At 65.4% G+C, this 115,343-nt stretch carries 97 protein-coding genes and 1 pseudogene (1 of these 98 running past the window's edge); 23 read left to right on the forward strand and 75 right to left on the reverse strand.

Going from position 1 to position 115,343, the window contains the following annotated elements:
• The 3 genes from ABEA06_RS10320 to wecB form a co-directional block, all read right to left on the reverse strand.
• Positions 1-1,833, reverse strand: a 1,833-nt coding sequence (locus tag ABEA06_RS10320) for a glycosyltransferase family protein (protein ID WP_459076757.1), incomplete at its 3' end; no start/stop codon positions are given.
• Positions 1,834-2,044: 211 nt separating this feature from the next.
• A complete protein-coding gene (locus ABEA06_RS10325) occupies positions 2,045-3,394 on the reverse strand; it encodes a UDP-glucose dehydrogenase family protein (protein ID WP_345311439.1) in 1,350 nt (449 codons plus the stop codon).
• A gap of 37 nt (positions 3,395-3,431) precedes the next feature.
• Positions 3,432-4,580 (reverse strand): non-hydrolyzing UDP-N-acetylglucosamine 2-epimerase, encoded by a 1,149-nt coding sequence (gene wecB, locus ABEA06_RS10330; protein ID WP_303382166.1) that lies wholly within the window; start codon positions 4,578-4,580, stop codon positions 3,432-3,434.
• A 368-nt stretch (positions 4,581-4,948) separates the two neighbouring features.
• Here wecB and ABEA06_RS10335 point away from each other — a divergent pair, with 368 nt between their 5' ends.
• On the forward strand, positions 4,949-5,677 hold the full coding sequence (locus ABEA06_RS10335) for a hypothetical protein (RefSeq protein WP_303382167.1): 729 nt from the start codon (positions 4,949-4,951) through the stop codon (positions 5,675-5,677).
• A gap of 9 nt (positions 5,678-5,686) precedes the next feature.
• Here ABEA06_RS10335 and ABEA06_RS10340 read toward each other — a convergent pair whose 3' ends face one another.
• The 4 genes from ABEA06_RS10340 to glgC form a co-directional block, all read right to left on the reverse strand.
• Positions 5,687-7,381, reverse strand: a complete 1,695-nt coding sequence (locus ABEA06_RS10340) for an ABC1 kinase family protein (protein WP_345311440.1) — start codon at positions 7,379-7,381, stop codon at positions 5,687-5,689.
• Positions 7,382-7,398: 17 nt separating this feature from the next.
• On the reverse strand, positions 7,399-8,568 hold the full coding sequence (locus ABEA06_RS10345) for a hypothetical protein (RefSeq protein ID WP_345311441.1): 1,170 nt from the start codon (positions 8,566-8,568) through the stop codon (positions 7,399-7,401).
• A gap of 92 nt (positions 8,569-8,660) precedes the next feature.
• Positions 8,661-11,306, reverse strand: coding sequence for an aminopeptidase N (gene pepN, locus ABEA06_RS10350; protein ID WP_345311442.1), 2,646 nt, complete (start codon positions 11,304-11,306; stop codon positions 8,661-8,663).
• 427 nt (positions 11,307-11,733) lie between these two features.
• Positions 11,734-12,978 (reverse strand): glucose-1-phosphate adenylyltransferase, encoded by a 1,245-nt coding sequence (gene glgC / locus ABEA06_RS10355; RefSeq protein WP_345311443.1) that lies wholly within the window; start codon positions 12,976-12,978, stop codon positions 11,734-11,736.
• Positions 12,979-13,200: 222 nt separating this feature from the next.
• On the opposite strand from glgC, the gene glgA reads away from it, so the two are divergent.
• Complete coding sequence (glgA, locus tag ABEA06_RS10360; RefSeq protein ID WP_303382172.1) at positions 13,201-14,394, forward strand: glycogen synthase; 1,194 nt, start codon at positions 13,201-13,203, stop codon at positions 14,392-14,394.
• Here the strand turns inward: glgA and ABEA06_RS10365 are convergent.
• Positions 14,376-14,861: a MarR family winged helix-turn-helix transcriptional regulator gene (locus tag ABEA06_RS10365; RefSeq protein WP_345311444.1), complete on the reverse strand. Its 486-nt coding sequence runs from the start codon at positions 14,859-14,861 to the stop codon at positions 14,376-14,378. The two genes, glgA and ABEA06_RS10365, sit on opposite strands and share 19 nt — an antisense overlap.
• A gap of 86 nt (positions 14,862-14,947) precedes the next feature.
• Here ABEA06_RS10365 and ABEA06_RS10370 point away from each other — a divergent pair, with 86 nt between their 5' ends.
• The gene (locus ABEA06_RS10370) at positions 14,948-15,418 is read left to right on the forward strand and encodes a YflT domain-containing protein (protein ID WP_345311445.1); all 471 of its coding nucleotides are present in this window, start codon (positions 14,948-14,950) and stop codon (positions 15,416-15,418) included.
• 99 nt (positions 15,419-15,517) lie between these two features.
• On the opposite strand, the gene ABEA06_RS10375 is transcribed toward ABEA06_RS10370, so the two are convergent.
• Positions 15,518-16,069: a DUF2231 domain-containing protein gene (locus tag ABEA06_RS10375; RefSeq protein ID WP_303382175.1), complete on the reverse strand. Its 552-nt coding sequence runs from the start codon at positions 16,067-16,069 to the stop codon at positions 15,518-15,520.
• Between the two features lie 324 nt (positions 16,070-16,393).
• Between ABEA06_RS10375 and ABEA06_RS10380 the strand changes: the two genes are divergently transcribed.
• Positions 16,394-16,756, forward strand: a complete 363-nt coding sequence (locus ABEA06_RS10380; RefSeq protein ID WP_345311446.1) for a YciI family protein — start codon at positions 16,394-16,396, stop codon at positions 16,754-16,756.
• A 7-nt stretch (positions 16,757-16,763) separates the two neighbouring features.
• On the opposite strand, the gene ABEA06_RS10385 is transcribed toward ABEA06_RS10380, so the two are convergent.
• Positions 16,764-19,136 (reverse strand): excinuclease ABC subunit UvrA, encoded by a 2,373-nt coding sequence (locus ABEA06_RS10385; RefSeq protein ID WP_345311447.1) that lies wholly within the window; start codon positions 19,134-19,136, stop codon positions 16,764-16,766.
• Between the two features lie 283 nt (positions 19,137-19,419).
• Between ABEA06_RS10385 and ABEA06_RS10390 the strand changes: the two genes are divergently transcribed.
• Entirely contained in the window at positions 19,420-19,791 is a 372-nt protein-coding gene (locus ABEA06_RS10390; RefSeq protein ID WP_345311448.1) for a DUF3054 domain-containing protein, read from the forward strand.
• A gap of 30 nt (positions 19,792-19,821) precedes the next feature.
• Positions 19,822-20,100 carry an Lrp/AsnC family transcriptional regulator gene (locus tag ABEA06_RS10395; RefSeq protein WP_303382179.1) on the forward strand — a complete coding sequence of 93 codons (279 nt, stop codon included), beginning with the start codon at positions 19,822-19,824 and terminating at the stop codon, positions 20,098-20,100.
• Positions 20,101-20,193: 93 nt separating this feature from the next.
• Here the strand turns inward: ABEA06_RS10395 and trpD are convergent, their stop codons facing one another.
• Positions 20,194-21,222, reverse strand: coding sequence for an anthranilate phosphoribosyltransferase (trpD, locus tag ABEA06_RS10400; protein ID WP_345311525.1), 1,029 nt, complete (start codon positions 21,220-21,222; stop codon positions 20,194-20,196).
• Positions 21,223-21,431: 209 nt separating this feature from the next.
• Between trpD and ctaE the strand changes: the two genes are divergently transcribed.
• From ctaE to qcrB, 4 genes are all read left to right on the forward strand, one after another.
• On the forward strand, positions 21,432-22,070 hold the full coding sequence (gene ctaE, locus ABEA06_RS10405; RefSeq protein ID WP_345311449.1) for an aa3-type cytochrome oxidase subunit III: 639 nt from the start codon (positions 21,432-21,434) through the stop codon (positions 22,068-22,070).
• Between the two features lie 60 nt (positions 22,071-22,130).
• Positions 22,131-22,922, forward strand: coding sequence for a cytochrome bc1 complex diheme cytochrome c subunit (gene qcrC / locus ABEA06_RS10410; protein ID WP_345311450.1), 792 nt, complete (start codon positions 22,131-22,133; stop codon positions 22,920-22,922).
• Between the two features lie 72 nt (positions 22,923-22,994).
• Positions 22,995-24,089 carry a cytochrome bc1 complex Rieske iron-sulfur subunit gene (qcrA, locus tag ABEA06_RS10415; RefSeq protein WP_425559522.1) on the forward strand — a complete coding sequence of 365 codons (1,095 nt, stop codon included), beginning with the start codon at positions 22,995-22,997 and terminating at the stop codon, positions 24,087-24,089.
• Complete coding sequence (gene qcrB, locus ABEA06_RS10420) at positions 24,089-25,759, forward strand: cytochrome bc1 complex cytochrome b subunit (RefSeq protein ID WP_345311452.1); 1,671 nt, start codon at positions 24,089-24,091, stop codon at positions 25,757-25,759. The genes qcrA and qcrB overlap by 1 nt, the downstream gene beginning before the upstream one ends.
• Before the next feature lie 881 nt (positions 25,760-26,640).
• On the opposite strand, the pseudogene ABEA06_RS10425 reads toward qcrB, so the two are convergent.
• The 6 genes and pseudogenes from ABEA06_RS10425 to ABEA06_RS10450 all read right to left on the reverse strand — a co-directional run.
• A pseudogene (locus ABEA06_RS10425) lies at positions 26,641-27,175 on the reverse strand (DDE-type integrase/transposase/recombinase); the annotation flags it as partial.
• 362 nt (positions 27,176-27,537) lie between these two features.
• Positions 27,538-27,942: a cytochrome c oxidase subunit 4 gene (locus ABEA06_RS10430; RefSeq protein ID WP_303383468.1), complete on the reverse strand. Its 405-nt coding sequence runs from the start codon at positions 27,940-27,942 to the stop codon at positions 27,538-27,540.
• Positions 27,939-29,660, reverse strand: a complete 1,722-nt coding sequence (gene ctaD, locus ABEA06_RS10435; protein WP_345311454.1) for an aa3-type cytochrome oxidase subunit I — start codon at positions 29,658-29,660, stop codon at positions 27,939-27,941. Before ctaD ends, ABEA06_RS10430 begins: the two co-directional genes overlap by 4 nt.
• Before the next feature lie 10 nt (positions 29,661-29,670).
• Positions 29,671-30,534, reverse strand: coding sequence for an aa3-type cytochrome oxidase subunit II (ctaC, locus tag ABEA06_RS10440; RefSeq protein WP_459076758.1), 864 nt, complete (start codon positions 30,532-30,534; stop codon positions 29,671-29,673).
• 258 nt (positions 30,535-30,792) lie between these two features.
• Complete coding sequence (locus ABEA06_RS10445) at positions 30,793-31,161, reverse strand: HesB/IscA family protein (RefSeq protein WP_303383088.1); 369 nt, start codon at positions 31,159-31,161, stop codon at positions 30,793-30,795.
• Between the two features lie 79 nt (positions 31,162-31,240).
• Positions 31,241-32,653 carry a dipeptidase gene (locus ABEA06_RS10450; protein ID WP_345311455.1) on the reverse strand — a complete coding sequence of 471 codons (1,413 nt, stop codon included), beginning with the start codon at positions 32,651-32,653 and terminating at the stop codon, positions 31,241-31,243.
• A gap of 86 nt (positions 32,654-32,739) precedes the next feature.
• Between ABEA06_RS10450 and ABEA06_RS10455 the strand changes: the two genes are divergently transcribed.
• Positions 32,740-33,336 (forward strand): DUF3043 domain-containing protein, encoded by a 597-nt coding sequence (locus tag ABEA06_RS10455; RefSeq protein ID WP_345311456.1) that lies wholly within the window; start codon positions 32,740-32,742, stop codon positions 33,334-33,336.
• Between the two features lie 105 nt (positions 33,337-33,441).
• Here the strand turns inward: ABEA06_RS10455 and ABEA06_RS10460 are convergent, their stop codons facing one another.
• The 8 genes from ABEA06_RS10460 to ABEA06_RS10495 all read right to left on the reverse strand — a co-directional run bounded on the left by ABEA06_RS10460 (position 33,442) and on the right by ABEA06_RS10495 (position 42,678).
• On the reverse strand, positions 33,442-34,536 hold the full coding sequence (locus ABEA06_RS10460; protein WP_345311457.1) for a quinone-dependent dihydroorotate dehydrogenase: 1,095 nt from the start codon (positions 34,534-34,536) through the stop codon (positions 33,442-33,444).
• 93 nt (positions 34,537-34,629) lie between these two features.
• Entirely contained in the window at positions 34,630-35,415 is a 786-nt protein-coding gene (locus ABEA06_RS10465; RefSeq protein ID WP_425559523.1) for an isoprenyl transferase, read from the reverse strand.
• 20 nt (positions 35,416-35,435) lie between these two features.
• On the reverse strand, positions 35,436-36,191 hold the full coding sequence (gene recO / locus ABEA06_RS10470) for a DNA repair protein RecO (protein ID WP_345311459.1): 756 nt from the start codon (positions 36,189-36,191) through the stop codon (positions 35,436-35,438).
• 124 nt (positions 36,192-36,315) lie between these two features.
• Positions 36,316-38,070, reverse strand: a complete 1,755-nt coding sequence (leuA, locus tag ABEA06_RS10475; protein WP_345311460.1) for a 2-isopropylmalate synthase — start codon at positions 38,068-38,070, stop codon at positions 36,316-36,318.
• Positions 38,071-38,309: 239 nt separating this feature from the next.
• Positions 38,310-39,731 carry an LCP family protein gene (locus ABEA06_RS10480; protein WP_345311461.1) on the reverse strand — a complete coding sequence of 474 codons (1,422 nt, stop codon included), beginning with the start codon at positions 39,729-39,731 and terminating at the stop codon, positions 38,310-38,312.
• 273 nt (positions 39,732-40,004) lie between these two features.
• Positions 40,005-41,051 (reverse strand): GTPase Era, encoded by a 1,047-nt coding sequence (locus ABEA06_RS10485; protein WP_345311462.1) that lies wholly within the window; start codon positions 41,049-41,051, stop codon positions 40,005-40,007.
• A 32-nt stretch (positions 41,052-41,083) separates the two neighbouring features.
• Entirely contained in the window at positions 41,084-41,590 is a 507-nt protein-coding gene (gene ybeY / locus ABEA06_RS10490) for an rRNA maturation RNase YbeY (RefSeq protein ID WP_303382906.1), read from the reverse strand.
• Positions 41,587-42,678, reverse strand: a complete 1,092-nt coding sequence (locus ABEA06_RS10495; protein WP_425559524.1) for a PhoH family protein — start codon at positions 42,676-42,678, stop codon at positions 41,587-41,589. Before ABEA06_RS10495 ends, ybeY begins: the two co-directional genes overlap by 4 nt.
• Before the next feature lie 183 nt (positions 42,679-42,861).
• On the opposite strand from ABEA06_RS10495, the gene ABEA06_RS10500 reads away from it, so the two are divergent.
• Positions 42,862-43,785 (forward strand): GerMN domain-containing protein, encoded by a 924-nt coding sequence (locus ABEA06_RS10500; RefSeq protein ID WP_312396833.1) that lies wholly within the window; start codon positions 42,862-42,864, stop codon positions 43,783-43,785.
• 8 nt (positions 43,786-43,793) lie between these two features.
• Here ABEA06_RS10500 and ABEA06_RS10505 read toward each other — a convergent pair whose 3' ends face one another.
• The 3 genes from ABEA06_RS10505 to hrcA form a co-directional block, all read right to left on the reverse strand.
• Entirely contained in the window at positions 43,794-44,555 is a 762-nt protein-coding gene (locus ABEA06_RS10505; RefSeq protein ID WP_303382908.1) for a 16S rRNA (uracil(1498)-N(3))-methyltransferase, read from the reverse strand.
• The gene (dnaJ, locus tag ABEA06_RS10510; protein WP_303382909.1) at positions 44,552-45,694 is read right to left on the reverse strand and encodes a molecular chaperone DnaJ; all 1,143 of its coding nucleotides are present in this window, start codon (positions 45,692-45,694) and stop codon (positions 44,552-44,554) included. The genes ABEA06_RS10505 and dnaJ overlap by 4 nt, the downstream gene beginning before the upstream one ends.
• A gap of 73 nt (positions 45,695-45,767) precedes the next feature.
• Positions 45,768-46,781: a heat-inducible transcriptional repressor HrcA gene (gene hrcA / locus ABEA06_RS10515; RefSeq protein ID WP_303382910.1), complete on the reverse strand. Its 1,014-nt coding sequence runs from the start codon at positions 46,779-46,781 to the stop codon at positions 45,768-45,770.
• 172 nt (positions 46,782-46,953) lie between these two features.
• Here hrcA and ABEA06_RS10520 point away from each other — a divergent pair, with 172 nt between their 5' ends.
• Positions 46,954-47,820 carry a DUF3097 domain-containing protein gene (locus ABEA06_RS10520; RefSeq protein WP_303382911.1) on the forward strand — a complete coding sequence of 289 codons (867 nt, stop codon included), beginning with the start codon at positions 46,954-46,956 and terminating at the stop codon, positions 47,818-47,820.
• 169 nt (positions 47,821-47,989) lie between these two features.
• Complete coding sequence (locus ABEA06_RS10525; protein ID WP_303382912.1) at positions 47,990-48,442, forward strand: DUF4870 domain-containing protein; 453 nt, start codon at positions 47,990-47,992, stop codon at positions 48,440-48,442.
• Positions 48,443-48,527: 85 nt separating this feature from the next.
• Here the strand turns inward: ABEA06_RS10525 and hemW are convergent, their stop codons facing one another.
• The gene (gene hemW, locus ABEA06_RS10530) at positions 48,528-49,772 is read right to left on the reverse strand and encodes a radical SAM family heme chaperone HemW (protein ID WP_303382645.1); all 1,245 of its coding nucleotides are present in this window, start codon (positions 49,770-49,772) and stop codon (positions 48,528-48,530) included.
• Positions 49,772-51,628 (reverse strand): translation elongation factor 4, encoded by a 1,857-nt coding sequence (gene lepA, locus ABEA06_RS10535; protein WP_312396829.1) that lies wholly within the window; start codon positions 51,626-51,628, stop codon positions 49,772-49,774. Before lepA ends, hemW begins: the two co-directional genes overlap by 1 nt.
• A gap of 118 nt (positions 51,629-51,746) precedes the next feature.
• Between lepA and ABEA06_RS10540 the strand changes: the two genes are divergently transcribed.
• On the forward strand, positions 51,747-52,361 hold the full coding sequence (locus ABEA06_RS10540) for a type II toxin-antitoxin system PemK/MazF family toxin (protein WP_345311463.1): 615 nt from the start codon (positions 51,747-51,749) through the stop codon (positions 52,359-52,361).
• 156 nt (positions 52,362-52,517) lie between these two features.
• On the forward strand, positions 52,518-52,778 hold the full coding sequence (rpsT, locus tag ABEA06_RS10545) for a 30S ribosomal protein S20 (RefSeq protein WP_303382642.1): 261 nt from the start codon (positions 52,518-52,520) through the stop codon (positions 52,776-52,778).
• A 142-nt stretch (positions 52,779-52,920) separates the two neighbouring features.
• Here rpsT and holA read toward each other — a convergent pair whose 3' ends face one another.
• The 5 genes from holA to leuS all read right to left on the reverse strand — a co-directional run bounded on the left by holA (position 52,921) and on the right by leuS (position 61,172).
• Positions 52,921-53,922, reverse strand: coding sequence for a DNA polymerase III subunit delta (gene holA / locus ABEA06_RS10550; RefSeq protein ID WP_303382641.1), 1,002 nt, complete (start codon positions 53,920-53,922; stop codon positions 52,921-52,923).
• A 169-nt stretch (positions 53,923-54,091) separates the two neighbouring features.
• The gene (locus tag ABEA06_RS10555; RefSeq protein ID WP_303382640.1) at positions 54,092-56,644 is read right to left on the reverse strand and encodes a ComEC/Rec2 family competence protein; all 2,553 of its coding nucleotides are present in this window, start codon (positions 56,642-56,644) and stop codon (positions 54,092-54,094) included.
• Positions 56,641-57,603 carry a ComEA family DNA-binding protein gene (locus tag ABEA06_RS10560; RefSeq protein WP_345311464.1) on the reverse strand — a complete coding sequence of 321 codons (963 nt, stop codon included), beginning with the start codon at positions 57,601-57,603 and terminating at the stop codon, positions 56,641-56,643. Before ABEA06_RS10560 ends, ABEA06_RS10555 begins: the two co-directional genes overlap by 4 nt.
• Before the next feature lie 78 nt (positions 57,604-57,681).
• A complete protein-coding gene (locus ABEA06_RS10565) occupies positions 57,682-58,662 on the reverse strand; it encodes a DegV family protein (RefSeq protein ID WP_303382638.1) in 981 nt (326 codons plus the stop codon).
• The gene (gene leuS / locus ABEA06_RS10570) at positions 58,662-61,172 is read right to left on the reverse strand and encodes a leucine--tRNA ligase (protein ID WP_303382637.1); all 2,511 of its coding nucleotides are present in this window, start codon (positions 61,170-61,172) and stop codon (positions 58,662-58,664) included. The genes ABEA06_RS10565 and leuS overlap by 1 nt, the downstream gene beginning before the upstream one ends.
• A gap of 157 nt (positions 61,173-61,329) precedes the next feature.
• Here leuS and ABEA06_RS10575 point away from each other — a divergent pair, with 157 nt between their 5' ends.
• From ABEA06_RS10575 to ABEA06_RS10590, 4 genes are read left to right on the forward strand one after another with little or no spacing between them, the layout of a single operon-like run.
• Positions 61,330-62,442, forward strand: a complete 1,113-nt coding sequence (locus tag ABEA06_RS10575; RefSeq protein WP_345311465.1) for an alpha/beta fold hydrolase — start codon at positions 61,330-61,332, stop codon at positions 62,440-62,442.
• Positions 62,439-63,539, forward strand: a complete 1,101-nt coding sequence (locus tag ABEA06_RS10580) for a glycosyltransferase family 4 protein (RefSeq protein ID WP_345311466.1) — start codon at positions 62,439-62,441, stop codon at positions 63,537-63,539. The genes ABEA06_RS10575 and ABEA06_RS10580 overlap by 4 nt, the downstream gene beginning before the upstream one ends.
• Positions 63,540-63,570: 31 nt before the next feature.
• Positions 63,571-64,878 (forward strand): M1 family metallopeptidase, encoded by a 1,308-nt coding sequence (locus tag ABEA06_RS10585; protein ID WP_345311467.1) that lies wholly within the window; start codon positions 63,571-63,573, stop codon positions 64,876-64,878.
• A 52-nt stretch (positions 64,879-64,930) separates the two neighbouring features.
• Entirely contained in the window at positions 64,931-65,395 is a 465-nt protein-coding gene (locus tag ABEA06_RS10590; protein WP_345311468.1) for an OsmC family protein, read from the forward strand.
• Here the strand turns inward: ABEA06_RS10590 and ABEA06_RS10595 are convergent.
• The 28 genes from ABEA06_RS10595 to ABEA06_RS10730 all read right to left on the reverse strand — a co-directional run bounded on the left by ABEA06_RS10595 (position 65,379) and on the right by ABEA06_RS10730 (position 96,568).
• Positions 65,379-67,580, reverse strand: coding sequence for a primosomal protein N' (locus ABEA06_RS10595; protein ID WP_345311469.1), 2,202 nt, complete (start codon positions 67,578-67,580; stop codon positions 65,379-65,381). The two genes, ABEA06_RS10590 and ABEA06_RS10595, sit on opposite strands and share 17 nt — an antisense overlap.
• Entirely contained in the window at positions 67,577-68,782 is a 1,206-nt protein-coding gene (metK, locus tag ABEA06_RS10600) for a methionine adenosyltransferase (protein ID WP_345311470.1), read from the reverse strand. The genes ABEA06_RS10595 and metK overlap by 4 nt, the downstream gene beginning before the upstream one ends.
• Positions 68,783-68,791: 9 nt before the next feature.
• Positions 68,792-70,024, reverse strand: a complete 1,233-nt coding sequence (gene coaBC / locus ABEA06_RS10605) for a bifunctional phosphopantothenoylcysteine decarboxylase/phosphopantothenate--cysteine ligase CoaBC (RefSeq protein WP_345311528.1) — start codon at positions 70,022-70,024, stop codon at positions 68,792-68,794.
• Positions 70,025-70,074: 50 nt separating this feature from the next.
• A complete protein-coding gene (gene rpoZ / locus ABEA06_RS10610) occupies positions 70,075-70,518 on the reverse strand; it encodes a DNA-directed RNA polymerase subunit omega (protein WP_303381560.1) in 444 nt (147 codons plus the stop codon).
• A gap of 80 nt (positions 70,519-70,598) precedes the next feature.
• Positions 70,599-71,174 (reverse strand): guanylate kinase, encoded by a 576-nt coding sequence (gmk, locus tag ABEA06_RS10615; RefSeq protein WP_303381559.1) that lies wholly within the window; start codon positions 71,172-71,174, stop codon positions 70,599-70,601.
• Positions 71,175-71,325: 151 nt separating this feature from the next.
• Entirely contained in the window at positions 71,326-71,640 is a 315-nt protein-coding gene (mihF, locus tag ABEA06_RS10620) for an integration host factor, actinobacterial type (RefSeq protein WP_303381558.1), read from the reverse strand.
• Positions 71,641-71,811: 171 nt separating this feature from the next.
• Complete coding sequence (pyrF, locus tag ABEA06_RS10625; protein ID WP_425559525.1) at positions 71,812-72,840, reverse strand: orotidine-5'-phosphate decarboxylase; 1,029 nt, start codon at positions 72,838-72,840, stop codon at positions 71,812-71,814.
• Positions 72,833-76,153 (reverse strand): carbamoyl-phosphate synthase large subunit, encoded by a 3,321-nt coding sequence (gene carB, locus ABEA06_RS10630; protein WP_345311471.1) that lies wholly within the window; start codon positions 76,151-76,153, stop codon positions 72,833-72,835. The genes pyrF and carB overlap by 8 nt, the downstream gene beginning before the upstream one ends.
• Positions 76,153-77,340: a glutamine-hydrolyzing carbamoyl-phosphate synthase small subunit gene (gene carA / locus ABEA06_RS10635; RefSeq protein WP_345311472.1), complete on the reverse strand. Its 1,188-nt coding sequence runs from the start codon at positions 77,338-77,340 to the stop codon at positions 76,153-76,155. Before carA ends, carB begins: the two co-directional genes overlap by 1 nt.
• 59 nt (positions 77,341-77,399) lie before the next feature.
• Positions 77,400-77,897, reverse strand: coding sequence for a PH-like domain-containing protein (locus tag ABEA06_RS10640; RefSeq protein ID WP_345311473.1), 498 nt, complete (start codon positions 77,895-77,897; stop codon positions 77,400-77,402).
• Between the two features lie 32 nt (positions 77,898-77,929).
• On the reverse strand, positions 77,930-79,240 hold the full coding sequence (locus ABEA06_RS10645) for a dihydroorotase (protein WP_345311474.1): 1,311 nt from the start codon (positions 79,238-79,240) through the stop codon (positions 77,930-77,932).
• 10 nt (positions 79,241-79,250) lie between these two features.
• Positions 79,251-80,234 carry an aspartate carbamoyltransferase catalytic subunit gene (locus tag ABEA06_RS10650; protein WP_303381553.1) on the reverse strand — a complete coding sequence of 328 codons (984 nt, stop codon included), beginning with the start codon at positions 80,232-80,234 and terminating at the stop codon, positions 79,251-79,253.
• Positions 80,231-80,878, reverse strand: a complete 648-nt coding sequence (gene pyrR / locus ABEA06_RS10655; protein ID WP_345311475.1) for a bifunctional pyr operon transcriptional regulator/uracil phosphoribosyltransferase PyrR — start codon at positions 80,876-80,878, stop codon at positions 80,231-80,233. Before pyrR ends, ABEA06_RS10650 begins: the two co-directional genes overlap by 4 nt.
• Positions 80,879-80,994: 116 nt before the next feature.
• Positions 80,995-81,408 carry a transcription antitermination factor NusB gene (gene nusB / locus ABEA06_RS10660; RefSeq protein ID WP_345311476.1) on the reverse strand — a complete coding sequence of 138 codons (414 nt, stop codon included), beginning with the start codon at positions 81,406-81,408 and terminating at the stop codon, positions 80,995-80,997.
• Positions 81,405-81,968: an elongation factor P gene (gene efp / locus ABEA06_RS10665; protein WP_303381550.1), complete on the reverse strand. Its 564-nt coding sequence runs from the start codon at positions 81,966-81,968 to the stop codon at positions 81,405-81,407. Before efp ends, nusB begins: the two co-directional genes overlap by 4 nt.
• A 98-nt stretch (positions 81,969-82,066) precedes the next feature.
• Positions 82,067-83,158 carry a 3-dehydroquinate synthase gene (gene aroB, locus ABEA06_RS10670; protein WP_345311477.1) on the reverse strand — a complete coding sequence of 364 codons (1,092 nt, stop codon included), beginning with the start codon at positions 83,156-83,158 and terminating at the stop codon, positions 82,067-82,069.
• Positions 83,155-83,697, reverse strand: a complete 543-nt coding sequence (locus tag ABEA06_RS10675; protein ID WP_303381548.1) for a shikimate kinase — start codon at positions 83,695-83,697, stop codon at positions 83,155-83,157. The genes aroB and ABEA06_RS10675 overlap by 4 nt, the downstream gene beginning before the upstream one ends.
• Positions 83,694-84,947: a chorismate synthase gene (gene aroC, locus ABEA06_RS10680; protein WP_345311478.1), complete on the reverse strand. Its 1,254-nt coding sequence runs from the start codon at positions 84,945-84,947 to the stop codon at positions 83,694-83,696. The genes ABEA06_RS10675 and aroC overlap by 4 nt, the downstream gene beginning before the upstream one ends.
• 65 nt (positions 84,948-85,012) lie before the next feature.
• On the reverse strand, positions 85,013-85,915 hold the full coding sequence (locus tag ABEA06_RS10685) for a shikimate dehydrogenase family protein (RefSeq protein ID WP_345311479.1): 903 nt from the start codon (positions 85,913-85,915) through the stop codon (positions 85,013-85,015).
• Between the two features lie 17 nt (positions 85,916-85,932).
• Positions 85,933-87,159, reverse strand: coding sequence for an endolytic transglycosylase MltG (gene mltG, locus ABEA06_RS10690; RefSeq protein ID WP_345311480.1), 1,227 nt, complete (start codon positions 87,157-87,159; stop codon positions 85,933-85,935).
• A gap of 80 nt (positions 87,160-87,239) precedes the next feature.
• Complete coding sequence (gene ruvX, locus ABEA06_RS10695; RefSeq protein ID WP_345311481.1) at positions 87,240-87,731, reverse strand: Holliday junction resolvase RuvX; 492 nt, start codon at positions 87,729-87,731, stop codon at positions 87,240-87,242.
• The gene (gene alaS / locus ABEA06_RS10700; protein ID WP_345311482.1) at positions 87,728-90,415 is read right to left on the reverse strand and encodes an alanine--tRNA ligase; all 2,688 of its coding nucleotides are present in this window, start codon (positions 90,413-90,415) and stop codon (positions 87,728-87,730) included. Before alaS ends, ruvX begins: the two co-directional genes overlap by 4 nt.
• The gene (locus ABEA06_RS10705) at positions 90,415-90,807 is read right to left on the reverse strand and encodes a hypothetical protein (RefSeq protein ID WP_345311483.1); all 393 of its coding nucleotides are present in this window, start codon (positions 90,805-90,807) and stop codon (positions 90,415-90,417) included. Before ABEA06_RS10705 ends, alaS begins: the two co-directional genes overlap by 1 nt.
• A gap of 66 nt (positions 90,808-90,873) precedes the next feature.
• Entirely contained in the window at positions 90,874-91,281 is a 408-nt protein-coding gene (locus ABEA06_RS10710) for a DUF948 domain-containing protein (protein ID WP_345311484.1), read from the reverse strand.
• 195 nt (positions 91,282-91,476) lie between these two features.
• Entirely contained in the window at positions 91,477-92,112 is a 636-nt protein-coding gene (gene rpsD / locus ABEA06_RS10715) for a 30S ribosomal protein S4 (RefSeq protein WP_190780452.1), read from the reverse strand.
• Between the two features lie 223 nt (positions 92,113-92,335).
• Entirely contained in the window at positions 92,336-93,907 is a 1,572-nt protein-coding gene (glpK, locus tag ABEA06_RS10720; protein ID WP_345311485.1) for a glycerol kinase GlpK, read from the reverse strand.
• Positions 93,908-93,947: 40 nt separating this feature from the next.
• Positions 93,948-94,682: an MIP/aquaporin family protein gene (locus ABEA06_RS10725; protein WP_303381568.1), complete on the reverse strand. Its 735-nt coding sequence runs from the start codon at positions 94,680-94,682 to the stop codon at positions 93,948-93,950.
• 161 nt (positions 94,683-94,843) lie between these two features.
• Positions 94,844-96,568, reverse strand: a complete 1,725-nt coding sequence (locus ABEA06_RS10730; RefSeq protein WP_345311486.1) for a glycerol-3-phosphate dehydrogenase/oxidase — start codon at positions 96,566-96,568, stop codon at positions 94,844-94,846.
• Positions 96,569-96,744: 176 nt separating this feature from the next.
• On the opposite strand from ABEA06_RS10730, the gene ABEA06_RS10735 reads away from it, so the two are divergent.
• Complete coding sequence (locus ABEA06_RS10735) at positions 96,745-97,719, forward strand: sugar-binding transcriptional regulator (RefSeq protein ID WP_345311487.1); 975 nt, start codon at positions 96,745-96,747, stop codon at positions 97,717-97,719.
• A gap of 33 nt (positions 97,720-97,752) precedes the next feature.
• Here ABEA06_RS10735 and ABEA06_RS10740 read toward each other — a convergent pair whose 3' ends face one another.
• From ABEA06_RS10740 to hisS, 6 genes are all read right to left on the reverse strand, one after another.
• Positions 97,753-99,171: a replication-associated recombination protein A gene (locus ABEA06_RS10740; protein WP_425559526.1), complete on the reverse strand. Its 1,419-nt coding sequence runs from the start codon at positions 99,169-99,171 to the stop codon at positions 97,753-97,755.
• Between the two features lie 40 nt (positions 99,172-99,211).
• On the reverse strand, positions 99,212-99,679 hold the full coding sequence (dtd, locus tag ABEA06_RS10745) for a D-aminoacyl-tRNA deacylase (RefSeq protein WP_345311488.1): 468 nt from the start codon (positions 99,677-99,679) through the stop codon (positions 99,212-99,214).
• Positions 99,680-99,719: 40 nt separating this feature from the next.
• The gene (locus tag ABEA06_RS10750; protein WP_345311489.1) at positions 99,720-100,601 is read right to left on the reverse strand and encodes a class II glutamine amidotransferase; all 882 of its coding nucleotides are present in this window, start codon (positions 100,599-100,601) and stop codon (positions 99,720-99,722) included.
• A 46-nt stretch (positions 100,602-100,647) separates the two neighbouring features.
• A complete protein-coding gene (locus ABEA06_RS10755) occupies positions 100,648-101,841 on the reverse strand; it encodes an MFS transporter (RefSeq protein ID WP_345311490.1) in 1,194 nt (397 codons plus the stop codon).
• 56 nt (positions 101,842-101,897) lie between these two features.
• Positions 101,898-103,724, reverse strand: coding sequence for an aspartate--tRNA ligase (gene aspS / locus ABEA06_RS10760; protein ID WP_345311491.1), 1,827 nt, complete (start codon positions 103,722-103,724; stop codon positions 101,898-101,900).
• Between the two features lie 111 nt (positions 103,725-103,835).
• A complete protein-coding gene (gene hisS / locus ABEA06_RS10765) occupies positions 103,836-105,191 on the reverse strand; it encodes a histidine--tRNA ligase (RefSeq protein WP_345311492.1) in 1,356 nt (451 codons plus the stop codon).
• Positions 105,192-105,410: 219 nt separating this feature from the next.
• Here hisS and ABEA06_RS10770 point away from each other — a divergent pair, with 219 nt between their 5' ends.
• On the forward strand, positions 105,411-106,937 hold the full coding sequence (locus tag ABEA06_RS10770) for a DUF349 domain-containing protein (RefSeq protein ID WP_345311493.1): 1,527 nt from the start codon (positions 105,411-105,413) through the stop codon (positions 106,935-106,937).
• Between the two features lie 126 nt (positions 106,938-107,063).
• The gene (locus ABEA06_RS10775) at positions 107,064-107,708 is read left to right on the forward strand and encodes a hypothetical protein (protein ID WP_345311494.1); all 645 of its coding nucleotides are present in this window, start codon (positions 107,064-107,066) and stop codon (positions 107,706-107,708) included.
• On the opposite strand, the gene ABEA06_RS10780 is transcribed toward ABEA06_RS10775, so the two are convergent.
• The 6 genes from ABEA06_RS10780 to ruvA form a co-directional block, all read right to left on the reverse strand.
• A complete protein-coding gene (locus tag ABEA06_RS10780) occupies positions 107,687-110,098 on the reverse strand; it encodes a RelA/SpoT family protein (protein WP_345311495.1) in 2,412 nt (803 codons plus the stop codon). The genes ABEA06_RS10775 and ABEA06_RS10780 overlap by 22 nt on opposite strands.
• A gap of 133 nt (positions 110,099-110,231) precedes the next feature.
• On the reverse strand, positions 110,232-111,278 hold the full coding sequence (secF, locus tag ABEA06_RS10785) for a protein translocase subunit SecF (protein ID WP_303381530.1): 1,047 nt from the start codon (positions 111,276-111,278) through the stop codon (positions 110,232-110,234).
• On the reverse strand, positions 111,275-113,122 hold the full coding sequence (secD, locus tag ABEA06_RS10790) for a protein translocase subunit SecD (RefSeq protein ID WP_345311496.1): 1,848 nt from the start codon (positions 113,120-113,122) through the stop codon (positions 111,275-111,277). The genes secF and secD overlap by 4 nt, the downstream gene beginning before the upstream one ends.
• Positions 113,123-113,229: 107 nt before the next feature.
• Complete coding sequence (locus ABEA06_RS10795) at positions 113,230-113,757, reverse strand: preprotein translocase subunit YajC (RefSeq protein WP_345311497.1); 528 nt, start codon at positions 113,755-113,757, stop codon at positions 113,230-113,232.
• A 195-nt stretch (positions 113,758-113,952) separates the two neighbouring features.
• Positions 113,953-115,059 (reverse strand): Holliday junction branch migration DNA helicase RuvB, encoded by a 1,107-nt coding sequence (gene ruvB / locus ABEA06_RS10800; protein WP_312396083.1) that lies wholly within the window; start codon positions 115,057-115,059, stop codon positions 113,953-113,955.
• A protein-coding gene (gene ruvA, locus ABEA06_RS10805) for a Holliday junction branch migration protein RuvA (RefSeq protein ID WP_303381526.1) crosses the window boundary here: on the reverse strand, positions 115,059-115,343 show its 3' end. The gene runs 360 nt beyond the window's last position; only the last 285 of its 645 coding nucleotides appear in the window; the start codon falls outside the window, past its right edge — the gene reads right to left on this strand; its stop codon occupies positions 115,059-115,061. The genes ruvB and ruvA overlap by 1 nt, the downstream gene beginning before the upstream one ends.

The raw sequence follows: 115,343 nt of genomic DNA on the forward strand, positions 1-115,343 counted from the left end.
CTTCCTCACGCCCAAAATCAATTCACCCGGTGCTTCTGGAATCACACTCCGGCCTGAACCCGCGTCGGTGGATCGAGGCTTAGCGAGAACTGATGCAAACTCTTCGGGGCCGTTGTAAATGTATGTTGAGGGGCATGACGCGACCGCACCCATCGGCGCGGTGACGGTCCGCAAACCCACGGCAAGATACTCGTAAACCTTATTGGGATCCACCGCGTAGGTTAGCGGTGTTTCTTGGAACGGGATCAGTCCCACCCACCACCTGCGGCTGATTTCCACAAATTCATCATGGGTTCTTGGCCCCAGGTACACGGCATTCTTTGGAAGCTCAATAGATTCGGGCATTCCATGTCCGATAATCTCGAACTGAAAGTCCGGATGCGCCACCGCTGTGCTAATGACCAGATCCCAGTCGAACCATGAATCCGTCAGGTGGCCGATGTATCCCACAATGCGATGACGACGACGCTCACGCACCACTGTTTCAGCGCGCAGTTCTTCGCCGCGCTCGATCAGCGCCGGAGGTGCCGCATTCTGCACCACCCGGGGTTCGACCGTCTCGCGGGAGATGAGGCGCATCTTTTCCGCGAGTCTAGGACTAACGGTAACGATGCTGTCGACCCTTTTGATCACTTGTCGCTCGAGTTCGGAGTCGAACCACTTGGAATAACCAACTCGATTGAAGTCTTCCATTTCGTCGCGCACCTCGTACATGGTGGACCATTGGGACGCTCGGAGTAGGTCTATGGTGGTCAAAGCTCCGATGTCCGGGAATGAACTGCAGATAAAGACGTTTGACGTTCCACGGCGTGTGCTCAGAACCGCGTTCACCTGGTCCAACTCGGTTCGGTTAAATTGCACTACGCCTTCGCATGAAAGCCGTTGATGATCAGTGATGCTGCTGAATGGGAAGAAGATGACTTCGATACCCAGTTTTCGATACTCAACGGCCAACCGGTTTGGTCTAAGCGACAGGGTGGGGTGCCCCACAGGTGGAGCAGTCGTATACAGAACAATGAGGGGTAGATCGGGTTCCAGGGCGCGTAACCAGTCGAGGGATTCGTCAAGTGTCCGCCCATCCGCACCATCCTCCGACCGTATAACTTCCGGTTCTCCGATCACCGTCACGTGATTAGATGCGTTCCAGGCATGTCCGTTCAGCGATAGGAAGACAGCCCCTACTGGAACAGTGAATTCCACGGTCGTGTCCATTGTCGTGTTGGTGTCCGGAGTTGACAAGTAGAAGTACGACCCCATAACCGGGTTGATAGGCAGGTCACCCGAAGGCAGTAATACTTGATTATTTTGATCCCGGAACGACGCTGCGACGAGGCCGGAGTTGTTCATAGGCAGCGTGCAGCGCGTATAAAGCGTGAGTCTCATTTTGCGACCGGATTCGACGGGCAGAGTGCGAGACCATTCAGGTAATGAAATTCCTTCTTGGATTACAGGTTCAGCGATAGTCAATTCGCCCTGGCCCTTGATCAGAAGAACTACGGAGACGGCAGAGGTGTTCTCCGGCACCTTGAGTTCCAGAGCTGGTGTCCCCATGTCGGACCAAAACTTAATGGGTTCAGAACTGTCGCTCCCATAACAGACCACGCATAACTGGGCCTGCACGCCATCTGCAGCTGCAGTCACGTTGACCGACACATGAACAGTGACGCCCGGATTCGGGTGGAATGACGAATGTTTCGGTGGTTCGGAGAACACGGCGTTATCTCTGCCGTATCCCACATATCCCCTGCCGGCAGTCGACAATTCCACGTTCGTGGACCCTACGGTGTTCGAGGGCACGTGTTGAATCGCCTTGGAAAGGATGTACCACTGCATAGGGATATTCGACTCCGGGGGGGACGGGAAGGCTGGTCGTTGCAACGCTTCACAGTTTAGGGGACAGATTCATGCAGTCAGGAGTATGACCGGCTGTGACCAGTCTTGACGCCGGTAACGGGACTGCTCGCCAATTCAAGTGCCTCGATTTTGATGCACATCCGCGGGTACGGAACTTCCTTTCTCCACCGACCAAGGGTCAGGAGTGACTTCAGCGGATGCGCCGTCCAGCAGCCATGTACTTCCACCCCGCCTCAATCCACTGCTCCGGGTCCAACGCGTTGCGGCCGTCCACAATGGTGCGCTCACGTACCAGGGGTTCCAGCTGCTCGGGGGTGAGCTCGCGGAACTCCTTCCATTCGGTCAGCAGCAGCACCATTTCGGCGCGAGCCACGGCCTGCTCGATGCTGCCCACGTAGTCCAAGCGGGGGTAGCGCTTGGCGGCGTTTGCATTGGCCTGAGGATCGTAGACGTGAACCTCGGCGCCCATGGAGTGCAGGCGGGCGGCGATGTCCAGGGCGGGGGAGTCGCGGACGTCATCGGATTCGGGCTTGAACGCGGCGCCGAGCACCGCAATGTCTCGGCCGTGCACGGAGCCACCCAGCTGCTGAACGGCCAGCTGCACGGTGTGCTCGCGGCGTCGCAGGTTGATGTCGTCCACCTCCGCCAGGAACCGGACGGACTGGTCCACGCCCAGCTCGGCGGCCCGGGCACGCAGCGCGCGGATGTCCTTGGGAAGGCAACCGCCACCAAAGCCCACGCCGGCGTTGAGGAACTTCCGCCCAATGCGCTCGTCCAGGCCAATGGCGTCCGCCAGGGTGCGGATGTCGCCCCCCACGGTCTCGGTGATCTCGGACAGCGCGTTGATGAAGCTGATCTTGGTGGCCAGGAAACTGTTGGCGGCCACCTTGACCAGCTCAGCGGTCTGGTAGTCGGTAACGATCAAGGGAATCTCCGCGGCCAGCTGGGAGGCGTAAACCTCACGGAGCACCTTTTCGGCGGCGAGCGCTTCCTCCGTGTACTGGCCGTTGGCATCGGTTTCCAGGCCCAGCACCATGCGATCCGGGGTCAGCGTGTCGTCCACCGCGTGGCCCTCGCGCAGGAACTCGGGGTTCCACACCAGGGTGACCCGAACGCCGTCGGCGGCATTTTCGCGGGCCAGCTCTTGCAGGCGAGCGGCGGAACCGACCGGCACGGTGGACTTGCCCACAATGATGCAGTCGCGGTCCGCCGCGCGAGCAATCTGGGTGACCGCCGCATCCACGTAGCGCATGTCCGCCGCGTGACTCTCGGCCTTCTGCGGGGTGCCCACGCCAACAAAGTGGACGTCACCGAACGGGACGGCCTCGCCATAGGACGTGGTGAACCGCAGCTTGCCCGTGCCGATGTGCTTGTTCAGCAGCTCCGGGAGGCCGGGCTCATGAAACGGCACTTGACCGGATGCCAGGGCATTGATCTTGGCCTGATCCACGTCCAGACCGATTACTTCGTGGCCCAGCTCCGCCATGGACACCGCGTGAGTTGCACCCAGGTACCCCGTACCGATGACCGTCAATTTCATGCATGCCCTCTTTCGACGAGACGTACCGATGGACTGGTTAGACCTGGGAATCGAAATCCGGGATCCGCTCGCCCACACCGAACATCTGAGCGATCGCGGCCACCGTGCGAGCGCCGGCCTTGCCGTCACCGTAGGGGTTCACGGCGTTGGCCATGGCGTCATAGATGGCCTGGTTGTTGAGCAGGCTGTCGACCTCTTCCACAATGCGTTCCTCGTCCGTGCCGATCAGTTTGACGGTACCGGCGGTGACGGCCTCGGGGCGTTCGGTGTTCTCACGCATCACCAGAACGGGCTTACCCAGGGACGGGGCTTCCTCCTGGACTCCACCGGAGTCGGTGAGCACCAGGTGGGCCACGGAGAGCATGCGGGTGAACTCGCCGTAGGCCATGGGCTCGGTGACCACCACGTTGGGCAGGTTCTCGATGGCGGGCAGCACGGCCTCACGCACGGCAGGGTTGCGGTGGACCGGAAGCACAATGGTCAGGTCGGGCTCGGCCGCGGCAATGCGTGCCAGTGCGCGTCCGACGCCGCGCATGGCCTCACCCTGATTCTCACGGCGGTGGGTGGTCACCAACAGCACGCGCTTGCCGGACTGGGCGATTTCCTCGAGCTGGGGATCCGAGAACGGCAGCTGCTTCTCCACGGTGTGCAGCAGGGCATCGATCACGGTGTTGCCGGAGACCACGATGTCCTCGGGAGTGATGGCCTCACGCAGCAGGTTGTCCCGGGAGGTGGAGGTGGGCGCCAGGTGCAGCGAGGCGATCTGGGAGGTCAGCTTGCGGTTGGCTTCCTCCGGGAAGGGGGAGAAGAGGTCGAAGGAGCGCAGGCCGGCCTCGGCGTGGATGACCGGGATTCCGCGGTAAAAAGCGGCAATCGCGCCGGCGGTCGAGGTGGTGGTGTCACCCTGGACCACCACGGCGTCCGGGGCGTTTTCCGCAAAAATCTTGTCCAGGCCGTCCACGGTGCGGGTCAGCACGCCGTTGAGGGTCTGGCGGGGCTGGATGATGTTGAGATCGTGATCGGGAGTGATCTCGAAAATTTCGTTGACCTGATCCAGCATTTCGCGGTGTTGGCCGGTCACGGTCACCACACAGTTGAACAAGGGGCTTTCCTGAAGTGCTTTCACAATGGGGGCCATCTTGATGGCCTCAGGACGAGTGCCGTAGATCGGCATGATCGTGTGCATGAATATTCCTCTTCCAGGCGCAAACGCGATCTCGGCGGCTCGCCGGGGGAACTGGCCCTAGGGGGTGGACCACAGCAGCACCGCTGTAGGTACGCGAGATTCGTTGTCAGTCTAGGATAAATACTCTTGTCGCGCCGGATATGGGACTCATGGCGCGCATGTACCCCACCACCCGCCGAGTTCATGTAATCTACTTGAGAATCCATGGAACATCTCATTTGCTGAAGACAAGGAGGTCTTAGGCGATGAGATCTGGGGTGCTAAGGATTCAAAAAGTGGGCCGGCACAATCCATGGTCGGTTCAATTGGGGAGCTCATCCAGCTGCGGGCGCAGCGCTTAGGAGAATTCAGAAAGCAGCGAAAATAGCGTGCCTCTCAAAAAAAACGGCTGGCGTAGGCCCGCCGCCGTTCAACATTCCACCCTCCTCACCTGTTACAACGATCGAGGACAACAGCTGCTCATTCCCGGCTCCGTTCTCAGCGTGGCATTCACGGGGTTCCAGCACATGTCCCGGGGAATTTTCGGCTCCGGACCGGAACCGTTCGACCTCGACCTCCTCGACGTGACGTTCATGCAGGTTGGTCCGTCGTCCTTCGACTTCCGGTTCGATATTCGCCGCCCGGATCTGGGGACCATGGCCAGGTTGGGCGCTTCGGGCGCGCTCCGGGAGGCTTACCCGATGTTGGCGCGGGCCATGACCATTATCGGCGCGATCGGCGAGGCGACCATGCTCATCGCCGCGCATCCCGGATGCGAGCTGCGGAGGATAGAAACCCACTACGGCCCGGATATTGAAATCCTGGTCGACGGTAAGCCTCGATTCGTTTTTCCCGCCAAGTTCTTGGACCTGGTGCGGGACCCTGCCATTCAGGCCGCCTGGCGCGCGGGGCTCAGCCCCTTGAACAACCCCAACTTCGCGTACGTGACCGCGCGGGGGGAGATTCACAAGGTTCAGGGCCTGGCCAACCAGGTCATGATCTGTAACGAGCATCTTCGCGACTTCATCACCGGACGTCCGCTCGAGCCCGTGTCCTTCGACCCCACCGTCCCTGGAAAGAGTCAGGCCGAGGAAGAGTGGGGCAAGCCCCGTGATTAGGTTGTGGAATCAGGACAGGCCGCGGGGCCGTTTGCCCCGGATGGTGCGCACAATTTTGCGTGCGCGGTCCACGTTGGAGGACACGGCCAAGTAGCCGCCCAGCACACCCACCGTGGACATGCCACCCACGATCATGGGCGTGTGGTACTTCTTCCAGCGCTCCGGATCCGAGGCCAGGATGTGCGCGGTGCCGTTGATGGACGCGGCGATGATGCCCCCGGCCACCACGTGGTGGCCGATCTTGGCGCCGCTCTTCATGACCGGCTCCAACTCGTCGGTGCGCAGGTGCACGTCAAAGCCGCCTCGTTCGAGTACCACGATGAGTCGGCGCACGTACTCGGGGATATCCACGCTCATTTGCATGGCATCCTCCACGGAACTGCGCAGCCGCGCTAACAACGCTTCCGGTGACAGCCGGTGCAGGATGAAACGCTCCGCGTAGGGCTGCAGCACGGACACCAGGTCGAAGTGCGGGTCCAGGCCGGTGCCCATGGACTCCGCGGTGACCAGCATGCGCAGCAGCAGCGCGGACTGTCGGGGCAGTTGCAGCTTGTGATAGCGCAACACGTGCACCAGGTCGCCCATGAGCTCACCCACCCGGACTTCTTCCAGCGGTTTGTTGGCGTAGCGGCGCATCATCACGGCCACGTCCCGCTCGAGGTCCCGCTTGGAGACATCGTGCTCACCGGTGGCGGTCAGCCCCAGCAGGCCCGTGGTGGCACGGCGGGCATTGCTCTGCACCACGCCCAACATCAAGGTGATCAAGTGATCACGGAACTCCTCACTGAGGTGCCCAACCATGCCGAAGTCGATGATGGCGATGCGCCCGTCCGGCTCCACGAACAGGTTGCCCGGGTGCGGGTCAGCATGGAAGAAGCCTTCTTCGAACACCATCTTGCAAATGGCGTCCGTGGCCTCCCGTGCCAAGAGGTGGCGATCCACGCCGGCGTCCTCCAGGGCCGGGTAGTTGTTGATCTTGACGCCGAACATCCGCTCCATGGTCAGCACTCGGGAGGAGGTGGCCTCCCAGTAGATCTCCGGGATGTGGATGCGGGGGTGGCCGGTGAAGTTCTCCGCCATCCGCTGGGCGTAGCGGGCCTCCTGGAGGTAATCCAGTTCCCCGCGCAGGGAGTCGTTGAACTCGTGGACCAGCCCTTCCAGGTCGTAGTCGCGAGCGGCGGCCCAGTAGCGTGAGGCCAGCTTGGCCAGATCGCTCATGATTTCCAGGTCGCGGTTGACCTCGTCCATCACGCCGGGGCGGCGGACCTTCACAATGACCTCGCGGCCGCGGTAGGTCGCGGCGTGTGCCTGACCGATGGAGCCGGTGGCAAGGGGTGTCGGGTCGATATGGGCCAGGATTTCTTCCGCCTGAGAATCCGGTTCGGCCTCGATCAGCGCCCTGATCTGGTCCACGGGCACCGGAGGGGTGTTGTCCTGGAGCTTGTGCAGTTCAGCCTCGTAGCCCGGTGGCAGCAGATCCGGGCGCGTGGACACCAACTGACCCAGCTTGATGAACGTGGGTCCGAGTTCTTCCAACGCCATGCGCAGGTGTTCGGGCTGGGAATGGAAGCTTCGGGTCTTGAACAGGCGGGCGCGAGCCAACGGGGCGCGCCACTCGGGCTTGATACCGCCCACTGCAAAACCAAAACCATGCCTCGAGAGCACCTCGATGATCTGAATGAACCGTTCGCGGCGAGAAATCATGGAGAGGTAACTGTCCCTTACAAGGTCCGGTTGAGGTAGAAAGCCATGAACCCGGTGGCCACGGCCACAATGATGAACAGGGTGGTGGCCAGCGGTTCGAACGGGATCAGGATCACGGCGCCCACCACCAGCAGCACGGTCAGCAGCGTCAGGGCCAGGACGGTGGACTTGGCGCCCCTGGGGGCGTTCCCGCGTCCCTCGGCCGGTGGATTGTCGCCCATGGCCAGGGGATCGGCGACAACCCGCGAGCTGCCCGCGGCGGGGCGCGACGCGCCGGCGTCGGCGGGCCCGTTGGGATGAGCAGCGGTGTAGCCCTTGCGCCATTTCTTGGAATTGCGGCCGCGGTCGGTCTCGACCGGGATGTAGGCCGGGGGCACCTCGTAGGAATCGGCCTCCGCAACGAGCTCGGGAACGTCGTTGGGCAGTTCCTCGTACCACTGCGCCGGTACTTCCGTGGCGCGGGCGGCCTGCAACGTCATGGACACCTCGAACGCGGAGCCACGAATGGTGCCCCACGCGGCGGTGAGCAGGTTGTGGTCGAAGACGTGATTGATGATGGGAATGAACTGCTGCGACATCTGCGTGGACAACCGGCCCACCTGCTTGCGTTCGTAAAGCACGTCCACGGTGTCCACGGTCATCCCGTGGGAGTTACGGACCTTGTTCGTCTCCAGGGTGACAATCACGCGGCCCTCACCGCCGGCGGGCACGATCGAGTGCAGGTACTCGGCGAAATCCTGCTCGTCCAGCACCTTGATCGATGATCCCTGGGGCAACACGGCGGCCTGGATGGGCGCGGTGTTGATGGGGAACAGCAGATCCGGGGGAGCAATCGAGATCACCGCACTCGCGTCCACTTCAGCCAGGCCGTCATTGCGTTCCAGTCGGGCGTCCAGTTTCAGCGGCACCACCGGGATGTACCCGGAGGCCACCACGCGCGCAATTTGATCCCAGTAGCGATGGGCGTCCTGGGCGGGCAGGTGCGCCACCTTGTTCTCACCGATCCGCACCGAAATGGTGCGCGGGTCGAAGGGATGGTCCGGTTCCGGTACCAGCGCAGCCAGTCCCGTCCACGTCTGCGAACGACCAAGCGACAACCCTCCGAACACTCGCATGATCTCGGTGTCGTAGAAGTTCTCGGTGACAACGTCCAAGGACCCTCGGTCGTTGAGCGCGTAATCGGTCATGGTCTCCCTCGCTGTAGCGGCAGCGCCTAACGCTCCCACCTTCTCACGGAATGCTTTCATTTCACCGGCAACACTTGGGTCCCGGTGAGTGCCTATTGGTTCTGGTCAGCAAGCACTGCGGCCTGCACCGTCACGGCCCGGCGCGCGTCATCCAGTAGTTCCGTCATGATACGTCGCAGCGCCCCGGGCGCCGTGGTGTTCTGGTCCAACCAGGTGCGCGTGGCCACCACCGTGGGGTTCTCCTCCGCCGACGACGCCGCTTGCGCATCCAGGCCCCGCGGGTACAGTCCGCGGATCATCCGGGTGGCGATCTCCATGGAATGCTCGTTCCACCAGGGAGTAATACCGTCGAAGTACGCATTCTGGTAGGTGCTCACCAGCTCGGGGGTGGCCAGTTGGAAACCGGACATTGTGGCGGAGAGCTCGTCGTTGGACAGCGCCCCGGACGTGATGGCCGTCCAGGCGTCCGCCTTGGCGTCCTCGGTGGGGATCGCCGCAAGGGCACGCGCGTAGCCCAGGCGGCCCTCGCGGGTGGGATCGGCGGCGTGGGCTCGGTCCAACTGCGAGCGCGTGGCGTGGCTCGTGGCGGTTTGGGCGCCCCACAGGGCCCAGGTGAGCTGGGAGCCCAGGTCCAGGCCGGGCAGTGTGCGTTCGCCGCTGAGCAGTTTCGCAATGGTCTGTGCGTGGGAGCCGTCCCTGGTGGCCACGCGCGCGAAGGCGCGGATGAGCACGAGCTGGGCGTCCGAACCCGCTGTCGCGTGGGTCACCGCGGTGTGCAGGCGATCGAGGAGCTCGGTGCGCAGGGGTGGCCGCAGTCGGGGCGGAACAAAACTTTCCAGGGCCTCCAGCGCACGGTCCAGAACGGTGGTGAGAATGCTGCTGTGCTGTTCCCCTAAACCGCGATGGGCCACCAGGTGAACGTACGCGCGGGGATCGTAGCGGGCATCGCGGACAGCGGCCCACACCTGGGAGTGGGCCAGGGCCCGGGCCAAGGGATCGGCCAGGAGGTGAACGGCGTCGGCGAGTGCGGCCAGGCCGTCCGCACCGGGGGAGGCCAGGCAGTAGGTGAGGTCGCGGTCATTGGCCAGGATCACCGGGGCTGTGTCCCCCAGGAGCTCGGGCAGGTCGGTGGCCGGTTGCTGCGGGTCCACGCGCACGTCGGTGCTGCGCTGGAGGATCAGCTGGGCGGAGTCGCCGGGGTTGTCAGGGGCGCTGGAATCGGCAGAGGCGTCGGGGGCGTAGGTGGCCACCGCCACCACGTGCGGGCGGGGCGCGTCCGAGGTCTGGGTCAGCGTGGCTGCCGTAATGGCGCCGCTGTCATCACGTTCCACGGCGGTTTCCAGGCGGGGGACACCGGTGGTGAGCAACCAGGCATTGGCCCAGGAGTGGACATCGGCGTCACAGGCCTCGTCGAGTACGGTGAGGAAATCGTCCAGGCTCGTGTTGCCATAGGCGAAGCGGCGGAAGTAGGCGCGGCACGCGTCGATGAACGCCTCCTCGCCCACGAACGCGACCAGCTGCTTCAGCACGGACGCGCCCTTGGCGTAGGTGATGCCGTCAAAATTCTGCCGGGCCGCCTCCAGGTCCACGATGTCCGCAACGATCGGGTGTGTGGTGGGCAGCTGATCCTGGCGGTAGGCCCATTCCTTGCGGCCCAGCGCAAAGGCGACCCAGGCGTCGTCGTACTCGGTGGCCCGCACGGACGCGTACGCGCCCATGAATTCCGCAAAAGATTCCTTGAGCCACAGGTCATCCCACCACGTCATGGTCACCAGATCCCCGAACCACATGTGGGACATCTCGTGCAGCATGGTGTTCGCCCGCCCGGCCAGCTGGGTGCGCGTGGCCCCGGACGGGAACAGGTAATCCTCGGTGAGCGTCACCAGGCCGGGATTCTCCATGGCACCCAGGTTGTACTCCGGGACGAACGCCTGCTCGTACTTGCCGAACGGGTAGTCAAAGGCGAAGAGCTCCGTGAAGAAATCCAGGCCCTGCTTGGCCACGGCAAACAGTTCAGCCGAATCCAGGTGCTCCGCGAGCGCTCGCCGGCAGTACAGGGCCAGGGGAACGGATTGGGTCTCGCCCTGCACGTCCACGCCCTGCCACTCGTCCGTGACCCGGGTGTAAGGGCCGGCCAGGATGGTGGTGATGTAGGTGGAGATCGGCTCGGTGGGGGCGAACTCGTGAGACACCGCGCCGGGAACGTCGCCGGTGCCGGCGGGCTCACTGGTGAGGTGTTCACCGTTGGAGGCGGCGATCCATTCCGGCGGGGTGATGAGCGTGAGCGCGAACGAGGCCTTGAGGTCGGGTTGCTCGAACACCGGGAACACCCGGCGGCAATCGGCCGGTTCGTACTGGGTGTAGATGTAAACGTTGCCGTCCTGGGGATCCACGTAACGGTGCAGCCCCTCCCCGGAGCGGGAGTAGAGCGCCCGGCCCACCACGGTGAGTTCGTTGGCGCCCTCCAACTCCGGCAGGCGGATCCGGGAACCCTCGACCACGTCGTCCACGTCCAACTCATCCCCGTTGAGTTCGACCAGGGAGATCGAGTCGTGGATGAAGTCGATGAAGGTCTCCGCGCCGTCCTCCGCAGTGAAGCGCACCGTCACCTGGGAGCCGAAGGTTTTCTGTTGGGGGTCCTCGGCCCCGGACAGATCCACCGTGACGTCATAGGAGGCCACCCTGATTTGCTCGGCACGGGTTGTTGCTTCGGCTCGGGTCAGGGAACTTTGCACCATATGCATCATTCTAGGCAGCCCCACCTGGGCGATGGCCAGTCGTGTCAGGGGCCGATGTGGATGTGACTGCGCTGGTCACCGCGGTTTCGGGGTGAACAGTGCCGCTGATCGACGGTGTGACCATCCGATGACCCGGCTGGAGGCTCGATCGACGGTACGACCCGAAGTTCGGCAAATCCCGGCTCCAATGTCGATCAAATTGCGAGGCGGTTATGGGGCGGGTCCTATCGTCGATCAGAAAACGAAGAAGTGCGCAGCTCACGGGCTAGGGACCAGAAACCGCGCACCCCCGACCGGAAGCCTGCACCCCCCGCTAGTCCAGGACCCGCGGTGGGAACCCAGAACCACATGGGCACTGGCCACAGGTGTAACGTCACGTGCCCGGGCCGTTTCCGGCCCGGGCACGTGACTGAGGTGCGAGCCGGTGTCAGCTGTCGAACTTGAAATTCTTGGGCGCCACGGTCAAACCGGAATCGGTGACGGTGAAGCCCCGGGTCAGGTCCTCGTCCTTGTTCACACCAATGGTGGCTCCCGGGGGGATCACCATGTTCTTGTCGATGATGGCCCGGTGCACCTGCGCACCGGCGCCCACGCGGACGTTTTGCATGATCACGGACTCGGTCACGCGGGCATCGTGTTCCACGACCACCTTGGGGGAGAGCACCGAGGACTCCACGCGGCCACCGGTGATCAGCACACCCGGGGACACAATGGAATCCAGTGCCACACCCGGCTGCCCATTGGGACCGCGCACGGTCTTGGCCGGCGGGGCCATGATCTGGTGGGTGTACAGCGGCCACGAGTAGTTGTACAGGTTGAACACCGGCAGCGGACGGATCAGGTCCATGTGGGAGTCGTAGTAGGAGTCCAAGGTCCCCACATCGCGCCAGTACTGGCGGTCGCGGTCCGTGGAGCCCGGCACGTTGTTGTTGGTGAAGTCGTAGACCGCTGCCTCTCCGCGATCCGAGAAGTACGGCATGATGTCACCGCCCATGTCGTGCTTGGTGCCCTCTTGCTGCTCGTCATAGCGCAGCGCCTCGACCAGGGCATCACGGTCGAACACGTAATTGCCCATGGACGCCAAGAACGCGTTGGGATCATCGGGCAGGGGAGCGGTGGACTCAGGCTTCTCCACGAACCGGCTGATCTTGGAGACGTCATTGGGGTCCGTCTCGATCACACCGAACGAGGTCACCATGTCCATGCTTTGGCGCACACCGGCCACCGTGGCCTTGGCCCCGGAATTGATGTGGAATTCCACCATGTCCGAGAAGTCCATGCGGTACACGTGGTCCGCGCCGACCACCACCACGATGTCCGGGTCCGCGTCATCAATGAGGTTCATGGACTGGAAGATCGCGTTGGCCGACCCCAGGAACCAGTCCTTCCCGCGGCGCTGCTGCGCCGGCACCGAAGCCACATAGTTGCCCAACTGGGTGGACAAACGCCACGTCTCCGAGAGGTGACGGTCCAGGGAATGTGACTTGTACTGCGTGAGCACCACGATCTGCAGGTACCCCGAATTAACCAGGTTGGACAGCGCAAAGTCGATCAAACGGTAACCACCACCGAAGGGAACCGCGGGCTTGGCCCGGTCCTCCGTGAGCGGCATCAAACGTTTGCCCTCGCCGCCGGCCAGCACAATGGCCAAAACCTTTTTCTTGCGTGACATATGTAGCTCTCACTTCCCGTTCGAGTCATAGCCGCTGGGCGGAAACGCGCCATCCCCGCGACCGGCCTTCATCGCTATTGTGACCCACTTCCTGCATCTGACCATCGTGTCGCCGCAAACTTTGCATAAGTTTCCTGACAAGTACCGCGCCACCCAGGTCACCTGCGCGTGGTGCTCGCCGTAACCCTGTGGTGAGCGGTGCATGTGGTCTAGGCTCACAGTGTGCGAGTAGACATTTTGAGCAAAGAGTTCCCGCCCGAGATCTACGGGGGAGCGGGGGTGCACGTGGCCGAGCTCTCCCGAGTCCTCGCGCCACTGGTGGACCTGAACGTTCGGTGCTTCGGCGCCCCGCGTGATCCCGACTTCCACGGAGCAACCGTCAAGGCCTATCCGGTCCCGGAGGAGCTGTCCTCCGCCAACGCCGCGGTCCAGACCCTGGGCGTGGACCTGGGAATGGTGGGTGACGTGTCTGGTGCGGATCTCGTGCACTCCCACACCTGGTACGCCAACATGGGCGGGCACCTGTCCTCCCTGATGTACGACATTCCCCACGTGCTCTCCGCCCACTCCCTGGAGCCGTTGCGCCCGTGGAAGGCCGAACAGCTCGGTGGCGGCTACCGCGTGTCCTCCTTCGCCGAGAAGACCGCCTACGAGGCGGCCGCCGCCATAATTGCCGTGTCCGACGGCATGCGTGAGGACATCCTGCGCTCCTACCCCAACGTGGACCCCGCCCGCGTGCGCACCGTGCACAACGGCATCGACGTCTCCCAGTGGGATCACGACCCCAACACCGATGTCCTGGCGGAATACGGCATCGACCCCGAGCGACCCTCCGTGGTGTTCGTCGGCCGCGTGACCCGCCAGAAGGGCGTTCCCTACCTGTTACGCGCGGCCCTGCAACTGCCGCCCGAGGTCCAACTCGTCCTGTGCGCCGGCGCGGCGGACACCCCCGCGCTCGCCGCCGAGGTCAATGGGCTCATTGACGAGCTCACGGCCCAGCGCACCGGCGTGGTTCTCATCGACAAGATGCTCCCGCGCCGCGAGATCATCCAGATCCTGTCCCACGCCACCGCATTCGCGTGCCCGTCCGTGTACGAACCCCTGGGCATTGTGAACCTCGAGGCCATGGCCTGCGGCTCCGCCGTGGTGGCCTCCGCCACCGGTGGCATCCCCGAGGTGGTCGTGGACGGTGAAACCGGCCGACTCGTTCCCATTGAGCAGGTCACCGATGGCACCGGCACCCCGCTGGACCCCCAGAAGTTCGTGGACGACTTTGCCGCGGCCCTGATCGACGTGGTGTCCGACCCCGAGCGCGCACGCCAGATGGGCATGGCCGGTCGCAAGCGTGCCCAGGAACACTTCGCCTGGGAAACCATTGCCGAGCGGACCCTGGAGGTCTACCGCTCCGTGCTGTGATCCTCCGGCCTGGCGGACAAGAGCTTTTCGAGACTGTCCACCAGGTGAGCCAGTGATTCACTCAACTGCCGACGTTCTCGCTCGGTCCAGTCGCCCAACATACTGTCGAAAGCCGCGCAGGCCGCTGCGCGGCTTTCTTCATGCAGCCGCTGACCGGATGCGGTGACGGACACCACGATGGCGCGCCGATCCTGCGGGTCCGGGGCCCGCTGGACCAGGCCCAGTTTTTCGAGCTTGCCGACCTGGGCGGTCATGGTGGACCGGTCCACGGATTGCCACGTGGCCAGCTCGGACATGCGCGCCGGCCCGAACTCGTTGACCCGGTCCACGAGCCACAGGTCCGTGGGGGAGAGCTTGGCGTTCCGGCTGCCGAGTTCCTGCCGTATCCGGGACCGGCTGGTGAGTCGGCCTAGCGCCGACATGGTCCGGGCCATCACCGTCACCGTGTCCGTTGTCTCACCGCTCATGTCATCACCCTGCTTGTTACCAAAGAAAGTAGTTGGTACAATGAAACTATAACAGTTTGAAGAGTCCAACATTTTCAGGAGGATGAATGTCCGAGCCCATCCAGGCCCCGCAGATCAGCACCGATGTGAAGTACGAGACGATTGCCCGCTTCCCCGACTACGCCGAGGCCCAGGCAGTAGTGGACCAGCTCTCCGACAAGGAGTTCGACGTCTCCACCATCAAGATCGTGGGGGAGGGCCTGCGCTCGGAGGAATTCGTCACCGGCCGCATGACCAAGGGCCGCGCGGCCCTGGCCGGCCTGGGCTCAGGCGCGTGGTTCGGGCTGTTCATCGGCATCCTGTTCGGCCTGTTCGCACCGGGCTTCGGGCTGCTGTCCATCATCTTGTGGTCCGTGGTCATCGGTGCCATCTGGGGTGCGATCTTCGGCTTTGTCGCTCACCTGGCCACCGGCGGTAAGCGCGACTTCAAGTCCCTGAAGACTATGGCCGCCGAGACCTACCTGGTTCAGGTCCAGGCCTCCCGCGCCCATGAGGCCATGAGCGTGCTCGGCCGCTGATTCATCAGCTCCACGCCTAGACATCACGACGCCGGGTGGTCACCTCACAAAGGTGACCACCCGGCGTCGGCGTTCGGACAAGGCTTGTTCTGAGAGTGGTTACGAGACCGACCTCAACGCGGGGCTTGTGTCCTCCACGTTGGCCCCCAGGGCGTAGGTGAGATGCCCACCCAGGAAACCACCGACCGACATCACACCCATGCCCGTCAGCCCCAGCAGCTTGCCCATTGTGGAGCGTCCCGTGAGACGAGCAGCTAGGGAGCCTGCGTACACCAGCACAGTCACATCCATAATCGCCGCGTGGACGAATCCCACTCGGGAAGACTCACCCGTGGTTTTCTGCCAATCATGCAGACCGGTTACGGCCGTGGGGACCGCGCTGAGTACCCCCACGCCCACGAGAATTGTCGAGGCGTCCTCCAATTCCTCGCCACCCAGGACATCCAACAGCGCGGACATGCTCCACGCGCCAATCGGAATATCTGTCATCAAGGGGTGCAGCGGATGACCCATGAACTCTCCACTGAGTACCTCTTTGACCACCGGCTTTTGTGTCAAGGGGCCAACATTCTTCTTGGCAAAGCCGATGACGGAGTCCAACGACCTGGCGTGTTCGATCCGCTCGGTGAGCTGCTGCAATGCCTTGATCACGGGTTGCCTCCTGGGCGGTTCTCACTCGACACCGCGGGGCCGGGTCGCTACGAGCGCGCGGTATTTTGGGTCACTTGATCGGCCGTGAACTTATTCTAAGCCTGCTGAGGGGTAATCGGTGGACACCGCGCTGACCAATCGTGCGGGGGCGTGGCTCCTCCCGGTTTACTTTACATAATGTGCATTATCGGACAACTGTAGAACGGGCGGGCTCGGGGTGTTGCGCCTCTATATACGTGCGCCGCGCTCGGTGGTTGAATCTGGGGTGAAGGTACTTGTCCTCACGCGCCGTGCGTGCGCATCAGACCCGCGAAAGGTTCACCCGTGGCCCAGTACATGATCTCCGTCTTTCACACACCCGGCGCCCAAGATGCCGGCACCGCGTACCAGGACGACGCCGCTCAGCAGTCGGCTTTCGCGGCGGTCGCCGAGTTCAACGCGGCCATCCAGGCTGCCGGCCAGTTCGTGTTCGCGGGCGGGCTCATGCCGCCCGAAGCCGGTCACACCGTGGACGCCACCGGTACGACACCGAACATTCAGTCCGGGCCGTTTTCCGTGGCGGCCGCATCCCTGGGTGGTTTTTGGATCGTTGAGGCGCTCGACCAGAAGCTCGCACTTGACCTGGCGACTCGCGCGTCTGCGGCGTGTGGTCAGAAGGTGGAATTGCGTCCCCTACAGGCGGTCTGAATCAAGTTCAGGCGCCCACGTACTCCGCGAGGTACTGGCCCGTGAGCGTCGATTTCCCAGCCACGAGATCCGCGGGAGTGCCCTCGAAAACGATCCGTCCGCCGTCGTGACCCGCACCGGGACCCAGGTCGATGATACAATCCGCGTGCGCCATGACGGCTTGATGGTGCTCAACGACAATGACGGATTTCCCGGAGTCGACCAGACGGTCCAGCATGCTCAGGAGGCGTTCGACGTCGGCCAGGTGAAGACCCGTCGTGGGCTCGTCCAGGATGTAGATACCACCCTTCTCCCCCATGCGCGTGGCCAATTTGAGGCGCTGGCGTTCACCTCCCGACAACGTGGTGAGCGGCTGGCCCACCTTGACGTAACCGAGCCCCACATCGGCAAGGCGCTCGAGGATTTTGAGCGCCGCGGGTGTGCGGGCGTCGCCGTCGGAGAAGTAGTTCAGTGCCTCGACCACGGACATCGAGAAAACATCGCTGATGTTCTGACCGTCCACCTCGAACTCGAGTACGGCCGGCTGGAATCGTTTACCCTCACAGTCGTCACACGTGGAGGTGACACCCTCCATCATGCCCAGGTCCGTGTAAATCACACCGGCGCCCTTACACGTGGGGCATGCGCCCTCCGAATTCGGGCTGAACAGGGCCGGCTTTTCCCCGTTGACCTTGGCGAACGTCTTTCGCACGGAATCAAGCAGACCCGTGTACGTCGCGGGATTACTGCGGCGGGAGCCACGGATCGCACTCTGGTCGATGGACACGATGTCCTGGTTGTCCGGAAGCGAACCGTGAACCAGTGAACTCTTGCCCGAGCCGGCCACTCCCGTGATGACCGTGAGCACGCCCAGTGGAATGTCCACATTCACGTTGTCCAGGTTGTGTGAGCTGGCTCCACGGATCTCCAGCCGGCCCGTGGGCGTGCGCAGTGGTTCCTTGAGCGCGATCTGGTCATCGAAATGGCGCCCGGTATTGGTGTCACTCCCCCGCAGCTCATGCACGGTTCCCTCGAAGCAAATGGTGCCGCCGTCCGTGCCTGCGCCGGGTCCGAGATCCACCACATGGTCGGCAATCGCAATGGTTTCCGGCTTGTGCTCGACCACCAGCACGGTATTGCCTTTGTCGCGCAGCTCCAACAAGAGCTCGTTCATGTGCCGGATGTCGTGCGGATGCAGCCCAATGGTGGGTTCGTCGAACACATAGGTGACATCGGTCAGCGGCGAGCCCAGGTGCCGGATCATCTTGGCGCGCTGCGACTCACCGCCGGACAGCGTGCTGGCCGGGCGATCCAGGGACAGGTAGCCCAGGCCGATCCGCACGAAAGAGTCGAGCGTATCCGTCAGACCGTCCAGCAGGGGCTTCACGGAGGGGTAATCCAGGCTACGGACCCACTGGGCAAGATCGGTGATCTGCATGGCGCACGCATCGGCGATGCTCACGCCGTCGATCGTGGCGGTGCGGGCACCCTCCGCCAGCCGGGTGCCGTGGCACTGCGGGCAGGCCTGGAACGTGACGGCGCGGTCCACGAACTCGCGCACGTGGGACTGCATGGCCTCGCGGTCCTTGGTGAGCATGGATTTCTGGATCCGCGGGATGAGGCCCTCAAAGGTCATGTTGATGCCCTCGACCTTGACCCGCACGGGCTCCATGTACAAGAAGTCCAGGAGCTGCTGGTCCGTGAACTCCTTGATAGGTGTGTCCCCCGGGAAGAACTCGAGGCCGCCGTACAAGCGGACGTTCCAACCGCCCTTGTTATAGCCGGGCACGGTGATGGCCCCGTCCTTGATGGACAGATTTTCGTCGTAGAGCTCGGTGAGATCGAGATCCGAGACCTTACCCATGCCCTCGCAGCGCGGGCACATGCCTCCGGTGATGGAGAACGTCTTCCTCTCCTTCTTCTGGCTGCCGCGTTCCACAGTGATCGCGCCGGCACCGCTCACGGACGGAATATTGAAGGCAAAGGCCTTGGGGCCACCGATGTGCGGCTCGGCCAAACGCGAGAACACAATGCGCAGCAACGCATTGACGTCCGTGGCGGTTCCCACCGTGGAGCGCGGGTTCGCACCCATGGGTTCTTGGTCCACCATGATGGCGGTGGTGATGCCCTCCAGCATGTCGACCTCGGGTCGACCAACCGTGGGCATCATGCCCTGCAGGAACGCACTGTAGGTTTCGTTGATCAGCCGCTGCGACTCCGCGGCCACGGTACCGAAGACCAAGGAGCTCTTCCCCGACCCGGAGACGCCCGTGAACACGGTGAGTCGGCGTTTGGGGATGTCCAGACTCACGTCCCGGAGGTTGTTCTCGCGGGCGCCCCGCACCCGAATCAGATCGTGACTGTCGGCCGCATGCTCGCGGTCCGCATCGGTTGTGCTCACCGTGTCTCCAAGGGTTGAGGAGGTGCCGTTTTCATGACGACGGCGCACGGCAGCTTACCGCGCACATGCCGCGTGAAGACACCCCCGGTGGACCTGGCCAGCACCGGCGGTGCGCAGACGGCTCCCCCCATTTAATGTTTCGGAGTATGGTTTAATCACTTATCTGAACTTTCAGCTGAATGTTTAATCTACAAGCGGGCCTAGACTGGGTTGTATGTCCCATCCTGTGTCTTCGTCCGTTTCCCCGTCCCCCGCGTCAACCGGCAGGACCTTGCCGCAGCATGTGGCTGCCTCCCCTACTCGGTGGCCCGGGTATCTGATCGCGGATCTCGTTCTGGTGGCCATCTTCGCCGCGCTCGGGCGTAATGCCCACGAGCAAAGCCCCTGGGGCGCCCTGGAGACGGCCTGGCCATTCCTGGTGGGTGTTCTCGTTGGATGGGTCGTGGTCCGGGCGCGCCGCAGGCCCGCCGCTCTCTTTCCCACCGGAGTGGTCATTTGGTTGTCCACGGAGATCGTAGGCATGCTCCTGCGCATGCTCACGGGCCAGGGCACAGCGTTGGCCTTCGTGCTCGTGAGCTTGGCAGTTCTGGGTCTGTTCCTGCTGGGCTATCGCCTGATCAGCCGACTGATCAGCTGGGCCCGCCTGAATCGTTAGGCTGATGACAGACGTCGAGAAAGGATTCACATGCTCACTGCAATTGTGTTGATCAAGACCACCGCGGACCGCATCCCGGAGGTAGCCCATGACATCTCCAACATCAAGGGCATCACCGAGGTCTACTCCGTGACCGGTGACTGGGACCTGATCGCCATGGTGCGGGTGCGCGAACACGAGCGCCTGGCAGACGTCATCGCAGACCAGATGTCCAAGGTGAAGGGTGTGGTCTCGACCAACACGAACATCGCCTTCCGCGCCTACAGTGAGCATGATCTGGACGCCGCTTTTTCACTGGGCATCGACTAACCGACACCGTCCGCGGCCACGACCACGACCAACGCCGCTCCCCGGGACGAACCCGGGCGAGCGGCGTCGTCGTTGGTGGATCAAGCGTCGAGACTAGGCCGACGCCGCGTACCGCACCCAGCGATCCAGCAGGTCCTGGGCCGCACCCGAGTCGATTGCCTGGGCCGCGCGTGCAATAGCGGTGCCGAAACGATCCTGGAACTGCCCGTGGGCGCTCTCGTCCACGGCCATCAGACCGGCGGCGGAGTTCAGCAACACCGCATTACGAATGTGGCCGCGAGAACCGCCGAGGATGTCGCGCACGACCCCCGCGTTGTATTGGGCGTCCTGACCCCGGAGATCCTCAATGGTTGCTCGCGGCATGTCGAAATCCAGCGGTTCGAGCGAGTGCTGCGTGATCTGGCCGTCACGAACTTCCCACACGTCCGACGGCGCCGTGACGGTCAATTCGTCCAAGCCGTCCCCGCCACGGAAAACCAGCGCGCGATCGCCGCGATTCTGGAAGACACCGGCCATCAGGGGTGCGAGGGCGGCATCGGCCACGCCGATCGCGGATGCCTTGACCTTGGCCGGATTGGTGATCGGCCCCAGGAAATTGAACGCGGTGGCCACCCCGAGTGCCTTGCGCGCGATCGCGGCGAAACGCATGGAGGGGTGGAACGTCTGCGCAAAAAGGAACGTGATGCCCACGTCCGATGCCGCCTTCTCCACCTTGTCCACGGGCATGTCCAGGTGCACTCCCAGGGCCTCGAGAACGTCGGCGGACCCCGATTTCGACGACGACGCCCTGTTACCGTGCTTCACGACGCGCACCCCGGCGCCGGCGCAGACCAGCGCCGACATGGTGGAGATGTTGACGCTCGACAACCGGTCTCCCCCGGTACCCACGATGTCCAGTGCGGGCGCGGGGACATTCACGGCGCGCGCGTGCTCGACCATTGCGTCCGCGAGACCGTTGAGTTCATCGACCGTCTCACCCTTGGTGCGCAAGGCCATGAGGAACCCCGCGATGACTGCATCAGACACTTCACCGTTCATGATGGTGTCCATGGCCCAGTAGGACTCGCGCCAGGTGAGATCCTGACCACGCGACAGTGAGGTCAGGAGGTTCGGCCAGTGCATGCTTGATGGGGAGCCAGTTGAGGTAGTCACAATTCGACTCTACCGCCAGTTTCTCGGTGCGCACGAAGCCGGGGATCGGCCCCGATTCCCCGTCCACAACTGGGCGGGCGCCAAAATACGGCGCAAGGGAAGCACTTGGTTCACGACACGACACCGCCGGAAGGGCTCGGTGGTTGGTTCAGGAAGAGTTTTGGCGACATAATGTCTCTGTGACAACTGCAACCCATACCCCAGCCAAACCGGTAGGCGCGAACATCAATCGCCCCAACCTCACTTCCGTGGGCACCATCGTGTGGCTCTCCTCGGAAGTGATGTTCTTCGCCGGTCTCTTCGCCATGTACTTCACCCTTCGCGCAACCTCTCCGGAGTTGTGGGGGGAAATGACGTCAATGCTCAACGTTCCGTTGGCATTGATCAACACCATCATCCTGGTGCTCAGCTCCGTGACCTGCCAGTTCGGCGTGTTTGCGGCTGAGCGTCTCCAGCCGCGCCGCACCGGCAGCATCTTCCAGTTCACCAAGTGGGGCCTGACCGAATGGTTCGCGCTCACCTTCCTGATGGGTGCCGTGTTCGTCTCGGTCCAGGTCTACGAGTACTCCGTGTTGGTATCAGAGGGCGTCACCATTGCGGCCAACGCATACGGCTCCGCTTTCTACATCACCACAGGCTTCCACGCGATCCACGTGACCGGCGGTTTGATCGCATTCCTGTTCATCATGGGCCGCGCCTACGTTGCCAAGCGGTTCGGACACTACGAGGCCACCTCGGCCATCGTGGTCTCCTACTACTGGCACTTCGTGGACGTCGTCTGGATCGTCCTGTTCATCCTGGTCTACTTCATTCAGTAGCCAGCAGGAACGATTCACCCCATCCCAGTCTCCAAGTACCGAGTAAAAGGAACGTTTGACGTGAAGGCACTCTCACAAAAGCGCCGCCATCCCCTGGCAGTTCTCGCACTGCTCGTCATGGCTTTGCTTCTCACCGGTGGACTCTATGCAGTTGCCACAACCACCAACGAAGCCAAGGCCGAGACCACAACCTACTCGGCACAGGACATTGAAGAAGGCCAAAAGTTGTTCCTGGCCAACTGCTCCACCTGCCACGGCTTGAACGCCGAGGGCACCGAGGCCGGTCCCAGCCTCATCGGTGTGGGTGCGGCTTCGGTTGACTTCCAGGTCGGCACCGGCCGTATGCCCATGCAGATGCAGGGCCCCCAGGCACAGGTCAAGCCGGAACAGTTCAATGAAGAACAGACCAAGCAGCTTGCCGGCTACGTGGCCTCCCTCGGCGCTGGCCCCGCCATCCCCGAGGACGAGTACCTGGACGTCACCAAGGGTGACTCCGCCAACGGCGCCAAGGTCTTCCTGGCCAACTGCGCCATGTGCCACAACGCCGCCGGCGCCGGTGGTGCATTGACACGCGGCAAGTACGCCCCGTCCCTGATGGGCGTCGACGAGGCCCGCATTTATGAGGCCATGCAAACCGGCCCTCAGAACATGCCGGTGTTCAATGACGCCAACATCACCCCCGAGGAAAAGCGTGACGTGATCACTTACCTCAAGGCGTTGGACAACAACACCAACCCGGGTGGTTTCGGTCTCGGTTCACTCGGCCCGGTGTCTGAAGGCCTTCTGATCTGGAGCCTCGGTTTAGCCGTCGTGATCGGTTTCACCGTATGGCTCACCTCGCGCTCCGCCTGAGAGCAACAGCCGGTACGGCCGGCAATCTGACACAATTTTATTCAAAGCATCAAGAGAAGAATGAGGGACCACATGGGCGACCATCGTGACGGCACTCCCCAGCACAGCGGGGCGGTTGTCACCTCGGACGGAGCGGCTAGGAACCAGTTCCCCGACCCGGGACTTCCGCCGCACCGTCCTCGTGTGACAGACGTTGACCCCAAAGCTGCGAAGCGTGCGGAACGGCAGGTAGTACTGCTGTTCATCATTTCGGTCCTCGGATCAATTCTGTTCTTCATCGCGTACTTCGGTATCCGAGTCGAGGGACCGATGTACGACGTGGTGAATACCGAACCCACCAGCCAGCTGCGCCTGCAGAACCTGCTGCTGGGTTTGGGCATTGCGCTCGGAATGTTCGGCATCGGCATTGGCGTCGTTCAGTGGGCACGCACCCTCATGCCGGACCACGAATTGGTGGAAGAACGCCACGACGTACGCTCCGAAGAGCAGCGCGCGGAGGCTCAGGAGATCCTGACCACCATTTACGACGAGTCGGGTATCAAGCGCCGGCCGTTGCTACGCAATACCTTGATCGGTGCCGCGGTGTTGGCTCCGCTCCCCTTCGTCGGCCTGCTCCGCGACCTGGGACCCACGGACCTCACGGTACTGCGCCACACCATTTGGGAAGAGGGCACCCGCCTGGTACGCGATCCCTCCGGTACCCCGATCAAGGTCTCGGACGTCACGCTGGGTTCTGCATTCCACGTGGTTCCCGAGAACCTTGCCGACCTGGGTCACCACGATGGCTACCTGGACGAGAAAGCAAAGGCCGTGGTGCTGCTCATGCGTCTCGACCCGGACAAGGTCAATGTCTCCGCGGAGCGTGAAGACTGGAACGTGGACGGCATCTTCGCCTATTCGAAAGTCTGCACCCACGTCGGTTGCCCCATTGCGCTGTACGAGCAGCACACGCACCACCTGCTGTGCCCGTGCCACCAGTCAACCTTCGATCTCACGAACGAATGTGAAGTAATTTTCGGCCCGGCATCTCGCCCGTTGCCCCAGTTGCCCATTACAGTTGATTCCGAAGGATACCTCGTTGCACGTAGTGACTTCCACGAGCCAGTGGGACCCACCTATTCGCAACGCGATTTCGCAGTCCGAGATATGCAGGGTGAGGCAAGCTAATGTCATCTACTACTGATTTCGAGTATCAACCCCGCACCAGTTCCGGGCGGATTGCCAACTTCGTGGACACCCGCGCGGGCGTATCCCCCATGGTCAAGGAATTCGGTCGCAAGATCTTCCCCGACCACTGGACCTTCATGTTCGGTGAGGTGGCACTGTACAGCTTTGTCATCCTCCTGCTATCGGGTACGTTCCTCGCTTTCTGGTTCGACCCCACCATGACCTCCCTGGAGTACGACGGTAGTTACGTGCCCATGCAGGGCGTGGAAATGTCCGGCGCGTACGCCTCCACATTGAACATTTCATTCGACATTCGTGGTGGCCTGTTCCTGCGTCAGCTCCACCACTGGTCGGCACTGATGTTCGTGATGGCGCTGTCCGTGCACATGCTCCGCGTGTTCTTCACCGGTGCGTTCCGCCGCCCGCGCGAGCTCAACTGGGTTGTCGGCTGTGTACTGTTCCTCCTGGCGATCGTCGCCGGCTTCTCGGGCTACTCCCTCCCGGACGACGTTCTGTCCGGTAACGGTCTGCGCATCGCGGATGCCATGTTGAAGGCGATCCCCGTGGTCGGTACCTACATGTCGATGTTCATGTTCGGTGGCGAGTTCCCCGGCCTGGCCATCATCGGCCGCCTGTACATCGCCCACGTGCTGATCATCCCCGCGTTGATTCTCGTGATGATTGTGGTTCACCTCTTCATGGTGGTCATCCACAAGCACACCCAGTACCCCGGCCCCGGCCGCACCGAGAACAACGTTGTCGGCTTCCCCGTGGGTCCGGTCTACGCAGCAAAGGCCGGCGGTTTCTTCTTCATCGTGTTCGGTCTCCTGGCCACGTTGGCGGCAACCACCACCATTAACGCTGTGTGGAACTACGGGCCGTACGACCCCTCCCCGGTGCAGGCCGGTTCGCAGCCTGACTTCTACATGGGCTTCCCGGACGGTGCGCTGCGCCTGATGCCCGGTTCGTGGCCGTTCTCGTGGGAGGTGTCGATCTTCGGCTGGGCGGTGCCGCTCGCTATTCTGCTCCCGCTGATGCCTATTGGTCTGATGTTCGTGGCGATGTTTGCCTACCCGTGGATCGAGCGCTGGGTAACCAAGGACAACCACGTGCACAACGTGTTGGACCGCCCCCGTAACGCTCCGTTCCGTACCGGAATTGGTGCCGCTGCCGTCGCGTTCTACGCAATCCAGATGATGGCGGCCAGCTCCGACCTCATTGCAACCCACTTCCACGTGGGCCTGAACGACGTCACGTACTGGCTGCGTGCCGCGTACTTCCTCGGACCGATCCTGGCCTTCATCATTGCTCGCCGCATGTGTCTTGCACTGCAGCGCAAGGACCGTGAGATCGTCCTGCACGGCCGCGAGTCGGGCCGAATCCAGGCGCTGCCGCACGGCGAATTCGTGGAGGTTCACGAACCGCTGGACGAGTACAAGCGCTACCGTCTGGTGAACTTCGAAGACATTGAAGTTCAGCCCGCTCGTGCCAATGCCAAGGGTAAGGTGACCGGGACCGAGAAGCTCCGCGGCCGCTTGAGCAGCTGGTACTTCGAGGACCGAGTTGCACCCGTGACGCCCAAGGAGCTCGATGCGGCACACGGTCACCACGATGACCACGCACGCGAGGTTGTTGGTGCAGGGTCCCACACGGCCCAGCTTGACAAGTAGGCCAAGTTCGTCAAAGTAAGCCCGGTGGTCGCCCAGATCGCCCGTGAAGATGCCCCTGAGGTTCACCTCGGGGGCATCTTTATGTTCTCTCTCCCCCGTCTGCCGCATGCAGCTCACGTGGACTACTACCGACCACGCGATCACAGCCTCAGTATCTAACCGCTCACCTGGTGCCTCCACCGAGCGGTCCGGCTTGGGCCCGGTCCAATTCGCCTTCCGGTGTCAAGGAACACCGGAACTTCCCTGCGGGCGGACATCCGTTCTCCCTCTCGGCAAACACATGATCTCCCTGTCGACGGACCGTTGATCTCCCGGCTGGTTAGGGCAGGGGGTTTGACCCCACGTCCTGCGGCGGCATAGGCGTGACGAAGTGAGGCGCCCTCGGTGACGATGTCGTGGGCGTGGTGCAGGAGCCGGTCCACGGCCGCGGTGGCCAGGGTGGTCGGTATGAAGGCACGCCAGGAATCGAAGGCCTTGCAAGCCGGCAACCCGGCAGCCTTGCGGCGGGCGGTCTCGGTGGCCTCGTCCCGTCCCCGGATCTCCTCGGGCAACCGCACGCGCAGCACCTCGGCCGACAGCGCCCGCGCAGCACCTCGGTGGGGTCCCAGCGCTGGGCCTTGGCCGTGCCAACACCTCTGGGGCCACGGGCTCGCAGATGGGGCATCCTGACTCAATTGAGGACTTCGGTGAGGTCATCGGGCAAAGGCGGTGCCGGTCTCACCGAGAAGGCAGTGAAGGTTTTGAAGGTTGAGTTCACGCGGTGGGCTCCTTGCTCGTGGTGGCAGTGGTGGTGAATCCGCGCCACCCCGTGGCTCACTCAGGGCTACCTGCAGGGCGTCGAGCTCGGCGAATGAGCCGTACTGGCCCAGGAGGTTGGCCTAGGTGGGCACCAGGTCGGCCTTGACGGTTTTCACCGTGGCCACCTTGCCGCCTTTGGACTCCGGATCGTACGGCACGCAGGTACGGGACCCGGGTGCCGTAGTGCCGGGCCACCTCGACGATCTGCGGGCGCCGTACCGGACTCCGCCGACGTGGCCCACGGTGACGGTGCGGGGATTGTCGGTGAGCACGTGAGTGGGGGCTCCGCCGATCCGGCGCAGGGTGGCATCCAGGCAGGCGATCAGGCTCGGCGTGGTCTGGTCCCACACCGGGATCACTACCCGGACCCTGGACCAGGCCAGCCTGGCGTGGAACAGCCACGTCCGCCGCAGCGTCCCATCCGGGCCCGGCACCCGCGGGCCTTCCCCCCGGTCGACCTGCAACCAGGGCCCTGCGGGTGGTCCGCTCGACCCCGGTCGAGCGCAGCCCCACGAGCCCGCCGGGGATGACATCCGCGCGGGCCCTGCCCTTGAAGCGCTCGACCCATTCCGCCATCTTCGGCAGAAATTTGTCAATCATCCTGGGCCGTCGGTCCGGACCGGTCACTGGCCGACCCGCCTCGCGGGCTGCGACATAGTGTCGGATGGCCTTCGGCTCCACCCGGCCAGGTGCGCGGCCTCGCACTACCACTCCTGCGACCGGGCCCAGGCCTGCACCGAACTGGGCATCATGCCAAAGCGCACCTGCACGGAGCCCCTAGCACCGTATGGCCCCGTTACTGAACTGGCTTCACTTCGCTCGTTACTACCGCACCCGCTGCTCTGTCGAAGGCGCAGGTTGAGCGGAACCCGGCCGAATAGAACGAGAAGGCAACTGCAGTTCCGAGTCTCGGGCATAAAGAAGCCCTCCTCGCGGCAGTCGCAACGAGGAGGGCTTCTTCGGAGGATAGAACGCCTACATCAGTGGGCGTGCTCCCCGCGGGAGTGCTCGAAAATGAGACCGATCAGGCCCAGGAGAACAACGGGGACCGCCAGACCGATAATCCACCAGCCAACCGCAAGGGCGGTCACGAAAATAGCGCATCCGATACCCAGCAGCAATGGCCACCAGCTCCACGGGGAGAAGGCGCCGTAGTCACCGGACATCTCCACGATCTCGCCGTCTTCACGATCCTCAGGCAGCATGGCACCGGTGGAACGGTCCACGAGCCACAGGTACACCGCGAGCATGAGGCTCATGGCCGCCACGGCCAGCAGTGCCGGGAAACCGGCGAGTTCCTGGAATCCGGTGAGGTACCCGTACACCATTCCGACGACCAGGCAGAAGACGGCCAAGAGAATGAAGGTTTTGACAGTAGTTTTCATCGACCGGTCCTTCCAGATCCGCCGACAATCGGCATTTCTGCATCGAACTGCTGGCTGGAGAACGCCGCCAACTCGGGGTGGTGCAGGTCCAGAGCAGGACGCTCGGAGCGGATCCGGGGCAGGGAGGTGAAGTTGTGACGCGGAGGTGGGCAAGATGTGGCCCATTCCAGAGAGCCACCAAAGCCCCACGGGTCGTCCACTTCTACCTTTTTGCCGTTGCGGGCGGTGGTGTAGACGTTCCAGAAGAACGGAATCATGGAAATACCCAGCAACATGGCACCGTATGTGGAGAACTGGTTCATCCATGTGAAGCCATCCTCCGGCATGTAGTCCGCGTAACGGCGGGGCATACCATCGACACCCAGCCAGTGCTGGATGAGGAAAGTCATGTGGAAGCCGATGAACAGCAACCAGAAGTGAATTTTGCCGAGCCGTTCATTGAGCATCTTGCCGGTGAACTTTGGCCACCAGAAGTAGAAGCCCGCGAACATACAGAATACGACCGTGCCGAATACCACGTAGTGGAAGTGGGCCACCACAAAGTACGTGTCGGAGACGTGGAAGTCCAGCGGCGGGGTAGCCAGGATGATGCCGGTGAGCCCACCGAACAGGAACGTGAACAAGAAGCCCAGCACCCACAGTACCGGAGTTTCAAAAGTCAATGATCCTTGCCACATGGTGCCGATCCAGTTGAAGAACTTTACGCCCGTGGGCACCGCGATCATCATGGTCATGAACGAGAAGAACCCTAGCGCCACAGCACCGGTCACATACATGTGGTGTGCCCACACGGTCACGGACAGGGCGGCAATGGCGATGGTCGCGAACACCAGACCCTTGTACCCGAAGATCGGCTTCCGGGAGAACACTGGCAGAATTTCCGAAACGATGCCGAAGAACGGCAAGGCGATCACATAGACCTCGGGGTGACCGAAGAACCAGAACAAGTGCTGCCACAGGATGGCACCGCCGTTCTCCGGGTCAAAGATATGGCCACCCAGTCGGCGATCCATACCCAAGGCGAACAATGCGGATGCCAACGGCGGGAAAACCATGATGATCAGCAGAGCCGTAATCAAAGTAGTCCAGGTGAACATCGACATGCGCCACATGGTCATGCCTGGGGCGCGCATACAGAGGATGGTGGTGATGAAGTTGACACCACCCATGATGGTGCCGAAGCCCTGCAGGCCCAGACCGAAAACCCATAGGTCTCCGCCAACTCCTGGACTGAACGTTGTGCTGTTCAGTGGCGCATAGGCAAACCAGCCGAAGGATGCGGCGCCCTGCGGTGTGATGAAGCCGGCCACGGCAATCAAGGAACCGAACAGGAAAAACCAGAAAGCCAAGGCGTTCAAACGCGGGAACGCTACGTCGGGAGCGCCCAGCTGGAGCGGGACGATGACGTTGGCGAAACCAATGAACAGTGGAGTACCGAACATCAGCAACATGATGGTGCCGTGCATGGTGAACAGCTGGTTGTACTGTTCCTTGGTCTCCAAAATTTGCATGCCCGGATCAAAGAGTTCCGCGCGGATCAGCAGCGCCATGACGCCACCGACACAGAAAAACACGAAAGACGAGATCAGGTACATGTACCCGATGGTCTTGTGGTCCGTGGAGGTGAGCCAATTGACAATCACCTTGCCCTTGGACCGAGGCACAACACGGGGAGCGACCGTGGCCGCTTCGTCCCGCGAGTATTCGAGCGTAGACATTGCCTATCCCCTAGTTGTTGGACGTTACGTTCTGGTTCGGGTTGCGGTTGTACTCGTCGCCGACGGAGCCTACATTGCCCTCGCTGCGCAACTGCTGCATTTGGGCGTCGTACTCCTCCTGGCTCACAACGGCAACGTTGAAAAGCATCTCGGAGTGGAACTCGCCGCAGAGCTCGGCACACTTGCCGGCGAAGACACCCTCGCGGCCGGTAGTGAAACTCATGTAGTTGGTGCGCTCCGGGAACATGTCGATCTTCTCGAGGAAAGCCGGAACCCAGAAAGAGTGGATGACATCACGTGACGTGATTTCGAGCTCGACTTGGCTGTCTACCGGGAGGTACAGGGTGGGCAAAGTTTCCTCCACACCTTCCTCACCGGTCAGGTGTGCCTGAACACCCTGGAAGTAGACATCGTCGTCAAGGTAGTTGAAGTCCCAGGCCCACTGTTTGCCGTACACCTGGACGGAGACGTCCGGGTTGTCGTGCCGTGCCGTAATGGCCGTCTGCGCCCGCTCCGAGAAGAAGAACAGGGATACGACCATGGCGATCGGGACAATCGTGTAGAAGACCTCAAGCGGTGCGTGGTAGGCCAATTGGCGGGGATAGCCGGTCTCGTTCTTGCGACGGCGGTAGGCGATCATACACCACAGCATGAGGCCCCAGGTCACCAGACCCACTGACAGAGCTGCGACCCACGAACCAATCCACAGATCCATGACGTGGTCCGCGTTGTCGGTGGTGCCACGCTGGGTAGGCAAGAAGCCCACCTTGGCTTGTTCTGAGCAAGCAGTGAGCGTGGTCGCAGCCAGGACTGCCACTGCCGAGGCCTTGAGCATCCGGCTTCGGCGGCTGCCGGATCGAGTTTGCGAACTCACAGACGGCCCTTCCTCTTCTTTGTGTCAGCTCCGTATCCGCCTGTGCTGGGCACAGGGCACACGTTGCCCGTTAATTGATCTCCCTAGAGAGCTTACCTCCCGGCTGGCGCTTCTGCTGACACTGTGTCACCGTGCCGTGTCGCCATTCTGGGCGGACTGAGACAGCGTGTGCGCGATGCCGCTGGACACATGAAGAACGGGGTGAACCCCGCGCATTGGTGCGCTGGGTTCACCCCGTTCTGCCGGGTTTGTGAGCTTCTAGTGGAAGGAATCTCCGCACGCGCAGGAACCCTGCGCATTGGGGTTGTCAATGGAGAAGCCCTGCTTGGAAATGCTGTCCTCGAAATCAACCGTGGAGCCGCTGAGGTAGGGAACGCTCATCTTGTCCACGATGACCTCGACACCGTCGAAGTCGCGGGTGTGGTCACCGTCTAGGACTCGCTCGTCGAAGTAGAGCTGGTAGATCAATCCGGAGCAACCCCCGGGCTGAACTGCCACGCGCAAGCGCAGGTCGGTGCGGCCTTCCTGGTCCAGGAGATCGCGGACCTTCTGGGCGGCGACGTCGGTCAGCAAGACCTCGTGGGTCGGCAGGTCCTGGGTGGTCTCGTTGTCGGTGGTGACGCTCATGGTGCTCGCTTTCTGTCCAACCGGGGCGGTCCGCGGAAACGAACCTTTCATTAAACTTCAAACGCCGCGGGAGCGGGAATCATTCCGCGTTGCGGCGGCCTTGTTCGGCCAGCGCCGCAAGGACGAGTGCCTCTGCCGTCACCGCGTGGAGGAAGTCTCCGATGTGCAGTGACTCGTTGGCACTGTGAGCCCGCGTGTCCGGATCCTCGATACCCGTGATCAGGATCTGGGCTTCAGGGTACGCCTCCGTGAGGGTCGCCGTAAACGGGATCGACCCGCCCATACCGGATTTCACGGCGGGGCGCCCCCACGCCTGCTCGAAGGCCCACAGGGCGATCTGGGAACCGAGGGCCTGCGTGTCCGCGCGGAATGACGGGCCGGCCTCCTCCACGGAGAAGTCCACGTGCGCGCCGAACGGTGCGTTCTCCTCGATGTGCTTGCGCAGGGCCTCCCCCGCGTCCTTGGGGTTCTGCCCCGGTGCAATACGCAGGCTCAGCTTGGCCCGGACGGTCGATGCGATCGTGTTGGATGCCGTAGCCACGTCCGTCACGTCGATACCCGTGACGGACAGCGCGGGTTTGGTCCACAGGCGTGAGGCAATCGAACCCGTTCCCGCCAGCTGCACGCCGTCGAGCACGCCGGCGTCCGCGCGGAACCGGTCCTCCACATAGTCGACGTCCACGTCGTCCTCGGAAAGCAGACCCGCCACCGCAACGGCGCCGCGGTCATCGTGGAACGTCGCGATCAAGCGGGCCAGCAGCGTGGGGGCGTCCAGAACCGGGCCGCCGTAGATCCCGGAGTGCACCGAGTGGTCCAGCACGGACAACTCCACGATGCCACCCACCACACCGCGCAGGCTCGTGGTCAAGGCGGGGACTCCCACTTCCCAGTTGGCCGAGTCGGCAATCACGATCACATCCGCGGCGAGCCGCTCACGATACCGGGCGAGAAACGCCTCGAAGCCGGGCGAACCGGCCTCTTCCTCGCCCTCGATGAACACCGCCACACCCAGGGATGGTTCCTCACCCCAGTGCTCGAAGAAGGCCCGAAGTGCACCAATGTGTGCCATGACGCCCGCCTTGTCATCAGCGGCACCACGACCCCACAGCCGCCCGTCCTTCTCGACGGCCTCGAAAGGTTCCGTGTTCCACAGCTCCCGTTTCCCCGGGGGCTGAACATCGTGATGGGCGTACAGGAGGATGGTGGGAAAGCCCGCGGCCGGAGCCTTTCGAGCGACGACCGCTGGGTGCCCGGGCCGATCATCCTGGTCGACCCGCAGGATGTCCACGCTGTCGAAGGGCAGCTCGGCGAGCAGGTCCCTCACGGCCTGGGCGCTGCGCTCCAGGTCCTGGGGGTCGAAGGATTCCCAGGCAATACCGGGGATGGCCACGAGCTCGGAGAGCTCCCCCAGAAGTTGTTCTCGCGATCCGGTCACGGTCGCCCGCAACGCCTCGATGGTGTCCTGTTCCAGTGGGGTGAACTCGGTACTCATGACCCCCACACTATCGCCGGGTCACCCTCACCCGCCGGAATAAGCCACGATGCAGGTTCTGCCGAGGACTCCGCTATCCTGGATCGGTGTTTGGACGCAAGAAAGCAGATGAATCCACGGGGTCCACGGCCGTAGGCGCCTCGAGCGAGCCGGTTGAGACCGCGCCCGTCGCCGGCGGCAAGGGCCGCCCCACTCCCAGCCGTAGGGAACAGGAGGCCGCCCGCAGGCGACCCCTGGTCCCCGCCGACCGCAAGATCGCCAAGGCGGAATCCCGCCAGGTGGAGCGTGACCGCCGCGCCGTGGCCCAGGCGGGGATGGCCGCCGGTGACGAACGCTACCTCGGTCCCCGCGACCGCGGTCCTCAGCGCCGTTTTGCCCGCGACTGGATCGACTCCCGATTCAACATCGGCGAATTCGTCTTGATCTTCCTGATCCTCATGCTGTTCATCCTGTTCCTGCCCAACCAGGCCATTGGATTGACGTTCATCTGGATCATGTACGGCTACATTGCCTTGTGCGTGATTGACGCCTTCATCACCACCGCGCGCATGATGTCCGTGATGCGCCGCAAGTTCGGGGACATTCAGCGAGGCACACGCTGGTACGCCGCGATGCGCACGTTCACCATTCGACGACTTCGACTGCCCAAGCCGCAGGTTCGCCGCGGGGAACGCCCCGCGTAGGCTCCGGCCTTTTCATCTGCCACAGCAAGGGGACCCGCACCGGATCGGTGCGGGTCCCCTTGTGCATCGCGCCTCGATCCGCACTCGGGACCGACCGCTCGATCGTCAGCCACGAACGCGGCGGGCCGCCTTCTTGAGCCCTCGGTTGATTCTCGCCGCCCAGAACGGGCCTTCGTACAGGAACGCGGTGTACCCCTGCACGAGATCCGCGCCGGCATCGAGACGCTCGATCACGTCCTCGGGGGTGGTCACCCCGCCCACGGAAATCAGCGTCAGACGCTCACCCGCGTGCTGGCGCAGCATTTTGAGAACTTCCAACGAACGACGCCGCACGGGTCGCCCGGACAGCCCGCCCGCACCACACGCGGTGACCTCGTCCTCCGTGCTGCGCAGGCCCAAGCCCTCGCGAGCAATGGTCGTATTGGTGGCGACAATTCCTTCTAGTCCCACGTCCAAGGCCAGCTGAGTGACCGCCCGCACGTCTTCGTCGGCCAGGTCCGGCGCGATCTTGACCAGTAGAGGCACGTGACGCCCCGTGACGGCATCGGCTTCTTCACGCACAGCCCCGAGCAGGGGACGCAGCGAATCGAGCTCCTGCAGCTGCCGCAGCCCCGGGGTGTTGGGCGAGGACACGTTGACCACCAGGTAATCCGCGTAGGGGGCAAGGGCTCGAGTGCTCGTGACGTAGTCCCCCACCGCGCGCTCGAGGTCCACCATCTTGGTCTTACCGATGTTCACACCAACGATGGGCCGCTCGAGTCCGGTCTTGAGAGCCTGCTCCTCCAGCGATTGCAAGGTGGCGGCCACCCGCGGGGCGACCGCCGCCGCGCCGTCGTTGTTGAATCCCATCCGGTTGATCACCGCTCGGTCCTTGATCAGGCGGAACAAGCGGGGCTTGGGATTGCCGGGTTGGGCCTGACCGGTCACGGTACCGATCTCCACGTGACCGAATCCGAGATCCGTGAGCGCGTGGGTTCCCGTGGCGCCCTTGTCGAACCCCGCCGCAAGACCGAACGCCGAGGGAAAGCGAAGTCCCATGACCTCCACCGCACTGCCGGGATCGGGGCGCGTGAACCTACTCAGAACGGACCCGAGTCCGCTGCGGTGCAGCACCCTGATACCGGCGAAACCGAGCGTGTGGGCAAGTTCCGCGTCCATCCAGGAGAACGCGACTTTGAAGAACGTGGGATACAAGCGCATGATCCCAGTTTTACACACGGCATCCGTCGCGTGATTCTGCACATCAACCCGCCGTGGTGTCTGAAGTCTGTGTTGAGAGTTTCAGTTTAAGTTTCAACTGTCCTTTATGACTTTATCCACCGCGCCCCCGTAGCGTCGGTCCCGGCTCGCGTACTCCTCGACGGCGCGCCACAGTGTGCGGCGGTCCACGTCCGGCCACAGGACATCCAGGAACACAAGCTCCGCATAGGCCGATTGCCACAGCATGAAGTTGGAGATCCGCTGCTCGCCGGATGACCGCAGGAACAAATCGACGTCCGGCAAGTCCGGTTCGTCCAGATACCGCTGCACGGTGGACTCGGTAATCGCTTTCGGATCGAGGAGGCCGGACTGAACGTCCCGTCCCATGGCGGCGGCGGCGTCGGCGATTTCGGCTCTGCCGCCGTAGTTCACGCACATGGTGAGCGTCACCACGTCGTTGTCCCTGGTCTCTTCCTCGGCATGTTCGAGGCGGTTGATCACGGACTTCCACAGTTTCGGTCGACGCCCGGCCCAGCGGACACGGATGCCCCACTCCTGGAACGTGGGCAGCTGTCGCTTCATCACGTCCCCGGTGAAGTTCATGAGGAACGCAACTTCGGACGGGGATCGTTTCCAGTTCTCGGTGGAGAAAGCGTACGCGGAAACATGGGGGATGCCCAGCTCAATGGCGCCGGCCACCACATCGAGCAGGGCCCGCTCCCCCGCGCGGTGCCCCTCGTTACGCGGTAACCCGCGCTCGTTGGCCCACCGGCCGTTGCCGTCCATGACCAGGGCAACGTGTCCGGGTCTGAACTGCTCGGGAATGGCCGGGGGTGTGGCGCCACTGGGGTGCGCCGGAGGCGGAGTGAATTTGCTCACGCTCACAGTCCTTTGCTGAATCATTCGGTGCGTTCGACCAAGCTCAGGGAACGCACTGATCGTTCCATGTGCCATTGAATGTAGCTGGCAACCAGTCCTGCGGCGGCTCGCGCCGTTTTGGAGTCCGCGGCATCGATTGTTGTCCAGTCACCCGCCCACAAGCCTTGCAGCAGCACGAAGGTCGCTTCGCTCGGTGCCGCTGAGCCCGGCGGGCGACATTGCGGGCACACCGCGCCACCGAGTGCGGCGGAAAAGGATCGGTGCGGACCGGGCGCACCGCAGCGGGCGCAGTCCACGAAACTGGGGGCCCACCCCGCAATGGATACCGCTCGCAGCAGGTATGAATCCAGTGCGCGACCGGGTTCGTGCAGTCCGCGGGCCACGGCGGAGAGTGCGCCGATGAGCAGCTGATAATGTTGGTGCGCGGTGTCGTAGTCGTCCGCCGTCAGCTTTTCTGCGGTCTCGACCATGGCGGCCGCTGCCGTGTACTTGGCGTAGTCCGCACCGATTTGTTCGCCGTAGGAACGTTTGCCCAACGCCTGCGACACGATGTCCAAGGTCCGCCCCCGCACCAATTGCAGGGTGGCCACGTTGAAGGGCTCCAACCGCGCGCCGAAACGTGAGGTGGTGCGACGCACGCCCTTGGCCACCGCGCGGACCTGGCCGTGGTCCTTGGTCAGGAGAATGACAATGCGGTCCGCCTCCGCCAATTTGTAGGTGCGAAGCACCACGGCTTCATCACGGTACGAGCGAGAAGCAAAAGTTGAACCGGCCACTGGCCTAGTCTCCCACGTTCTCCTGGGTACCCGGATGGGCGTACGAAAGCGCCGACGCCGCTCGGCGGCCCCCCGTGCGGAAGGTCACCGAGCGGCGTCGGCGGCTCGAACAAGACAACGCGACCTAAGCCTGTTCCACCAACTGCGCGTCGCGGACCGCGCGGTTGATGGCCGAAATGACAGCCTTGAGCGAGGATCTAGTGGTGTTGTTGTCCATGCCCACGCCCCACAGGACACGGTCGCCCACGGCCAACTCCACGAAACTCACGGCCTGCGCATTGGCTGAGGCGGACATCGTGTGCTCGGAGTAGTCGAGCAGGCGCACATCCACGCCTTCGACGTTGAACAGCGAGATCAAGGCGTCGATCGGGCCGTTGCCGTGGGAGGTGCGGTCATGACGTTGACCGTCAACGTCCAGGCCGATCTCCAGGACAGAATTGCCCTCGTCCTCCGAGTGGGTGGACATGCTGGAGATCCGGTAGCGACCCCAACGGTGCTCGCCGCTCTCGCGGGCCGGCAGGTACTCGTCCGTGAAAATGTTCCACAGCTGCTGGCCGGTCACCTCGGAACCGGAGGTCTCCGTGTATTTCTGCACCACGCCGGAGAACTCGATCTGGGCGCGACGGGGCAGGTCCACGCCGTACTCGCTCTTGAGCAGGTACGCCACGCCACCCTTGCCGGACTGGGAATTCACGCGGATCACGGCCTCGTAGCTGCGGCCCACATCCTTGGGATCGATGGGCAGGTAGGGAACGGCCCATTCGAGTTCGTCCACGGAGATGCCCTGCTCGGAGGCGTCCTTTTCCATGAACTCGAAGCCCTTCTTGATCGCGTCCTGGTGAGAACCGGAGAACGCGGTGAAAACCAGATCACCGCCGTACGGGCTGCGCTCGGGTACGGGCAGCTGGTTGCAGAACTCCACGGTGCGGCGGATCTCGTCGATGTCGGAAAAATCGATCTGCGGGTCCACACCCTGGGTCAACATGTTCAGGCCCAGCGTCACCAGGTCCACGTTGCCGGTGCGTTCACCGTTGCCGAACAGGCAACCCTCGATACGGTCCGCGCCGGCCAGGTAACCCAGCTCCGCCGCGGCCACGCCGGTGCCGCGGTCGTTGTGGGGGTGCAGGGACATGATGATGTCGTCACGCTGGTAGAGGTGACGGCTCATCCATTCAATGGAATCCGCGTACACGTTGGGGGTTGCTTCCTCCACCGTGGCGGGCAGGTTGATGATCATTTGTCGGCCGTCACCGATCTCGAAGGTCTCGGCCACTTCATTGCAAATCCGCGCCGCGAACTCCAGCTCGGTGCCGGTGTAGGACTCGGGTGAGTACTCGTAGGTCACGTTGGTGTCCTTGAGCTGCTCTTCGTATTTCATGCACAGGCGAGCACCGGTCAGGGCGATGTCCACGATGCCGTCCATGTCCTGCTGGAACACCACCCGGCGCTGCAGCCGGGACGTGGAGTTGTACAGGTGCACGATCGCGTTGGGTGCGCCCTCGATGGCCTGGTAGGTGCGCTCGATCAAGTGTTCACGGGACTGAGTGAGAACCTGAATGGAGACGTCCTCGGGAATCCGATCCTCGTCAACCAGTTTCCGGACGAAGTCGAAATCAATTTGGGAGGCCGAGGGAAAACCCACCTCGATCTCCTTGTACCCCATGCCCACCAGCAACTCGAACATCTTGAGCTTCCGGGTGGGATCCATGGGCTCGATCAGAGCCTGATTACCGTCTCGCAGGTCCACCGCGCACCACCGGGGTGCCGTGGTGATGACCTTGTCCGGCCAGGTGCGGTCCGACATGTCGAACGGGAAATTCTGCTGGTACGGCGTGTACTTGTGCACGGGCATACCGGAGGGACGCTGCAAATTCTTCACGAAAAGCGGGCCTTTCAATGACTATGAGATAGGGCCGGCACCACGAAACTCCGCAGCGGGTAGGTCGGCCGTCCGTCAGATGGGTGAGGCCCCGCTGCGGCACATAAGCAGGAGTCGCACGTTCCCTGGCCGCATGTGATCCAACGTACCACTTGGGCGGGTCCCGTTCGGAAAATGCGCACGATCATGTCGAGGGTTACCGCCCGTGGGCGGCAGCGGGCGGCCACTCGGCGGGCGGTTCACTCCTGGCACGTGAACTGCTCGGCCGTTTGCCCCTTCAGCTCATCCGGCAGGGCACCGGAGAGATCGAGTTTCTCGCCGGACGTGAAGTCCTGGCCGATCGACACCCGCAGGCCGGACAGCTCGTTGTCGACCACCAGCTGGCTGTCCGGGACGCCGAGCAGGGCCGCGAGATCATCGGCGGCCGAGGCCCACGAGGGGTTGTAGAAAATTTGGGTTCCTGCCAGGGCCGTGCCGGTCCGGCCGCTTTCCGTCTCGGTGTATCCGGCGTCCTGGAGCAGGTCGACGATGTCTCCTCCTCGATCCGGGTCGCCGGACCGATTGTCCACGGTCACCGGCACCAGTGAAGGTTGGATCTGCGGGACCAATTCCTCATCCGCTTCTTCGGTGCCGGCCGGCAGTGGTTCGGCCGTGGGGCCCGCTGAAGCGGCCTCCGTGGTGGCTGCAGCCGAGGTGCTTGGCGACGGCGTCGCATCAGTCACCGCCCGATCCTGCTGGAGCGTGCCGAACAGTCGTTCGGCGGGCTCCTCGTCCAGGATCAGTCGGTTGGGATCTTCGGGATTGGGGACGCTGGGCACGGTCACGAACGCAATCCGTCCCAGATCGATACCGGCGAACGTCCCGGCGATACCCACCAGTGTGGGCAGGGAGGTCAGACCCTCGTCCACGTGTAGGTTCTGGGTCATGACCTCGGCGATCTTGTAGAGCTGCGGCAGGTTGGTCAACGTGCCATCGTCCTGAATCTTGCGGGTCAGCGAGGCCAAGAAGGACTGCTGTGACCGGATCCGAGACTCGTCGCCGCCGTCCCCGAATGCCGCACGAGAACGCAGGAAGGCCAGCGCCTGATCACCCTCGACCGAGGAAATACCCGCCGGGAGTTTCAGACCGGATTTCGGATCATCCACCGGGTCGTTCACGCACACCTGCACGCCACCCACGGTCGAGGACAATTCCTTGACCGCATTGAAATCCGCGAGCATGAAGTGGTCGATGTCGACACCGGCCACCTGGTTGACCGTGGCCACGGTGCATCCCGGACCACCGTTTTCAATGGCGGAGTTGATCATGTCCCGGTGGGCCGGGAACACCTCGCCCGACTCCGGATCGGTGCATTTGGGGATGTCCACCAGCAGGTCACGCGGGAAGGACACCACGGTCACGGCGTCACGGTTCTCGGTGACATGCACGAGCATCATCACGTCGGTGCGCCCGGCAGCGTCGTCCTCGTCACCGTATTCGCTGTTGCCGGAACCCTCACGAGTGTCCGAGCCCATGACCAGGATGTCCAAGGGACCCTCGCCCACAGTGGACGACCCATCCGACAGGTTGAGCGGACTGCTGTTCAAGTTGCTGCTGAGCCGCAGCGCAGCCACTCCCCCGATCCCGAGAACCGCGATGAGACCGAAGACGACCAGGGTCACGGCGATCCGGCGCGCCGAGGGCCTGTGATCACGGGAACGGTGGTGCCTGCCCGTTTGCTTCAGGTTGATGTGTTCGAACTCATGATCCTCATGGAGCGACTGCTGGTGGGTGGGAGTGTGCCGGGGCGCAGATTCACGTGACGTGTGGGTTGCACGACCGTGTGTGCTGCCTGATTCCACCGAATGTTTCTCCTGCGTCGCTACGTGATGTGGGCTTGGATCCCAGACAGGTTATGGGCTTTTTCCTAAACCCACCTGAGAACGTAAGGGTTCTCAGAAGCCCAGTCGGGACAGCTGCTTGGGGTCACGTTGCCATTCCTTGGCGACCTTCACATGCAGATCCAGGTACACCTTGGTCCCCAGGAGCGCTTCGATCTGGGTGCGGGCCTTGGTGCCGATCTCCCGCAACCGCGATCCGCCCTTGCCGATCACAATGGCCTTTTGGGAAGGCCGTTCGACGAACAGGCTCGCGTGCACGTCCAGCATGGGATTGTTCGCGGGGCGGCCTTCTCGTTCGGTGGCTTCGTCAACGACCACGGCCAGCGAGTGCGGCAGTTCGTCCCGGACACCTTCCAGGGCGGCCTCGCGGATGAGTTCGGCCATCATGGTGATTTCCGGTTCGTCCGTGAGCTCCCCGTCCGGGTACAGCGCCGGTGATTCGGGCATGAGGCTCACGAGCAGCGCCGCGAGTTCCTCGACCTGGAAGCCGTCCTTGGCGCTCACGGGAATCACGTCGCCCCATCCGGCGTCGGACCGGTCCGAACGAGGCTTTTCGTTGCCGGGGGCGACGTTCGACGACGCCGCGCGGCGGCGTCGTCGTTGCTCGCGCTGGGCCTGTTCTTCGGCCATGACCTCGCGGCCGAGTTCGGTGACCGCCACCAGCTGCTCGGCGAGCCGGTCGCGGGGCACGGAATCCGCCTTGGTGACAATGGCGACCACGGGGTTGCGTCCGGCCGCGGCGGCAACTTGCTGTGCGATGTATCGGTCACCCGGGCCGACCTTTTGATCCGCCGGGATGCACATGCCGATCACGTCCACCTCGCCCAGGGTCTCGGCCACAACGTCGTTGAGGCGCTGGCCCAACAGGGTGCGGGGGCGGTGGAGCCCGGGAGTGTCCACCAGGATGAGCTGACCATCAGCACGGTGGACGATGCCCCGAATCGTGTGGCGGGTGGTCTGGGGGCGGTTGGAGGTGATGGCGACCTTGCGCCCCACCAGGGCATTGGTCAACGTGGACTTCCCCACGTTGGGGCGGCCCACGAACACGGCGAATCCCGCGCGGAACTGCTGTTCGGGGGTGTCGTGATGAACCTCAGACATCTCCATGTCCTTTCGCAAAGCGTTGGGCGGGGTTATTTCATGGTTTCGACGGGTGCCTCGTGCCCCAGAAACTCTTCGAGCAAATCCCGCTGCAGGGTGAACATGGCTTCTCGCTCGGTGTCTTCCACGTGGTCGTGTCCGAGCAGGTGCAGCATGCCGTGCACGGTGAGCAGGCACAATTCGTCCTGCGTGCTGTGGCCGGCGGCCTCTGCCTGGCGTTGTGCCACGGGCGGGCACAGCACGATGTCTCCCAGGACACCCAGGCTCGGTTCGGTGACCGTGCCGGCGCGCAGCTCGTCCATGGGGAAGGACATCACATCGGTGGGGCCGGGCAGATCCAGCCACTGCATGTGCAACTCGGCCATTTGTTCCTCGTCGACCACCGAGATGGACAGTTCGGTGTCCGGGTGGATGTGCCAGCGCGTGAAGGCGAGGTCGGCCAACGCCGTCAGTTGCTCCGGATCCACTGCGCGGTAGGACTCGGGGAAGGTCGTTTGTTCTTCCGGGGTTTCCCACGGTGTGTCGATCGAGACGCTCATGAGGGCTCTTGGCCTGGCTCGGCCGTGGTCGAGGCGGCCGCGCGGCGCTCGTCCTTGCGGCGGCGTCTTTCGTTGCGATGCCGATTGGTGGTGTCGAACTGTTCGTAAGCGGAGACGATCTCGCCCACCAGTTCATGGCGAACCACGTCTTGGGCGGTGAGTTCACAGAACGCGATGTCGTCGATGTTCTGGAGCACGTGCTGAACCTGGCGCAGGCCCGATGACGTGCTGCCGGGGAGATCCACCTGGGTGACGTCACCGGTGACCACGATGCGCGAGCCGAAACCCAAGCGCGTGAGGAACATCTTCATTTGCTCCGGCGTAGTGTTCTGAGCCTCGTCCAGGATCACGAACGCATCATTGAGGGTGCGCCCGCGCATGTAGGCCAACGGAGCCACTTCAATGGTGCCCGCCTCCATGAGACGAGGGATGGACTCTGGGTCCATCATGTCGTGCAGCGCATCGTAGAGCGGGCGCAGGTAGGGGTCGATCTTGTCGTTGAGCGATCCCGGCAGGAAGCCCAGGCGCTCGCCGGCCTCCACCGCGGGCCGGGTGAGGATGATGCGGTTGACCTCTTTGGACTGCAGGGCTCGTACGGCCTTGGCCATGGCCAGGTAGGTCTTACCGGTGCCGGCCGGGCCCACACCGAAGACCACGGTGTGCTCGTCAATCGCGTCCACGTAATGCTTCTGGTTCACGGTCTTGGGTCGGATGGTCTTACCGCGGGTGGACAAGATACTCGTGGCCAACGCGCTGGCGGGGCGCATGCCTTCGGCGTCGCGGAGCATGCGGGTCACGCGCATCACGGTCCGTTCCGTGATGTCGGTGCCGCGCTGGGCAAGCACCACGAGCTCTTCGAGCAGGGCCGCGGCCGAACGGGTGTCCTGCACCGGCCCGTCCAAGGCCACATCCATGTCACGCACGGTGATACGCACGTTCGGATAACTCTGCTCCAGCAGGCGCAGGGTGGCGTCCGCCTGGCCCAGGGCGCGCAAAGCGGTGTCACGGTCGGGCATGTGCACCACAACACGCGTGTGGCCTTCGTGGTCTTGGGGTTGCGGTTCATCCCCGGATACATGATCAGTCATTGGGGTCCAGCCTACCGCTCGTTATGTTGCAGGTTGATAACGGTTTCACCCAGGACGCACTTCGGGGTTCATCGCCGCCCTTACCTGTGGGTATGTTGGACCACCGGTACCCGTCACGGACGCCCTCTGCCCGCAACGCGTCCGTGCAGACATTGACGACAGCTCTACCGGGATGGTGAATTCATGGACTCGAGGCATAACTATGCCCGCAGGACCGTCACCATCGCCTCGGCAGGTCTTGCCGTGACCCTGAGCCTCGCCGCGTGCGGGTCAGCTGCTGACCGCGCCACCAATGCCTCCAGCGCCGCGCCCAGAATCGCCTCCGCCCCCGTGAGCACGGACGGCGTGTACGAGGGCGTCGCCACCGAGCAGGCACCCGTGTACTGGGCCGGGACCGATGAGCAGTCGCACTACCTGTTCCGTGAATTCCGCACCGCGCCCGCCGCGGACACCGCGGACCCCGTCGCGGAAGCGGTTGTCATGATGACCAGCCTTGAACCCTTGGACCCGGATTACCGGTCCCTGTGGTCGGCCGTGGAGTCCGTGGGCACATCCGTTTCACCCGACGGCACAATCACCGTTGATCTCCCCGTCACCGCGTTCGCCGGTCAGCTCCCCGCCGACGACGCCGAGCTGGCCCTCCAACAACTGGTGTACACCGTGTCCGCAGCCGCCGTCACCGCGGGGCTGCTTGACGCGGCCACCGCCAAGGAAGTCCGGATTCTGGTGGACGGCCAGCCCGATTACAAGGCCTTCGGCTCGGTGGACCTGCAGGATCCCATCTCCCGTGACGCGTCCATGGCCGCCCCGGTGTGGCTGATCGATCCGCAAACGGGAACCGAGTCCGGCTCGCCCCTGACCCTGTTCGGTCGAGTACTTCCGGAAATCGCATCCGCCACGTGGGAAGTGATCCCCGCTGACGGTGATGAGGCCGTGCAGTCCGGTGAGATCGGCGAGCCAACCGAAACTCCCGCTTCCTCAGCGGGTACGGAATTCAAGATACCCGTGGACCTGCCCGCCGGTGACTACACGGTCCGCGTGACCGGCAGCCCCAAGGACGAGGAGCAGGTCTCCGACGACCATACGGTCACCATCGTGGCCGACTAAGCCGACAGTCAACTCCACCGGCCGGTCAAGGCACACAACGCCGCAAGAGCCGCGGGCCCCGCGGTCGAGGCACGCATCACCTCGCGGCCCAGTTTCAGAGCGTGTGCGCCCGCCGCGGTGAAGTGTTCACGTTCGTGCTCACTGATGCCACCCTCGGGCCCCACGATCAACCCAATGGATGTCGCGGCGGTGAGTTCCTCGGCTCGCAGGGCGCCCCAGGAGGTCTCCGCCGACTCGTGCAATACGAACCAGCGCGTCTCGGGAGTGCTCCGGATCAGGGCGGTCAGGCCGGTGGAGTTCACGTGGTCTCCGAGCTCGGGCCAGCGGGCACGCCGGGACTGCTTGGCCGCGGCGGCCACCGTGGACTCCCATTTACCCAGCATCTTGGCGGCCCGCTCGGCCTTGAGTCGCACAATGCTGCGATCCGCCTGCCACGGAATCACCCGGTCCACACCGAGCTCCGTGGCGCTTTCGGCCGCTTGGAGATCCCGGTCTGCCTTGGCCAGGGCCTGGACCAGGATGAATTCGGTGTCCGGCGCCGGTTCGTGCGCCACTGCGGCCACCCGCACCGTCATCGCATCCTTCTCACCGCGCAGGAATTCACAGGCCGCACGGGTTCCGTGACCGTCCACGAGTTCCAGGGTCTGCCCGGCCCGCAATCTGCGCACGGTCACGGCATGGCGGGCCTCGGCGCCGGTGAGGTCGAAGTCCGCACCGGCGGTTGCCGCGCTCAGTTCACCGCGGTCGACAAAGAAGACCGGGTCCGTCACAGATCGTTGAACCGGTCCTTGAGCCGGGAGAAGAAACCGCCGGAGGACGGAGCGTTCACGGTGGTGGCGTCCGAACGACGCTCGCTGCGCAGTTGCGCCAATTGTTCGAGCAACTCGCGCTGTTCGGAATTGAGATCCTGAGGGGTGTCCACCTCGATGTGCACCTGCAGATCACCGCGGCCTTTACCGCGCAGGTGTGTGACACCCAAGTCATCGAGGGTCACGGTGGCACCCGATTGGGTGCCCGCTGCGACGTCGACGTCGCGGGCGCCGTCGAACGTGTCCAGCTGGACCGTGGTGCCCAACGCGGCCGAGGTCATGGGAATGCGGATGCGCGCGTGCAGGTCGTCGCCTTCGCGGTGGAAAGTGGGGTCTGGGTCGACCTTGAGTTCCACGTAGAGGTCGCCGTTGGGTCCCCCGGCGGTGCCGGCTTCGCCCTGACCCGACAGCCGGATCCGGTTACCGGACTGGATTCCCGCGGGGATCTTGATCGTCAGCGGACGACGATCGCGCACGCGCCCCTCGCCGTAGCACTCGTGGCAGGGGTTCTCGATCACGGTGCCGAATCCGTTACAGGTGGCGCACGGCGCCTGGGTGGTGACCACGCCCAGGATGGACTGCTTCTGGTACTGCATGTGTCCGGAACCTCGGCACATGGAACAGGTGGTGGGGCTGGAGCCCGGTTGGCAGCACGAGCCCTGACAGGTGGGGCAGACGACCGCGGTGTCCACGGTGATGTCCTTTTCCACACCGAACACGGCGTCCTTGAGGGACACGCGCACGTTGATGAGCGCGTCCTGGCCCTGCCGGGTTCGCGATTGGGGGCCGCGCTGGCCCGCGGCGCCCGCGCCCTGGAAGAACGTTTCGAAGATGTCCGCGAACCCGAAGCCGGAGCCGGGGAAGCCCCCGCCGAAGCCGGTGTCGGTTCCGTTCTCGTTTCCGGTGGCGTCGTACACGCGGCGCTTCTCGGGGTCCGCCAGGACGTCGTTCGCGTGGGAGACGCGCTTGAACTCTTCGGCGGCGTCCGGGGAGGGATTCACGTCCGGGTGCAGTTTACGGGCCTTCTTGCGGTAGGCGCGCTTGATCTCTTCCGGGCTGGCATCCCGGGTCACGCCCAGGGTTTCGTAGTGATCGCTCACGATGGAATCGATTCTTCTTTCGTCAGTGTGTAGTACTCAACGCGAATGGGGAACGCTGCCACGGTGGGCGCGGCTACTCCCCCAGCGTGTGGGACAAATAGCGGGCCACGGCTCGCACCGCGGCCATGGTGGAGGGGTAGTCCATGCGGGTGGGGCCGACCACTCCCAGTTTGGACACGGATTGCGGGCCGTAGCCGGTGGCCACCACGGACGTTTCCGCCAGCGGGTCATCGGTGCTGTCCGAGCCGATGCGTACGGCCACACCGCGGGCGTCCTGTTGCATCTCTGACAACAATCGCAGCATGACCACTTGTTCCTCAAGTGCTTCGAGGACTGGTCCGATACTGAGAGCAAAATCACCACTGAAGCGGGCCAGGTTGGCCGTGCCGGCCATGACCAGCCTGTGGTCCTCCGACGACGCCGCCAAAGCACCGAGTGCCTCCGCCACCACGGTGCCCGCCTCGACCAGTTCCGCGGGCAGGCGTTGGGCCGTCCCGGAGGCGGCTGCCTGGACGTCCCGCAGTGACCGTCCGACCACTCCCGCCAGTACCCGCGCCCGCAACTCCATGAGCTCGTGCTCGAGTAGCGCGCGGTGCAAGTCCACGACCCGCTGCAGCACCCTGCCGGAGGTGGGGATGAACACCACGAGCAACGAGGTACCACCCACGTCCACGAGTTCCACGTGGCGCACGGTGGTTCCCGACGCCGCGGGGTATTGAATGAGTGCCACCTGGTGGGTCAGCTGCGCCAGAAAGCGCACGGTCCGTTCCATGGCGTCGTCAAGGTCGCTGGCACCGTCCAGGAAGGACTGGATCGCCCGTTTCTGGGGCGATGACAACGGCCGGAGGGAGGCAATCTGGTCCACGAAGGTCCGGTACCCCTTGTCCGTGGGAATGCGGCCCGAGCTGGTGTGCGGGGCCACGATCAGGCCCTCTTCTTCCAAGGCGGCCATGTCATTGCGGACCGTGGCCGAGGAAACGCTCAACTGATGCCGTTCCACGAGCGCTTTGGATCCCACGGGCTCTCGTGAATGGACGTAGTCCTCCACGATCGCCCGCAAAATTTCGGCTCTGCGCGGTTGGCTCACTCGCTTCACCTCCCCGGCATGGACGGAATTCGGACATGAATCAGGACAGTGACTGTTCCTGGCACTCAACGGATGACAGTGCTAATTGTTTTCAGTGTACCTCCGAGGCGCCAACGCGCCATTTGGTACGCTCGCGGCTGATCATCCATCCCACACGTGAGGACAGCGCATCGTGAGAGCATCCGGTTGGAACTGGGGCCCGCAGGACCTGAGTAGTGCCTCGGTTGCGCGCACCGGCCCCGTGGCGCGAAACACCGCGTTGGAACCGGGCATGGTCCTGGAGGATGCGCAGACCGGTTGGGTGGGTGCCGCGGTCAGCCTGGAAACCATTGGCGGCATGCGCGTGGTGGGTTTGGAGGACCGGCGCGGCAAGATCAAGACCTTCCCGCTGGGCCCGGGTTTCCTGCTGGACGGAGAACCGATCAACCTGGGCCCGCCCGCGCGCAAGACCGGTCCTCGGAAGCCCGCCCGCACCCGATCCGGCTCCGTGGCCGTTGAGGGTTTGCGTGCACGTGTGGCCAAGGAGTCCCGCATCTGGGTGGAGGGCTATCACGACGCCGAACTGGTCGCCAAGGTCTGGGGGCATGACCTGGCTGTGGAGGGCATCGTGGTGGAACCGCTCCATGGAATCGACGACCTGCCGACCGCGGTCCGCGACTTCAACCCCGGCCCCGAGCGGCGCCTGGGCGTTCTGGTGGACCATCTGGTCACAGGCTCCAAGGAATCCAAGATCGCCGCGAACGCGCTGCGCGTACCCGGTGCGCGGGACAATGTGCTGGTGCTGGGCCATCCGTACGTGGATATTTGGCAGGCCGTGAAGCCGTCGGTCCTGGGGTTGGCCGAGTGGCCGGTGATACCACGCGGAATCGACTGGAAAACCGGCATGGCCAAGGCACTGGGTCTGCCCCACAAGACTCCCGCGGACATCGGTCAGGCCTGGCAGGCGATCCTGGCCCGGGTGGATTCCTATGCGGATCTGGAACCGTCGCTGTTGGGACGGGTCGAGGAACTCATCGACTTTCTGACGGCCCCCCGGTAACGAGGCCACCGCTGCGGATTCGCGGGGCCACAGGTCCGCGGATCCTGGTGGTGCGACTAACACCGGCGTCTCAGCGTGGGGCCAGTATCGAGACCTTAGAATGAATCGAAGATTTCCGGCGCAGTGATACTTGGCACTACGGGCTCGTGGCCCCGAAAAGAGATATGTAGTGGTTGATCAACCCCCCTCCCGATCCGGTTCGCGACCGGTCCCCGCAGACAGCCCCCCGTTCGAACGCGTTCCCGCTCGGGCCGAGCCCTTAGACATCTCCCAGGACAAGCAGTTCGCCACCCTCGCGCACCTGGGCGGTGTGGTCGGGGCACTACCCAGCTATGTGATTCACCGCACCCTGGGCGAGCGCGGGCCGTTCACCCGACAGGAGTCCCGGGAAGCGCTCAACTTCTCCCTGTTGCCCACCGTGATCATCCTGGTGGGCATCGGACTGTCATTGATTCCCGCGGTCGGTTGGATCTTTGCCCTGATTGCCTCCCTCACCTGGGTGGTCCTGGCCGCGCAATCGGTGATCGCGGGGATCAAGGTCAACCAGGGTGAGCCCTACCAGTACCGCGGCAACACCCACATGTTCGACAGACTGCAGGCCGACCGCGCAGCCAGGCCCTGAAGGGCTCCTTAGATACGACGCCGCCGCGTCCGGGGTGATCCTGGCGCGGCGGCTTCCGTCCGTCTCCCGTCCCAGGCCGTAACGCTCACCAGTTGAGAAGGCGACGTGTGACGGCGTCGGCCATGAGACGACCCTGGTCGGTGAGGATCACGTGCCCGCCGACAGCGGCGTGGCCGTCCACCCAGCCGTCGGCAATGAGCCCGGCCACGGCGGTGCGCCCCTCGGGGCGCAGGCTCGACGTCTCCAGTCCCTCCCGGACGCGGATGCCCAGCATCACGTGCTCGAGGTACTGGGTGTCCCGGTCCAGGCTCTCGCGACCCACGGCCGGTGATAGACCCTCACGGATCTTGTTCGTGTAGGGCAACGGATGCTTGATGTTCCACCAGCGAACACCGTCCATGTGGGAGTGGGCGCCCGGGCCGATCCCCCACCAATCCTGATTGCGCCAATAGGCAATGTTGTGTGCGCTGCGGTTTTGTTCGGCGCTGCGGCCCTCGCCCGCGCGGGACCAGTTGGAGACCTCGTACCAGTCGAACCCGGCCTCGCGCAGCAGACCGTCGGCCAGGATGTATTTCTCGGCCTGATCATCGGGATCCACCTCCGGAACCTCGCCGCGTCGGATCTGGGCGGCGAGCTTGGTGCCGTCCTCGATGATCAGCGAATACGCGGAGAGGTGATCGGGCCCCAGGTCCAGGGCGGTTTCCACGGAACGCCGCCAATCGGGCAGGGACTCCCCCGGTGTGCCGTAAATCAGATCGACACTGGCCGACAGCCCCGCCTTCCGGGCACCGGCCACCGCGAGAGGCACATTGGCCGGGGTGTGGGTACGCTCCAGCACCGTGAGCACGTGGGGTACGGCGGATTGCATGCCGAAGGACACGCGGTTCACGCCCGCCTCGGCCAGGACCTCGAACGTGCGGTCCGTCACCGAGTCAGGGTTGGCCTCCACCGTGATTTCCGCGTCCGGGGCCAACCCGAAACTCTCGCGTGCCTGCCTCAGAACAGCCGCGAGATTCTCGGCCGGGAGCAGCGTGGGTGTGCCACCGCCGAAGAACACGCTGTGCAGCGGACGCGGTGGCGCCCCGGCGGCGTCGAGAACGGCACGACCGAAGCGGACCTCCGCGGCGGCGTCGTGATGGTAATCCTCACGGGACACGTCCGGGCCCAGCTGGGACATCGTGTACGTGTTGAAGTCGCAGTAGCCGCAGCGCACCGCGCAGAACGGGACGTGCACGTACAGGCTCAACGTGCGTTCGTGCGCCCGGGCCACCGCGCTCGGGGGTAGGGACCCGTCCGCGGGAGCCGGGTCCCCTTCGGGCTGGGCGGGCATTACTTCTTTTTGTCCTTGCCCGGCTCTTCGTCGGAGGACAGCGCGGCCACGAAGGCCTCCTGGGGAACCTCCACGCGGCCCACCATCTTCATGCGCTTCTTGCCTTCCTTCTGCTTCTCGAGCAGCTTGCGCTTACGGGAGATGTCGCCGCCGTAGCACTTGGACAGCACGTCCTTGCGGATCGCGCGAATGTTCTCGCGGGCAATGACGCGCGAACCGATGGCCGCCTGAATGGGCACCTCGTACTGCTGGCGCGGAATCAGGTTCTTGAGCTTGCCGGTCATCACCACGCCGTACGAGTAGGCCTTGTCCTTGTGGGTGATGGCGCTGAATGCGTCCACTTGCTCGCCCTGCAGCAGGATGTCCACCTTGACCAGGTCGGCGGCCTGTTCGCCGTCCGCCTTCCAGTCCAGGGACGCGTAACCGCGGGTCTTGGACTTGAGCAGATCGAAAAAGTCGAACACGATTTCCGCGAGCGGCAGGCGGTAGCGCAGCTCCACTCGGTCCTCCGAGAGGTAATCCATGCCCTTCATTTCACCGCGCTTGGACTGGCACAGCTCCATCACGGCGCCAATGAACTCGGAGGGCACCAGCACGGTGGCCGAGACCATGGGCTCACGGATCTCGTTGATGCGACCCTCGGGGAACTCGGACGGGTTGGTCACCTCGGTTTCCGAGTTGTCCTCGAGCGTCACGTTGTAGGACACCGAGGGCGCGGTGGAGATCAGGTCCAGGTTGAACTCTCGTTCCAACCGGTCGCGGGTGATTTCCAAGTGCAGCAGACCCAGGAAGCCGCAGCGGAAACCGAATCCCAGTGCGGTGGAGGTTTCGGGTTCGTAGACCAGGGCGGCGTCGTTGAGTTGGAGCTTCTCCAGTGCGTCACGCAGCACGGGGTAGTCCGAGCCCTCGACCGGGAACAGGCCGGAGAAGACCATGGGCTTGGGGTCCTCGTAACCGCCCAGCGATTCCTCCGCCGGTTTGATGTGCGAGGTGACCGTATCGCCCACGCGGGACTGGCGGACGTCCTTCACACCGGTGATCAGGTAACCGACCTCGCCCACGCTCAAGCCGTTGGACGGGGTGGGTTCGGGGGAAATCACGCCGATCTCCAGCATTTCGTGGGCCGCGCCCGTGGACATCATGCGGATGCGTTCGCGCGGCTTGAGGGTGCCGTCCACCACGCGCACGTACGTGACCACGCCGCGGTAGGTGTCGTACACGGAGTCGAAAATCATGGCCCGTGAGGGGGCATCCTCGACGCCCTGCGGCGGCGGAACGTCCCGCACGATCCTGTCCAGCAGGGCTTCCACGCCCACACCGGTCTTGCCGGATACCCGCAGCACCTCGTCCGGTTCCACACCGATCAGGTTCGCCAGTTCTTCCGCGTACTTGTCCGGCTGGGCCGCGGGCAGGTCGATCTTGTTGAGCACGGGAATGATCGTGAGGTCGTTCTCGAGCGCCAGGTAGAGGTTGGCCAGCGTCTGGGCTTCGATGCCCTGAGCGGCGTCCACCAGCAAGAGGGTGGCTTCGCACGCGGCCAAGGAACGGGACACCTCGTACGTGAAGTCCACGTGCCCCGGGGTGTCGATCATGTTCAAGGCGTAATCGGTGCCGTCCACGTTCCACGGCATGCGCACGGCCTGAGACTTAATAGTGATACCGCGTTCGCGTTCAATGTCCATGCGGTCCAGGTACTGGGCCTTCATTTGCCGCGGGGTCACCACCCCGGTGGCCTGCAGCATGCGGTCGGCCAGCGTGGACTTACCGTGGTCGATGTGGGCGATGATGCAGAAATTTCTGAGCACCGAGGGGTCGGTCGAGGCGGGTGCCGGTGGGTTGACGGCCAACGGTGACACAGGCGGTCCTTTCGTTCTCAGGATGACTCCCCAGTTTCCCACGTTCCGTGCGGATGGGCGAACCGGGCATCCCCGGCTCACACGGGGCGGGTCGCGGGCCGCAAGTAGACTCGGGGGCATGCCAGATTTCATGCGCCTCGCGCGCCAGGGCCTTCGCGCCTACCGCATGTACAAACGAGTGTCCGGTTCCATGCAGCACAACCGCGGCCAGGGCTCGCGCCCGGACATGGACCAGCGTTCGGCACCGCGGCAAGACCGGTATGAGCCGCAGGGCCAGTACGAGCCGCGCGGCCAGTACTCGGCGCCCACCTCGCAGCCCTCCTCCGGTGGTGGGCTGTCCAAGCCCTACCTCGGTGACTGGACCGGCCCCGTGAATCCGCAGTACAACCCTCATCCGGACGGTCGCCCGGATCCCGGTGAGGTGGTCTGGACCTGGGTGCCGTTCCAGGAGGACCACACCCAGGGCAAGGACCGCCCGGTGTTGATCGTGGACCGCGCCGGCGACTATTTGTTGTGCCTCATGCTCACGTCCAAGGACCACGACCATGCCTCCTACAACGACCCGAACTTCGTGGACGTCGGAACCGGCACGTGGGATCGCCAGGGCCGGCCGTCGGAAGCGCGCCTCAACAGAGTGATTCCCGTGCTGGCCGCCGATGTCCGCCGCGAAGGCGCCGTTCTGGACCGCCGTCGCTTTGACGACGTGGCCCGAGAACTCGGGAACCGACGCTGACCACGTTGATCTGATAAGCTTTGTCGCTGTGTGTCCGCGCTGGTCGTCGGGCACAGCGGATGGTTGCCACCGAGCATCCCCACTCTCACACTCAGTCGATGATCATCCGTGAGCCCTCACTGACCGAAATTCCGTGAACAGTTTTAGGAGTTATACGTGGCCAACATCAAGTCGCAGAAAAAGCGCAACCTCACCAACGAGAAGGCTCGCCTGCGCAACAACGCTTACAAGTCCGAGCTGAAGACCCTGATCCGCAAGGTCAACGACTCCATTGGTACGTCCGACAAGGACGCCGCCGAGTCGAACCTGCGCATCGTGTCCCGCAAGCTGGACAAGGCCGTATCCAAGGGTGTGCTGCACAAGAACACCGCGGCCAACAAGAAGTCCGGTCTGGCCAAGAAGGTCTCCAAGATCTGAGTCCGCCTCGGCTGACAGCTTGAGAGCCCGGTACCCACGAGGTACCGGGCTCTTGCCGTACCCGCGGTTAGTGACGAACCCATAGGTCAGCGGGCCCGCGCGCGCCGAACGGGCGGACTACCGGCCGCACGCCGGCCCGAGCTCAGTGCCTACCGTGCGTGGCGATAACGGTAATGGCGCGTTCCACCGCGTAGTACGGGGTGCGGGACTCCCCCTTGACCTGCGCGTCCGCGTGCGCAATGGCCTTGAGCGCCTCGCTCACGTGCCCCGGGGTGAAACGGCGTGCCTCGTTCTGGGCGCGCTCCACCTGCCACGGTGCCGCGCCGACGTCTCGCGCAACACTTCCCGAGCTCCCTCGGGACCCTGCAACAAGCGCGATGAGTCGCAGCTTGGCGCCCAGCGCCGCGACCATGGGCACCGGGTCCACACCCACGTCAACGGCCTGGCGCCAGAGCTTGAGGGCCTGATCGGCGTTACCGGCCACGGCGGCATCTGCCACCCGGAACGCCGTGACCTCGACCCGTCCGCCGTAGTACTTCTCCACCAGGTCGTGATCGACGGTGGTGGGTCCGTCGGAGATCAGCTGGGCGCATGCCGCGGCCAGTTCCGCGGTGCTGGTGCCCACCGCGGCGGCCAGGGCGCGGGCGGCGTCGGGCTCGATGCGTTTTCCGTGCTGCTTGAACTCGGCCAGAATGAACGCGGACTTGTCCCGGTCCGATTTCGGGGGCGCACAATCCACCACGAGAGCCGTCTCTTTGAGGGCATCCAGCAGCTTCTTGCCGCGGTTGCCGCCGCCGTGTTCCCACAGCACCGTGACCTCCGGGTCCGGTGACTTCACGTACGCGAGGGCATCCGTCAGGAGGTTCTCGTTCATGCTCGACAAGTCGGTGACGCACACGAGCTTGGGCTCATCGAACAACGAGGGGCTGGTGACCACGGCCAGCTGTCCCGGGGCGTAGTCCGCCGCGGACATGAGGGTGACCTCGCACGTACCCTGGTGCTCGCGAATCTGGTCGCGTAACGACTCGCGGACCCGCTGGATCAGGTATTCATCCGATCCGGTGGCCAGGACGAGCGGCTGGGGTGCGGCCTCCCGCCAGGAGGTGCCCGAGTTCGACGGCGCTGGTCGGCGCGCGGCTGCCATGGGTCCTCCTCAGCGCGGGATGAGCCCACGCGGTTGTCAGCGGTGTTTGATGGTCTGGCTGATCATGTTAGTCGGAGGGACCGACAAGCTGCTGCCCGGTGCCGGCGTTGTGGACGCGGCCCCTGTTTCGTGGGCCGCTGTCCGGGGTCCCTTGACCGGCGAGGATGAGTCACCGTGTGGAGACGGAGATGCGCGAGCCGTCCTTACGGATCCACAGTGAACCATTCTGATCGGTTCGGGCCACCGCGGCTCCACCGTCCTGGAGCGCCTGTGTGATGACCGGGTGCGGATGCCCGTACGTGTTGTCCTCACCCACCGAGATGACCGCGAGCGCCGGGTCCGCCGCCCGGATGAGTGTGGTTCCGCCGTTGCGGGCGCCGTGGTGGGAGACCTTGAGGATGTCGGTTGTGAGTGCACCGGCGTCCGGTTGGCCGCGGATGAGCCGGTTGGCGCCGTCCTCCTCGAGGTCACCCGCCGAGAGCCACGTGGTGGTTCCGTGCTCTGCCCGAACGGTGATGCGCAGTGCCAGGGATGCGTTGTTCTCGTCCTCGGAGCTCGGGGCGGATGGCCCTGGTGTACGTGCCGCGGAGGGTGGTTCGGGTCCCAGGACCGTCACCGTGGTGGAGCCCAGGTCCAGGGTGTCCCCGGGGCGGGGTATGTGGGCGCGGTCGGCAAAGTTCTGGGCCGATTCCGGTAGGTCACCGGTCGCGGAGGAATACCACACTCGGTCCACGGGGATGTCCCCGGTCAGTGCGTCCAGGCCGGCCGTGTGGTCCGCGTGGTCGTGACTGAGGATCACGGCATCCAGGTGCTGGATCTCGGCCTGATGGAGGCAGGTACTCAGGGCGCGCGGGTCCGGGCCGGCATCCACCAGTACGGCGCTGTGTTGGCCGGTCCGGTGCAGGACGGCGTCTCCCTGGCCCACGTCGCAGACCACCGAGTCCCAGTCCGGTGCCGGGCGCAGCCACCAGATGAGCCCGTGGATGAGCAGCACCAGGGTGGTGACGGCCGCGAGGATCGCGAGCGCGCGGCGTCGGCGGCGGCGTTGTGCTGCGAGCTGCCGCCACACGGGATCGGCAACGGGAACCGGGGCGGGCGTTGCGAGCACGGACCCGTGTGTATCGGTGGGTCGCTGACACCGGGCGTCCACCCAGTGCAAGGCTGCGCCGGCGGACCCGCTGATGGCCGTGAGTAGGACAATGCCCCAGACTCCCGGTGGCCACGGTGCGAGTGCGCCCGGCAGGCCCGCGAAGGAGGTGGCGATCCAGGCCACACCGCGCGCCGGTACGGCGGCCACGGTGAGGGGCAGCTGGGCTGCGCGCTCCCACGCGCCGGTGACCGGTTCGGCGTCGAGGCCGGGAATCAGGAGAAGCGCGGGCATCAGGACCTTGGGGAGGATCAGGACGCAGACGGTGATGAGCCCGGCCACGGTGGCGACGGGCACCAGCAGCGTGGCCGCCATGTTGGCCGGAAGGGAGTAGGTGGGCAGCGCCGGATTGAGCAGCAGGAGCACGGGTCCGCACCACAGCTGAGCCACGAACGGGATGGCGATGCACAGCGCGACCGGCACCGGCAACTTCAGCGCCAACACACGGGCGACGGCGCGACCGCTCACCACGATCCCCGCGGTCGCCAAGACCGACAGGATGAACCCGAAGTCAATGGCCAGCCCCGGTGAGACCAGCACTAGGCCGATCAATGCGGCGCTCAACGCGTTGAGGCTCACCCCGTTGCGGCCATTGAGCATGCTCAGTGCGCCCAGCGCGCCCATTACGGAGGCACGCAGCACGGACGGGTCCGGGCCCACGAGCAGCACAAAGCTTCCCAGCGCCGCGAGCCCCACCACCAGGCATACCCGACGCCCCGCCCCCATGGACAGCGCCGCGTACCCGGTGAGGGTCATCACGAGGGCGCAATTGGAGCCGGACACCGCCGTGAGGTGCGTGAGCCCGGTGGTGCGCAGGTCCTCGCTCAGCGATGCGGAGATCTGCGAGGTGTCCCCGACCGTCATGCCCGGCACCAGGCCGGCCGCGGCCGCCCCGTGGGAGAGACTCAGCCGCGCGAGGTCGGTGCGGGCTCCCGCCAGCAATCCCGGCGTCCGTTCCGTTTCTCCGGCGCTCTGCCCCACCACGGGCGCCGACGACGCTCGGGCGGTCAATCGGGCGGGGGTCGCCGTGTCCGTGAGGGTCAGGGTCGCGGTGAGGGCCTCACCGTCAGCCAGCTCTCCCCATTGCGGGTGCGTGGCGAACACGGTGATCTCGGTGCGCTCAGTGTGCCGGCCGATCCGCTGCGTCTGCAGCGAAACCACCGTGCCCTCACCCGTTTCACCGTGATGCGCGAAGGACCGGCTCGAGTACGCGGTGGGCTCGCCCGTCACCGTGGCTGACACGCGGATCGTGGCACCCGGCGGATGCTCGGTCAGTGTGGACCGCGCGGGTTGGGTGGCGTTCCACGCGGTCAACACCGCGGCGGCGGCGCACAGGGACGTGACCGCGAGCGCACCGGCGATCTCGGCGCGGCGCCGGCGACGCGAGTGCCCGGGCACAGGAGCGGTGTGTCGACCATGACGGGATTCCAGTAGGACCAGGGTTGTGCCGGTGGCACCCACGCACGCCAGGCCGGTCCACACCGCGGGAATCACCCCGGCGGTCAAGAAGATGACGGCGCACAGCCATACCGTGAGCGCCGATGGGACCAGGCGCAGGTCCCACTGACGGTTCATACCGTGACCAGGGGCAACAGCGCGTCGAGCATGGTCGGGCCGATCCCGCTCACATCATCAAGTTGTTCGGGCGCGGTGAACGGCCCGTGCTCGGTGCGGAAGTCGACAATGCGTTGGGCGAGGACCGGACCCACGCGCGGGAGTTCCTCGAGGTCGGCCGCGGTGGCGGTGTTGAGATTGATCAGCACACCCGAGGCTGCTGCGCCCGGGCCGCGATCGTCTCCCGGTTCGCTCCCGCCCGATGCGGAACCTGCGGTCGTGGGGGCGCCCTGTCCGGCGTGCGGCCCCTGCGCCGTACCCGCACTCTCGCCCGCGGCCGCTGCCTCCGCCGCGCTCGCCTCGTTGGGGATCAGTACCTGTTGACCGTCGGTGAGCGGTTGGGCCAGGTTGATGCGTTCGGTGACGGCGGCGTCCGTGAGTCCGCCCGCGGCTTCCACGGCGTCAATGACACGCGCGCCCGGGGACAATTGCACCACGGCCGGTTTCTTCACCTCCCCGACCACGTGCACGGTTAGCCCGGCGGACGAGTCCCCGGTAGGTACGGTGGTCGGGGCGGCGTCAGCACCCGGAACCGAACCGGACGCGCCCGCCGGTGCTGACGCGGCGCCGGAGGCGTGACCCGCATCCGTCGCGGACCCCGACGCCTCCGCCTCCGCCACGACGGTCGACTCAGGGTCCGAACCACCCGGCAGCAGGGACAGGGCAGAGATCCCGCACACCGCCAGCAGCACGACGATCACCACGATGACCGCCGGGCGGGTGAAGAACGTACGGACCGCCACGGGGTGACGATGCTGCGGGCCGTCGTGTTCGCCGACCTCGTCTCCGGCGGTGACACCGCCGTCCGGATCCGCCGGTTCCCCAGCGCGCTCGGCCACGCCCTCCAACAAGGCCGACAACCGCTCCGTGGCCTGGTGATCCCGCAGTCGGGCCCGTCCCCGATAATTGACCCCGCTCATGGGCACCAGCCAATCCGGTCAACCGGACCCGATGAAGCCTCGGGTCACGGCCTGGGGATCACGGAGCCGGACAGGGCCTCAGGGCTCCACCGGTGCAGCCCGATGACCGTGCGCAATGGGCCGGCCAGTGGGGCCCTCCACGATCGCGGCCTTGGTCCCCAATCCAACGTGCGCACTCAGCACCGCGGGAAGTTCACACACCACCAGCTGCGCATCGGGGCGGTACCGGTCCAGCAGCGTCTCCCCGATCTCACGAGCCCCGTGCGGATCGGAGACGTGATGGATACCCAGCACCGGGGCCTGCACCTCGGCATGCGAGAGCGCCTCACCCGCGAGTGTCATGAACCGGCCCCGCGCCTTGAGCTGCGACACCGGCCGTTCCACGGTCACGATCTTGCCCTCGTGCAAGGACAGCAGCGGTTTGATCTGCAGCATGGTCCCGAGCATTGCGGACGTCGGGTTGATCCGCCCACCCCGGCGCAGGGTCTCCAGGGAGTTGACCTGGATCAGCACCTGAGCATCGGCCGAGGCGGCGGAGGCGGCCGCGGCGACGTCGTCGATCCCCCGCCCCGCCAACGCCGCCCGGACCGCCGCGCGCACCCCCAGGCCCTGCCCCAGCCCGGCGCTGCGGGTATCCACCAGGCGGACGGGAATGTCGATGTCCTGGCGCGCGATCCGCGCCGCGCCCAGGGTGCCGGAGAGTTCCGCGGACAGGTGGACGGAAACAATGGCCTCGAAACCCGCGGCCCGGAAGGCCTCGTAAATGGTGCGCAGCTGCCCCGGGGCCGGCCGCGACGTGGTCACGGGCCGCCCTTCCGCCAGCGCGATCACCAGGGACGAGAGCATGTCCGACTCATCCTCCGTGTAGAGCTGCCCGCCGATCAACACGGGCATCTCCACGCTCGCGAACACCCCGGAGGCCTCGAACTCGGCCTGCCACGCGGGAGGAAGTGCGGCGGCGTTGTCGGTGACCACCGCGACTCTCGCGCCGGGAACGGGACAGCGCCCGTCCCCCGGCGTGACACCGGGTGACGGGCGCCGTTCGGACTCTGGGCTCATCACACCACGATATTCACAAGCTTGGGCGCGCGCACAATGACCTTGCGGACCGTGGCGTCGCCGATGTGGCGCCGCACGGTCTCGGAGGCGAGCGCCGCGGCCTCGAGGTCCGCGTCGGTGATGTCCGCGGCGACCTCCAGGCGGTCGCGGACCTTGCCCTTGATCTGGACCACGGCGGTGACCGTGTCGTCCACGAGCAGGGCCTGGTCCACCTCGGGCCACGGGGCGAGCACCACGGAATCCTCGTGGCCCAGGGCGTGCCACATGTCCTCGGCCGTGTAGGGGGCCACCAGGGACAGCAGGATGGCCACGGCTTCCACGGCCTCGCGCACGGCGGGATCACCGGCACCGGGCCCGCTGTCGATGGCCTTGCGCACCGCGTTGACCAGCTCCATGGTCCGGGCGATCACCACGTTGAACTTCCCGGAATCCAGCAGCTGCGTGGCGTCCGCAATGATTCGGTGGGTCACGCTGCGCAGCGCCGTGTCACCGGCGGCGGCATCCGCGTCCGGGCCGGCGGTGCTGTCCTGCGCCAAACGCCAGGCGCGAGCCAGGAACTTCTGCGAACCCTGCGGGGAGACATCCGCCCAGTCCACGTCGTCCTCGGGCGGGGAGGCGAACACCATGGTCAGGCGCACCGCGTCCACGCCGAACGCGTCCAGCTGCTCGCCCAGGTCCACGCCGTTGCCCAGTGACTTGGACATCGCCTTGCCGCCGTTGAGCACCTGGCCCTGGTTGAGCAGCGCCTTGAACGGTTCCTGGAAACCGATCAGGCCGAAGTCGTAGAGCGCCTTGGTGAAGAACCGGCTGTAGAGCAGGTGCAGAATCGCGTGCTCCACACCGCCCACGTATTGGTCCACGGGCAGCCAGCGGTCCACCTCGTCGCGATCGAACGGGGCGTTCTCGGTGGTGGGTGAGGCGAACCGCAGGTAGTACCAGGACGAATCCACGAACGTGTCCATGGTGTCGGTGTCGCGCGTGGCGGGCCCACCGCACTCGGGGCACGTCACGTTCACCCAGTCCGACGCCGCCGCGAGCGGGGACTGTCCCTTGGGCGAGAGTTCCTCACCGCGCAGGTTCTCGGGCAGCGTCACGGGCAGCTGGTCCTCGGGCACCGGCACCTCGCCGCAGGCCTGGCAGTGAATGATGGGGATGGGAGCACCCCAGAACCGCTGGCGGGACAGCAACCAGTCGCGCAGGCGGTAATTGATGTGGCGCTCGCCGGTACCCGCCTCGCGCACCATGTCGATGGCCCGGGTAATGGCCTCAGCCTTGGGTAGGCCGTCCAGTGGGCCGGAGTTCACCAGTTGACCGTCACCGGTGGTCGCGACGCCGGACACCGCGGGGTCCTCTTCGCCGGTGTCCACCACCGCGCGCACGGGCAGGTCGAATTCACGGGCGAAATCCAGGTCTCGCTGATCGTGGGCGGGCACGGCCATGATCACACCGGTACCGTAGTCGGCCAGCACATAGTCCGCCGCCCACACGGGCAGCTTCTCGCCGTTGAGCGGGTTGAGCGCGTACCGGCCCAGGAACACACCGGTCTTGGTGCGGTCGGTGGCTTGCCGGTCGATGTCCGAGAGCGCCTTGATGTTCTCCCGGTACTCCTCCAGGGCACCACGGTGCTCGTCGTCAACGATCTCGGCGGCGATCGGGGCGTCCGCGGCCACCACGCAGAACGTGGCGCCGTAGAGGGTGTCGGGGCGGGTGGTGAACACCGTGACGGTGCGCCCGGAGGTGTCGGAGGCGTCCGCGCCCTCGGCGGGGGCGCCCTCGATCACGAAGTTCACGTGCGCGCCCTCGGAACGACCGATCCAGTTGCGCTGCATGGCCAGCACGCGCTCGGGCCAGTGACCCTCCAACTCCTTCATGTCGTCCAGGAGCCGGTCCGCGTAGTCGGTGATCTTGAAGTACCACTGGTTCAGCGACTTCTTGGTCACCGGGGTGTGGCAGCGTTCGCACAACCCGTTGACCACCTGCTCATTGGCCAGCACGGTCTGGTCCGTGGGGCACCAATTGACCGGTGAGTCCTTCCGGTAGGCCAGGTTGTGCGTGTAGAACTGCAGGAACAGCCACTGGGTCCAGCGGTAGTACTCGGGGTCCGAGGTGTGGATCTCCCGCGTCCAGTCCGCGCTGATCGCGTAGCGCTGGAACGACTTCTTCTGCGTGTCGATGTTGCGGTAGGTCCACTCCGCCGGGTGGGTGTTGCGCTTGATCGCAGCGTTCTCCGCGGGGAGGCCGAAGGAGTCCCAACCAATGGGGTGCATCACGTCGAAGCCGCGGTGCTTCCAGTAACGGGCCACCACATCACCCATGGCGAACGCCTCCGCGTGACCCATGTGCAGGTCACCGGAGGGGTAGGGGAACATGTCCAGCACGTAGCGCCGGGGTTTGGAACCGTCGTCGAGGGGCTTGTACACCTCCTGGTCGTCCCAGAACTGGGGCCAGGCGGCCTCGATCCGCTGGACGTTGTACTCGGTTCCCGTCTCCGGGGTGTTCTGCGCGCTCACGGGCCTCGCCTTCACATCACTTCATGGGGTCATCCGCCCACCGTAGCTGCCGGCACCTGGCGCTGGCATGGTGAATCCACGCGGCATGACATGGGGATCTCCCGCCAGTTTAGACCAGCGCCGCAACCGCAGCGTGCTCCCGGACCGGACGGTTACCATGGACCCGCCGCTAGCCCATGACTTGGAGGTCACCGTGGACAATCCGTACGCCGAACGCCGCAGCGTTCAACTGGACGGATACAAGGTCAGATACTGGTTCTACGACGCGGACAAGAAACGTAAACCCCTGATCGTCATGTTGCACGGCTTCCGCGGGGATCACCACGGTTTGCAACTGATCGCCACCGAACTACGTGAGAAGTACCACGTGGTGGTTCCGGACCTGCCGGGCTTCGGCCGCTCCGAACCCTTTCCGGACCGGGAACACTCGATCCCCTCCTACGTGGAGTTCGCCCAGCAGTTCATCACCGCACTGACCGACGGCGCCGTGTCCCCGGACGGCGACAACGGAATCATCGTGGCGGGTCATTCCTTCGGATCGATCATTGCCGCGCACTTCGCGGTGGATTTCCCCTCCATGGTGCGCCGGCTGGTGCTCATCAACCCCATCTCCGAACCCGCGCTGGCCGGCCAGCACAAGAAACTCACGCGGCTCACGGAGCTCTACTACGGCGTGGGTAAAGCACTGCCCCACGCACTGGGAGCCAAGATCCTCTCATCCCGGTCCGTGGTGAAACTCATGACGGACGTGATGGTCAAGTCCAAGGACCCCGAGGTCAAGAAGTACGCGTTACGGCAGCACGAGTCCTATTTCTCGACGTTTGCGAATCGGGATGTGCTCCACCAGGCCTACCAGTCCTCCATCTCCGGGACCGTGGCCGAGGTGGCCATGCAACTGAGCATGCCCACCCTGCTGATCGTGGGCGCGGAGGACGACCTGGGGTCCGTGGAATCCCAACGAACCATGGCCTCGTGGATCCGCAGCCACCGCTTGGAAATCATCGCGGACACCGGTCACCTGATCCACTACGAAGCCCCGGCCCTGGCGGCCGAGTACATCGACGACTTCCTCAGCGCCCCGGCACCCGAACCCATGGACGCCCACGACGAGTTACCGCTGGCCGACACCACCGAATCCACACCCGACCAGCTCACCGGCATGACGCCGATCATCCGCCAGGACCAGCTGGCCCGCGAACACGCCGCGCACCAGCCCCTCCGCGAGCGCCGCGGCCGCAACGACGACCGCGCCGGTGAGGATCGCCCGTGAAATTCCTGTTCGACGCCCGCTACATCCGCACCGATCACCACGACGGCATCAGCCGCTACAGCGCCGAACTCCTGCGCGCGCTCGCCGAGCTGACCCGTGATGAGCCCAGGGTCCGGTTGGCCGCGCTGATCAGCGACCCCGCCCAGCTGGAGCACGTCCCTCGGTTGCCCCACCTCACGGGCCCGGCGGTCACGTCCCCCGCCGAGGCGCTCACCTCCCTGGAACTCAACCGGTACCGCCCGGACGTGGTCTTCTCCCCCATGCAGACCATGGGTTCATGGGGCCGGCGGCACAAACTGATCCTCACCCTCCACGACCTCATTTATTACGAGCACCCCCGGCCGCCCTCGGACCTGCCACTGCCCATCCAGTGGGGGTGGCGGGCCTACCACAAGGCCTGGTGGCCGCAGCGGGTCGCGCTCAATCGCGCGGATGCCGTGGTCACCGTCTCCGAGACCTCTCGGGAGCAGATCCTGGCCCACCGCCTGACCAAACGGGAGGTGCGCGTGGTGCCCAATGCGGCGTCGTCGGCGGCGGTGCCCGACACCGAGGCGCTCGCCCGGCTCGCCACGCGCGGGAAGGACCTGCTCTACATGGGCTCGTTCCTGCCGTACAAAAATGTTGAGACCCTGCTGCGAGCGGCCGCGCGTCTGCCCGAGTACACGCTGCACGTGCTCTCCCGGATCTCCCCGGCGCGCGAGGCGCAACTGCGCGCGTCGGCCGGTACCGCCGACAACGTGGTCTTCCACCGCGGGGTCACGGAGGCCGAGTACCAAGATCTGCTGTCCTCGTGCGCCGCGCTCCTGACAGCCTCGCGCGCCGAGGGTTACGGGCTACCGCTCATTGAAGCCTTCGCGGCCGGGGCTCCCGTAGTCTGTTCGGAAACACCGATTTTTCGCGAGGTGGCCGGCGACGCCGCAGGGTACGCACCCGCCGACGACGACGCCGCATTCGCCGCGCGGGTGCGCGAGCTCACCGATCCTCAGCTTGCGCAGTCGCGGGTTGTGGCGGGTTTGGAGCGGGTACGCGCCCACACGTGGGGGGACTCCGCGCGGCGGCTCCTACATCTCGCGACCGAGCTGCAGCAACGCAGCTGACCCGGGCACGTGGTGCCCCGGAAGGACCATCATGACTCAACTGGATTCTTACACCCCGCATTCGGGTAGCTCCGCGGTGCACGTGGGCCACTACGACCTGTCCCTCGACTACGACATCGAGCCGAACACCCTGCGAGCGCGGGCCGTGCTGGAAGCCCGGGTGCTCGAGAGCTGTTCCGCGTTGTCCCTGGATCTTGCGGGGCTCACGGTGGATCGCGTCCTGGTCAATGGCCGCTCGGTCTCCTTCGAACAGGCCAAGTCCAAGCTGGTGGTGCACGCCGGGGACGGGTTCGTCGCGGGCGAGTCGCTCACGCTGGAGATCCACTACGCGGGAACTCCGTCTCCGGCCTCCGGGGCGTGGGGCGAGATCGGGTGGGAGGAACTCTCGGACGGCGTTCTGGTGGCCGGGCAGCCGGTGGGGGCGGCCACGTGGTTCCCGTGCAATGATCACCCGAGCCAGAAGGCCACCTTCCGGGTGCGAGTCCTGGTGGACTCCGACTACACCGCGATCTCCAACGGCGACCTGGTGTCGGTGGACCCCCAGGGAGCGCGCACGGAGTGGACCTGGGAGTCTCGCGAGCCGGTGGCGACGTACCTGGCCACCATGCAGATGGGTCAGTACCGGCGGGGCCCGGTTGATTCCGGGCCCTATCGCCCCTCCCGGGTTCCGTTGACGTTGGCCTGCGGCGAGCACCTGTGGTCGCAGGCGCAGCGGGTGCTGGCCAAACAGCACGCCATGATGGCCGCGTTCGAGCAGCACTTCGGGGCGTACCCGTTCGGGTCCTACGGGGTGGTTGTCACCGATGACGAGCTGGAGATCCCCCTCGAATCGCAGCCGCTGTCGATTTTCGGGTGCAATCACCTGACCGAATCGTGGGAGTCCGAACGTCTGATCGCCCATGAGTTGGCGCACCAGTGGTTCGGTAACTCGGTGACGCCGGCGTCCTGGTCGAACATCTGGCTCAATGAAGGATTCGCCCACTACGCCGAGTGGGTGTGGTCCGAGGTCTCCGGTCGCCGCTCGGCCCACGACCAAGCCGTTGAGGCGCATGCGGAGCTGGCCGATTCCAAGCAGAAAGTGGTGATCGCAGACCCCGGGCCCAAGAAAATGTTCGACGACCGTGTCTACGTGCGCGGTGCCCTGACCCTGCATGCGCTGAGGATGCACGTGGGTGAGCGGGCGTTCTTCACGATTGTGCAGCGGTGGACCGCCCAGAACCGATGCGGGAACGTGACGACGGCCCAGTTCTTGGCCCTGGCTTCCGAGGTCAGCGGGGGGCCCGTGGAGCCGGTGCTGCACGACTGGTTGTTCGAGAAGAAACTGCCGGCGCTTCCCTAAGGGTCTCAGCCCTCCCTATCGGGCGCCCAGCACCGGGTGAGATCATGGGCCCATGAGCGAACACCAGAACCCCACGCACTCCGTCGAGCTGTTGCGCACCGCCACCAACCGTTACGTTGCCCGCAATGCGGACGGCGCGGAGGTCGCCTTCGGGCGCGGAGAGGGACTGCTGTCACCGGTGGAACTGCTGTTGGCCGCCATTGCGGGCTGCTCCGCCATTGACGTGGACACCGTGACCTCTCGCAGTACCGAGCCCACCGGGTTCCGGATCGGGGCAAGCGGCCGCAAGATCACGGAGGACAGTGGTGGAAGTCGCTTGGCGGACGTGAACCTCTCGTTCCACCTGGCCTTCCCCGATGACGAGGGCGGGCGCAAGGCCGCCGGGTTGGTCGACCGGTTGGTGAGGCTCTCCCTCGACAAGTACTGCACCGTCTCACGCACGGTGGAACACGCAACCCCGGTCGAGTTCGAGACCGAGGTCCGGGTGGGCGGGGGCCCGGCTACAACAAATCGGTGATGTCGCAGCGCACGTTCACCACGGCATGTTCCCGCAGTGCGGAGGCGCGGGCCTTCTCCGCCCGTAATGCGGCGGTGACCTGCGGGGCGATCCCGAAACCGAAGAACAACAGTGCCCGGTACTGGGGTTCGTCCTCGGTCGCGAGACCCGCGAGGGTTCCCGGGTCGCCCTCGTCGGACCAGCCGCCCACGTGGTCCTTCAAGGGCGCGGGACCCACCACGTTCACCTGGGAGGGTAGGTCCAGGTCGCGGAGGGTCGCGGTGAGGGCGTCACGCGGGCCGGTGAGGGCGGCGGTGCGCACCGCGGGGGGAAGGCCCAGCTCGTGGCGCTCCTGCAATTGCCGGTAGGCATGACCCGAGGGGTCCCAGCGCACCAGCGCACCGACCGCCTGGTCATGGTCCGCGGTCACCACCACGGTCCCACCCTGGGTCGAGGACCGAACGAGCGCCGCCGCGTTGAACCAGCGACGCAGGGTTTGTTCCTCCGCGCGCAGCCACGGGCGGGCCAGCATCTCGTTGCCGTCCAACAGCAACGCCGCGGCGTAGCCGCCCTCGGCCACCGGTTCCGCCCCGGGGGTGGCCACCACCAGCGCGGGATCGGAGCCCACATCCGCTCGGACGTGTTCGGCACTCGATGAAATCACCGGCACCTGCGGGAAAGCACGGCCCAGTTCCTCCGCGGTGCGCAGCGCCCCCACTTTGCTCAACCGCAATCGTTGGAAACCACATTCCTGGCATTGCCAGCCATGGGCGTTACGACCGCACCACGTGCACACGGGGGCTTCGCGCCCCGACCGCAGTGACAGGGATCCCCCGCAGCCGCGGCACCGCGCCGGCGCGCGGCACCGTTCACACGCCACGAACGGCGCATAGCCCCGCCGGGCGACCTGGACGAGCACCGGCCCCTCCGCCAGGGCCCGCTGGGCGACCCGGTACGCCTCGTGCGGTAACCGTGCCCTGGCGGCCATGGGGTCGCGGGACACATGGAACGAGTCCGACGTCGCTTCCACCCGCGGTGAGTACGTCCGGAGGGTGGCCCGTTCGGGGCGCAGGTGCGCCGCCCAACCGGTCGAGATGAGCCGTTGGGCCTCCGGGCTCACGCTGTAACCGGTGAAGAGGGCGGCCGTGTCCTGCTGCTGAGCGCGCAACAACACCACGTCGCGCGTGTGCTGATACGGGGCGCGTTGCTCCACGTAACTCGCGTCGCCGTCGTCGTGGCAGCACACGAGGCGCAGGTCCCGTACGGGCGCGTACGCGGCCGAGCGGGTGCCGATCGCCAGGCGCTTACGGCCCAGCGAAAGCTCCATGTACCCGCGGTAGCGCGGCGTGGGGCCGTCGTCCGCGTGCAGACGCACCACCCGCTCGCAGCCCACCAGGGATTCGAGGGCCGCGGCCAGGCGTTCGAGGGATTTGTAATCGGGGACCACGGCCAACGCACCGTGCCCGGCCTCGTAGGTGGCCGCCATGGCGGAGGCCGTCAGTTGCGCCCAGTCGTGGTCCTCCGGGGCCGGGAGCACCTCGACCACCGCGCGGGCGGGGGCACCCTCCGTGGCCGCGGTCAGCCACTCGGGGCCGCCGTGGTAGTGGCGCCACGGCCCGCGCGGCACGGACACCGGCGCGGGAGCGGGCTCGTCGTCCGACGTCGCTGAATCGGGTGGTTCCGCCTCGGTGTCCGCCGCGGCGGCCGCCTTCAGGCGTGCGAGCATTTCCTTGTCCACCCTGGCCACCCGCGGCGGCACCGCCACGCGCAGCACATCCGACACGGTTCCGGCGGACCGGGCGGCCACGGCCTGCGCCAGCTCCACAATGGCCGGCTGGAGCACGGGCAGCGGACTGAGGATCTTGCGGATACTCACCAGGCGCCCGGCGACCTCCGAGTGGGCAACGCGGTCCACGATCCACCCGGTCATGAGCCGACCGGAGAAGACCACGGAGACCTTCGCGCCCACCACCGCGTGCTGGTCGAGGCCGGCCGTCACCCGGTAGTCGAACAGTCGGTCCAGATGCGGGACGTAGGCGTCCAGCAGGATCTTGGCAATGGGGTTCTCCGGGGCCGGTCCCTCGGAACCCACGGGGACCTCGGGTTGCTGGGGCGCCGCAGCCGGTGCGGGCAATCCCGCGAGGGACAGTTGCTCCGGGGCAGCGTCCGGGTGGGGTGCCGCTCCCGACCCAGACCCCTCACTCACAGTCCCGCTGCAGAACGCAACGCTTCGACGCGGTCGGTGCGCTCCCAGGTGAAGTCGGGGTCCGTGCGGCCGAAGTGACCGTGCGCCGCCGTCTTGGCGTAAATGGGGCGCTTGAGGTCCAGGTCTTCAATAATGGCCAAGGGACGCAGGTCAAAGACCTCCAGAATGGCCTTCTCGATGCGCTGCGGGTCCACGGTCTCCGTACCGAAGGTCTCCACGTAGAGACCCACCGGCCGCGCCTGGCCAATGGCGTACGCGACCTGCACCTCCGCCCGGCGGGCCAGGCCCGCCGCGACCACGTTCTTGGCCACCCAGCGCATAGCGTAGGCCGCCGAACGGTCCACCTTGGACGGGTCCTTCCCGGAGAACGCGCCGCCGCCGTGGCGGGCCATGCCCCCGTAGGTGTCCACAATGATTTTGCGGCCGGTCAACCCGGCATCGCCCACGGGCCCACCTCGGACGAAATTACCCGCCGGATTCACAATGATCTCGGTGCGGGACAGGTCCAGGCCCGAATCCGCGAGCACCGGATCGATCACGGACTGGGAAAGGTCCGTGGCCAGCTGTTGCAGGTCATAGCCCTCGGCGTGCTGCGAGGACACGACCACGGTCTCCACGGACACGGGCGTGTGGCCGTCGTAGCCGAGGGTCACCTGCGTCTTACCGTCCGGACGGAGATTCGGGAGCACCGCGGTCTTGCGCACGCGCGTGAGCTGCTCGGACAGTCGATGCGCAATGGAAATGGGCGCCGGCATGAGCACCTCGGTCTCGTCCGAGGCGTAGCCAAACATCAGGCCCTGGTCCCCCGCGCCCTGGATGTCACGCGGATCCTTGGCCACACCGGAGCGGCTCTCCAGGGAGTTGTACACGCCCTCGTGGATTTCGCTGGACTGCTCCCCCACGCTGATGGACACGCCGCAGAATTCACCGTCGAAGCCGTGCACGGAGGAGTTGTACCCGATGTCCAGCAGGCATTTGCGCACGATGTGCGGGATCTCCACGTAGGCCTTGGTCTTGACTTCACCGGCGACGTGCACCAGACCGGTGGTCACCATGGTCTCCACCGCCACGGAGGACTCGGGGTCCTCGGTGAGCAGGGCGTCCAGGATGGAATCCGAGATCTGGTCACAGATTTTGTCCGGGTGTCCCTCCGTCACGGATTCGGAGGTGAAGATTCTCAGGTGGGGGCTAGATTCGGTCACCGTTCAAGACTACCCGTCCGATCGGGCTCCCAGTTCGACTCCCACGCGGGCCATGATGAATTGCGCCACCTCCGCCTTGGAACCGGACGCGTGGGCGTCCTCGGCCCCCCGCGCGGACAGTACCGTGACCTCCGTGGTGTCCTGGCCGAAGACCGTGGAGGTGCCCACCTGGTTGACGACCAGCAGGTCACAGCCCTTGCGGTGGAGTTTGGCGCGGCCGAAATCCAGCACGGAGTGCTCGCCGTCGCCGGTTTCCGCGGCGAACCCGACAATGAGTTGGTCCCGGGCGTGCTCGTTGCGATCATCCACCACACCGCGCAGGATGTCCGGGGTGCGGGTGAGTTCGACGACCGGGTTGGTGCCGTCCTCGGACTTCTTCATTTTGTGCTCACCGACCGACACCGGGCGGTAGTCCGCAACGGCGGCGGCCATGATCACCACGTCCGCGTTCTCCGCCGCGGCGCGGGTAGCCTCGTGCAGCTCCACGGCGGAGGAGATACTCGAGATCTCGACACCACGGGGCAGCTCGGTCTCCACGTGTCCGACAATCAGGTGGACGGTGGCACCGGCGTCCCGGGCGGCCTCGGCCAGGGCGATCCCCTGCTTACCGGAGGAACGATTGCCCAGGAAGCGTACGGGGTCCAGGGCTTCGCGGGTTCCTCCCGCGGTGATCAGGACCCGTCGCCCGGCCAGCGGGCCCGACGACGCCGCCGCACCGTGGGCGTGGACGGCCAGAGCGGCGTCGTAAATGGCCCGGGGTTCGGGAAGCCGACCGGGGCCGCTGTCCTGGCCCGTGAGCCGGCCCGAGTCCGGGTCGATCACCGTGTGGCCGTGCTCGCGTAACAGCGCGACGTTGCGCTGGGTGGCGGGGTTGAACCACATTTCCGTGTGCATCGCCGGCGCGAGCACGACCGGTGCACGAGAGGCAAGAATCGTGGTGGTCAGCAGGTCGTCCGCGTGACCGTGGGCAATCTTGGCCATCAGATCCGCCGTGGCCGGTGCCACGACCACGAGATCGGCATGCTGGCCCTGAGAGACGTGATTGACGGTGTCCACACGATCGAACACGGACGTGGAGACGACTTCGCCGGTGAGTGCTTCCCAGGTGGGCGCACCCACGAACTCCAACGCCGCCGCGGTGGGCATGGGCACCACCCGGTGACCGGCCTCCGTGAACAACCGCGTGAGCAATGCCGCCTTGTATGCGGCAATGCCCCCGCCCACTCCCAACACCACGCGCAACGGCGCGGCGGACCGGGAACGAACGGGGGCACCCGTGGCGTCTGGCACCGTCACTGCTCGGTGGATTCCTCGGTCTGGGTGGTTTCCTCGACCTCGACGACCTCGTCCGGGGCCACCTCGGCGCTGTCCGAGAACATGGGAGCGGAGGCGTCATCGGTGCTGGGAGCGAAGAAGTCACTGCCGAAGACATCCGCGGACGCTGCTTCCTCGGTCACGAGTTGACCGTTGGCGGAGAATCCCGCGTGGTCGACCTCGGTGGTCTCGATCAGGTCCTCGTCGATCTCGCGGAACGCGATGGACAACGGCTTCTCGTTGAGCTGGGTGTCCACGAGGGGACCCACGTACTCGAACAGGCCCTCGTGCAGTTGCGAGTAGTACGCATTGATCTGACGGGCACGGCGAGCACCGAAGATGACCAGCCCGTACTTGGAATCGGTCTTGCCGAGCAACCGGTCGATGGGCGGGTTGACGATGCCTTCGTAATTCGTGCTCACGAGTGAATGACTCCTGTCATGGACTTCTTGGTTATGGGTAGGCTCCTGGCCGTGTGGGCTGGGCGCGTGGTGTTCAGCGGTCAGTCCCGCGTCTGGGCGGGCAACCCCATGAGCTCTACAAGTTCAGCGGCGGCGCGTTCCACGCTGTCATTGATCACCGTGTGATCGAATTCAGGTTGCGCCGCAAGCTCCACTTTAGCCGTTTCCAGCCGCCGCTGCTGCTGCTCAGGGGTTTCGGTCCCGCGACCGACCAGCCGAGCCACCATTTCATCCCAGCTGGGCGGGGCCAAAAAGACGAACTGGGCGGACGGCAGCGTTCGTTTGATCTCACGCGCTCCCTGCAAATCAATTTCCAACAACACGCTCCGACCCAGGGCCAGCGCCTCGTCCACCTTGTGCTTGGGCGTGCCGTAGCGGTGGGAGTTGTGCACCACGGCCCATTCCAACAGGGCGTGATCGGCCACCATGGCGTCGAACTCGGCGTCCGAGACGAAGAAGTAATGGACGCCGTCCACTTCACCCGGGCGGGGCGCCCGCGTGGTTGCCGACACCGACAACCACACCTGCGGGTAGTGATCGCGAATGTAGGTGGACACCGTGCCCTTACCGACCGCCGTGGGTCCTGCCAACACGGTGACGGTGGGTTTTCTGGGCACAGTGACCTCCGGAATCCGGGACAAAAAAGTGGCGAAACAGGTGAAAACCTGTTCCGCCACTGTACCAACGGGCCGATCGGTGGGATCAACCAGCCGCGGTCACGTCCATGTGCCGCCGCTCACCGATGCCCCCGTTGGTGTGGATCACGACTCACCGGTCAAGGTAATCGATCAAGGCGCGCCGCTGGTGCTGCCCCAGGCCACGCACCCGTCGGGTTCGTGCGATGCCGATCTGGTCCATGATGGCCGCCGATCGGACCTTTCCGATTCCGGGGGTGGCTTCGAGCAGGTCCGTGGCTTTCAGCCGGCTCACGGCTTCGTCGCTGTCGCCGCGTTGCAGAACCTCGGCCACGGTCATGGTGCCCTCGCGCAGTGCCTTCTTCACCTCCGCCCGCACAGTACGCGCTGCCGTTGCCTTTTCACGTGCTCGCGCTCGCTCTTCGTCTGTCAAGGGACGTAATGCCATGTGGATCTCTCTCCTCTGGTTGCTCTGCGTGCGCTCCCACACGCTTGCAGTAGCGGATCTGGGGGGTAGCCGCTATCGGAAAAGTACCCGACATTAATTAGGGCGTAAACACCGTGAATACCCTCTGATCAGGGTTTTTAATAGCGTTAATTCCGTTGTCAGAGCAGTGATTCAGCCGTAAAGCGCGGTGTTAAGTTCATCACCGGAACGTTGGATTGCAGAACGCAAAGCGGATAGGTCCGGCCCGTGACGTAGCACCCCCCGGGACGAATTAGCCAAAACATTCCCGCTGACTTGGTCAAACACCCCCGCCACGGCGTTGGCGTCAGCCCCCTGCGCACCGTATCCCGGAGAAAGGATGGGTCCGTTGAAATTGCGCAGGTCAATGCGCAGGTCGGAAAGGGCAGCAGAAACGGTGGCTCCGATAACCACCCCGCACGAGCCCAGGGGAGCATTTATCCGGTTTATAACGATTCGGTCACAATTTGTCCCGGGCGGATTTATCGCCGTGTTCTGAGTGATGCCCGTCTCAGTGTTTTCCCGCGTCGCCGCGGTGACATGGCGGTTTTCTTCTTGGACCGCGCGGAGAATTGTTTTCGCCACTGATTCGTCACCACCCACGTGCTGCACACTGGCACCTTCGGGGTTGGAGGTCAGCGCCAGGACGAACGTGCCACGTCCGGTCTGCCTCGCCAGGTCAAGGGCCGGACGCAACGACTCGAACCCCAGGTAGGGGCTGAGGGTCACGGAATCGGCGGCCAACGGCGAATCGTCCGACAGCCACGCCGTGGCATAAGCGGCCATCGTTGACCCGATATCGCCTCGCTTGGCGTCCGCAATGGTCAGGACCCCGGCCTCCCGGCAGTCGCGCAGCACGCGTTCCAGGACCGCCAACCCGGCAGAACCGAACGCTTCGTACAGGGCCACCTGCGGTTTCAGGGTGGCCGCGTGCCCGGCCGCCGCCTCGACCACGGTGAGCGAGAATTTCTCCAGACCCGCCACGGTGTGGGGCAGTCCCCACGCGTCCAGCAGCCCCGGGTGGGGGTCGATGCCCACGCACAGGGGCCCGTGCTCGACCATGGCCCGGCGCAGTCGCGCACCAAAGGCTTCGCGCGTGACGCCGGAACGCTGCGGTGCCCCCGCCGCGGGTGACGACGCCGCGGCGTCGTCACCCGCTCGCTGCGTACCCTGCTCAGCCACGCGTGTGCCCGGCGAGGACGGCGTCGCGCAGGGTCTTCTCGTGGACCTGCAGGCTGTTGACCGACCAGGAGAACTGCCGCTGGGCGGTGATCGCCTGGAGCGCCGCCCCGAGTTCGGACACCGTGGTCATGATCGGCACGCCGATCGAGGTGGCCGCCGCGCGGATCTGGTAGCCGTCGCTGCGGGCCTCCTGACCACCGGAGGGCGTATTGAAGATCAGGTCGATCTTGCCGTCGGTGATCCAGTCAGCCACCGAATCCTCGCCCTCGGGGGCGTCCGTGATCTTGGAGACCACGGTGGATTCAATGCCGTTGCGTCGCAGCACGTCCGCGGTGCCGCCCGTGGAGACGATCTCGAAACCGAGGTTGGAGAACATCTTCACGTAAATCACCGCCGAGCGCTTGTCCTTGTTGGCCACCGAGACGAACAGGCGACCCGAGGTCGGCAGGGGACCGCCCACGGCCGCCTGCGCCTTGGCGAACGCGGTGTCGAAGTACTTGTCGATGCCCATGACCTCGCCGGTCGAGCGCATCTCGGGACCCAGCAGCGAATCGACCACGGATCCTTCGGCGGTGCGGAAGCGGGCAAAGGGCAGCACGGCTTCCTTCACGGCGACCGGTGTGTTCGCCGGAAGGTCCGCGCCGTCGTAGGTGGACGGCAGCACGTGCTCGGCACGCAACTGGGCGATGGAACGGCCCGTGCCCATGAGCGCTGCGGCCTTGGCCAGCTGCACACCGGTGGCTTTGGACACGAACGGAACCGTGCGCGAGGCGCGCGGATTGGCCTCGATCACGTACAGGATGTTCGAGGCCAGGGCGAACTGGATGTTGATCAGCCCGTTGACACCCACACCGCGGGCAATGTCCGCGGTGGCCTCGCGCACGCGCTGGACGACCTCCGGGCCCAGCGTGATCGGCGGGAGGACACACGCGGAGTCACCGGAGTGGATGCCTGCCTCCTCGATGTGCTCCATCACACCGCCCACGTACACCTCCTTACCGTCGAAGAGCGCGTCCACGTCGATCTCGATGGCGTCCTCGAGGAACTTGTCGATCAGCGCGGGACGGTTGGCGCTGACCTCCGTCGCGTTCTCGAGGTAGCGGCGCAGCGAATCCTGGTCGTAGACGATTTCCATCCCGCGGCCACCGAGCACGTAGGACGGGCGCACGAGCACGGGGTAGCCGATGTCGTTGGCGATGACGCTCGCCTCGTCGAAGGTGGAGGCCGTGCCGTTCTTGGGCTGACGCAGGCCCGCCTGGTGCAGCACCCGGGCGAACTCCCCACGATCCTCGGCCAGGTCGATGGCCTCCGGGGTGGTCCCCAGAATGGGCACACCGGCGGCCTTGAGGTCCGCGGCCAGCTTCAGCGGGGTCTGGCCACCCAGTTGCACGAACACGCCCATCAGGCCACCGCTGCGGCGTTCCGCCTCAACGACCTCCATGACGTCCTCGAACGTGAGCGGTTCGAAGTACAGGCGCGTGGAAACGTCGTAGTCGGTGGAGACGGTCTCCGGGTTGCAGTTGACCATGACGGTCTCGTACCCGGCCGCACGCAGCACCATGGAGGCGTGCACGCACGAGTAGTCGAATTCAATGCCCTGACCGATCCGGTTGGGGCCCGAACCGAGAATCATGATCGACGGCAACGCGTGCGGGGCGATCTCGTTCTCGTCGTCGTAGCTGGAGTAGTGGTAGGGCGTGAAGGCCTCGAACTCGGCCGCGCACGTGTCAACGGTCTTGAACACGGGGCGGATGTCCAGGGCGTGGCGGATACCACGCACCACGGACTCGTCCAGGTGCACCAATTCACCGATCTGCGCGTCCGAGAAGCCATGGCGTTTGGCCTCGCGCAGCGTTTCGGGGCGCAGGTCGCGGTCCTCGCGGATCAGCTCGGCGGTTTCATTGAGCAGCTGCAGCTGGTCCAGGAACCACGGGTCGATCGCGGTGGCGTCGAAGAGCTGCTCGAGCGTGGCACCGGCCAGCAGGGCCCGCTGGACGTTGCGCAGCCGCTCCGTGGTGGTTTCCTTGGTGCGCTCCACCAAGCGGGCCACGGTGTTGGGCCCGGCCTCCACCGCGGGCTTGGTGAAGTCGAAGGATGAGCCCTTCTGCTCCAGGGACCGCAGCGCCTTCTGCAGCGCCTCGGTGAAGTTACGGCCGATGGCCATGGCCTCACCCACCGACTTCATGGTGGTGGTCAGCGTGGGATCGGCGGCCGGGAACTTCTCGAACGCGAAGCGCGGAACCTTGACCACCACGTAGTCCAGGGTCGGTTCGAAGCTCGCCGGGGTCTTCTGCGTGATGTCGTTGGGGATCTCGTCCAGGGTGTACCCCAGCGACAGTTTGGTCGCGATCTTGGCGATCGGGAAGCCCGTGGCCTTGGAGGCCAGCGCGGAGGAACGGGACACGCGCGGGTTCATCTCGATGACCACGATGCGTCCGGTGGCCGGCTCCACGGCGAACTGGATGTTGCAGCCGCCGGTGTCGACGCCCACCTCGCGGATCACAGCGATCGCGATGTCACGCATACGCTGGTACTCCACGTCGGTGAGGGTCAGCGCGGGCGCAACGGTGATCGAGTCACCGGTGTGCACGCCCACGGGGTCCACGTTCTCGATCGAGCACACGACCACCACGTTGTCGTTGGCGTCGCGCATCATTTCCAGCTCGTATTCCTTCCACCCGAGGATGGACTCCTCGAGCAGCACCTCGGAGGTGGGCGAGTACTGGATGCCCGCACCGGCAATGCGGTGCAGGTCGGTCTCGTTGTAGGCCATGCCCGAGCCCAGCCCGCCCATGGTGAAAGACGGGCGGACCACCATGGGGTACCCCAGGGTTTCGGCGGCGGCCAGCGCTTCGGGCATCGAGTGCACGATCACGGAGCGGGCGGATTCCGCGCCGCAGCGTTGCACCACACCCTTGAACGCCTCGCGGTCCTCGCCCAGGTTGATGGCCTCGACGTCCGCGCCGATGAGTTCGACGTCGTACTTGTCCAGCACGCCGTTGGCGTCCAGGGCCAGCGCCGTGTTCAAGGCGGTCTGGCCACCCAGGGTGGGCAGGACGGCGTCGGGACGTTCCTTCTCGATGATCTTCTCGACCACCTCGGGGGTGATGGGCTCCACGTAGGTGGCATCAGCGAACTCGGGGTCCGTCATGATGGTCGCGGGGTTGGAGTTCACGAGGATCACCCGGATGCCCTCGTCCTTGAGCACGCGCAACGCCTGGGTGCCGGAGTAGTCGAACTCGGCGGCCTGGCCGATCACGATGGGGCCGGAGCCGATCACGAGAACACTGTTCAGATCTTGCCTACGGGGCATTAGTGCTGTCCTGCTTCCTGAGTTGCGGTGCCCTGTGCGGCCCGGTCCATCACGTCGATAAAGCGGTCGAAAAGGTAGGCGGCGTCATGCGGACCAGCGGCGGCCTCGGGGTGGTACTGCACCGAGAAGGCCGGCAGCTCCAGGCAGCGAATGCCCTCCACCACGTTGTCATTGAGTCCCACGTGGGACACCGCCACGGAACCGAAGCGGGACTCGGGAGCGGTGACGGTCTCCCCCACCGGGGCGTCCACGGCGAACCCGTGGTTCTGGGAGGTGATCTCCACCTTGCCGGTGGTCAGGTCCATGACCGGTTGATTGATGCCGCGGTGACCGAAGGGCAGCTTGTACGTGCCGAAACCCAGCGCACGGCCCAGCAGCTGATTACCGAAACAAATGCCGAAGAACGGGATCTTGGCGTCCAGGACCTCTCGCAGCAGCTGCACCTGGTGGTCCGCGGTAGCGGGGTCACCGGGGCCGTTGGAGAAGAACACCCCGTCCACGTGGCGCTTCTTGAGCTCATCGAACGTGGTGGTCGCCGGCACCACGTGGACCCGCACGCCGCGCTCGGCAAAGCGCTGGGGGGTCATTCCCTTGATGCCCAGGTCCACGGCCGCCAGGTCATGCTTCACGGGCCCGTCCCAGCCGTGATCGGCCGGTTCCACCACGTAGGCCTCGTCGATGCTGACCGATTCGGCCAGGCTCCGGCCCTCCATGGTGGGTTGGTCCTTGACGAGCTGGACGAGCTCGGAGACGGGCCGGGCGGCGTCGTCCCCGGCGAAGATGCCCGCGCGCATGGCGCCCTTGTCCCGCAAATGGCGAGTCAGCGCGCGGGTGTCCACGCCCTGCAGGCCCACGATGTTCTGGGCGGTGAGTTCGTCGTCCAGGCTGCGTTCCGAGCGCCAGTTGGAGGCCCTGCGCGCTGGATCGCGCACCACGAAGCCGTTGACCCAGATCTTGCGCGATTCGGCATCCTGGTCATTGACGCCGGTGTTACCGATGTGCGGGGCGGTCTGGATGACGATCTGTCCCGCGTAGGAGGGATCCGTCAGTGTTTCCTGGTAACCGGTCATTCCCGTGGCGAACACGGCCTCACCAAAGGTGTTGCCGGGGGCTCCCCAGGAACGACCGTGGAACACGCGGCCGTCCTCGAGGACCAGGACGGACGGTTGAAGGGGGTGTGAGCTCACGAAGAACTCCTTTCCTTTTCATCAAAAACTGAGCGCACGGGGCGCGGAGGACGCAAAATTTAGGGGGCGCTCACGAGCGCCGACGCCGCATTCTCGAGTTCGCGGGATTCCGCGCCGTTACGGGCGCGGAAACCGGTGTCGACCACGGTGTCACCGAGCTGCCATGTGAACACGACCAGGCCGTCACGTTCCACGAACTTGCCGATCATCCCCGAGGCTGTGGCCACCGAGCGCAGCTGTTCACGAGGGATATAGACGTCTTGCACGCCCTGGCGGTTGATCAGCACGCCGTCCTCGGTGACGATCGCCTCCGCGTTGGAGCGCACTCCCAGGCCGTGAATGGCGATCCGCTCGAGCGGCTGGGCGGTGTAGGTGGTCACCACGTACATGCCGTCCGCTCGGGTCACGAGTCGATCGAGGAGGTCCGCGGGTGCCTGCGGCAACTGGGGTACGTCCGACTGACGTCGAATGCGGCCACGCCACCCCCACCACACCAGGGTGAAGAGCACCACGACGATCAGGATCGCGAGGAGCGTGGGGAGGAGCTTGTCAGACATGGACGGGGTGCCTTTCGTGGTCGGATCGGATCTCAGGCGAACAGCGGTGTGTTGAGCTGCCCGTCCAGGACCACCGGGTGGCCCCGGTAGAAGGTGGCGATCACGCGTCCGGGAAGCGGCATGCCCCTGTAGGGGCTGTTGCGTCCCTTGGACACGTGGGTCTCCGGGTTGACCGGGGTCTCCCCCGCCGGATCCCACAGCGTGATGTTGGCGGCAGCACCGGCTTCCAGCGCAGCACCCTGCTCCGGCAGCCGCAAGATCTCGGACGGGCGGCGCGAGGTGATGGTGGCGACCGTGGCCCAGTCGATCATTCCGGTGTCCACCAGGGTCTTCTGCACGACCGACAGCGCGGTCTCCAGCCCGGTCATCCCCATGGCCGCGCAGCTCCACTCGGATTCCTTGTCCTCGATGGTGTGCGGGGCGTGGTCGGTGCCGATCACGTCGATGGTGCCGTCCGCCACGGCCGCGCGCAGGGCCATGACGTCCTCGTCGGTGCGCAGCGGCGGGTTGACCTTGTAGACCGGGTCGAAGGTGCGCACCAGTTCCTCGGTGAGCAGCAGGTGGTGGGGGGTGACCTCGGCGGTCACGTCGACGCCGCGTTCCTTGGCCCAGCGCACGATCTCCACGGAACCCTTGGTCGAGAGGTGGCAGATGTGCAGTCGGGACTTCACGTGCTGGGCCAGCAGAACGTCGCGGGCAATGATCGCTTCTTCCGCAACGGCCGGCCAACCGGTCAACCCGAGCTCCGCGGAGACCACGCCCTCGTTCATTTGGGCGCCCTCCGTCAGGCGGGGCTCCTGGGCGTGCTGGGCCACCAGCCCGTCGAAGGATTTCACGTATTCCAGGGCGCGGCGCATGAGCACGGGATCATGCACGCACTTGCCGTCATCCGAGAACATCCGCACCCGGGCGCGGGATTCGGCCATGGCACGGATTTCGGAGAGCCGCTTGCCTTCCAGCCCCACGGTCACGGCACCCACGGGATGCACGTCGGCCCATCCGGCGTCCCGGCCCAGTTGCCAGACCTGCTCCACCACCCCGGCGGTGTCCGCCACGGGGTTGGAGTTGGCCATGGCGAACACTGCCGTGTAACCGCCCTTCGCTGCGGCGCGCGTGCCGGTGTCCACCGTCTCGGCGTCCTCGTGGCCGGGCTGGCGCAAGTGGGTGTGCATGTCCACCAGGCCCGGGAGGGCGATCAGGCCGGTGGCGTCCACCACGGTGGTGTCCTCGGGGGCGTCCACCGAGCCGGGCTCCCCCACGGCCACGATGGTGCCGTCCGCGATCAGAAGGTCAACGGGGTCCGAGCCTTCGGGGCTCACGGAACTAATGAGGAAGGAACTCACGATGCCACCTTCAGTTGTCGGTCAGGGACGGGGTGCTCTCGTCTCCCGAGAGCAACAGGAACAACACGGCCATGCGCACGGACACACCATTGGCCACCTGGGCCAGAACGGTGGAGCGCGGTGAATCGGCCGCTTCGGAGGAAATTTCCAGGCCCCGGTTCATGGGACCCGGGTGCATGATCACGGTGGGCGCGCCCATGGCGTCCAGTGCCGCCACGCGTTCCGGGGTCAGACCCCACGCCCGCGTGTACTCCTGCTCGCTCGGGAAGAACGCCGCGTTCATGCGCTCACTCTGCAACCGGAGCATCATCACGGCGTCGGGGCGCTGGGCCAGCACCTCGTCCAGGTCGTAGGAGACCTCGCACGGCCAATGGTCCATCCCCACGGGCAACAACGTGGGGGGTGCCACGAACGTCACGCGCGCGCCCAGTGTGTGGAGCAGCCACACGTTGGAGCGGGCCACGCGGGAGTGCAGCACATCCCCCACGATCACCACGTGCATACCCTCCAGGTCCATGCCGGTGCTGGGGCGGTCCTCGCGGCGCGCGCGGACCCGGCGCAGCGTCATGGCGTCCAGCAGGGCCTGAGTGGGGTGTTCGTGCTTGCCGTCGCCCGCGTTGACCACGGCGGCGTCGATCCAGCCCGACGACGCGAGCTGCTGGGGAGCACCGGAGGCCCCGTGGCGGATCACCACGGCGTCGGCGCTCATGGCCATGAGGGTCTGGGCGGTGTCCTTGAGGGATTCGCCCTTGGACACCGACGAGCCCTTGGCGGAGAAGTTGATGACGTCCGCCGAGAGCCGTTTGGCGGCGGTTTCAAAGGAGATCCTGGTGCGGGTGGAGTCCTCGAAGAAGAGGTTGACCACGGTGCGCCCGCGCAGCGCCGGCAATTTCTTGACGGATCGCGAGGACACGGAGGCCATTTGGTCGGCGGTGTCCAGGACGCTGAGGGCGTCCGGGTAGCTCAGGTCGGCGGTGGTGAGCAGGTGCTTCACGAGGTCGCCCCCTTCCCCGGGCGGGCGACGTCCGGGTCCGAGGCCACCGGAGCGTCAATGACCACGCAGTCCTCGTGGTTCTCCTCGCGCTGCCCGGGATCCGATTCGCGCAACAACACCCGCACCTTCTCCTGGGAGGAGGTCGGGAGGTTCTTCCCCACGTGATCCGCGCGGATGGGCAGTTCGCGATGGCCGCGATCCACCAGCACGGCCAACCGCACGATCCTGGGGCGACCCACATCCACCAGGGCATCCAGGGCGGCGCGGATGGTGCGCCCGGAAAACAGGACGTCGTCCACGAGGACCACGGTGCGGCCGTCGATGCCGCTGTCCGGAATGACGGTGGGCTGCGGGGTCCGCGCCGGGTTCTTGCGCAGGTCATCGCGGTACATGGTGATGTCCAGCTGACCGGTGGCGGCACGGGCGTCGAAGGACTCGTCGGTCTGTTCGAGCTTGGCGGCCAGTCGCTGCGCCAGCGGGTACCCGCGGCGGGCGATGCCCAGAATAACGAGATCATCGGTGCCCTTGTTGGACTCCAGAATCTCGTGGGCTATCCGGGTCAGAGCCCGGTCGATGTCGGCTGTCGAGAGAATCACGCGCGACGTGGTCGCGGGCAATGATTCGCCGTGTTCTGGCACGCTCACGTGCCGCCTCCTTCCCCGCCTCACGGGACGGACTTAAAGGTTGCGATCTGGGTGTGACGCTATCACAGGCAAAAGGCCCCGGTTCGCTCCGTACGAGCGCACCGGGGCCCACACCGTCAGCCCAGCAGAGACGGCTTGACTTTCTGCAACCGGCCGAGAAGGCCGTTGACGAACCGGGGCGAATCGTCGGTGGACAACTCCCTGGCGACCGCAACGGCTTCGGACACGGCCACGGCATCCGGGATCTCGCCGTTGTAGAGCAATTCCCATGCGCCCACGCGCAGGACGTTCCGGTCCACGGCGGGCATCCGGTCCAGGGTCCACCCTTGGGAGTAGGTTTCCAGGAACTCGTCGATGTCTTCGGCGTGATCGTAGAAACCCTCGAGAATGTCCACCGTGTACGGGTTGATTTTGGAGGTGCTGTTGTCCCGACGGCGGTTCAACGCGGCCTGGATGGACTCGTCGCGCTGCTCCGCCTCAAACAAAATTTCTACCGCACGAACGCGGGCTTTACTGCGTGCGCCGCTCACTCGTTGACGCGTCCCAGGTAGTCGCCGGTGCGGGTGTCGACCTTGACCTTGGTGCCCTGCTCGAGGAACAGCGGCACCTGGATCTGGTAGTCGGTCTCCACTGTGGCGGGCTTGGTGCCACCGGTGGAGCGGTCACCCTGCAGGCCCGGCTCGGTGTAGGTGATCTCCAGGACGACCGACGGCGGCATCTCGATGTACAGCGGGGAACCCTCGTACATGGCAACGGTCACGTTCTGGTTCTCCAGCATGAAGTTGGCGGCGTCACCCACGACAGCGGCGGGAACCGTGATCTGGTCGTAGGTGGAGTTGTCCATGAACACGTAGTCTTCGCCGTCCTGGTACAGGTACTGGTACTCACTGCGGTCCACCGTGGCGGTTTCGATCTTGGCACCGGCGTTGAAGGTCTTGTCGACCACCTTGCCGCTGGTCACGTTGCGCAGCTTGGTGCGAACGAACGCGCCACCCTTGCCGGGCTTGACGTGCTGGAACTCGATGGTCTGCCACAGGTTCCCGTCGAGCTTGAGGATGGTGCCGTTCTTGATGTCGTTGCTGGTTGCCACGGATTCACTTTCTCGTCGGAAACATCAGTGCAAAGATTCTGGGGGCGTTAAGCCGAACCAGTGTATCGCGCCCGGCGCAGTCCACGGTTGCCGGACCGTTAGTCGGCGATCTCCTGATAGCACGCGAAGAGGATCGCGGGGTCCGGCACCTCCATGATGCGTGCGGAGCCCGCCCTGTCGAGAACCACGAAACGCAGCAGGCTCCCGCGGGTCTTCTTGTCGCGTTTCATCACCTCCAAAAGCCGCGGCCACTGGTCCGCGCGGTAGGTCACGGGCAACCCCAGGGACGCGAGGATGTCGCGGTGGCGGTCCACGACGTCGTCGGCGAGGGTGCCGGCGGCCCGCGCGAGTTCGGCGGCGAACACCAAGCCCACCGAGACCGCGGCGCCGTGGCGCCACTGGTAGCGCTCATTGTGTTCGATGGCGTGACCGAGCGTGTGACCGTAGTTGAGGAATTCACGGCGCCCGGATTCCTTGAGGTCCGAGGAGACCACCTCGGCCTTTACCCGGATGGCGCGCTCGATGAGCTCACGCACCACGGGTGACTGCGAATCCCGCACCGCCTGCGAGTTCCCCTCGATGAGGTCCAGGATCACGGGATCGGCAATGAACCCGCACTTGACCACCTCGGCCATGCCGGTCAGGTACTCGTTCTCCGGAAGGGTCTTGAGCGAATCGAGATCGCACACGACCGCGGCCGGGGGGTGGAAAGCACCCACCAGGTTCTTGCCCTCCGCGGTGTTGATGCCGGTCTTACCGCCCACGGCGGCGTCGACCATGCCCAGCAGTGTGGTGGGCAGGTGGATCACGCGTACGCCGCGCAGCCATGTGGCGGCCACGAAACCACCCAGGTCGCTCACGGCCCCGCCACCCACGGTCACCACCGCGTCCGTGCGGGTGAAGTCGGAGGTGCCCATGATCTGCCAGCAGAAGGCCGCGACCTCAACGCGTTTGCCTTCCTCGGCGTCCGGGATCTCGGCCACGAAGCTCTGGATCCCCGCCTCCTTGAGATCCTGCTGGACCAGGTCACCGGTGGCGCGCAGGGCGCGGGGGTGGATGATCAGGACTTTTTTGACGCGTTCTCCCAGCAGTTCGGGAACCCTGCCCAGGAGCCCGTTGCCCACGAGCACGTCGTAGCGGTTGTCGGGGGTGTCTCCCCGAACGGGAATGGTGGTCACCGAATCAGTCACGCTGTGGCGTCCCTTCGTAGTTCTGTCAAAGCTCTGTGCAGTTGGTGGACCAGCGAGCCGACGCGCCGGCGCCCCGTGCCGTCCAGCCGGATCGTGGCGAGCCGCTCGTAGGTCTCGCGCCGTTCGTCCAAGATTTCTCGCCAGCGTCGTTCCGGGTCCGGCTGCAGCATGGGGCGGGTCTTGTTGCCCGTGATCCGCGGGCGAACCGTTGCCTCGTCGACCTCGAGGTAGATCACGGTGTGACCTGCCAGCAGGTCCTGGACCGCCGGGGTCATGGGTGCCCCCCCGCCCAGCGAGATCACCGCGTTGCGATAGCGTGCGTCCGCGAGCAGGCCGGTAACCACCCCGGCCTCGATCTCCCGGAAATGCTGCTGCCCGTGCGCCGTGAACAACGCCGGGATCGGGCCGTGCTGTGCCTCGATCACGTGATCGGCGTCCACAAAGTCCAGGCCGTACCGCTTGGCGAAATGATGTCCCAGGTGTGACTTTCCCGCCGCCATGGGTCCAATGAGGATCAACGGCGTGGGCAGAGAACTCACGAAAGGTCCCCGCGCACCTCATCGAGGGCCGCGAGATCCGACGGGTCGGCCAGAACGGAAGAGGTTCGCAGGTTGTCCGGAATGGCCGCCATGTAGGCGTCCATGTTGCGCACGGTCTCCGTGATGGAATCGCCGCCGAACTTCTCCAGCGCGGCCTGGGCCAACACAAGAGCCACCATGGCCTCGGCGACCACACCGGCAGCCGGAACGGCGCACACGTCCGAGCGTTGGTGGTGGGCCCGGGCGGCCGCACCCGTGGAGACCTCCACGGTGTGCAGGGCACGGGGCACGGTCGCGATCGGCTTCATGGCCGCACGCACACGCAGCAGGTCACCGATGGACATGCCGCCCTCGATGCCTCCGGCGCGGTTGCTCACGCGGTGCACGGAGTGATCCGGACCGGGCAGTGTCTCGTCGTGGGCGCGGGTACCGGGGCGAGCGGCGGTACGGAAACCGTCACCCACTTCAACACCCTTGATCGCTTGGATGCCCATGAGGGCCCCGGCCAGGCGGGCATCGAGGCGGCGGTCCCAGTGGACGTAGGAACCCAGCCCCGGGGGTAGCCCCTCCGCCAGGACCTCCACCACGCCGCCCAGGGTTTCGCCCGCCTTGTGGGCGTCGTCGATGGTTGCGACCATCGCGTCCGAGGTGGTCTTGTCGAAGCAGCGCAACGGATCGGCGTCGAGGGCCGCCACGTCACCCGCGGTGGGCAGTGCGGCGTCGTCGGGTACCGTCACCTCGGCAATCGCGGTCGTGTGGGACACCAGACGCACGCCCAGTGCGGTAAGGATCTGCGTGGCGACGACGCCCAGGGCCACGCGCGTCGCGGTTTCGCGAGCGGAAGCTCGTTCCAGGACGGGGCGGGCCTCGGCGAAACCGTACTTCTGCATCCCGGTAAGATCGGCGTGACCGGGGCGGGGGCGCGTCAGCGGGGCGTTCCGAGCGCGACCCTCGAGCGTGGCCGCGGCCACGGGGTCGGAGCTCATGACATCCTGCCACTTGGGCCATTCGGTGTTGGCGATCTCAATGGCCACGGGCCCGCCCTGGGTCAGACCGTGCCGGACACCGCCCAGGATACGGACCTTGTCCTGTTCGAACTTCATGCGTGCGCCGCGGCCGTAACCGAGCCGACGGCGGGCCAGGGCCCGTTGAATCATCTCGGTGGTCAGTTCCACCCCGGCGGGAACACCTTCGATGATTCCCACGAGGGCCTCGCCATGAGATTCTCCGGCCGTGAGCCAACGCAACATGTTCTACTCCAGTACTCGGTTGAGGGAACCCGTACGGGCTCCCGGAAAAGCAAGAAAAACTCAGGTCAGCGGTCCAGGTGGGCCTCACGGACCCGTTCGGGGATCACGCGTTCGGGGCGGTCCACGGCCCGGCACATGGCCGCCGTGACCTCGGCTTCACGAGGGACGGGTCGATCCACGCGGCCCAGGGCGAACCAGCGCACTTGGTCGACCGCCTGAAAGATCAGCATATCCACTCCGGGCGCAATGGCTCCGCCCGCGTCACGCCACGACCGAGCGATGGCCGAGGGCCAGGGATCGTAGGCCGCGTCCAGGAGCACACCGTTCACCTTCGCACCCAGGACCCCGAACTCCGCCGCGAGTTCGTCGGCGCCGTGGGGAGGCAAGGTGGAGATCACCGCGTCGTAGTCCACCAACGACGCCGCTGCCTCACACCACGCGCGCACGGTGACGGCCGCGCCGATCCTCCCGGCGGCGTGGATGACCTTCCCGGCTCGTTGCGGGGACCGTGTGAACACGTCGATCGACGGGGCGCCCAGCTTGTGTAATGCTGCGACGGCCGCCGTGGCCGTGCCACCGCCACCGAGGATGGCGCAGCGGGGTTGCGCGGGGATCGCGCGCGCCGCGGTCAGCGCGGCCATGATGCCGGTGACGTCCGTGTTGTCCGCCACGGTGGTGCCGTCCGCCCGGAATACCAGCGTGTTGGCCACTCCCAGGGCACGAACCAGCGCGGTGCACTCATCGGCCTGCTCCGCGGCCAGGGCCTTGAGTGGCATGGTCACGGAAAATCCACGCCAGTGTCCCTCGGCCGCGCGGTCTTCCCAGAAGCGGTCCCAGTCCTGCGCGGGAACATCACAGCGTGAGTAGTCCCATGGGGCACCCAGCACGCGGTAGGCGGCTGTGTGCAGAACCGGTGACAGGGAGTGCGCCACCGGGTGGCCCAGCACCGCTGCGGCGTTTCGCTCCATGACTGCTCCCCTGCGAATCAGCTACACCGGCCCTCGTTGTCGGAACACCATTGCTGGTATTGCTCCACGTTGCGATTGTGTTCCTCGAAGTTCTCGGCAAACTTGGTCTCGCCCGTGTCGAGGTTCACGGTCACCCAGTAGTAGTAGTCGTTGTCATCCGGGTTTGCGGCGGCCTTGATCGACTCATCACCCGGAGAACCGATCGGACCCACGGGTAATCCCGGGTGGGCAAACGTGTTGTACGGGTTGGTCTTATCGCGCTTCTCCTCGTCGGACACGTGGTAGGAGCGCTTGTCCAGGCCGTAGGTCACGGACGCGTCCGACTGGATCAGACCGTTGGTCTCATCATTGGGGCGGTCGATGCGGTTGTAGATGGCACCTGCGACCTCGGGGTAGATCTCCGGGACGCCCTCGAACTCCACCAGCGAGGCCACGGTGATCACCCGGAACCATTGATCCTCGGGCACCTCGTTGTTGTTCAGCGTGGCCTTGGTGCGGTCCACCATTTCTTGGATGATTTGTTCCGCGGTGGCGTCCAACGGGAACCGGTACTCACCCGGGTGCAACCAGCCTTCGAGGGTGGGGAACTCTTCTGGAATGGCGAAGCGATCGGTGTCTTCCTTGAACGCCTCGAACTCGGACTTGTCGAGGCCCGTGGACTCGCTCAGGGTCTGGAAGGTGTCGTCAATACGCTGGGTCTGTGCAACAGCGGCGTAGTGCGAGGCCTCCCCGCGTTCCATCATCACGTCAATGACGGCGTCCGAACTCATGTGGGTCTTGAGCTGGTAATCGCCGGGTTGGATGAAGTCCTCCGGGTAGCGTTCCTGGAAGGTTTCCACGAAGTAACCGGCGTTGGCCACGACATCCTGGGATTCCAAAGAATTCGCGATCTGACCGGTGGACTGGCCCTCGCCCACGGTGACGTTGACGTCCTGGTCGCCGGCGCCGTTGTAGTCCTTGCGTTCAAACAGTCCGAAGGCGGAGCCGAGGACGGCCACCACGATCAGCAGCGCGGCAATGAACAACGCAATGGCGGTGGCCAGGGACGCACGGGAGCGGCGCTTCTGGCGGGCTGCCGTTTCCGGGGAGACGTCATGGTGTTCGAACGCGCCGGACAGACCCGCCCGCGAGCTGGGCTCGTCCGGGTCCAGCGTGCCCAGCAGGCCGCCGGACGTGGCCGAACCAGCCTCGCCGCCCTGTTGCGGGCCGCGGTGGGCCTTGTTATCTCGTGGCTGCTCGCTCACGAATGATCTCCGTCCGCCGTAGTCCGTGGTCTTCGGATATTTTCGGCGTTCTGCCGAGAACATCGTCCATTATCCGCGATCTAAGTGTCGATGGGGAAACCGGGTTCGGTTCCCGTGGACCTGCCCTGATCTATGGCCGACTGCAGGAATGTCACGGCAGCCATTTGATCAACTTTGTCCATGTGGTGCCTCCGGGATACCCCCGCATCCAGAAGGGACTGGTGCGCTGCAACCGTGGACAGCCGCTCATCCACCAACCGCACCGTTGTTTCGCACTGACGTGAGCGTAACCGATCCTGCAGGGCGGTTGCGTAGTGTCGGGCCATTTCGGTGGATCGATTTTCCTGACCGTTGAGGCTGCGTGGCAGTCCAACGTACACCGTGACCACGTGGAATTCCTCGCACATGCCCGTGATAATTTTCACATCGAAACGCTTCTTGCGGTTCTTGTCCCGCGTGACCGTCCGATGCGGCGTGGCCAGCACACAGTCCGGATCGGTCAGGGCGATTCCCACCCTGACCGATCCGACGTCCACACCCATGCGGGTGCCTTTCACGAACGTCTCGCTCACGCGCCCGCTAATGCAAGGATCTGTTGGCGCACGGCCTCGAGTGCGTCGTCGATCTTGGCCGGGTCCGATCCACCGCCCTGGGCGACGTCCGGCTTGCCGCCGCCACCGCCACCCAGCACCCCGGCTGCGGTGCGGACGAGCTGGCCCGCGGCCAGCCCGGCCTCGCGAGCGGCGTCGTTGACGGCCACCACAATGAGCGGGCGGTCATTGGCAACACCCGTGACGGCGACGACGGCCGGTTCGGAGCCCAGCCGAGTGCGCAGATCCAGCGTGAGCGAACGCAGAGCGTCCGCCGAAGCGACCTCCCCGGCATGATGCAGAACCGCGGTGACCGGGCCCAGCCGCTGCGCGTCGTTGACGAGCTGACCGGCCCGGGCCTGCATTTGCTGCTGCCGCAGAACGGTGAGCTGACGCTCGGTCTCCTTGAGCTTGTCGAGGGTCGCCGCAATCCGCTCGGGCAGCTCAGCGGTCGACTGGACCTTGAGCATGCCGGTGAGCTGACTGACCAGGGTGCGCTCGGCGGCCAGGTGATTGAACGAGTTCAGGCCCACCAGGGCCTCCACGCGGCGGTTGCCGGAGCCCACGGACTGCTCCGAGACGAGCGAGAGCGAACCCAGCTGAGCCGTGGAACCCACGTGAGTACCACCGCACAGTTCACGCGACCACGGGCCGTTCATCTCGACCACGCGCACGTTCTCGCCGTACTTCTCGCCGAACAGGGACATGGCCCCCAGCTTCTTGGCCTCGGCCAGCGGCATTTCCTGGGTGATGACCTCGAAGTCGTCGCGGATGGCCGTGTTGGAGATCTGTTCGATCTCCTGCATCTGGGATACGCTCAGGGCGGTGCCGTGCGAGAAGTCGAAACGCAGGTAACCCTCCTTGTTGAACGAACCACGCTGTACGGCGTCCGGGCCGAGCACGTCGTGCAGGGCCGCGTGCACCACGTGGGTGCCCGAGTGGGCCGCCTCGCCGTCGTGCCGGCGGCGGGAGTTCACGCGAGCGGTGACCGCAGCGCCCTGGGTGACCTCACCCGACGTGACCGTGACGCGGTGCACGGACAGTCCCTTGACGGGCTGCTGGACATCCAGGACTTCCAGGGAGAAATCCGGGCCCTCGATGACACCCACGTCGGCGGCCTGGCCACCGGCCTCGGCATAGAACGGGGTTTCCTCCAGCACCACTTCCACCTGATCGCCGGCGATGGCGGCGGGGACGGTCACGCCGTCGGAGAGCACGGCGCGCACCGCTGTCTGGGTCACCAGTTCGGCGTAACCGGTGAACACGGAACCGTGGTCATCGAGCATGCGGCGCAGCTCGGACAGATCCGCCAGGGCGCCCTTCTTGGCGCGCGCATCCGCTTGTGCGCGTTCGCGCTGTTCGCTCATCAGACCGCGGAAGGCCTTCTCGTCCACGGATACCCCGGCCTCCGCGGCCATTTCCAGGGTCAGGTCGATCGGGAAGCCGAACGTGTCGTGCAGCGCGAAGGCGTCCGCGCCACTGACAACCCGCTTCTCCGTCTTTGCCTGGGTCACCGCGTGCTCGAGGCGAGCGGTGCCCGACTCGATCGTCTTGAGGAACGCCTTTTCTTCCGCGTACGCGATCCGGGAGATCCGCTCGAAGTCATCGGCGACCACCGGGTAGACGCCCTTCATGGCGTCCCGGGACGCGGGCAGCAGCACGGGCAGGCACGGTTGCATGACCCCCAGCAGGCGCATGGAACGCACGGCGCGGCGCAGCAGACGGCGCAGGATGTAACCGCGACCCTCGTTGGCGGGGCTCACGCCATCGGCGATCAGCATGAGCGAGGAACGGATGTGGTCGGCAACCACCCGCATCCGGACGTCGTCGTCGTAGCCTTCCTGCTCCGCTTTCTCGGTACCGCGGTAGGTCCGCCCGGACAGCTCGGCGGCGGCGTCGAGCACGGGACGGACCTGGTCGGTCTCGTAAAAATTTTCCACACCCTGCAGCAACATGGCCAGGCGCTCCACGCCCAGGCCGGTGTCGATGTTCTTCTTGGGCAGGTCGCCGAGGATCTCGTAGTTCTTTCCCTGCCCCTCACCGCGCTGGTACTGCATGAACACGAGGTTCCAGATCTCGATGTAGCGGTCGTCATCGACCGCCGGACCGCCCTCCTTGCCGTAACGGGCGCCGCGGTCGTAGAAGATCTCGGAGTCGGGCCCGGCGGGGCCGGGTTGACCGGTGTCCCAGTAGTTCTCGTCGCGGCCCATGCGCTGGATGCGCTCTTCGGCAATGCCGACCACATCACGCCAGAGGTCGTAGGATTCCTGGTCGCCCTCGTACACCGTGACCCACAGGCGTTCGGGGTCCAGGCCGAAGCCACCCTTGTCCAGCGGTGCGGTCAGTAGCTCCCAGGCCATGGGGATGGCCTTCTCCTTGAAGTAGTCGCCGAAGGAGAAGTTGCCGGCCATCTGGAAGAACGTGCCGTGGCGGGCGGTCTTGCCGACCTCGTCGATATCCAGGGTGCGGATGCACTTTTGGATGGACGTGGCCCGCGGGAACGGTGCGGTCTCCTGTCCCAGGAAGTACGGGATGAACGGCACCATGCCGGCAATGGTGAACATCGCGCCGGGCTGGTGGGACACCAGCGAGGCGGACGGCACCACGGTGTGACCCCGGCTTTCGAAATAGCTCAGCCAGCGTTGGGTGATCTCGTGCGAAAGCATTACCGGTTATTTCCTTCTGATGATTGACCGCGATGGATGATCTCGGTGGATTCTACGTTGTCCTGCTCGCCCACCACAGTGTGCGGGCCGTGCGAGCCGGGGTGGCCGGCGGTGTGATCGACCGGGGTGCGCACATCGAATTGTTCGCGTAATTGCGCCTCGCGTTCGTTCATCCCGACCTTCACCCGCGCCGCAAATTCCTGCAGATGGCCGGTCACCGCCCGTACGCGCTGCACGGCCGAACCGGAGCGCAGTCCCACATCGGTACTCCGACGCCGCTGCAGTTGCCCCGCGATCGTCTCTCGTGTCTGCGGGTTGTTGGCCGCGCGGGTCGCTATGCTTCCCGCGACGGCGCCGGCGGCGATCAGCGCCAGTTTGGACCACATTCCCATGGCTTGTCCCTTCTGATCCGGCTCAACTAGTGGGTGGCTCGGGTGAATTCACGGCCCGGGCGGAACTCAGGCCTGATCGTTCACCGGTCCGGTGCCCTCCGAGGCGGGGCCGCCGCGGGGTCCGGGGTCCTGCTGAGGGGTGAAAGCGCGGCGCAGGCCGTGGGAGAACGACGCGACCTTGATGAGCGGCTGCCCCACCGTGGAAGCAACCAACGAGGACAGCGCAGACACATTCGCGGAGGCGTCCGAGACGTTGGAGGTGATGCCGTCCACCTTCTCCAACTGGGTGTTGGTGGTCGAGACCGTGCGGGTGACCTCGTCGATCAGCGGTGCGGTCCCGTCATTCAAGGAACGGATGGTCAGGCGCAACTCATCGAACACGCGACCGAGCTTGACGATCGGGACCGCCAACAAACCCACGAGCACGGCAAAAACGCCGGCGGCAATCAGTCCCGCAATATCTCCACCGTCCATGGGGCGACCCGTACCTCTCGTGTGTTGTCCTCGGTGTATGACGCGGTGCCATCGGGTGGCACGGCCGAAGGGAAACTCTACCCAACGTTGCTGGGGGTGCGGTTCAGCCACTCCCCGAAAATGCGGACAGCCCGCGGCCGAAGCCACGGGCTGTACGCTCCGCTCACCAGAAACCGGGCGCGCGGGAGAAAAGCATTACGCCATGCGGGCGTAGTACTCGACCACGAGCTGCTCTTCGCAGGTCACGGGGACCTCGGAACGCTCGGGCTTGCGGGTCAGCGTTGCCTGCAGACGGTCGATCGAAACGTCCAGGTAACCCGGGGTGTCGGGCAGGACGTCCTGGTGAGCGCCGGTGGCGGCCACCTGGAACGGAACCATCTTCTCGGAACGCGGGTGCACGTGGATCATCTGACCCGGGCGCACGCGGAACGACGGGCGATCCACCCGCTGGCCGTCCACCATGATGTGGCGGTGGACAACGGCCTGACGGGCCTGAGCCATGGTGCGAGCGAAACCGGAGCGCAGCACCAGAGCGTCCAAACGGGTCTCGAGCAGACCGATGAGGTTTTCACCGGTCTGACCCTCAACGCGCTTGGCCTCAACGTAGGCGCGGTGCATCTGCTTCTCGCGGATGTCGTACTGGGCGCGCAGGCGCTGCTTCTCGGTCAGACGCACCTTGTAGTCCGAGTCGGACTTACGGCGGGCACGGCCGTGCTCACCGGGAGCGTACGGGCGGCGCTCGAAGTACTTCTCGGCCTTCGGGGTCAGTGCGATACCGAGGGCGCGGGACTTGCGCACCTGACGGCGCGCACGCAATGCGTTGTTAGCCATGTTGCCTTTCATGCGGTCGACGGTGCACGCACGGTGGTGCGTGAACCGATCTGTGTGGTACTGGCCTCCATCGCGCGGGAATGGGTCCCGGCAGGAGAGGTGCGGATCAGCCGCAATCCGTCATTGCCTACAGTTGGCTCACATGCTCCGCGCCGTGAGGGTGCCACGGGTACGAGGTCATGACTGAGCACAGCTTGCCAGCCAGCGTTCAACTATAGCCGATTCAGTCCACGTCCTGATCCACCCAATCCAACGACTTGGTCACAGCCTTGCCCCAATTACGGAACAACTTGTCGTTGGCCTCGGTCTCACCATTGGGCTTCCAGCGCTTGTCCTCGGCCCAGTTCTCGGTGATTTCATCCAGATCGGCCCAGAAACCCACCGCCAGGCCCGCCGCGTAGGCCGCGCCCAGGGCGGTGGTCTCGGTGATCTTGGGGCGAATCACGGGCACGTCCAGCTGGTCCGCCTGGAACTGCATGAGCAACTCGTTGGCCGTCATGCCACCGTCCACCCGCAGTTCCACGAGGTCCTGGCCGGAGTCCTTGTTCATGGCCTCGACCACTTCCCGGGACTGGTAGGCGGTGGCCTCCAGCACGGCGCGGGCAATGTGTTCCTTGCGCACGTACCGGGTCAGACCGACCAGGGCACCGCGGGCGTCCGGGCGCCAATGCGGTGCGAAGAGTCCGGAGAACGCCGGCACGAAGTACGCCCCGCCGTTGTCCTCCACATCCCTGGCGAGACCTTCGATTTCCTTGGCGTCCTGGATGAGGCCCAGGTTGTCGCGCACCCATTGCACCAGGGATCCGGTCACGGCAATGGAACCCTCCAGCGCGTAGACGGGCTTCTGGCCCTCGATTTGATAGCACACCGTGGTGATCAGCCCGTTCTCGGACTGCACCGGCTGCTCACCGACGTTCATCAGCAAGAAGTTGCCGGTGCCGTACGTGTTCTTGCCCATGCCGGGCTCGAAGCAGGTCTGACCGAACATGGCGGCCTGCTGGTCACCCAGGATGCCGGCAATGGGCACGCCGCCCACAAAGCCTCGTGAGCGGCCCTTGCCGTAAACCTCGCTGCTGGAACGGATCTCGGGAAGCATGGACATAGGGACGTCCATGGCATCAGCCAGGTCCTTGTTCCAGCTCAACGTCTCGATGTTCATCAGCAGCGTGCGGGACGCATTGGTGACGTCCGTGACGTGCACCCCGCCGTTGGGACCACCGGTCATGTTCCACACGAGCCAGCTGTCGGTGGTGCCGAACATGAGCTCACCGGCCTCGGCCTTCGTGCGAGCGCCGTCCACGTTGTCCAGGATCCACTTGATCTTGGGACCGGCGAAGTAGCTGGCCAGCGGCAGGCCCGTGCGCTTGCGGAAGCGATCCACTCCCCCGTTCTTCGCGAACTCGTCCACGATCGCCTGGGTGCGAGTGTCTTGCCACACAATGGCGTTGTAGACCGGCTTACCGGTGGTGCGGTCCCACACGACCGTGGTTTCACGCTGGTTGGTGATGCCCACCGCGGCGATATCGTCCTTGGTGAGTTCGGTTTCGGCCAGGGCATCGGCCACGACGCGGCGCACGTTGCTCCAGATCTCGGTGGCATCGTGTTCGACCCATCCGGCGCGCGGGAAGATCTGTTGGTGCTCCTGCTGACCGACGCCGATGATGCTGCCGGAGTGATCGAAGATGATGGCCCGGGTGCTCGTGGTTCCCTGGTCGATGGCCATCACGTACCGGGCCTCGGTGGCGCCGTTGGCGTTCTTGCCGTTCGTGGCGGTGGTGCTGGATCGCTTGGTCATGGTGGTAACTCCTCACATCGTTGTGGTGGTAGTTGGAAAATCAGAAGTTGGACGACGGGTAAATCTGGAAAATGCCACCGGCGATCAACGCGCCGAGAATGGGGCCCACGATCGGGACCCAGGCGTAACCCCAGTCGCTGCCGCCCTTGCCCCGGATCGGGAGGATCGCGTGCGCAATGCGGGGCCCGAGGTCACGAGCCGGGTTGATGGCGTAACCGGTGGGCCCGCCCAGGCTGGCACCAATGCCGACCACCAGCAGCGCCACGGCCAAGGGACCCAACTCCGAGGGCGTTCCGCCGAACATGAGAATCACGAAGATCAGCACGAAGGTCGCGATGGCCTCGGTCACCACGTTCCACGGGTAGGAGCGGATTTCCGGCCCGGTGGCGAACGTGCCGAGCTTCGCCGCCGGGTCCAGGGGCTCGTCGTAGTGCTGTTTGTGGGCGATCCACGCGATCACGGCACCCAGGAAAGCACCCAGGAGTTCGGCCGCGAAGTACACCAGGGTGGAGGCCGCGGTCACGGCCACCCCCGGGGCGTACTCCGGGGCGCCGGAGGCCCAGAGGCCCACCGTCACGGCCGGATTCAGGTGCGCCCCGGACTGCCATGCCACGTAGACACCGGCGAACACGCCGAGGCCCCAACCGAAGTTGATCAGCAGCCAGCCGCCGGCATTGCCCTTGGTCTTTCCCAATAAGTGGTTGGCCACCACACCCACGCCCAGCAGCGTCAGCATGGCCGTGCCCAGCACTTCGGACCAGAACACCGTGCCCAGGGGCACCACTTCTGCTGCTTCCATGGGCAGCAGCGCCGTCATTGCGGTCATTAAGTGACTCCTTCGATCTCGTTCTTCAATCGGTGGTCAGGGGGACCGGTGGCTTACGTGGTTGCCCGGGTCGGCACGTGTCCGGTTCGTTGTGGGGTGCCGTTGCCGATTCACAGGGTGTTCAACGACGGCGCCGCGGCCCGTGCCGCCGCGGCGGCCGTGTCGTCGGCGGTTTGCGCGGCGGCGTCCTCGGCGGCGCAGAGGTCTCGGTAGGCCCGAACCTCTTCCGCCCTGCGCTCGGCATCCCAATCGAGCTCTTCGGCCAGCAGGTCGGCAACCTCTTCGACCACGGCGAGACCGTGATCGGGCTGGTCGTAACTCATGCGCGTGCGGGTGTGGAAGGCGTCCCCCAGGTGCAGCACACCCTCGTTGCGTGCGGCCTGCACGATCTCGGCGCGCACGTAATCCGGGGCACCCTGGAGCGGCTCGGCGAGGTCCGCGCGTTCGTCCACGAGGGCCCCGATCTCGCAAATGGCGGAGCCGTAGCGGTTGAGCAGATGCTCGACCGTCTCCGGTGTCCACCCGTAGCGGTTGCTGATCTGTTCCACCTGGCGGGTCAGGGGAAGATAGCCGTCGGCACCGTGCAGCAGGGTCCGTTCGGTCACGGAGGGCAGTTGTTTGGCGCGGTCCTTACCGAGCGCGAAATCCACGGCGTCCTGGGCCATGATCCGGTAGGTCGTCAGTTTGCCGCCGGCAATGGAGATCAGCCCCGGAACCACTTCCGCCACCGTGTGCTCGCGAGAGACCTTGGTGGAAACCGTCTCCGTGCCCTCCTTGACTCCCGGTTGCAGCAGAGGACGCAAACCGGCGAAACTGCCGATCACGTCTTCGCGGGTCAGTGGCTCGGCCAGGACCACGTTGGCGTGGTCAATCACGTAGTCGATATCGGCCGCGGTGACGACGGGCGCGGAAATATCCTGTTCGTACGGGGTGTCCGTGGTTCCGATGATCCAGTAGTGCTCCCACGGAATCACGAACAGCACGGATTTCTCGGTCTGCAGGATCAAACCCACCTCGCCCTTGATTCGCTCACGGGGCACCACAATGTGGATGCCCTTGGAGGCCATGACCTTCAACCCGCCGTCCGTGTCGGCCAGGTCCTGGGTTTCCTCGGTCCACACGCCCGTCGCCGCAATGACCTTGCGAGCTCGAATCTCGAAACTCTCCCCGGTCTCGAGGTCCGTGACGCGGGCGCCGACTACGGCGTCGTCGTCCTTGAGGAGGCCCGTGACCTTGGTGCGTGAGGCGGCCAGCGCGCCGTATCCGGCGGCGGTTCGGATCAGGGTCAGAACCAAGCGTGCGTCGTCCACTCGCCCGTCCCAGTACTTGACGGCACCGACCATCGCACCCGGCTTGATGCTGGGGAACGCCTCCTGGACCCCGCGCCGAGACAGGTGGCGGTGGAACGGCATGGACGCCACCTTGGATCCGACGTGGGCCAGGGTGTCGTAGAGCCCGATTCCGGCGGTCACGTACGGTCGTTCCCAGAAACGGTGCAGGATCGGGTAGAGGAACGGGACAGGCTTCACCAAGTGGGGCGCCAGGGTGTAGAGCAACCGTTCCCGTTCGTGGAGGGCTTCCGTGACGAGTTTGAAGTCCAATTGCTGCAGGTAGCGCAGCCCGCCGTGGACCAGTTTGGAGGACCACCGTGATGTGCCACCGGCCCAGTCCTGCGCTTCCACGATCCCGGTGCGCAGACCGCGGGTGACGGCGTCCAGAGCCACGCCCGCACCCGTGATGCCACCGCCGATCACCAGAATGTCCAATGCGGGACCATCGGCCATCTCGCGCAGGGCGGCGCGGCGGGATTCGGGGTTCAAAACTGTGGTTCTCATGGGAGCTACCTCACTCAACCTATGTACGTATTCATGTGGTGTGCGGAATCTAAAAGACCGCGCTACGGCCGGAAGTGTGATCTGCATCCCATTACCGGGCCGTGCGACCCACTATGCCGCGCCAATGCACGTATGCTCAACTCAATTGCACACACGTGCACCAGGGAGAAGAGTCCATGCACGACGATTCATTGCTGTACCAAGCCGCGGAACTCTACTTCGTTCAGGACATGACCATGGGAGCCGTGGCGGACCGGTTTGGTGTCTCGCGCTCCACGGTGTCGCGCATGCTCACCGAAGCCAAGAACCGAGGCATTGTCAGAATCTCCCTGCGCCCACCCGAGCACCCGCCCGATCGGCTGTCGCGGCGGTTCCACGAGATGTTCGGGGTCACCGCACACATTGCCGGCACACACCGGGCATCCCACAACGGCCCGCGCCTGGAGGCTGTCTCGCGCTACGCGGCGAACCTGCTCACGGAATGGGTCGAGGACGGTTCAATTCTCGGCGTCGCGTGGGGCACCACGACCTCCACCATTGCCGCGCACCTGGGTCAGACCAGCGCGCAGGACGTCACGGTGGTGCAGCTCAACGGTGCTGCGGGCCCGCGGACCACGGGGGCGGGAACCTCAACCCCGCTGCTTTCGAGCATGGCGCGGGCCTTCAACGCCGAGCTCTACCCGTTCCCCACTCCCGCGTTCTTCGATCTCGAGGAGACCCGCACCCTGTTGTGGAAGGAATCATCCGTGCGCCGCATTCTGGCCGTCCGTTCCGCCGTGGACCTGGCCATGTTCAGCGTGGGCGCCTTTCACGGCCCCGTGTTGTCCCAGGTGTACACGGAGGGTCATCTCAGTCAGGCGGCGCTGCGCAGTCTCAACGAGAACCGCGTGGTCGGCGACATGTGCACGGTGTTCATTCGGGAGGACGGCAGCTACTCGGACATCGACGTCAATCGCAGGGCATCCGGGCCCACCCCGTCGGATCTGGCCCGGATTCCCCGCCGCCTGTGCGTGGTGTCCGGGCGACACAAGGTGCGCGGCATCCTGGGCGCCCTGCGCTCCGGCGCCGTCACCGACCTGGTGATCGATGACCTCACCGCCAAGGACGTTCTCGACCACGTCGATTCCCATGGGCCGACCGTCCCTGTCTGATGGATCGCCGCACTTATCTCGGGCGGCCACGGGTCATGGTTGGTCACCGCGAATGATGTCGCGCAGGCGTTGGACCCTCGGTGAAAGATCACGTTCGTGGCCGTAGGGCGTGGGTCGGTAATAATCCCGCCCCACGAGCTCGTCCGGCGGGTACTGCTGGGAGGCCACGGCATTGGGTTGATCGTGGGCGTACAAATAACCGTCCCCGTGTCCCAGGGCGGCCGCCCCCTTGTAGTGACCGTCTCTCAGGTGTGTGGGCACCGGCCCGGCCTTACCCGCGCGAACATCCGCAATGGCCTCGTTGATGGCCGTGTAGGAGGCATTGGACTTGGGGGAGGTGGCCAAGTGAGTGACCGCCTGGGCCAGCGGAATGCGACCCTCGGGCATCCCGATCAATTGCACCGCCTGCGCGGCCGCGACCGCGGTCTGCAATGCGGTGGGGTCAGCCATGCCGACGTCCTCGGACGCGGAAATGATCAGGCGGCGCGCAATGAACCGCGGGTCCTCCCCCGCTTCGAGCATGCGCGCCAGGTAGTGCATGGCCGCGTCCACATCGGAACCACGAATGGACTTGATGAACGCGCTGATCACGTCGTAGTGCTGGTCGCCCTGCTTGTCGTAGCGCACGGCGGCGCGATTGAGGGCTTCCTCCGCGTGCTCCACGGTGATGGTCACGGGGCCGACGGCGCGCGGCCCCGCTTCTCGATCGGACTCCGTGCCGTCATGGGAGAAGGCCACGCCCGCGGCGGCGTCCAGAGAAGTCAATGCCTTGCGGGCATCACCTCCGGCCATGTCGAGCAGGTGGTTCTTGGCGTCCTCGTCGAGGGTGACCTCGCCGTTGAGGCCGCGCCGGTCGGTCACGGCGCGATCCAGCAGGTCCGCGATGTCGGAACGGTCCAGGGGTTGCAGCGTGAGCATGAGCGAGCGGGACAGCAGCGGTGAGATCACCGAGAAGGACGGGTTCTCCGTGGTCGCCGCAACCAGAATGACCCACCCGTTCTCCACACCGGGCAGCAGCGCGTCCTGCTGGGCCTTGGTGAAGCGGTGGATTTCGTCCAAGAACAACACCGTGCTGCGTCCGTGCAGGTCCCGATCGGTCAGGGCTTCGTCCATGACCCGGCGCACGTCTTTGACGCCCGCGGTGATGGCAGACAGTTCCACGAAAGTCGTGCCGTGACCGCGCGCGATCACGTGCGCGATCGTTGTTTTCCCGGTTCCCGGGGGTCCCCACAGGATGATGGAATTCGCACCGGCGGGACCGGCATCAGTTCCCGCCAGCACTCGCAGCGGCGAACCCGCGCGGAGCAGGTGCTTTTGACCGACCACCTCGTCCAACGTGCGCGGTCGCATCCGAACGGCCAACGGTGCACGCCCCCGGCCGCGGCTCGGCGCGGGAGTCTCCTCCCGGTCGGGCTCGTCCGGGTCGGGCAGGTCAAACAGTGAAGCGCTCACGCTGATGACCCTAGCGTGACGCTCGGACACGCAGCGCCGGTCACTGCCGTCCGTGGGTGCCCGATCTGGGGCAGTCCAGGTCGTCGCTGTCCACGATGATGGTCACGGGTCCGTCGTTGATCAGCTCCACCTGCATCCGGGCACCAAAGACACCGGTACCGACATCCACCCCGGCTTCGCGCAGGGATTCCACGAACTGATCGAAGATCGGCTCGCTCACATCCCCGGGCGCCGCCGCCGACCACGAAGGCCGCCGTCCCTTCCGGACATCCGCGTAGAGGGTGAACTGGCTGACGGCCAGCACGGGTGCCGACAGATCCACGCACGACTTCTCCCCGGGAAGAATCCGCAGGGCGGCAACTTTCTCCGCCAGCTTCTTCGCTGTCCCCGGTGTGTCGTGATGGGTGACTCCCACGAGGGCCAGCAGCCCGGGTCCGCTGATCTCTCCCGTCACCGACCCCTCCACCGTGACGGAGGCCCGGGACACCGTTTGCAGCACTATTTTCATGAGCCAAGTTCATCACACCGTTCGTGAGTGCTCGGCGGCCTCACGCGCCACCCTGTGTCGCGGCCGCGGCACCGAGCTCAGCATGGGTGATTTGACGGGTGGGCCGCGGGAGCCCCAGGTCGAGTAGTTCGAAGGCATTGCCGGGCCCCGCGTGCAAGGCCGTGCCCGGGTCGATCATGGTCCACTGCTGGTGCTCCGTCATGGGCTCGCTGGCCACCACGGTGACCGTGTTGTTCGACGGGTCGGGTCCGTGCACCCGCATGAACGAGGACGTGAGGCGCACCAAGCCCGGGTCGGCGCCGGCCGGATGCGAGCCCGTGCCGCGGCGGCCGGTGATGTACCACAGCGGATTGGTGTCCGGATAACGCACGGCCCAGACTTCGCGCGGCGTGGCGAACACGCAATTGAGGCAGTACAGGGACACGTTGCGGGCCAGCCACGTCAAACACTCCCGCAGTGCGCGGAGGACATCCCCGGCGGCTTCTCGTACGTAGGAGGTCAGTAGCGCGAAATACCGCTCGCTGTCGGTGGTGCCGAGCGCCAGGTCGGACACGCCCCGCCGAGCGAGTTCCCGGTCCAGGACCTCCAGGGATCGAATCACACCGTTATGGGCGAACATCCGTCCCTCCTGCTCGAACGGATGCGTGTTGGCCACGTTCAGCTCACCCTCGGTCGCAAATCTCACGTGCGCCACGAAACTCGTGCCGGTCATGTCCTGGGCGGCGCGAGTGAACGCGGGATCCAGGTAGGCCGCGAGCGCGGACCTGACGAGATGCGGGGCCCCGTTGGGTTCGAACGTGCCGATTCCGGCGCCGTGGGGCTGGCGCCTGCTTTGCCGCGAGAGTGAATCCGGGGCGTTCAGCAGCCAGAACGAGCAGGTCTGCGGTTGTGCTCCGGTGTGGAGCCCGAACAGTCTGCACACGGCAACCTCCCGGGAGGTGTTTCGCGCGGTGAGCGTGTGCTCGAGCTTACTCCTGGAGGGCGCGATCGAGGTCGCGGCGGTCCTCGAGAAAACGACGACGCCCCGTCAACACCACCCCGGCCGTCAGCGCGAGCAACATGAGCCACAGGTAGCCGAACGAGGCCCACCACGACCCGCCCCACGTGAACAGCACACCGAAGATGAGCGGTCCGATACAGCCCGCCAGATATCCCGCGCCCTGCCCGAACCCGGAGAGCGCGCCCGCGCCGGCCGTGGTGCGCGTGCGGGCGTTGATGAGCGTGAGCGCCAGCGGGAAGGAGGCCTGCGCGAACCCGAAGACCGTGATCCAGACCCACACGGTGTCCAGCGGCCCCCAGTGCGCGGTGGTCCACAGCAACAGTCCCAGGTATCCCAGGGCGTACAGGGCAACGGCGGTGAGCCCCAGCCCGGTGGTCCGCGTCACGCGCCGCACCAGCAGCGGCACCACTAGGCTCACCGGAATCCCCAGGATCGCGTAATAGGAGAGCATGAGCCCGGCCTGGTGTTCGGTGAACCCGTAGCTGACGAGCACGCGCGGCAACCATGTGAACATGGAAAACGTGTTGGACGAGGTGCCCACGAACAGCAGCACGAGCCCCCACCCGATCGGGGATTGCCACGGCTTGACCGCCGCTCGCGCCGCGCCCGGGTCGACCGACGACGCCGCTCGCGCACCGTCCCGGCGCACGCTCACCCACATGAGCAACCACGGCACGAGAGCGGCCAGCGAAAAGACCGCCCACGAGCCGATCGAGAAACGCCACCCGGCGGCGTCGGCGAGCGGGACCGCGAAGAACGGGGCGGCCGCGGTGGACAATCCCAGGAGCATGGAGTAGATCGCGGTGAGCGGGGCGATGTGTTCGCGGAAGTACTTCTTGATGATGGGCGGCAGGGTGACGTTACCGATCCCCAGCCCGATCATGATCAGCAGGGAAAAACCCAGGAACGGTACGGGGGCGGAGCTGACGGCGCGGGCGATCAGACCCAGGGCCGCAAGCGCACTGGCAAGGCTCAGCAACGCTTCCAGGCTGACCCGGCGCATTGCGGCGGCCGTCAAGAATCCCGTGAGAGCGAACCCGAGGGTGGGCACCATGGCCAGCACCCCGATGGAGGCCGCGTCCAGCGCCACGTCTTCCCGCACGCGGTCCAGCACGGGTGACACACCGGACACCGCCAGGCGCAGGGAGAACGCGGACAGCACGATGCCGGCCAGGGCAATCAGGCCCCGACCGGCAAAGTTCTTGTGATGCGCGCGTGCTACTGGGAATCGCCCTTCGCGCCGGCGTCGTCCTCGTTCTGAGCTGTCTTCTCGGCCTTGGGGCCCTTGGGCTCCGGCTTGGCGTCCACGCCGGCTTCCTTGCGCTGCTGGGCCGTGATGGGCGCGGGAGCGGCGGTCAACGGGTCGTAGCCGTTACCGGTCTTGGGGAAGGCGATCACGTCGCGGATGGAGTCGGTGCCGGCCAGCAGGGCCACCACGCGGTCCCAGCCGAAGGCGATGCCGCCGTGCGGGGGTGCGCCGAACTGGAAGGCGTCCAGCAGGAAGCCGAACTTCTCCTGGGCCTCCTCCCGTGACAGGCCCATCACGCGGAACACGCGGTCCTGCACGTCACGGCGGTGGATACGGATGGAACCGCCCCCGATCTCGTTGCCGTTGCACACGATGTCGTAGGCGTAGGCCAGGGCGTCACCGGGGGTGGTGTCGAAGGTGTCGAGGAACTCGGGCTTGGGCGAGGTGAACGCGTGGTGCACCGCCGTCCAGGCGCCGGAGCCCACCGCCACGTCACCCGACTCCACGGCGTCCGCTGCGGGTTCGAACAGCGGGGCGTCCACGATCCAGACGAAGGCCCAGGCGTCGTCGTCGATCAGGCCGGTGCGGTGACCGATCTCGACGCGCGCGGCACCGAGCAGTGCGCGGGATGATTTGGGTTCGCCGGCGGCGAAAAAGACGCAGTCGCCCGCTTTGGCGCCCACGGCCTCGGCCAGCCCGGCCTTCTCCTCGTCGGAGATGTTCTTGGCCACGGGACCGGTGATCTCGCCGTCCTCCTTGAACAGCATGTACGCCAGTCCGCGAGCACCGCGCTGCTTGGCCCATTCCTGCCAGGCATCGAGCTGACGGCGCGGCTGGGAGGCACCGCCGGGCATGACCACGGCGCCCACGTAGGGAGCCTGGAACACGCGGAAGGGGGTGTCCTTGAAGTAGTCGGTGAGGTCGGTGAGTGTGAGGTCGAACCGCAGATCCGGTTTGTCCGTGCCGTAATCGGCCATGGCCTGCGCGTAGGTCATGCGCTGGATGGGCGTGGGGATCTCCACGTCGATCAGCGACCACAGGGCCTTCACGATGGACTCGCCCAGGGCAATGATGTCGTCCTCCTCGACAAAGGAGGCCTCGATGTCCAGCTGGGTGAATTCGGGCTGGCGGTCCGCACGGAAGTCCTCGTCGCGGTAGCAGCGGGCGATCTGGAAGTACTTCTCGATGCCGCCCACCTGCAGCAACTGCTTGAACAACTGCGGGGATTGCGGCAGCGCGTACCACGAACCCGGCGAAAGACGGGCCGGGACCACGAAGTCACGGGCACCCTCGGGGGTGGAGCGGGTCAGCGTGGGGGTTTCCACCTCCAGGAAACCCTGGTCGTGGAGCAGATTGCGGGCCACGCGGTTGACCTCGGAGCGCAGGCGCATGATGCGAGCGGGCTCGGGGCGGCGCAGGTCCAGGTAGCGGTACTTGAGGCGCGCTTCCTCACCGACCTCCACGTGCTCGTCGATCTGGAACGGCAGCGCCGCGGAGGTGTTGAGCACGGTGAGCTCATCGACCATGACCTCGACCTCGCCGGAGGGCAGGTTCGGGTTCTCGTTGCCTTCGGGGCGGCGCTCGACCGTGCCGGTGACCTGCAGGACGAACTCGTTGCGCAGCTGATGGAACTCGGCCTCGTCCCGCACCACGATCTGTGCGACGCCGCTGGCATCGCGCAGATCCACGAACGCCACTCCACCGTGGTCACGGCGGCGGTCCACCCAACCGGCCAACGTGACCGTGTCGCCGGTGTTCTGGGCGCTCAATGATCCGAGTTCATGCGTTCGCAGCAAGAAATATCCACCTTTTCCTGTTTGGGGAGTTGGCTCGACCGTCGCGTTCGCCGGCCGGTGGGCCGGACGCGGCTCGGTGGCCGGGTCAGTCTGGTTGAAAGTCTACAAGTCTCAGGCGGTCTCGCTCGCCTGGACCGTGGGGTGCACGTCCTCCCGCGGGGGCTGCCAGGCGGTGGGATCCGCGGTGACCTGCTCGCCCGACCGGATGTCCTTGACCCCGTGGGTGACACTGCCGTCCTCCTGGACGGTCGAGAACCACACGAACGGAATGCCTCGGCGCTCGGCGTAGCGGATCTGCTTGCCGAATTTCTGGGGCGACGCCGCCACTTCGGTCGCGATGCCCCGGGCGCGCAGTTGCCCGGCCACGTCCTGGGCCGCAGACCAGGACGCGTCATCGTTGAGCGCCACGAGCACAGCCGACGGCACCGCACGCGATGGCCTGGCCATGTTCTGCGACAGGATGCGGGTGACCAGGCGGGTCACCCCGATGGACAGGCCCACGCCGGGGAAGTTCTTCTTACCCGTCGAGGCCAGGGATTCGTAGCGACCGCCGGAGCACACCGAGCCCAACTGTTCGTGGCCCACGAGCACCGTTTCGTACACGGTGCCGGTGTAGTAGTCCAGACCGCGCGCGATCGACAGGTCGGCGTTGACCTTGCCGGGAGCACGGCGGGCGGCCTCACCCACCACGTCCGCGAGTTCGCTCAGGCCCTCCTCCAGCAGCTCGTTGCTCACGCCCAGTGCGCGCACCTGTTCCACGAAGGACGTGTCCTCGGTGCGGATACTCGCCAGGTCCAGCGCCGACGCCGCTTGCTCGGCACTCGCGCCCACGTTCGCCTGCAGGTTCGCGATCACGGCCTCGCGACCGATTTTCTCGAGCTTGTCGATCTCGCGCAGCACGGCGGGTGCGTCGTCCAGGCCGATGCCGCGGTAGAAGCCCTCGGCGAGCTTGCGGTTGTTCACGCGCAGCACGAACGGGGGGATGGGCAACCGGGACAGCGCCTCGATCATGACCAGGGCCAGTTCCACGTCGTAGCGGAAGGCCAGGGTGCCGTCGCCCACCACGTCGATGTCGGCCTGGGTGAACTCGCGGGCGCGACCCTCCTGCGGGCGCTCGCCGCGCCACACCTTTTGAATCTGGTAGCGGCGGAACGGGAACGTCAGATACCCGTTGTTCTCCACCACGTAGCGGGCGAAGGGGACGGTCAGGTCGAAGTGCAGCGCGAGCGCACCCTCCCGGGGGGTTTTCTCGTCCTCGTCCTGGTGCAGCCGGGACACGCCGTAGACCTCTTTGTCGATCTCGCCCTTGCGCAGCAACTGCTCGACGGTTTCCACGGCGCGGGTCTCGATGGAGGAGAAGCCGTGCAGTTCGAACGTGCGGCGCAGTTCGTCCAGGACGTGTTGCTCCACGATCCGCTCTTCCGGAAGCCATTCGGGGAAACCGGACAGGGAGGTGGTGCGGGCCATGGGTGGGTTCTCCTTGGTGCGAAAGCGGGGTCCCGGCGTGCGCTCCGGGACGTGGTCATGGAAAGGCCCCGAGCGGCGTCGTGGTGTGTGGTGCCATTCTAGGCCGCCGTGGTCGATAGGATGGCCGTATCGATGACCGATTCCACGCGCCGTGTGACCAACGCCCGCTTTGCCGGGGCCTCGCCACACGGTCGTGGACGTGGAGAGAGAGTTATAGCGGTGACAGAACGTCCTGAATCCGACGACCGGCCCCAGACCCCCGAGGCGGCCCCCGTGCCCGCTCCCCCGGCGCGCCCGGCCAAGCCCGCAGCACCCGCCGCACCGGGCCCGGCGCGGCCCGCAACGCCGGCACATGTCGCGCCGCACCCCACGGCCGGTGCCGTTCCCGTACCCGCGGCAGCCGCGCCCTCGGCCCCCGTGGTGGCGCCCGCTGAGCCGGCCCAATCCGCTGCGTCCCACGAAACGGCCAAGCCTTCCCTGGCCACCCCGGAATCCGTGGCGCGCGCCAAGCAGCACGGCCGCGCGGACGAGAACGGCACCGTGTACGTGAGCGTGGCCGGCCAGGAGTACGAGTGCGGCCAGTTCCCGGACGCGACCGAGGACGAGGCCATTGCCTACTTCGCGCGCAAGTTCGACGACGCCGAGGCGCAGGTCGACCTGCTCGAACAACGACTTGCCGCCAAGGCCCCCACCACGGACATGCGTAAAACCGTGGAACACGTGCGCGAGCAGGTGGCCGCCCGTGGCATGGTGGGTGATCTGGCCGGGCTTGCCGCACGTCTGGACACCCTGGACGTGTCGATCGGGCAGGCGGAGGTGCGCGAGAAGGAAGACCAACAACGGGCCAAGGCCGAGCAGCTGGCTCACCGCACGGCCATCGTGGAGGCCGCGGAAAAGGTCGCCGGTCAGGACCCCGAGAAAACCCAGTGGAAGCACTCCTCGGAGCGCATGGGTGAACTCTTCGACCAGTGGAAGGCGCATCAACGTTCGGGCGTGCGGCTGTCCAAGTCCGACGAGGAGTCCTTGTGGAAACGGTTCCGTAAGGCCCGCACCACCTTCGATCGCCATCGCAAGGCGTTCTTCTCCAAACTGGACGAGACCAATGCCAAGGCCAAGCGCGCCAAGGAAGCGCTGATCATCGAGGCCGAGGCGCTGTCCGGCTCCACCGATTGGGGGCCCACCGCCTCCAAGTACCGCGATCTCATGGATCGTTGGAAGGCCTCGCCCCGCGCGTCCCGCAAGGACGACGACGCCCTGTGGTCCCGTTTCCGTGCCGCCCAGGACGTGTTCTTCAACGCGCGTAAGGCCGCCAACGAGCAGATCGACCACGAGTTCGAGGCGAACCTGGTGGTCAAGGAGCAGCTGCTCGACGAGGCCAAGAAGATCCTTCCCGTCAAGAACCTCGATCAGGCGAAAAAGGAACTCGCGGCGGTACAGGCTCGCTGGGAGGAGGCCGGTAAGGTTCCGCGCGCGCACATGCGTCGGGTGGAGAACGAACTGCGCGCCATCGAGGACGCCGTCAAGAAGTCCGAGGACGACCAGTGGCGCCGTTCGGACCCCGAGACCAAGGCCCGCTCCAACTCCATGTTGACGCAGCTCGAGAGCAAGATCGCCGACCAGGAGTCCGCGATCGAGGCCGCTCGCAACTCCGGCAACGAGAAGAAGGCCGCCACCCTCGAGAAGGACCTCGCCACAAGCGAGCAGTGGTTGGCCACGTTGCGGGCCTCGGCGTCCGAGCTGAACTGAACGACACCACGCGCATGAGCTGAGCCGAGCCGAGCGAACTGCACACTGAACGGGGATCGCCCTGGTTGTCCACAACCGGGGTGATCCCCGTTTCCTTGTCCCCCGCCCATCGGTTCTGATGGGGTCATGACGTCACCGCGGCCGCTGGCCCCCGATTCCGCCCATCCGCTTCCGCCCGGTGCGGGATACCTTCGGGCGCTGCGTCCGGGTGACCCCTTCAGCAGCGGCGAGCTCACCGCAATGGTTTCGGACGGGATTCTGCGCAGGGTCGTCCTGGACGCATACGTGCCCGTGGGTGTTGCTCTCACCCGGGCCACCAAGGTCCGGGTGCTGCGAGCGGTCATCCCTCAGCACCTCCAGCGGCGAGGGGTGCTGGGCAGATTGGGGGCCGCGTGGTTCTACGATTGCGCCGATGTCCCGGACCCGCTTCCGATCCTCGTGGCCAAGGACGCCCGGACCACCACCACGCTCCCGCATGGGTTCAGCCTGCATCAGACCGTCTTCAACGCCTTCGATCGCGTGTCCCACGAGGCAATGTCGGTCACCAGTCCACTGCGCACCGCGGTGGACGTGGCGCTTCACGTCGACACCCCGGAGGGCACCCGGGCGCTGCACTGGCTCATGGCCTCACCGCACTTGCATTGCCCACCCGAACTCGTCCTGGCCGCCCTGGACGCCGTGGGGAAAAAACCGGGACGTCGGCAGGCCCTGGCCCGCGTGCGGAAAGTGGGGCGGGCCGTGGAACGCGGCTACGAGGCGACCGGGCGGTGACCCGAGGTGCGATACACGTCGTACACGCCGTCGATCCGTCGCACCTGGTTGAGCACGTGATCCAAATAGCGGGTATCGCCCATTTCGAACGAGAACCGGGAGATGGCCAACCGGGATCGCGAGGTGTGCACCTGGGCGGAGAGGATATTCACGTGGTTCTCGGACAGCACCCTGGTGACGTCGAGCAGCAGCGAGTGCCGGTCGAGTGCTTCCACCTGGATCTCCACCAGGAACAGTGAGGATTGGGTGGGAGCCCAGCTGACGTCCTTGACGCGCGGATCGTCGTTGGTCACCAGTGACTTCATGTTGTTGCAGTCCTTGCGGTGCACGGAGATTCCCGCGCCGCGGGTCACAAAGCCGAGGATCTCGTCCGGGGGCACCGGGGTGCAGCAGCGAGCCAACTTCACGTACACGTCGGACATGCCCTGGACCACCACGCCGGAATCGGACACGGTGGCCCGGGCGGGCGCGGTGACCTTGGTGGTTTCGGCGAAATCCTCTTCCGTACCCTCCGCGCCGCCGTGATGCTCGATGAGCTTCTCCACGACCTGTTGGGCGTTGACCGTGTCGCTTCCGATCGCCTCGTAGAGCGCCGCCACGTCCGAACGGTTGAAGTCCTGGGCCACCGAGACGAGCGACTCGTGGGTCACCGTGCGTTGCAGCGGCAGGTGATGCTTGCGCAGCGCCCTGGTCAGCAGGTCCTTGCCCCGCTCAATGGCTTCCTCGCGGCGTTCCTTGGAATGCCACTGCCGGATCTTGGTGCGCGCCCGCGGGGAACCCACGAACTTGAGCCAGTCCTGTGACGGGGAGGCGGATTCCGACTTGGAGGTCAGGATCTCGACCCGGTCGCCGTGCTGTAGTTGGGAGGACAGCGGCACCAGTTTGCCGTTCACCCGGGCGCCGATCGTGTGGTTACCCACCTCGGTGTGCACCGCATAGGCGAAGTCCACCGGGGTGGAACCCGTGGGTAGCGCCATGACCTCACCCTTGGGTGTGAAGACGTACACCTCCGCGGTGTTGATCTGGTACCGCAGTGAATCCAGGAAGTCCGAGGAGTCCTTGGCCTCCTCCTGCCACGAGACCAGGGAACTCAACCAGTTGAGCTCTCCCGCCTTGGCCTTGGGAGTGGCCGAATTGGCCTGGTTGACCTGGTTCTTGTACTTCCAGTGAGCGGCCACACCGTATTCGGCGCGGTGGTGCATCTCGCGGGTGCGGATCTGGATCTCCACCGGGCGTCCGTGCGGGCCGATCACGGTGGTGTGCAGCGACTGGTACATGTTGAACTTGGGCATCGCGATGTAGTCCTTGAACCGCCCCGGGAGGGGGCTCCACTTCGCATGCAGCACGCCGAGGGCGGCATAACACTCACGCACCGAGTTCACGAGCACACGGGCGGCCTGGAGATCGTGGATCTCATCGAAATCCTTACCCCGCACGATCATCTTCTGGTAAATCGAGTAGTAGTGCTTGGGGCGGCCGGTGATCGTGGCGTCAATGCCGGACTTGTCGAGTTCCGCGGCGATCAACCCGCGGATCGTGGCCAGATTCCGTTCGCGTTCGGGCGTGCGCTCCCCCACCATGCGGACGATTTCTTCATAGACCTTGGGGTACAGGGCGGAGAAGGAAAGATCCTCGAGCTCCCACTTGATCGTGTTCATACCCAGGCGGTGCGCGAGTGGCGCGAAGATCTCCAGCGTTTCGCGCGCCTTTTTGGACGAGGACGAGGAGGACACGAACCGCCACGTTCGTGCGTTGTGCAACCGGTCCGCGAGCTTGATCACGAGCACGCGGATGTCCTTGGCCATGGCCACGATCATTTTGCGTACGGTTTCTGCCTGGGCGTTCTCGCCGTACTGGATCTTGTCCAGCTTGGTCACACCGTCCACGAGCACGGCGACCTCTTCACCGAAGTCCTGGGTGAGCTGCTCCAGCGAGTAGTCGGTGTCCTCCACGGTGTCATGCAGAAGACCCGCCACCAGGGTGGCCCCCGTCATGCCCAGTTCGGCGAGGATCGTGGTGACCGCCACCGGGTGAGTGATGTAGGGATCCCCGGACTTGCGCTTTTGTCCCTCATGGTAGAAATCCGCCACGGCGAACGCGCGTTCCAGGACATCCAGGTCCTCATCCGGATGCGTGGCGCTCACGCTGCGCAGCAACGGGACCAGGATGGGCGAGCGCGGAACGGACTCACCCGTCAAGGCCGAGAGCGTGGACCGGGTGCGTTCGCTGCGTCCCGGGAACACGGCCCGGCCGGAAACGGGGCGGGAGGCCGGCAGGACGAAGTGGGTTCCCGCCGTTTCGATCCTGGAACCGGTGGGCACCGCCGATGTCGCCGGTGGGCTGGGCGGCCTGGAATTCTTTGCGCTCTGAGCGTCCGACTCTGTCGTCATGGTTCCACAGCCTCCTCACGGATCACCGCTGGCCGGGACGGGATCTTGGCGCCCGGTGCGCTAAGTAACCGAGTCTAGTAGCATGCCCCCGCACCGAACGGTACGGGGGCGAGTGTAACGCACGCGCGGCGCTCTATTCGCGGGGGCCGGCCTGAACCGGGTCGGAGGTGACGGGCGCGCCGTCGCTCTGGCGTGCGTCCAGCACCTTTCGTTGCTGATCGCGCACCGCGGGTTCGACTCCGCGCAGCCAGGAGTACATGGGCGCCGCCACGAACATGGTGGCCACCGTGCCCACAATGATGCCCACGAACAATGACAGGGACAGATCCTTGAGCGTGCCGGCGCCCAGCAAGTACGCGCCGATGAACAGGATCGCGCCCACGGGCAGGATGCCCACCACGGACGTGTTGATCGAGCGCACCAGGGTTTGATTGACGGCCAGGTTGACCTGCTCGGAGAACGTGCGTTTGGCTCTCTCCTGCGGCGCTGAACCGCTCAGCAGTCCCTTGGTGTTCTCGCGCACCTTGTCGAAGACCACGACCGAGTCGTACAGAGAATACGACAGCACGGTCAGGAAGCCGATCACCGCGGACGGCGTGACTTCGAAGCCGACCAGGGAGTACACCCCGGCGGTGATCACAATGGTGGCCAGCATGGCAGCGACCGCGGACACGGACATTTTCCACGTGCGGAAGTACAGCGCCATGAGCACCGTGGCCAGAAAGACGAAAACCAGCAAACCCCACAGGGCCTGTTGCGTCACACCCTGACCCCACGTGGGTCCCACGAAGTTGGAGGTCACCTGGTCGTCGGAGGCGCCGTAGGCGTCCTGCAAGGCGTCCTTCACGGCCAGGGTCTGATCGTCGTCGAGCTGCTCGGTCTGCACCCGCACGGTGCCCGGCGCAATATTGGTCACGGACACGCCCCCGGCATCCGAGGAGTCCGCCACCGCTTGCTCGCCGGTCTGGACGTCCGGGTTCTCAACACCCGAGACCGTGAATTCTGAGCCGCCGGTGAAGTCGATGCCCAGATTGAATCCACCCTTGAGCACGGGGATCAGCATGGACAGCAGCACGAGCCCTAGGGCCAGGGACAACCACAGCTTGCGCTTGCCCACGAACGGGTACGAGGTGCGGCCACTGTGCAGGTCGTTACCGAAGCGTGCGAGTCGGTTGCTCATCGGGTGCTCCCCTCCGTCAAGGCGGTCTGGTCCACGGCGCTGGAACCGCCGGATGCGGCGGATCCGTCCCCGGCGCCGTCGCCCGGGGTCTCGGCGGCCTTCTGTCGACGACGCCGCTCGGCAATCGTCAGCCCGTCGCTGTCCTCGGGGCTACGCAGGCGACCCGCGCCGCGGTACAGCGGGACGGCGTCCAAGGCTTCCGGGTCCAGGCCCGAGTTCTTCGCGCCACCTCCGAAGTAGCGGGTGCGCGTGAGCAGCACCATGATCGGGTGGGTGAAGAGGAAGACCACGAGCAAGTCCGCGATCGCGGTCAAACCAAGGGTGAACGCGAAACCCCGCACGTTGCCCACGGCCACGAAATACAGCACGACCGCAGCCAGAAGGTTGACGGCCTTGGCCGCGAGCACCGTCTGCCGGGCCCGCTTCCAGCCGTGGTCCACCGCGGCGGGAATGCTTCTGCCCGCGCGGATCTCGTCCCTGATGCGTTCGAAGTACACGATGAACGAGTCGGCGGTCTGCCCGATGGCCACGATCAGGCCGGCCACACCGGCCAGCGACAGGCGGTAGTTGGCGCTCCACCCCAGCAGCGTGATGGCGAAGTAGGTGATCAGGCCCGCCACGAGCAGGGAGGAGATGGTCACCAGTCCGAGCCAGCGGTACTGGAACATCGAATACACGCACACCAAAGCCAGACCCACGAGACCGGCGATGATACCCATCCGCAACTGGTTGCTGCCGAGGGTCGCGGAGATCTGCTGCTCCGACTGAATGCTGAAACTTACCGGCAGCGCACCGTATTTGAGCTGCTCGGAGAGGAATTGCGCCTCGTCCTCCGTGAAGGATCCGGTGATCTGGGCGCTGCCGTCGGTGATCACGGCGTTCATGGACGGCGCGGAGATCACCGTGCCGTCCAGCAGGATCGCGAACTGGGACCGGGGATCACCCTCCTGGGACTGCCCGATCTGGTACAGGCGCTCGGAGAGTTCCTTGAAGGTCTGGGTCCCCTCCGCGTTGAACTGCAGGTTCACGGCGAACTGGCCCGTGGACATGCCCTGCTGGTTGGTCGCGGTGCCGTAAGAGGCGTCGTCGATGTCCGTGCCGGGGATCTCCAACGGGCCAAGAATGTACTTGGTGTTGTTCGCCGGATCGCAGGAAACAATGGCCTTGTCGGGATCCTGCGCCTTGCGTTCCTCCTGGGGTCGCTGCGCGGAACAGTCAAGGGCCTCGAACTCGGTGACGAGCTCGGGTGTCACCCAGTTGGGATCCGAGGAGTCCGTGGGCTCGGCATCCGGTTTGGGAATGTCCTTGAGTGCCGTGCGCTGGTCCTCGGGAGTGGGCGCGCCCTCCGCCGTGGTGATCACGGGCCGGAACGCCATTTGGGCGGAGGTCTGAATCAGGTCACGAGTTTTGGCGGAGGGAACCCCGGGCATGGACACCACAATGTTCGATCCGGACTGCGTGCTGATTTCCGCCTCGGAGACACCCGTGCCGTCCACGCGCTGACGAATGATCTCCACTGCCTGATCGAGTTGCTCCTGGGTGATCTCCTGGCCGTCCTGCGCTTCCTGGAGCTCCGGGGACAGCACCATTTGGGTGCCGCCCTCGAGGTCCAGGGCCAGCTTGGGAGCCCAACCGGTGCGGTCGGTGGTGACCCCGTAGATCAGGATCCCTGCCAGGGCAATGGTGATCACAGCCAGCGCTGCCAGGCCGCGCTTGGCCGCCGTCAGGGCCGTATTCGATCCCGATTTCACCGATCTGGGCGCGCGGGTCGGTGCCGCTTGGGGGGTGAGTTTTTGTGACTCTTCGGGTTCCGACGGGCCCGAAGCGCCCTTACGTGATGCCATGTCTGCCCTTCAACAACGCACGGTTGGTGTGGCCGCCGAGCACGCCGCACCTGGGTCCGGTCATGAGAAACGGGCCGATGCTCTCGGCCCGTGACTCACGCATGTGTTCAGTTGGTGTCGTTATTGCGGCGGTTGTCGCGCCACGTGCCGCTTTGGGTGTCATGTTCCGGGACGTTGTCACCCGCGGCGGGCTCGCCGGGGGCGGTGTCACCGGGCACATCGTGCTCACGCTCGGCCACGTTGTCGCGTGTGTCTCCCGCGGCCGTGGAACCGTGCCCGTCAACGGTGGCGCCCTGGGCAAGTGCGGCGTTCTCGGTGGCGGGATCGTCCAGAACGGTGGTCACGGTCTGGGTGTGCACGGTCACCGAGGTTCCCGGGGAAACCTCCAGGACTGCCTTGTTCTCGTCCCGGTCGATGGACAGAACGGTGCCGTAGAGACCGAAGCTGGTCATCACGCGGGTACCGGGTTCCATGGTCGCCTGCTTGGCCTTGATCTGAGCCTGAGCCTTCTTCTGACGACGCATGGGCAGCCACAACAGCAACACCATCACCACCAGCATGACGGGCAAGAACCATGCGGTTCCGCCGCCTCCTGACTGCTGGGCCTGGGCAAGAAGTTGCGCGGAGAGAATCACGAAGTTCCGTTCTGTAGACGATGTTCACGGCTGAGTGACCGCAGTTACCGGGTGGGTGCACCGCCGCCATCATGGGAATCCGGTCAAGTCTAGGTGATCCAGCTGGTCGCCCGCTGAACCGTGACACGTCCTGAGCTTGCCCCTCCCGTCAGGCGGCCCAGAGCCCGATTCGCGGAGGCGGGATGTGCCAGCCCGTCAGAACGCGGTGGGCTGCTCCTCGTCCGGGGACTCCGTGGCCAGGGCGGTGCGCAGGGCGGGGTCCTTGAAGGCAGCGTGGTCGGGCACGTTGAGACCCAGGTGCTCCCACGCCGCCGCCATGGCAATGCGCCCCCGGGGGGTGCGTCCCAACAACCCTTCGCGCACGAGGAACGGTTCGGCCACGGTTTCAACCGTTTCGGTCTCCTCGCCCACCGCGATGGCCAGCGTGGACAAGCCCACCGGTCCCCCGTTGAACTTGGTGACCAGGGCGGAAAGCACATTGCGGTCCAGGCGGTCCAGTCCCCTGGCATCCACCTCGTACATGTCCAGGGCGGCTCCGGCGGTGCGCGCGTCGATCAGATCCACCCCGTGCACCAGCGCCCAGTCGCGGACGCGGCGCAGCAAACGGTTGGCGATGCGCGGGGTGCCGCGGGACCGCGAGGCCACTTCGTAAAATCCCTCCGAGGTCATGTTCAGATCCAGCAGACCCGCCGAACGCCGCAGCACGAGCTCCAGTTCCGCAACCGAGTAGAACTCCAGGTGACCGGTGAAGCCGAAGCGGTCACGCAGCGGCCCCGGAAGCAGACCGGCGCGCGTGGTCGCGCCCACCAGGGTGAACGGCGGCAGGTCCAACGGGATGGACGTGGCGCCGGCGCCCTTACCGACCACGATGTCCACGCGGAAGTCCTCCATGGCCATGTAGAGCATCTCCTCGGCCGGTCGGGACATGCGGTGGATCTCGTCCAGGAACAGCACCTCGCCGTGGGTCAGTGAGGACAGGATGGCCGCGAGATCCCCGGCGTGTTGAATTGCCGGACCGGACGAGATCCGTAGCGGAACGTCCAGTTCCTGGGCAATGATCATGGCCAGCGTGGTCTTACCCAGCCCCGGGGGCCCCGACATCAGGACGTGGTCCGCGGTGCGCCCACGCAACTTGGAGGCTTCCAGGACGAGGGACAGCTGGGCGCGCACGCGCTTTTGCCCCACGAAGTCGTCCAGGGTACCCGGGCGGAGACTCGCTTCGAGCTGCTGGTCGTCCAGGTCCCCCTCCGCACCGACGAGTCTTTGCTGTCCCTGCGCGGCACCGCGTTCCTCGTAAGCCATCAGGACCGTCCTCGACCATGTGTGTGACTCGTGCCCTTAGCGGTTCCCAGCCAGGACAGGACCGCACGGAGGATCTCGGCCACGTTGCCGGTGTCGGCCAATTCGGGTTGCGTCTCCAGCGCGTCGTCGATGCCGCGGATCGCGTCCTTCTCGCTCCAGCCCAACCCCACGAGGGCGCCCATGACCTGTTCGCGCCACACCTGCACCTGAGGTTGAGTTGCCGCGGTTTCCCGCGGTTCCGGAAGAACGAGCTTGTCCGCCAGTTCCAACACGATACGACGGGC

Origin of the sequence: Kocuria gwangalliensis (assembly GCF_039544365.1) — a bacterium.
GTDB lineage: Bacteria > Actinomycetota > Actinomycetes > Actinomycetales > Micrococcaceae > Kocuria > Kocuria gwangalliensis.

Excerpts from the sequence above, each read along its gene's own strand:
- ABEA06_RS10325 (WP_345311439.1), bottom strand. The coding sequence starts at position 3,394 with ATGAAATTGACGGTCATCGGTACGGGGTACCTGGGTGCAACTCACGCG.
- wecB (WP_303382166.1), bottom strand. The coding sequence starts at position 4,580 with ATGCACACGATCATGCCGATCTACGGCACTCGTCCTGAGGCCATCAAG.
- ABEA06_RS10340 (WP_345311440.1), bottom strand. The coding sequence starts at position 7,381 with ATGATTTCTCGCCGCGAACGGTTCATTCAGATCATCGAGGTGCTCTCG.
- ABEA06_RS10345 (WP_345311441.1), bottom strand. The coding sequence starts at position 8,568 with ATGACCGATTACGCGCTCAACGACCGAGGGTCCTTGGACGTTGTCACC.
- pepN (WP_345311442.1), bottom strand. The coding sequence starts at position 11,306 with ATGGTGCAAAGTTCCCTGACCCGAGCCGAAGCAACAACCCGTGCCGAG.
- glgC (WP_345311443.1), bottom strand. The coding sequence starts at position 12,978 with ATGTCACGCAAGAAAAAGGTTTTGGCCATTGTGCTGGCCGGCGGCGAG.
- ABEA06_RS10365 (WP_345311444.1), bottom strand. The coding sequence starts at position 14,861 with ATGAGCGGTGAGACAACGGACACGGTGACGGTGATGGCCCGGACCATG.
- ABEA06_RS10370 (WP_345311445.1), top strand. The coding sequence starts at position 14,948 with ATGTCCGAGCCCATCCAGGCCCCGCAGATCAGCACCGATGTGAAGTAC.
- ABEA06_RS10395 (WP_303382179.1), top strand. The coding sequence starts at position 19,822 with ATGCTCACTGCAATTGTGTTGATCAAGACCACCGCGGACCGCATCCCG.
- trpD (WP_345311525.1), bottom strand. The coding sequence starts at position 21,222 with ATGCACTGGCCGAACCTCCTGACCTCACTGTCGCGTGGTCAGGATCTC.
- qcrA (WP_425559522.1), top strand. The coding sequence starts at position 22,995 with ATGGGCGACCATCGTGACGGCACTCCCCAGCACAGCGGGGCGGTTGTC.
- qcrB (WP_345311452.1), top strand. The coding sequence starts at position 24,089 with ATGTCATCTACTACTGATTTCGAGTATCAACCCCGCACCAGTTCCGGG.
- ABEA06_RS10430 (WP_303383468.1), bottom strand. The coding sequence starts at position 27,942 with ATGAAAACTACTGTCAAAACCTTCATTCTCTTGGCCGTCTTCTGCCTG.
- ctaD (WP_345311454.1), bottom strand. The coding sequence starts at position 29,660 with ATGTCTACGCTCGAATACTCGCGGGACGAAGCGGCCACGGTCGCTCCC.
- ABEA06_RS10445 (WP_303383088.1), bottom strand. The coding sequence starts at position 31,161 with ATGAGCGTCACCACCGACAACGAGACCACCCAGGACCTGCCGACCCAC.
- ABEA06_RS10450 (WP_345311455.1), bottom strand. The coding sequence starts at position 32,653 with ATGAGTACCGAGTTCACCCCACTGGAACAGGACACCATCGAGGCGTTG.
- ABEA06_RS10460 (WP_345311457.1), bottom strand. The coding sequence starts at position 34,536 with ATGCGCTTGTATCCCACGTTCTTCAAAGTCGCGTTCTCCTGGATGGAC.
- ABEA06_RS10485 (WP_345311462.1), bottom strand. The coding sequence starts at position 41,051 with ATGTCTGAGGTTCATCACGACACCCCCGAACAGCAGTTCCGCGCGGGA.
- ybeY (WP_303382906.1), bottom strand. The coding sequence starts at position 41,590 with ATGAGCGTCTCGATCGACACACCGTGGGAAACCCCGGAAGAACAAACG.
- ABEA06_RS10495 (WP_425559524.1), bottom strand. The coding sequence starts at position 42,678 with ATGACTGATCATGTATCCGGGGATGAACCGCAACCCCAAGACCACGAA.
- ABEA06_RS10500 (WP_312396833.1), top strand. The coding sequence starts at position 42,862 with ATGGACTCGAGGCATAACTATGCCCGCAGGACCGTCACCATCGCCTCG.
- hemW (WP_303382645.1), bottom strand. The coding sequence starts at position 49,772 with ATGCCCGCCCAGCCCGAAGGGGACCCGGCTCCCGCGGACGGGTCCCTA.
- ABEA06_RS10540 (WP_345311463.1), top strand. The coding sequence starts at position 51,747 with ATGCCAGATTTCATGCGCCTCGCGCGCCAGGGCCTTCGCGCCTACCGC.
- holA (WP_303382641.1), bottom strand. The coding sequence starts at position 53,922 with ATGGCAGCCGCGCGCCGACCAGCGCCGTCGAACTCGGGCACCTCCTGG.
- ABEA06_RS10555 (WP_303382640.1), bottom strand. The coding sequence starts at position 56,644 with ATGAACCGTCAGTGGGACCTGCGCCTGGTCCCATCGGCGCTCACGGTA.
- ABEA06_RS10560 (WP_345311464.1), bottom strand. The coding sequence starts at position 57,603 with ATGAGCGGGGTCAATTATCGGGGACGGGCCCGACTGCGGGATCACCAG.
- ABEA06_RS10565 (WP_303382638.1), bottom strand. The coding sequence starts at position 58,662 with ATGAGCCCAGAGTCCGAACGGCGCCCGTCACCCGGTGTCACGCCGGGG.
- ABEA06_RS10575 (WP_345311465.1), top strand. The coding sequence starts at position 61,330 with ATGGACCCGCCGCTAGCCCATGACTTGGAGGTCACCGTGGACAATCCG.
- ABEA06_RS10585 (WP_345311467.1), top strand. The coding sequence starts at position 63,571 with ATGACTCAACTGGATTCTTACACCCCGCATTCGGGTAGCTCCGCGGTG.
- ABEA06_RS10590 (WP_345311468.1), top strand. The coding sequence starts at position 64,931 with ATGAGCGAACACCAGAACCCCACGCACTCCGTCGAGCTGTTGCGCACC.
- mihF (WP_303381558.1), bottom strand. The coding sequence starts at position 71,640 with ATGGCATTACGTCCCTTGACAGACGAAGAGCGAGCGCGAGCACGTGAA.
- carB (WP_345311471.1), bottom strand. The coding sequence starts at position 76,153 with ATGCCCCGTAGGCAAGATCTGAACAGTGTTCTCGTGATCGGCTCCGGC.
- ABEA06_RS10640 (WP_345311473.1), bottom strand. The coding sequence starts at position 77,897 with ATGTCTGACAAGCTCCTCCCCACGCTCCTCGCGATCCTGATCGTCGTG.
- aroC (WP_345311478.1), bottom strand. The coding sequence starts at position 84,947 with ATGTTGCGTTGGCTCACGGCCGGAGAATCTCATGGCGAGGCCCTCGTG.
- ABEA06_RS10685 (WP_345311479.1), bottom strand. The coding sequence starts at position 85,915 with ATGGAGCGAAACGCCGCAGCGGTGCTGGGCCACCCGGTGGCGCACTCC.
- alaS (WP_345311482.1), bottom strand. The coding sequence starts at position 90,415 with ATGCTTTCGCACGAGATCACCCAACGCTGGCTGAGCTATTTCGAAAGC.
- ABEA06_RS10705 (WP_345311483.1), bottom strand. The coding sequence starts at position 90,807 with ATGGGAATGTGGTCCAAACTGGCGCTGATCGCCGCCGGCGCCGTCGCG.
- ABEA06_RS10710 (WP_345311484.1), bottom strand. The coding sequence starts at position 91,281 with ATGGACGGTGGAGATATTGCGGGACTGATTGCCGCCGGCGTTTTTGCC.
- rpsD (WP_190780452.1), bottom strand. The coding sequence starts at position 92,112 with ATGGCTAACAACGCATTGCGTGCGCGCCGTCAGGTGCGCAAGTCCCGC.
- glpK (WP_345311485.1), bottom strand. The coding sequence starts at position 93,907 with ATGACCAAGCGATCCAGCACCACCGCCACGAACGGCAAGAACGCCAAC.
- ABEA06_RS10730 (WP_345311486.1), bottom strand. The coding sequence starts at position 96,568 with ATGAGAACCACAGTTTTGAACCCCGAATCCCGCCGCGCCGCCCTGCGC.
- ABEA06_RS10735 (WP_345311487.1), top strand. The coding sequence starts at position 96,745 with ATGCACGACGATTCATTGCTGTACCAAGCCGCGGAACTCTACTTCGTT.
- dtd (WP_345311488.1), bottom strand. The coding sequence starts at position 99,679 with ATGAAAATAGTGCTGCAAACGGTGTCCCGGGCCTCCGTCACGGTGGAG.
- hisS (WP_345311492.1), bottom strand. The coding sequence starts at position 105,191 with ATGGCCCGCACCACCTCCCTGTCCGGTTTCCCCGAATGGCTTCCGGAA.
- ABEA06_RS10775 (WP_345311494.1), top strand. The coding sequence starts at position 107,064 with ATGACGTCACCGCGGCCGCTGGCCCCCGATTCCGCCCATCCGCTTCCG.
- ABEA06_RS10780 (WP_345311495.1), bottom strand. The coding sequence starts at position 110,098 with ATGACGACAGAGTCGGACGCTCAGAGCGCAAAGAATTCCAGGCCGCCC.
- secF (WP_303381530.1), bottom strand. The coding sequence starts at position 111,278 with ATGAGCAACCGACTCGCACGCTTCGGTAACGACCTGCACAGTGGCCGC.
- secD (WP_345311496.1), bottom strand. The coding sequence starts at position 113,122 with ATGGCATCACGTAAGGGCGCTTCGGGCCCGTCGGAACCCGAAGAGTCA.
- ruvB (WP_312396083.1), bottom strand. The coding sequence starts at position 115,059 with ATGGCTTACGAGGAACGCGGTGCCGCGCAGGGACAGCAAAGACTCGTC.